At 62.9% G+C, this 109,919-nt stretch carries 121 protein-coding genes, 2 pseudogenes and 1 riboswitch (1 of these 124 running past the window's edge); of the genes and pseudogenes, 59 read left to right on the top strand and 64 right to left on the bottom strand.

The features are described 5' to 3' along the window. From JQ609_RS09805 to JQ609_RS09795, 3 genes are all read left to right on the top strand, one after another. Positions 1-793, top strand: the 3' portion of a protein-coding gene (locus JQ609_RS09805) for a Tim44-like domain-containing protein (RefSeq protein WP_212273285.1). 191 nt of this gene lie to the left of the window's left edge; the window shows 793 of its 984 coding nt (coding positions 192-984); its start codon lies off the left edge, out of view; its stop codon occupies positions 791-793. A 177-nt stretch (positions 794-970) separates the two neighbouring features. After that, on the top strand, positions 971-1,804 hold the full coding sequence (locus JQ609_RS09800; protein WP_212273284.1) for an amidohydrolase: 834 nt from the start codon (positions 971-973) through the stop codon (positions 1,802-1,804). A 316-nt stretch (positions 1,805-2,120) separates the two neighbouring features. Beyond that, positions 2,121-2,498, top strand: a complete 378-nt coding sequence (locus JQ609_RS09795) for a hypothetical protein (RefSeq protein ID WP_212273283.1) — start codon at positions 2,121-2,123, stop codon at positions 2,496-2,498. Positions 2,499-2,626: 128 nt separating this feature from the next. On the opposite strand, the gene JQ609_RS09790 is transcribed toward JQ609_RS09795, so the two are convergent. Continuing rightward, positions 2,627-3,076 (bottom strand): DUF3606 domain-containing protein, encoded by a 450-nt coding sequence (locus tag JQ609_RS09790; protein ID WP_212273282.1) that lies wholly within the window; start codon positions 3,074-3,076, stop codon positions 2,627-2,629. Positions 3,077-3,324: 248 nt separating this feature from the next. On the opposite strand from JQ609_RS09790, the gene JQ609_RS09785 reads away from it, so the two are divergent. After that, positions 3,325-4,032 carry a glutathione S-transferase gene (locus JQ609_RS09785; protein ID WP_212273281.1) on the top strand — a complete coding sequence of 236 codons (708 nt, stop codon included), beginning with the start codon at positions 3,325-3,327 and terminating at the stop codon, positions 4,030-4,032. A gap of 152 nt (positions 4,033-4,184) precedes the next feature. Here JQ609_RS09785 and JQ609_RS09780 read toward each other — a convergent pair whose 3' ends face one another. From JQ609_RS09780 to JQ609_RS09755, 6 genes are all read right to left on the bottom strand, one after another. After that, positions 4,185-4,544, bottom strand: coding sequence for a GFA family protein (locus tag JQ609_RS09780; RefSeq protein ID WP_212204380.1), 360 nt, complete (start codon positions 4,542-4,544; stop codon positions 4,185-4,187). 7 nt (positions 4,545-4,551) lie between these two features. Further along, a complete protein-coding gene (locus JQ609_RS09775) occupies positions 4,552-5,226 on the bottom strand; it encodes an isoprenylcysteine carboxylmethyltransferase family protein (RefSeq protein WP_212273280.1) in 675 nt (224 codons plus the stop codon). A gap of 90 nt (positions 5,227-5,316) precedes the next feature. Further along, the gene (locus tag JQ609_RS09770; RefSeq protein WP_212273279.1) at positions 5,317-5,517 is read right to left on the bottom strand and encodes a hypothetical protein; all 201 of its coding nucleotides are present in this window, start codon (positions 5,515-5,517) and stop codon (positions 5,317-5,319) included. A gap of 140 nt (positions 5,518-5,657) precedes the next feature. Next, positions 5,658-6,131, bottom strand: coding sequence for a hypothetical protein (locus tag JQ609_RS09765; protein ID WP_212273278.1), 474 nt, complete (start codon positions 6,129-6,131; stop codon positions 5,658-5,660). A gap of 72 nt (positions 6,132-6,203) precedes the next feature. Then, on the bottom strand, positions 6,204-6,749 hold the full coding sequence (locus JQ609_RS09760) for a hypothetical protein (protein ID WP_249127805.1): 546 nt from the start codon (positions 6,747-6,749) through the stop codon (positions 6,204-6,206). A 32-nt stretch (positions 6,750-6,781) separates the two neighbouring features. Continuing rightward, positions 6,782-7,318, bottom strand: a complete 537-nt coding sequence (locus JQ609_RS09755) for a hypothetical protein (RefSeq protein WP_212273277.1) — start codon at positions 7,316-7,318, stop codon at positions 6,782-6,784. 145 nt (positions 7,319-7,463) lie between these two features. Between JQ609_RS09755 and JQ609_RS09750 the strand changes: the two genes are divergently transcribed. From JQ609_RS09750 to JQ609_RS09730, 5 genes and pseudogenes are all read left to right on the top strand, one after another. Next, on the top strand, positions 7,464-7,679 hold the full coding sequence (locus tag JQ609_RS09750; protein WP_312014828.1) for a hypothetical protein: 216 nt from the start codon (positions 7,464-7,466) through the stop codon (positions 7,677-7,679). A gap of 16 nt (positions 7,680-7,695) precedes the next feature. Beyond that, positions 7,696-8,010, top strand: a pseudogene (locus JQ609_RS09745) (type II toxin-antitoxin system RelE/ParE family toxin); the annotation flags it as partial. Positions 8,011-8,129: 119 nt separating this feature from the next. Beyond that, positions 8,130-9,797, top strand: coding sequence for a fumarate hydratase (locus tag JQ609_RS09740; protein ID WP_212204385.1), 1,668 nt, complete (start codon positions 8,130-8,132; stop codon positions 9,795-9,797). A gap of 31 nt (positions 9,798-9,828) precedes the next feature. Continuing rightward, the gene (locus JQ609_RS09735; protein WP_212273275.1) at positions 9,829-10,272 is read left to right on the top strand and encodes a MaoC family dehydratase; all 444 of its coding nucleotides are present in this window, start codon (positions 9,829-9,831) and stop codon (positions 10,270-10,272) included. Continuing rightward, the gene (locus tag JQ609_RS09730) at positions 10,269-10,955 is read left to right on the top strand and encodes a DUF429 domain-containing protein (protein ID WP_212204403.1); all 687 of its coding nucleotides are present in this window, start codon (positions 10,269-10,271) and stop codon (positions 10,953-10,955) included. The genes JQ609_RS09735 and JQ609_RS09730 overlap by 4 nt, the downstream gene beginning before the upstream one ends. Positions 10,956-10,965: 10 nt before the next feature. Here the strand turns inward: JQ609_RS09730 and JQ609_RS09725 are convergent, their stop codons facing one another. From JQ609_RS09725 to JQ609_RS09705, 5 genes are all read right to left on the bottom strand, one after another. Next, entirely contained in the window at positions 10,966-11,658 is a 693-nt protein-coding gene (locus JQ609_RS09725; protein ID WP_212273274.1) for an SH3 domain-containing protein, read from the bottom strand. A 38-nt stretch (positions 11,659-11,696) separates the two neighbouring features. Beyond that, the gene (locus tag JQ609_RS09720; RefSeq protein ID WP_212204407.1) at positions 11,697-11,996 is read right to left on the bottom strand and encodes a hypothetical protein; all 300 of its coding nucleotides are present in this window, start codon (positions 11,994-11,996) and stop codon (positions 11,697-11,699) included. Positions 11,997-12,102: 106 nt separating this feature from the next. Then, positions 12,103-12,657 carry an inner membrane-spanning protein YciB gene (locus JQ609_RS09715; RefSeq protein WP_212273273.1) on the bottom strand — a complete coding sequence of 185 codons (555 nt, stop codon included), beginning with the start codon at positions 12,655-12,657 and terminating at the stop codon, positions 12,103-12,105. Between the two features lie 54 nt (positions 12,658-12,711). After that, positions 12,712-13,272 (bottom strand): hypothetical protein, encoded by a 561-nt coding sequence (locus JQ609_RS09710; protein WP_212273272.1) that lies wholly within the window; start codon positions 13,270-13,272, stop codon positions 12,712-12,714. A 390-nt stretch (positions 13,273-13,662) separates the two neighbouring features. After that, on the bottom strand, positions 13,663-15,066 hold the full coding sequence (locus JQ609_RS09705) for a carotenoid oxygenase family protein (protein WP_212273271.1): 1,404 nt from the start codon (positions 15,064-15,066) through the stop codon (positions 13,663-13,665). Positions 15,067-15,189: 123 nt separating this feature from the next. Between JQ609_RS09705 and JQ609_RS09700 the strand changes: the two genes are divergently transcribed. Together JQ609_RS09700 and JQ609_RS09695 are read left to right on the top strand one after the other, a co-directional pair. Continuing rightward, a complete protein-coding gene (locus JQ609_RS09700; RefSeq protein WP_212273270.1) occupies positions 15,190-15,918 on the top strand; it encodes a TetR/AcrR family transcriptional regulator in 729 nt (242 codons plus the stop codon). Between the two features lie 126 nt (positions 15,919-16,044). After that, on the top strand, positions 16,045-17,913 hold the full coding sequence (locus tag JQ609_RS09695) for a dihydroxy-acid dehydratase (protein WP_212273269.1): 1,869 nt from the start codon (positions 16,045-16,047) through the stop codon (positions 17,911-17,913). 53 nt (positions 17,914-17,966) lie between these two features. Here the strand turns inward: JQ609_RS09695 and JQ609_RS09690 are convergent, their stop codons facing one another. Together JQ609_RS09690 and JQ609_RS09685 are read right to left on the bottom strand one after the other, a co-directional pair. Beyond that, a complete protein-coding gene (locus tag JQ609_RS09690) occupies positions 17,967-19,370 on the bottom strand; it encodes a hypothetical protein (RefSeq protein ID WP_212273268.1) in 1,404 nt (467 codons plus the stop codon). A 245-nt stretch (positions 19,371-19,615) separates the two neighbouring features. Continuing rightward, positions 19,616-20,233 carry a hypothetical protein gene (locus JQ609_RS09685; RefSeq protein WP_212273267.1) on the bottom strand — a complete coding sequence of 206 codons (618 nt, stop codon included), beginning with the start codon at positions 20,231-20,233 and terminating at the stop codon, positions 19,616-19,618. Positions 20,234-20,433: 200 nt separating this feature from the next. On the opposite strand from JQ609_RS09685, the gene JQ609_RS09680 reads away from it, so the two are divergent. After that, positions 20,434-21,153 (top strand): SET domain-containing protein, encoded by a 720-nt coding sequence (locus JQ609_RS09680; protein ID WP_212273266.1) that lies wholly within the window; start codon positions 20,434-20,436, stop codon positions 21,151-21,153. Positions 21,154-21,267: 114 nt separating this feature from the next. Here JQ609_RS09680 and JQ609_RS09675 read toward each other — a convergent pair whose 3' ends face one another. After that, the gene (locus JQ609_RS09675) at positions 21,268-21,555 is read right to left on the bottom strand and encodes a DUF6522 family protein (protein ID WP_212273265.1); all 288 of its coding nucleotides are present in this window, start codon (positions 21,553-21,555) and stop codon (positions 21,268-21,270) included. Beyond that, entirely contained in the window at positions 21,552-21,986 is a 435-nt protein-coding gene (locus JQ609_RS09670) for an Rrf2 family transcriptional regulator (protein ID WP_212273264.1), read from the bottom strand. The genes JQ609_RS09675 and JQ609_RS09670 overlap by 4 nt, the downstream gene beginning before the upstream one ends. 84 nt (positions 21,987-22,070) lie before the next feature. Here JQ609_RS09670 and JQ609_RS09665 point away from each other — a divergent pair, with 84 nt between their 5' ends. Both JQ609_RS09665 and JQ609_RS35505 read left to right on the top strand, forming a co-directional pair. Beyond that, a complete protein-coding gene (locus JQ609_RS09665) occupies positions 22,071-22,532 on the top strand; it encodes a group III truncated hemoglobin (RefSeq protein ID WP_212273263.1) in 462 nt (153 codons plus the stop codon). Then, entirely contained in the window at positions 22,529-22,663 is a 135-nt protein-coding gene (locus tag JQ609_RS35505) for a hypothetical protein (RefSeq protein ID WP_283813770.1), read from the top strand. The genes JQ609_RS09665 and JQ609_RS35505 overlap by 4 nt, the downstream gene beginning before the upstream one ends. A 26-nt stretch (positions 22,664-22,689) precedes the next feature. Here the strand turns inward: JQ609_RS35505 and JQ609_RS09660 are convergent, their stop codons facing one another. From JQ609_RS09660 to JQ609_RS09630, 7 genes are all read right to left on the bottom strand, one after another. After that, on the bottom strand, positions 22,690-23,133 hold the full coding sequence (locus JQ609_RS09660; protein ID WP_212273262.1) for a DUF1801 domain-containing protein: 444 nt from the start codon (positions 23,131-23,133) through the stop codon (positions 22,690-22,692). A 74-nt stretch (positions 23,134-23,207) separates the two neighbouring features. After that, positions 23,208-23,696, bottom strand: a complete 489-nt coding sequence (locus JQ609_RS09655; RefSeq protein ID WP_212273261.1) for a DUF1801 domain-containing protein — start codon at positions 23,694-23,696, stop codon at positions 23,208-23,210. A gap of 14 nt (positions 23,697-23,710) precedes the next feature. Beyond that, the gene (locus tag JQ609_RS09650) at positions 23,711-23,917 is read right to left on the bottom strand and encodes a hypothetical protein (RefSeq protein WP_212273259.1); all 207 of its coding nucleotides are present in this window, start codon (positions 23,915-23,917) and stop codon (positions 23,711-23,713) included. A gap of 55 nt (positions 23,918-23,972) precedes the next feature. Continuing rightward, positions 23,973-24,401: an SRPBCC domain-containing protein gene (locus tag JQ609_RS09645; protein WP_212273257.1), complete on the bottom strand. Its 429-nt coding sequence runs from the start codon at positions 24,399-24,401 to the stop codon at positions 23,973-23,975. After that, entirely contained in the window at positions 24,398-24,721 is a 324-nt protein-coding gene (locus JQ609_RS09640) for a helix-turn-helix transcriptional regulator (RefSeq protein WP_212273255.1), read from the bottom strand. Before JQ609_RS09640 ends, JQ609_RS09645 begins: the two co-directional genes overlap by 4 nt. A gap of 225 nt (positions 24,722-24,946) precedes the next feature. Next, complete coding sequence (locus JQ609_RS09635; RefSeq protein ID WP_212273253.1) at positions 24,947-25,345, bottom strand: hypothetical protein; 399 nt, start codon at positions 25,343-25,345, stop codon at positions 24,947-24,949. A gap of 38 nt (positions 25,346-25,383) precedes the next feature. Next, positions 25,384-25,593: a hypothetical protein gene (locus tag JQ609_RS09630; protein WP_312014827.1), complete on the bottom strand. Its 210-nt coding sequence runs from the start codon at positions 25,591-25,593 to the stop codon at positions 25,384-25,386. A gap of 100 nt (positions 25,594-25,693) precedes the next feature. Between JQ609_RS09630 and JQ609_RS09625 the strand changes: the two genes are divergently transcribed. Both JQ609_RS09625 and JQ609_RS09620 read left to right on the top strand, forming a co-directional pair. After that, positions 25,694-26,515 (top strand): helix-turn-helix domain-containing protein, encoded by an 822-nt coding sequence (locus JQ609_RS09625; protein ID WP_212273251.1) that lies wholly within the window; start codon positions 25,694-25,696, stop codon positions 26,513-26,515. A 130-nt stretch (positions 26,516-26,645) separates the two neighbouring features. Next, entirely contained in the window at positions 26,646-27,458 is an 813-nt protein-coding gene (locus JQ609_RS09620) for a helix-turn-helix domain-containing protein (RefSeq protein ID WP_212273249.1), read from the top strand. A gap of 1 nt (position 27,459) precedes the next feature. Here JQ609_RS09620 and JQ609_RS09615 read toward each other — a convergent pair whose 3' ends face one another. After that, positions 27,460-27,897 carry a MarR family winged helix-turn-helix transcriptional regulator gene (locus tag JQ609_RS09615; protein ID WP_212204432.1) on the bottom strand — a complete coding sequence of 146 codons (438 nt, stop codon included), beginning with the start codon at positions 27,895-27,897 and terminating at the stop codon, positions 27,460-27,462. Positions 27,898-28,110: 213 nt separating this feature from the next. On the opposite strand from JQ609_RS09615, the gene JQ609_RS09610 reads away from it, so the two are divergent. The 7 genes from JQ609_RS09610 to JQ609_RS09580 all read left to right on the top strand — a co-directional run bounded on the left by JQ609_RS09610 (position 28,111) and on the right by JQ609_RS09580 (position 35,564). Next, complete coding sequence (locus tag JQ609_RS09610; RefSeq protein ID WP_212273389.1) at positions 28,111-29,247, top strand: substrate-binding domain-containing protein; 1,137 nt, start codon at positions 28,111-28,113, stop codon at positions 29,245-29,247. A gap of 145 nt (positions 29,248-29,392) precedes the next feature. Next, entirely contained in the window at positions 29,393-30,907 is a 1,515-nt protein-coding gene (locus tag JQ609_RS09605) for an amidase (protein WP_212204435.1), read from the top strand. A gap of 35 nt (positions 30,908-30,942) precedes the next feature. Further along, on the top strand, positions 30,943-31,800 hold the full coding sequence (locus JQ609_RS09600) for a branched-chain amino acid ABC transporter permease (RefSeq protein WP_212204436.1): 858 nt from the start codon (positions 30,943-30,945) through the stop codon (positions 31,798-31,800). 3 nt (positions 31,801-31,803) lie between these two features. Further along, positions 31,804-33,024: a substrate-binding protein gene (locus JQ609_RS09595; RefSeq protein WP_212273247.1), complete on the top strand. Its 1,221-nt coding sequence runs from the start codon at positions 31,804-31,806 to the stop codon at positions 33,022-33,024. 72 nt (positions 33,025-33,096) lie between these two features. Further along, positions 33,097-34,146 (top strand): branched-chain amino acid ABC transporter permease, encoded by a 1,050-nt coding sequence (locus JQ609_RS09590; RefSeq protein WP_212273245.1) that lies wholly within the window; start codon positions 33,097-33,099, stop codon positions 34,144-34,146. Continuing rightward, entirely contained in the window at positions 34,133-34,867 is a 735-nt protein-coding gene (locus tag JQ609_RS09585; protein ID WP_212204439.1) for an ABC transporter ATP-binding protein, read from the top strand. The genes JQ609_RS09590 and JQ609_RS09585 overlap by 14 nt, the downstream gene beginning before the upstream one ends. 73 nt (positions 34,868-34,940) lie before the next feature. Beyond that, a complete protein-coding gene (locus tag JQ609_RS09580) occupies positions 34,941-35,564 on the top strand; it encodes an ABC transporter ATP-binding protein (RefSeq protein ID WP_249119563.1) in 624 nt (207 codons plus the stop codon). Here the strand turns inward: JQ609_RS09580 and JQ609_RS35880 are convergent. Further along, positions 35,561-35,857, bottom strand: coding sequence for a hypothetical protein (locus JQ609_RS35880; protein WP_409411171.1), 297 nt, complete (start codon positions 35,855-35,857; stop codon positions 35,561-35,563). The genes JQ609_RS09580 and JQ609_RS35880 overlap by 4 nt on opposite strands. Before the next feature lie 262 nt (positions 35,858-36,119). Beyond that, positions 36,120-36,254 (bottom strand): annotated as a pseudogene (locus JQ609_RS35875) (thioesterase family protein); the annotation flags it as partial. A 266-nt stretch (positions 36,255-36,520) separates the two neighbouring features. Between JQ609_RS35875 and JQ609_RS09570 the strand changes: the two are divergent. Both JQ609_RS09570 and JQ609_RS09565 read left to right on the top strand, forming a co-directional pair. Beyond that, entirely contained in the window at positions 36,521-37,186 is a 666-nt protein-coding gene (locus JQ609_RS09570) for a DsbA family protein (RefSeq protein ID WP_212204444.1), read from the top strand. 137 nt (positions 37,187-37,323) lie between these two features. Beyond that, complete coding sequence (locus JQ609_RS09565; protein WP_212273244.1) at positions 37,324-37,962, top strand: NIPSNAP family protein; 639 nt, start codon at positions 37,324-37,326, stop codon at positions 37,960-37,962. A 114-nt stretch (positions 37,963-38,076) separates the two neighbouring features. Here the strand turns inward: JQ609_RS09565 and JQ609_RS09560 are convergent, their stop codons facing one another. From JQ609_RS09560 to JQ609_RS09545, 4 genes are all read right to left on the bottom strand, one after another. After that, positions 38,077-39,021 (bottom strand): cupin-like domain-containing protein, encoded by a 945-nt coding sequence (locus JQ609_RS09560; RefSeq protein ID WP_212273242.1) that lies wholly within the window; start codon positions 39,019-39,021, stop codon positions 38,077-38,079. Further along, a complete protein-coding gene (locus tag JQ609_RS09555) occupies positions 39,018-40,223 on the bottom strand; it encodes a GNAT family N-acetyltransferase (protein WP_212273240.1) in 1,206 nt (401 codons plus the stop codon). The genes JQ609_RS09560 and JQ609_RS09555 overlap by 4 nt, the downstream gene beginning before the upstream one ends. Positions 40,224-40,507: 284 nt before the next feature. Then, entirely contained in the window at positions 40,508-40,711 is a 204-nt protein-coding gene (locus JQ609_RS09550) for a cold-shock protein (RefSeq protein ID WP_192734282.1), read from the bottom strand. 329 nt (positions 40,712-41,040) lie between these two features. Next, a complete protein-coding gene (locus JQ609_RS09545; protein WP_212273238.1) occupies positions 41,041-41,940 on the bottom strand; it encodes an aminotransferase class IV in 900 nt (299 codons plus the stop codon). A gap of 326 nt (positions 41,941-42,266) precedes the next feature. Between JQ609_RS09545 and JQ609_RS09540 the strand changes: the two genes are divergently transcribed. Then, positions 42,267-44,186 (top strand): adenylate/guanylate cyclase domain-containing protein, encoded by a 1,920-nt coding sequence (locus JQ609_RS09540; RefSeq protein ID WP_212273236.1) that lies wholly within the window; start codon positions 42,267-42,269, stop codon positions 44,184-44,186. A gap of 29 nt (positions 44,187-44,215) precedes the next feature. Here JQ609_RS09540 and JQ609_RS09535 read toward each other — a convergent pair whose 3' ends face one another. Then, positions 44,216-44,845 carry a ferric reductase-like transmembrane domain-containing protein gene (locus JQ609_RS09535; RefSeq protein WP_212273234.1) on the bottom strand — a complete coding sequence of 210 codons (630 nt, stop codon included), beginning with the start codon at positions 44,843-44,845 and terminating at the stop codon, positions 44,216-44,218. A gap of 19 nt (positions 44,846-44,864) precedes the next feature. Then, positions 44,865-45,353 carry a Twin-arginine translocation pathway signal gene (locus JQ609_RS09530; RefSeq protein ID WP_212204458.1) on the bottom strand — a complete coding sequence of 163 codons (489 nt, stop codon included), beginning with the start codon at positions 45,351-45,353 and terminating at the stop codon, positions 44,865-44,867. A gap of 535 nt (positions 45,354-45,888) precedes the next feature. On the opposite strand from JQ609_RS09530, the gene JQ609_RS09525 reads away from it, so the two are divergent. After that, entirely contained in the window at positions 45,889-46,467 is a 579-nt protein-coding gene (locus JQ609_RS09525; protein ID WP_212204460.1) for a hypothetical protein, read from the top strand. 46 nt (positions 46,468-46,513) lie between these two features. Here JQ609_RS09525 and JQ609_RS09520 read toward each other — a convergent pair whose 3' ends face one another. Next, positions 46,514-47,167: a winged helix-turn-helix transcriptional regulator gene (locus tag JQ609_RS09520; protein WP_249119562.1), complete on the bottom strand. Its 654-nt coding sequence runs from the start codon at positions 47,165-47,167 to the stop codon at positions 46,514-46,516. A 285-nt stretch (positions 47,168-47,452) separates the two neighbouring features. Here JQ609_RS09520 and JQ609_RS09515 point away from each other — a divergent pair, with 285 nt between their 5' ends. Together JQ609_RS09515 and JQ609_RS09510 are read left to right on the top strand one after the other, a co-directional pair. After that, positions 47,453-48,610 carry an acyl-CoA dehydrogenase family protein gene (locus JQ609_RS09515; protein WP_212204462.1) on the top strand — a complete coding sequence of 386 codons (1,158 nt, stop codon included), beginning with the start codon at positions 47,453-47,455 and terminating at the stop codon, positions 48,608-48,610. Between the two features lie 363 nt (positions 48,611-48,973). Further along, positions 48,974-49,945: an ABC transporter substrate-binding protein gene (locus tag JQ609_RS09510; protein ID WP_212204463.1), complete on the top strand. Its 972-nt coding sequence runs from the start codon at positions 48,974-48,976 to the stop codon at positions 49,943-49,945. A gap of 260 nt (positions 49,946-50,205) precedes the next feature. Here JQ609_RS09510 and JQ609_RS09505 read toward each other — a convergent pair whose 3' ends face one another. Continuing rightward, complete coding sequence (locus JQ609_RS09505; protein WP_212204464.1) at positions 50,206-50,784, bottom strand: hypothetical protein; 579 nt, start codon at positions 50,782-50,784, stop codon at positions 50,206-50,208. A gap of 516 nt (positions 50,785-51,300) precedes the next feature. Between JQ609_RS09505 and JQ609_RS09500 the strand changes: the two genes are divergently transcribed. After that, complete coding sequence (locus tag JQ609_RS09500) at positions 51,301-52,284, top strand: ABC transporter substrate-binding protein (RefSeq protein ID WP_212204465.1); 984 nt, start codon at positions 51,301-51,303, stop codon at positions 52,282-52,284. A 903-nt stretch (positions 52,285-53,187) separates the two neighbouring features. Here the strand turns inward: JQ609_RS09500 and JQ609_RS09495 are convergent. Next, on the bottom strand, positions 53,188-53,595 hold the full coding sequence (locus JQ609_RS09495) for a hypothetical protein (RefSeq protein WP_212273232.1): 408 nt from the start codon (positions 53,593-53,595) through the stop codon (positions 53,188-53,190). 186 nt (positions 53,596-53,781) lie between these two features. On the opposite strand from JQ609_RS09495, the gene JQ609_RS09490 reads away from it, so the two are divergent. From JQ609_RS09490 to JQ609_RS09480, 3 genes are all read left to right on the top strand, one after another. Continuing rightward, positions 53,782-54,015, top strand: a complete 234-nt coding sequence (locus JQ609_RS09490; protein ID WP_212204985.1) for a hypothetical protein — start codon at positions 53,782-53,784, stop codon at positions 54,013-54,015. A gap of 173 nt (positions 54,016-54,188) precedes the next feature. Beyond that, entirely contained in the window at positions 54,189-55,619 is a 1,431-nt protein-coding gene (locus JQ609_RS09485; protein ID WP_212204468.1) for a caspase family protein, read from the top strand. 257 nt (positions 55,620-55,876) lie between these two features. After that, a complete protein-coding gene (locus tag JQ609_RS09480) occupies positions 55,877-56,182 on the top strand; it encodes an HdeA/HdeB family chaperone (protein WP_192734196.1) in 306 nt (101 codons plus the stop codon). 5 nt (positions 56,183-56,187) lie between these two features. Here the strand turns inward: JQ609_RS09480 and JQ609_RS09475 are convergent, their stop codons facing one another. Continuing rightward, on the bottom strand, positions 56,188-56,649 hold the full coding sequence (locus tag JQ609_RS09475; RefSeq protein WP_212204470.1) for a PaaI family thioesterase: 462 nt from the start codon (positions 56,647-56,649) through the stop codon (positions 56,188-56,190). A 380-nt stretch (positions 56,650-57,029) separates the two neighbouring features. Here JQ609_RS09475 and JQ609_RS09470 point away from each other — a divergent pair, with 380 nt between their 5' ends. Both JQ609_RS09470 and JQ609_RS09465 read left to right on the top strand, forming a co-directional pair. Further along, positions 57,030-57,308, top strand: coding sequence for a hypothetical protein (locus JQ609_RS09470; protein ID WP_212204471.1), 279 nt, complete (start codon positions 57,030-57,032; stop codon positions 57,306-57,308). Between the two features lie 84 nt (positions 57,309-57,392). Continuing rightward, positions 57,393-57,623 (top strand): hypothetical protein, encoded by a 231-nt coding sequence (locus tag JQ609_RS09465; protein ID WP_212204472.1) that lies wholly within the window; start codon positions 57,393-57,395, stop codon positions 57,621-57,623. Between the two features lie 9 nt (positions 57,624-57,632). Here the strand turns inward: JQ609_RS09465 and JQ609_RS09460 are convergent, their stop codons facing one another. From JQ609_RS09460 to JQ609_RS09440, 5 genes are all read right to left on the bottom strand, one after another. After that, entirely contained in the window at positions 57,633-57,812 is a 180-nt protein-coding gene (locus JQ609_RS09460) for a hypothetical protein (protein WP_212273230.1), read from the bottom strand. 839 nt (positions 57,813-58,651) lie between these two features. Beyond that, positions 58,652-58,891, bottom strand: a complete 240-nt coding sequence (locus JQ609_RS09455) for a PilZ domain-containing protein (RefSeq protein ID WP_192734191.1) — start codon at positions 58,889-58,891, stop codon at positions 58,652-58,654. A gap of 173 nt (positions 58,892-59,064) precedes the next feature. Next, positions 59,065-59,238, bottom strand: coding sequence for a hypothetical protein (locus JQ609_RS09450; RefSeq protein WP_212273228.1), 174 nt, complete (start codon positions 59,236-59,238; stop codon positions 59,065-59,067). A gap of 313 nt (positions 59,239-59,551) precedes the next feature. Next, positions 59,552-59,731, bottom strand: a complete 180-nt coding sequence (locus JQ609_RS09445; RefSeq protein ID WP_212204474.1) for a hypothetical protein — start codon at positions 59,729-59,731, stop codon at positions 59,552-59,554. Between the two features lie 612 nt (positions 59,732-60,343). Continuing rightward, on the bottom strand, positions 60,344-60,499 hold the full coding sequence (locus JQ609_RS09440; RefSeq protein WP_212273226.1) for a hypothetical protein: 156 nt from the start codon (positions 60,497-60,499) through the stop codon (positions 60,344-60,346). 748 nt (positions 60,500-61,247) lie between these two features. Here JQ609_RS09440 and recA point away from each other — a divergent pair. The 3 genes from recA (at position 61,248) to JQ609_RS09425 (ending at position 64,461) form a co-directional block, all read left to right on the top strand. Further along, complete coding sequence (gene recA / locus JQ609_RS09435; RefSeq protein WP_192734187.1) at positions 61,248-62,336, top strand: recombinase RecA; 1,089 nt, start codon at positions 61,248-61,250, stop codon at positions 62,334-62,336. A gap of 115 nt (positions 62,337-62,451) precedes the next feature. Next, positions 62,452-63,423 carry a hypothetical protein gene (locus JQ609_RS09430; protein WP_212273224.1) on the top strand — a complete coding sequence of 324 codons (972 nt, stop codon included), beginning with the start codon at positions 62,452-62,454 and terminating at the stop codon, positions 63,421-63,423. A 60-nt stretch (positions 63,424-63,483) separates the two neighbouring features. Further along, positions 63,484-64,461: a hypothetical protein gene (locus JQ609_RS09425; RefSeq protein WP_212273223.1), complete on the top strand. Its 978-nt coding sequence runs from the start codon at positions 63,484-63,486 to the stop codon at positions 64,459-64,461. A 110-nt stretch (positions 64,462-64,571) separates the two neighbouring features. Here the strand turns inward: JQ609_RS09425 and gcvP are convergent, their stop codons facing one another. From gcvP to gcvT, 3 genes are all read right to left on the bottom strand, one after another. Then, positions 64,572-67,445, bottom strand: coding sequence for an aminomethyl-transferring glycine dehydrogenase (gcvP, locus tag JQ609_RS09420; protein WP_212273222.1), 2,874 nt, complete (start codon positions 67,443-67,445; stop codon positions 64,572-64,574). Positions 67,446-67,607: 162 nt separating this feature from the next. After that, positions 67,608-67,973: a glycine cleavage system protein GcvH gene (gene gcvH, locus JQ609_RS09415; protein ID WP_192734185.1), complete on the bottom strand. Its 366-nt coding sequence runs from the start codon at positions 67,971-67,973 to the stop codon at positions 67,608-67,610. Between the two features lie 9 nt (positions 67,974-67,982). Next, positions 67,983-69,128 (bottom strand): glycine cleavage system aminomethyltransferase GcvT, encoded by a 1,146-nt coding sequence (gene gcvT / locus JQ609_RS09410; RefSeq protein ID WP_212273221.1) that lies wholly within the window; start codon positions 69,126-69,128, stop codon positions 67,983-67,985. Between the two features lie 136 nt (positions 69,129-69,264). Continuing rightward, positions 69,265-69,355, bottom strand: a riboswitch (glycine riboswitch). A gap of 201 nt (positions 69,356-69,556) precedes the next feature. Here gcvT and alaS point away from each other — a divergent pair. Beyond that, on the top strand, positions 69,557-72,232 hold the full coding sequence (gene alaS / locus JQ609_RS09405; RefSeq protein WP_212273220.1) for an alanine--tRNA ligase: 2,676 nt from the start codon (positions 69,557-69,559) through the stop codon (positions 72,230-72,232). A gap of 50 nt (positions 72,233-72,282) precedes the next feature. Here alaS and JQ609_RS09400 read toward each other — a convergent pair whose 3' ends face one another. The 4 genes from JQ609_RS09400 to JQ609_RS09385 form a co-directional block, all read right to left on the bottom strand. Then, positions 72,283-72,786: a DUF3455 domain-containing protein gene (locus JQ609_RS09400; protein ID WP_212273219.1), complete on the bottom strand. Its 504-nt coding sequence runs from the start codon at positions 72,784-72,786 to the stop codon at positions 72,283-72,285. Between the two features lie 77 nt (positions 72,787-72,863). Beyond that, positions 72,864-74,081, bottom strand: coding sequence for an NADP-dependent isocitrate dehydrogenase (locus JQ609_RS09395; RefSeq protein WP_212035084.1), 1,218 nt, complete (start codon positions 74,079-74,081; stop codon positions 72,864-72,866). Between the two features lie 121 nt (positions 74,082-74,202). After that, positions 74,203-74,622, bottom strand: coding sequence for a hypothetical protein (locus tag JQ609_RS09390; RefSeq protein ID WP_212273218.1), 420 nt, complete (start codon positions 74,620-74,622; stop codon positions 74,203-74,205). Between the two features lie 259 nt (positions 74,623-74,881). Continuing rightward, on the bottom strand, positions 74,882-76,609 hold the full coding sequence (locus tag JQ609_RS09385; RefSeq protein ID WP_212273217.1) for a S9 family peptidase: 1,728 nt from the start codon (positions 76,607-76,609) through the stop codon (positions 74,882-74,884). Positions 76,610-76,918: 309 nt separating this feature from the next. On the opposite strand from JQ609_RS09385, the gene JQ609_RS09380 reads away from it, so the two are divergent. Further along, the gene (locus JQ609_RS09380) at positions 76,919-78,121 is read left to right on the top strand and encodes a TrmJ/YjtD family RNA methyltransferase (protein WP_212273388.1); all 1,203 of its coding nucleotides are present in this window, start codon (positions 76,919-76,921) and stop codon (positions 78,119-78,121) included. Positions 78,122-78,137: 16 nt separating this feature from the next. Here the strand turns inward: JQ609_RS09380 and JQ609_RS09375 are convergent, their stop codons facing one another. Next, complete coding sequence (locus JQ609_RS09375) at positions 78,138-80,069, bottom strand: sigma 54-interacting transcriptional regulator (protein WP_212273216.1); 1,932 nt, start codon at positions 80,067-80,069, stop codon at positions 78,138-78,140. Between the two features lie 166 nt (positions 80,070-80,235). On the opposite strand from JQ609_RS09375, the gene JQ609_RS09370 reads away from it, so the two are divergent. The 4 genes from JQ609_RS09370 (at position 80,236) to cynS (ending at position 84,055) form a co-directional block, all read left to right on the top strand. Continuing rightward, positions 80,236-81,624 (top strand): CmpA/NrtA family ABC transporter substrate-binding protein, encoded by a 1,389-nt coding sequence (locus tag JQ609_RS09370; RefSeq protein WP_212273215.1) that lies wholly within the window; start codon positions 80,236-80,238, stop codon positions 81,622-81,624. 166 nt (positions 81,625-81,790) lie between these two features. Further along, positions 81,791-82,630: a nitrate ABC transporter permease gene (gene ntrB, locus JQ609_RS09365; protein ID WP_212273214.1), complete on the top strand. Its 840-nt coding sequence runs from the start codon at positions 81,791-81,793 to the stop codon at positions 82,628-82,630. A 4-nt stretch (positions 82,631-82,634) separates the two neighbouring features. Then, positions 82,635-83,546, top strand: a complete 912-nt coding sequence (locus tag JQ609_RS09360) for an ABC transporter ATP-binding protein (RefSeq protein ID WP_212273212.1) — start codon at positions 82,635-82,637, stop codon at positions 83,544-83,546. Positions 83,547-83,566: 20 nt separating this feature from the next. Further along, positions 83,567-84,055 carry a cyanase gene (cynS, locus tag JQ609_RS09355; protein WP_212273211.1) on the top strand — a complete coding sequence of 163 codons (489 nt, stop codon included), beginning with the start codon at positions 83,567-83,569 and terminating at the stop codon, positions 84,053-84,055. A 61-nt stretch (positions 84,056-84,116) separates the two neighbouring features. On the opposite strand, the gene JQ609_RS09350 is transcribed toward cynS, so the two are convergent. Continuing rightward, the gene (locus JQ609_RS09350; RefSeq protein ID WP_212204519.1) at positions 84,117-84,938 is read right to left on the bottom strand and encodes an oxaloacetate decarboxylase; all 822 of its coding nucleotides are present in this window, start codon (positions 84,936-84,938) and stop codon (positions 84,117-84,119) included. 108 nt (positions 84,939-85,046) lie between these two features. Here JQ609_RS09350 and JQ609_RS09345 point away from each other — a divergent pair, with 108 nt between their 5' ends. Then, positions 85,047-85,952: a LysR family transcriptional regulator gene (locus tag JQ609_RS09345; RefSeq protein WP_212273209.1), complete on the top strand. Its 906-nt coding sequence runs from the start codon at positions 85,047-85,049 to the stop codon at positions 85,950-85,952. Between the two features lie 41 nt (positions 85,953-85,993). On the opposite strand, the gene JQ609_RS09340 is transcribed toward JQ609_RS09345, so the two are convergent. Continuing rightward, entirely contained in the window at positions 85,994-86,317 is a 324-nt protein-coding gene (locus JQ609_RS09340; RefSeq protein WP_192734171.1) for a DUF1476 domain-containing protein, read from the bottom strand. 320 nt (positions 86,318-86,637) lie between these two features. On the opposite strand from JQ609_RS09340, the gene purC reads away from it, so the two are divergent. Genes purC through JQ609_RS09315 form a run of 5 tightly spaced genes read left to right on the top strand, consistent with a single transcriptional unit; the run spans position 86,638 to position 89,591 of the window. Next, positions 86,638-87,405 (top strand): phosphoribosylaminoimidazolesuccinocarboxamide synthase, encoded by a 768-nt coding sequence (gene purC, locus JQ609_RS09335; protein ID WP_171708996.1) that lies wholly within the window; start codon positions 86,638-86,640, stop codon positions 87,403-87,405. Positions 87,406-87,415: 10 nt separating this feature from the next. Beyond that, positions 87,416-87,658, top strand: a complete 243-nt coding sequence (gene purS, locus JQ609_RS09330; protein WP_212204521.1) for a phosphoribosylformylglycinamidine synthase subunit PurS — start codon at positions 87,416-87,418, stop codon at positions 87,656-87,658. 12 nt (positions 87,659-87,670) lie between these two features. After that, positions 87,671-87,928, top strand: coding sequence for a hypothetical protein (locus tag JQ609_RS09325; RefSeq protein WP_212204522.1), 258 nt, complete (start codon positions 87,671-87,673; stop codon positions 87,926-87,928). Continuing rightward, a complete protein-coding gene (purQ, locus tag JQ609_RS09320) occupies positions 87,925-88,626 on the top strand; it encodes a phosphoribosylformylglycinamidine synthase subunit PurQ (RefSeq protein ID WP_212273208.1) in 702 nt (233 codons plus the stop codon). Before JQ609_RS09325 ends, purQ begins: the two co-directional genes overlap by 4 nt. Next, positions 88,623-89,591 carry a tripartite tricarboxylate transporter substrate-binding protein gene (locus JQ609_RS09315; protein WP_212273207.1) on the top strand — a complete coding sequence of 323 codons (969 nt, stop codon included), beginning with the start codon at positions 88,623-88,625 and terminating at the stop codon, positions 89,589-89,591. Before purQ ends, JQ609_RS09315 begins: the two co-directional genes overlap by 4 nt. A gap of 24 nt (positions 89,592-89,615) precedes the next feature. Here JQ609_RS09315 and JQ609_RS09310 read toward each other — a convergent pair whose 3' ends face one another. Both JQ609_RS09310 and JQ609_RS09305 read right to left on the bottom strand, forming a co-directional pair. Beyond that, complete coding sequence (locus tag JQ609_RS09310; protein ID WP_312014826.1) at positions 89,616-90,575, bottom strand: DMT family transporter; 960 nt, start codon at positions 90,573-90,575, stop codon at positions 89,616-89,618. Further along, a complete protein-coding gene (locus JQ609_RS09305; protein WP_212204524.1) occupies positions 90,559-91,047 on the bottom strand; it encodes a PaaI family thioesterase in 489 nt (162 codons plus the stop codon). Before JQ609_RS09305 ends, JQ609_RS09310 begins: the two co-directional genes overlap by 17 nt. Before the next feature lie 159 nt (positions 91,048-91,206). On the opposite strand from JQ609_RS09305, the gene purL reads away from it, so the two are divergent. Next, positions 91,207-93,414 (top strand): phosphoribosylformylglycinamidine synthase subunit PurL, encoded by a 2,208-nt coding sequence (gene purL / locus JQ609_RS09300; RefSeq protein ID WP_212273206.1) that lies wholly within the window; start codon positions 91,207-91,209, stop codon positions 93,412-93,414. A 118-nt stretch (positions 93,415-93,532) separates the two neighbouring features. On the opposite strand, the gene JQ609_RS09295 is transcribed toward purL, so the two are convergent. Next, a complete protein-coding gene (locus JQ609_RS09295; protein WP_212204527.1) occupies positions 93,533-94,714 on the bottom strand; it encodes an acyltransferase in 1,182 nt (393 codons plus the stop codon). A 223-nt stretch (positions 94,715-94,937) separates the two neighbouring features. Continuing rightward, complete coding sequence (locus JQ609_RS09290) at positions 94,938-95,297, bottom strand: DUF427 domain-containing protein (protein ID WP_212204535.1); 360 nt, start codon at positions 95,295-95,297, stop codon at positions 94,938-94,940. Positions 95,298-95,481: 184 nt separating this feature from the next. On the opposite strand from JQ609_RS09290, the gene JQ609_RS09285 reads away from it, so the two are divergent. Together JQ609_RS09285 and JQ609_RS09280 are read left to right on the top strand one after the other, a co-directional pair. Further along, entirely contained in the window at positions 95,482-95,736 is a 255-nt protein-coding gene (locus JQ609_RS09285; RefSeq protein WP_065750297.1) for a BolA family protein, read from the top strand. A 21-nt stretch (positions 95,737-95,757) separates the two neighbouring features. Continuing rightward, a complete protein-coding gene (locus JQ609_RS09280) occupies positions 95,758-96,936 on the top strand; it encodes a low temperature requirement protein A (RefSeq protein WP_212204537.1) in 1,179 nt (392 codons plus the stop codon). 41 nt (positions 96,937-96,977) lie between these two features. On the opposite strand, the gene JQ609_RS09275 is transcribed toward JQ609_RS09280, so the two are convergent. Next, on the bottom strand, positions 96,978-97,175 hold the full coding sequence (locus JQ609_RS09275; RefSeq protein ID WP_212204539.1) for a hypothetical protein: 198 nt from the start codon (positions 97,173-97,175) through the stop codon (positions 96,978-96,980). A gap of 282 nt (positions 97,176-97,457) precedes the next feature. Between JQ609_RS09275 and JQ609_RS09270 the strand changes: the two genes are divergently transcribed. Beyond that, positions 97,458-97,757 (top strand): hypothetical protein, encoded by a 300-nt coding sequence (locus tag JQ609_RS09270; protein ID WP_212035102.1) that lies wholly within the window; start codon positions 97,458-97,460, stop codon positions 97,755-97,757. 4 nt (positions 97,758-97,761) lie between these two features. Here the strand turns inward: JQ609_RS09270 and egtD are convergent, their stop codons facing one another. Beyond that, the gene (gene egtD / locus JQ609_RS09265) at positions 97,762-98,733 is read right to left on the bottom strand and encodes an L-histidine N(alpha)-methyltransferase (protein WP_212273205.1); all 972 of its coding nucleotides are present in this window, start codon (positions 98,731-98,733) and stop codon (positions 97,762-97,764) included. Between the two features lie 103 nt (positions 98,734-98,836). Next, complete coding sequence (gene egtB / locus JQ609_RS09260; RefSeq protein WP_212273204.1) at positions 98,837-100,087, bottom strand: ergothioneine biosynthesis protein EgtB; 1,251 nt, start codon at positions 100,085-100,087, stop codon at positions 98,837-98,839. A 306-nt stretch (positions 100,088-100,393) separates the two neighbouring features. Here egtB and grxD point away from each other — a divergent pair, with 306 nt between their 5' ends. The 4 genes from grxD to JQ609_RS09240 are packed head-to-tail and all read left to right on the top strand — an operon-like array spanning position 100,394 to position 103,888. Further along, positions 100,394-100,732: a Grx4 family monothiol glutaredoxin gene (grxD, locus tag JQ609_RS09255; RefSeq protein ID WP_211996336.1), complete on the top strand. Its 339-nt coding sequence runs from the start codon at positions 100,394-100,396 to the stop codon at positions 100,730-100,732. Continuing rightward, positions 100,729-101,280: an O-acetyl-ADP-ribose deacetylase gene (locus JQ609_RS09250; protein WP_212273386.1), complete on the top strand. Its 552-nt coding sequence runs from the start codon at positions 100,729-100,731 to the stop codon at positions 101,278-101,280. The genes grxD and JQ609_RS09250 overlap by 4 nt, the downstream gene beginning before the upstream one ends. Positions 101,281-101,328: 48 nt before the next feature. Then, a complete protein-coding gene (locus JQ609_RS09245; RefSeq protein ID WP_212273203.1) occupies positions 101,329-102,612 on the top strand; it encodes a serine hydrolase in 1,284 nt (427 codons plus the stop codon). Further along, a complete protein-coding gene (locus JQ609_RS09240) occupies positions 102,593-103,888 on the top strand; it encodes a serine hydrolase domain-containing protein (protein ID WP_212273202.1) in 1,296 nt (431 codons plus the stop codon). Before JQ609_RS09245 ends, JQ609_RS09240 begins: the two co-directional genes overlap by 20 nt. Positions 103,889-103,891: 3 nt before the next feature. Here the strand turns inward: JQ609_RS09240 and JQ609_RS09235 are convergent, their stop codons facing one another. The 6 genes from JQ609_RS09235 to JQ609_RS09210 all read right to left on the bottom strand — a co-directional run bounded on the left by JQ609_RS09235 (position 103,892) and on the right by JQ609_RS09210 (position 109,400). Next, entirely contained in the window at positions 103,892-104,962 is a 1,071-nt protein-coding gene (locus tag JQ609_RS09235; RefSeq protein ID WP_212273201.1) for a low specificity L-threonine aldolase, read from the bottom strand. Positions 104,963-105,005: 43 nt separating this feature from the next. After that, positions 105,006-106,151 carry an alpha-hydroxy acid oxidase gene (locus tag JQ609_RS09230; RefSeq protein WP_212273200.1) on the bottom strand — a complete coding sequence of 382 codons (1,146 nt, stop codon included), beginning with the start codon at positions 106,149-106,151 and terminating at the stop codon, positions 105,006-105,008. Positions 106,152-106,223: 72 nt separating this feature from the next. Beyond that, positions 106,224-106,841 (bottom strand): 30S ribosomal protein S4, encoded by a 618-nt coding sequence (gene rpsD / locus JQ609_RS09225; protein ID WP_212273193.1) that lies wholly within the window; start codon positions 106,839-106,841, stop codon positions 106,224-106,226. Between the two features lie 320 nt (positions 106,842-107,161). Then, positions 107,162-107,941 carry an acyltransferase gene (locus JQ609_RS09220; RefSeq protein WP_212273185.1) on the bottom strand — a complete coding sequence of 260 codons (780 nt, stop codon included), beginning with the start codon at positions 107,939-107,941 and terminating at the stop codon, positions 107,162-107,164. A 227-nt stretch (positions 107,942-108,168) separates the two neighbouring features. Continuing rightward, positions 108,169-108,555 carry a cupin domain-containing protein gene (locus tag JQ609_RS09215; protein ID WP_212204553.1) on the bottom strand — a complete coding sequence of 129 codons (387 nt, stop codon included), beginning with the start codon at positions 108,553-108,555 and terminating at the stop codon, positions 108,169-108,171. A gap of 65 nt (positions 108,556-108,620) precedes the next feature. Next, the gene (locus tag JQ609_RS09210) at positions 108,621-109,400 is read right to left on the bottom strand and encodes an HpcH/HpaI aldolase/citrate lyase family protein (protein WP_212204555.1); all 780 of its coding nucleotides are present in this window, start codon (positions 109,398-109,400) and stop codon (positions 108,621-108,623) included. 299 nt (positions 109,401-109,699) lie between these two features. On the opposite strand from JQ609_RS09210, the gene JQ609_RS09205 reads away from it, so the two are divergent. Beyond that, on the top strand, positions 109,700-109,919 hold a 220-nt coding region (locus JQ609_RS09205; protein WP_212273184.1), incomplete at its 3' end, for a hypothetical protein.

The following is a 109,919-nucleotide window of genomic DNA, read 5'->3' as shown; positions in this document are numbered from 1 at the left end:
CATGAACCGTACCTTCAGCCAGCCGGGCGCACCGGCGGCCGCTGGAGCCGCCGCAGGGGCAGCCAAGGGCGGCTTCTTCAGCCGGCCCGGTATGGGCATGATGATGGGCGGTCTCGCCGCAGGCTTCCTCGGCGCCGGCTTGTTCGGCATGCTGTCCGGTGGCGGGCTGCTCGGCGGCCTCGGCGGGATTGCGTCGATCATCGGCCTGATCCTGCAGATCGGCCTGATCCTGATCGTGGTCAAGCTGGCAATGTCGTGGTGGCAGCGCCGCCATACCCCGGCGACCGCCTATGCCAATTCCGCTGCCGGACCGGCCGCGGGTTCAGCCCCGCCGCAGACCGGCTTCGGCTCAGGAATGGGCTTTGGTCTGGGATCGAGCGCCCCCGCGCCGCTTGAGATCGGGCCTTCCGACTACGAGGCGTTCGAACGGCTGCTTGGCGAAGTCCAGGCCGCATGGTCGAACGAGGACGTCGCGAAGCTGCATACGCTGGCAACGCCCGAGATGGTGTCGTACTTCACCAAGGACCTCGAGCAGAACAAGGCCAACAACGACCTTAACAAGGTGTCCGACGTCAAGCTGCTGCAGGGCGACCTCGCAGAAGCCTGGCGCGAAGGCCAAACCGATTACGCGAGCGTCGCGATGCGCTTCTCGCTGGTCGACAAGACCCTGGAGCGCGGCACCAACCGTCTGGTCTCGGGCAGCGAAACCCCGATCGAGGCAACCGAGGTGTGGACCTTCGCCCGGCAATCCGGCGGACACTGGGAACTCTCGGCGATCCAGCAGGCCAACTGATCTTCTGCTGAACGCTAAAAGATTGAAGGCGCCGCGTGATTCCGCGGCGCCTTTTGCTTTGCCGGTATGGATCCGGAATAATGATTGTCGCGGCGGGGAATCCGGGGATTCCCCGATGCGCAATGCGCATCTGAGATACGGTGCTTGTGCACCATTCCGGAATGACGGAACGAGTCCATGAAGATCATCGACGCGCAGGTTCACATCTGGTCGCAAACCGTGACGCCGACGTCCGGCTTGCATCGCAAAGTCGAAAAATTCACGGCCGAGGAAGTCTTGGCCGAGATGGACGAGGCAGGGGTGGACGCCGCGCTCATCCATCCGCCGGCCGGCTGGGATCCCGATTCCAACGCGCTGGCGATCGAGGCGGCCCGGACTTATCCAGACCGCTTTGCCATCATGGGCAATTTTCCGCTCGAAGATCCTGACAACCGCAAGCTGATCCACGGCTGGCGCGCGCAGCCCGGCATGATGGGCCTGCGCTGGCCGCTGCTGCTGGAAGCGCACCAGAAATGGCTCTACGACGGCTCGCTCGACTGGCTGTGGCCCGCGGCCGAGCAGCAGGGGCTGCCGCTGGCAATGATGGGCGGACTGTTCCTGCCGAAGTTTCGCGAGATCGCCGAACGCCATCCCGGCCTGAAGATGATCCTGGATCATTGCGGCCTGAACCGTCACGGACGGGACGCCGAGGCGTTCGTCCATCTCGATGAACTGGTGGCGCTCGCGCAATTGCCGAACGTCGCGGTCAAGGCGACCGGTGCGCCGCATTATTCGACCGAGCCCTATCCGTTCCGCAACATCCATGACGGGCTGCACCGCATCTTCGATGCCTATGGGCCGAAGCGGATGTTCTGGGGCACCGACATCACGCGGATGCCGTGCAGCTACCGGCAATGCGTCACGTTCTTCACCGAGGAGCTGCCGTGGTTGAAGGGCGCCGATCTGGACGACGTGATGGGCCGCGCGCTCTGCGCCTGGATCGGCTGGGATTATGCGAGCGTGCGCGGCTGAGACATTGTTCGGTTCGGTGGCCTCATGGTTCGTCCGGCGATGCCCAGCATCGTCCGGAGACGCGCGAAGACGCGCTCCTCACCTTGAGGAGCTGAGATTTCATCCTGAGCTAGTGGACCTCATCCTGAGGAGCCGCGCGCTTGCGCGGCGTCTCGAAGGATGCAAGCCCGGATCGCCTCGTTCAGGAAGCGTTAGCGATGTTCGTCAAGGTAAATATTCTTTTCAAGTTGACGCTTGGTGTTGCTCGGCTAGATCATTCAAACGGACGAAGTTGCGTGCAACTTCACGAATTTTCTTCAAGCCAGCAGGTATAGTCATGTCTCGCGTTATTGCCGCCGCCTTCGCCACCGCGCTCGCCGCCATTGTCGCTCCGACCGCCGCGTCGGCTGGCTGCTATTCGTGCTACCAGCCGCAGCCCTGCTGCGGTCCGCAATACGTGCAGCAGGTGATCCCGGCGGAGTACCGCACCGTGCAGGAAACCGTGATGGTTTCGCCCGGCCGCGTCACCGCGTATCGCACCCCGGCGCGCTATCGCACGGTGATGGTGCCGAAGACCGTGATGGTCTCGCCCGGCCGCGTCCACTATGAACGGACAGCCCCGCGATACGCCGTCCAGCAGCGCGTTGAAATGGTTGCGCCGGCCCGTGCCTATTATGCGCCGGTCGCGCCGCGCTGCGCCACCTGCGGCTATTGAGCCTCACGCCAGCCGCGATTCCCTGACACCGTCGCCCTGTCCGGCGACGGGCCTGCGCGATCGCGGCGCTGATGCTCGAAGAAAGCTATGCCCGGCTTTGAGGCCGCCTTTCAGGCGGCCTTTTTCTTTTACTTTTTCTTTGACGCCTTCCTGGCGCTCTTCTTTTTGGCGGTTTTCTTTTTCGCTGCCGTTTTGACGGTCTTCTTGACGGTCTTTTTGGCGGCTTTCTTCTTGGTCGTTTTCTTCTTGGCCAGATAGGCGCCGACGTTTTTCGACGAATGCCCGGCGGCAGCGACGGCACCCTTCAGTTTCGCCGGGGTGACCTTGAATTTCTTCGACCAGTAGCGGACTTCGTGGGGCTGGCTGATGGCGATCAGGGCGCGGTCGGCGGCCTTGTGCTTCTGCTCCCCGATATAGGCTTCCACTTTCCTGGCTGAGTGGCCGACCTTCTTGATGGCGGCTTTCAGCTGGGCCGGCGTGATCTTCAATTTCTTCGACCAATAGGCGACTTCGTAAGCCTCGCTCATTGCGATCAGCGCGGCATCGGCACCGCCGCGCTTCTTCTTGTTATCCGCCATCCCATGCTCCTTCGTGTTGAGGAATCCGGCACCCAGCAAGAACCTAACACGGCCTCCCGCCTTCGGACAGATTCGCACCTGTGGAGAATTCAGGCCGTGCGAAACGCAGTTGTGTGGCGATGGGTGTCAGGCCCGGCCGGCATTGTGACGAACGAAACACGGCTTGATGTGTTATGGCTGCGAACAGGGCTCTTGGTACAGGGCTCTTGATACAGGGTTCTTGCTACAGGTCCTTGGAGATGCCGTCGATGCGCTATCAACTGTATTACTGGCCACATATTCAGGGCCGCGGCGAATATGTCCGGCTTGCGCTGGAAGAAGCCGGCGCGGCCTATACCGACGTGGCGCGAACCGGCAACGGCACCAGCACGATGATGAAGATGATGGAGACGGCAAAGGGCACGCCGCCGTTTGCGCCGCCGTTCCTGAAAGCGGGAAACCTCGTGATCGGCCAGACCGCGAACATCCTGCTCTATCTCGGCGCGCGCCATGGGCTGGCGCCGAAGGCGGAAGCGGCAAGGCTGTGGGTGCACCAGTTGCAGCTGACGATTACGGATTTTGTGCTGGAAGTTCACGACACCCATCATCCGCTCGGTCCGTCGCTCTATTACGAGGAGCAGAAGGCGCCGGCCAAAAAGCGCACCGCCGAATTCTGGAAGTCACGGGTGCCGAAATATCTGGATTATTTCGAGGAGTTGCTGGCCGCGGGTGGCGGCGGCTACGTCACCGGCCGGCGCCTGACCTATGTCGACCTGTCGCTGTTCCAGATCGTGGAGGGGCTGCGCTACGCCTTTCCCAAGCGCATGAAAGCGTTTGAAAGGAACATTCCCGCCCTGGTCGAGCTGCATGACCGCGTGGCCGCGCGGCCGAACATCAAGGCCTATCTCGCCAGCGAGCGGCGGATCGCGTTCAACGAGGACGGGATATTCCGGCGCTACAAGGCGCTGGATGTGTGAGAGGCGCAGGTCTCGTCATGCCCGGGCTTGACCCGGGCATCCACGTCTTTCTTTTTGATCTGAGCGAAAGACGTGGATGGCCGGGGATAGGCGAGCGGAAGCGACGCCGTCCTTCAGACGGCTATGTCAGGCCATGACGGTGTTCATAGCCGTCACCTGCTCCGCCCGTCCACCGGCGTCATCGTCAGCTTCGATAGCTCGATGCCGTCGATGCAGCTCACATTGAGCGCCACCACGTCGCTGCCGTCGGGCCTGGTGCCGCGCGCAAAGACGTGGACGCCGCAATCGATGCAGAGCTGGTGGCGGATCGCGTGCTTGTTGAAGAGATATTCGCGCAAATTGTCCTCGCCGGCGCGGAGGTGAAAGCTCTTCGGATCCAGGAAGGTGATATGCAGGCCCTTCTTGGTGCAGATCGAACAATTGCAGGCGGTCACCATTGCGAGGTCGGTCGTGCATTCGAACCGAACCTGGCCGCAATGGCAGCCGCCCGTGTAGGTCTTGCTTTCAGGCATGCGTCCCTCACCAGATTCCCGGAACCAGACGATAGCGCACGCGGGCGGCGTAGTCAGCATATCCCGGCAGGCCCGCGATCAGCGTGCGTTCCTCAATACGGGCGCGTACCGCAAACAGGATGGCGAACAGCGGCGCCAGCGCCACGCCCCACCAGGATCCCAGCAGCAGCGGCACGCCGATGAAAAACAGCATGATGCCGCTGTACATGGGATGACGGACGAAGGCGTAGGGCCCCGTCGAGATCACATGATGGCCGCGCGCGGCCTGTACCTTGATCACGGGGGCCGCGAACGAGTTTTCGCGAAACACCCACATGATGAAGCCGGTCGAGAGCAGGTACATGACAAGGCCCAGCACCTCCAGGGCCAGGGGGACATCCGAGGCCTGCATGCGCCGGTCCAGCCCCATCGCGACGAACCAGATCAATCCCGCGGCGGCGAACACCAGCATGAATTTCTTGTCGGCGGCCGGCTGTTCCTCGCGTGCCGTCAGCCGCATCCGTTCGGCGAGCAGCGCGGGATCGGTTTTCGCAAGCCACAGGCCGCAGGCCGGGCCGAGCGCCGCCGAGGTCGCAAGGCATGCCCACGCGCCGGGCCAATGCAGCGTGCCGGCGGAGGCAAACAGCAGCGCACCCATCCCGACGACGAACAAAGTGTTCTGCAGCAACAGCTTCGCGATCATGCGGTATCCCCATTGCCTGGGGCATCATGATCGCGCGATTTTTCGGCAAACTTGCGGCGCTTGGCCCGACAAGGCCAGGGCGAGCAGCCCCTAAGCGAGCTGGTCGATCCGCGTTCCCTGTCCGGGCGGCAGGGCGGCAAGCAGCGTCGGCTTGGGCAGGCGCGTGCCGTCGGCGGCGGCGCCGTTTTGTACGTCGGCGGGCTTCACTTCCGTGAGCTTTAGATCAGTTTTGGGCGCGCTGGCTTCAGGCGGCTTGATCTGCACCGGCGCGGACACAGCAGAGATATCCATCGGCATCATCCTTTTCGTTGCCTCCGACACTGGAGGCATTGAAGCGAACGATGTGTGAATCCCGGCCGGCGATCCCGCCCAATGGTGAACGGGGCGCTCGAAAATTCATTAGAACGCAGCGGATTCCCGAAGGGGCGCCGCTACTCGTCCTTGCCGCGGGTGACCGCAATCGAGGCCTCGGTCTTGGTCCGCGTGCATTCCATGTTGAGCCGGCGGAAGCGCATCGAGACCTTGTCGCCGCGCAGGATGCCCATCCGCTTCATGCAGCGCGTCGAGCCGGTCACGACATCGGGCTTTGGAATGGTGAAGACGAGCGCGCCGGCGTTGGCGACCAGTGCAAGGAATTCCGGTTTGAATTTCCGGTCGGTCTTGGCAAAGAGCTCAAGCGAGTAATTCTGGCCGCGGCAGCCGATCGAAAATTCCTTGGTGGCGGGATGCGTCAGATAGACGATGTTGCGGGCCTTGAAGTTGACCTTGACCCCGTCGATCTGGCCGGCGAGCTGCTTGGCGACGTCGTCGCAGCGGTCGGCGCGGGCCGGCGAGGTTGAGAAAGCGGCCAGCGCCAGCGCGCCTGCGAGCAGGACCGGTCGGCGAAAGTGTCGTCGTGGTATCATTCGTAAATGCCCCTCTGGGCCCCATTGAAGCTTGCGCGGCAGCTTCCTGCAAGAGGCCTATTCGAATGTCAATCAGAAGCCGCGCGTAGTCATTGCGATAAAGAACGCCATCGTGGTGAACAGGTTGAGCAGGGTCGGCGTGCTGACCAGCGCTGTGGCGGCCCCGAGCCGCTGGTCGCGCGCCGCACAGGCGATGGCAAAGGCGGCCACCAGCGGGAACAGGATGATTTGCACTGATGTTTCCAGCGCCGCGTAAGGGCCGTTGAAAGCGAGCCCGTGCCTGATCACCGAGGGCATGTAGCTCAGCCAGGTCATGAGCATGACGGCGCCGATCGCCATGACCGCGTGGCGCACGTAACCGATGGCCGCGAACAGCAGCGCCGACAGCGCCAGCACCGGATGGACGGCAAGGTGCAGCTTGACGATGTCCGCGCCGATACCGTGACCCGGGATTTTCGACATATCCTCCAGCAGCGTCGGCGCGCTCGACATGCCCCAGCAGAGCTCGAGCAGCGCGATCACAGACAGCGCGACGCGCAGGCCGATCCGGCGCGGCGCTGACGTGGCAGGCGCGGTCCCGGCCGCCGGGGCAGGCGCGCGCATCTCGGCCGTTGTCATCGGTGTCCCCTTCATCTTGCCGGCGTTGTGCATCAGGTCCCGCGCATGGCGAGGCCGATGGCAATCGCAATGATGGCGGCGATGTTGAACAAAGTGGGAAGGCTCACCAGTGCGGTCGCAACGAGCAGGCGACGGTCGCGCGCTGCAAGGCCGATCGCACAGACAGCCACTAGCGGAAACGCGATGATCTGCGCAGGAGACCAGATCGCGCCGAGGCCGACCGCGTCTAAGCCTGACGACATCACGGTCGGCATGTATTTCAGCCAGGTCACGATGATGACAGCGCCGAGCATGACAATCGCAGGCCGCACGCGGCCGAAGGCGGCGAATACCAGGGCCGCCAGCGCCAGCAACGGGCGCATGACGCTGGCAGCGCCACTGATGGCTGCCACCTCGATTTCAGGATCACCGAAGATCCCCCATGCCACCGAAATGCCGTCGAGGAGTTCGAGCACCGCGATGATGATCAGGGCGATGCTGAGGCCGGACAGGCTAGCCGCGGACGGGACCGGGGGAGGGACGGGCGTGGCGCCCGGCGGCAGGTTGGTCGCTTCAATCATCTGGGCCATCGGCATATCGGTCACGCCCGCAGAATGGGGATTGCGAGCATTGGTCGAGCGTGGGCTCCATTGGGTTCAGGGAGCAGGCTTCTGCACGAGCCTCCCTCGCATTTCCGTCTGGTGGTGATATATTGACGATATGAGCAGAGAGCAGGTGAAAGCTGTGCTGGACCGTGTGCTGACTTGGCCGAACGAGCGCCAGGAGAACGCGGCGAAGCTGTTGTTGCTGATGGAATCCCAGGACCAAAGCGACTATCGCCTGACCGACGCACAGGTCGAGGAAGTTCAACGGCGACAGGCAGACCCGAATCCTCGTAGCTTGACGCTCGAAGAGTTCAAAGAGCGACTGAGCCGTCGCCTCAGCGAATGAGGTTGTCGTTCGCGAGGCCGCTGCCGGCGATCTCGACGAGATTCTCGACCGGATTTCCAGGGACAGTCCCCGCGCGGCTGCCGCATTGGTCCGACGCATTCTTGCCCGCGTCGAGCGCCTTGCAACTCCGGGGCTTTCTCACATGGGACGGCCGGGTCTGGTTGAAGGAACGCGCGAACTCGTGGAACCGCCCTACATCATCGTCTACATGGTGGATGAGCCCGCGGACGAGATGCTGTGCTTGCCATCGTTCATGGTGCGAGGGATCGCGAGGGTGAGGAGTGATGTGAAACCTTCACTTTTGCCAAGAATAAGGCGGCTGGTCGCCTGAGGCAGGGCCTGAGACAGGGCCATCCAGAACCTTCCCTTTATCCAAAAAGTGCTTAGAACGGTTCAAATGCCGGGGTGTCCCGTGGACGCTTCCGCCCCCAAAAACCTTGCGAGCCAGCCATGAACGCCCCGACCGCTTTCCCCGACCAAAAGCCCGTTCCGCCCTACAAGCACACGCCGCTGTTTCCGCTGGGCGCGGACACCACGCCCTACAAGAAGATCACGACGGATGGCGTGCGGGTCGAGAAGGTCCTGGGCAAGGACATGCTGGTGGTGTCGCGCGAGGCGCTGCGGGCGCTGTCCGAGGCCGCCTTCGGCGACATCAATCACTATCTGCGCCCCGGCCATCTGAAGCAGCTGGCCAACATCCTCGAGGACAAGGAAGCCAGCGACAACGACAAGTTCGTGGCGTTCGATTTCCTGAAGAATGCCAACATCGCCGCCGGCGGCGTGTTGCCGATGTGTCAGGACACCGGCACGGCGATCATCATGGGCAAGAAGGGCGCCCGCGTCATCACCGACGGCGACGACGAGGCCGCGCTCTCCGAAGGCGCGCGCGACGCCTATTTGCGCCGTAACCTGCGCTATTCGCAGGTGGCGCCGATCTCGATGTATGAGGAAAAGAACACCGCCAACAACATGCCGGCGCAGTGCGAGATCTACGCCGAAGGCGGCTCTTCAGAAATAGACTTGGCCTACAAGTTCATGTTCATGGCCAAGGGCGGCGGTTCCGCAAACAAGAGTTTTCTGTTCCAGGCGACGCCGTCGGTGTTGACCAAGGACCGCCTGCTGGCGTTCCTGAAGGAGAAGGTGCTGACGCTCGGCACCGCCGCGTGCCCGCCCTATCATCTGGCGATCGTGATCGGCGGCACCTCGGCCGAGCTTTGCATGAAGACGGTGAAGCTGGCGTCCGCGCGCTATCTCGATGCGCTGCCCACCCATGGATCGGCCGACGGCAACGCCTTCCGCGACCTGGAGATGGAGCAGGAAATTTTGAAAATGACGCAGTCGCTCGGCGTCGGCGCGCAGTTCGGCGGCAAGTATTTCTGCCACGACGTGCGCGTGATCCGGATGCCGCGTCACGGCGCGTCGCTGCCCATCGGGCTCGGTGTGTCCTGTTCGGCGGACCGCCAGGTGCTCGGCAAGATCACGAAAGACGGCGTCTATCTGGAAGAACTCGAGCACAACCCCGCGCAGTATTTGCCGGCGGTCGAGCAGGCGCTCGGTGGCGAGGTGGTAAAAATCGATCTCAACCAGCCGATGAAGGATATTCTGGCGACGCTTTCAAAGCATCCGATCAAGACGCGGGTCTCGATGACCGGCACCATGATCGTTGCGCGCGATTCCGCCCACGCCAAATTGCGCGAGCGGCTGGAGAAGGGCGAACCGCTGCCGGATTACTTCAAGAACCATCCGGTCTATTACGCCGGCCCCGCCAAGACGCCCGACGGCTACGCGTCCGGCGCCTTCGGGCCGACCACCGCGGGACGCATGGATTCCTTCGTCGACCAGTTCCAGGCGGCTGGCGGATCGATGGTGATGGTCGCCAAGGGCAACCGCGCGGTCGCGGTGCGCGAGGCCTGCAAGAAGCACGGCGGCTTCTATCTCGGCTCGATCGGCGGCGCCGCGGCAAACCTCGCCGAGCACTGCATCAAGAAGGTCGAGGTGGTGGAATATCCCGAACTTGGCATGGAAGCGATCTGGCGCATCGAGGTGGTGGATTTTCCTGCCTTCATCATCATCGACGACAAGGGCAATGACTTCTTCAAGGAATTGAATTTGGGGTGAGGGCGCGTCATTCAAGAGCATCGAGGGCAGCATGGTCGAGTGGTTCGACGACCTGAAGGTCGGCATGCGCTTCAAGACCGACAGCGCTGTGGTGTCGAAGGAAGATATTATCCGCTTCGCCCAGGAGTATGACCCTCAGCCGTTCCACCTCGACGAGGAAGCGGCGAAGAAGTCCATCCTCGGCGGCCTTGCCGCGTCCGGGTGGCATACGGCCGCGATCGCGATGCGGCTCGCCGCCAACTCAAAGCCGTTCGGGCCGCATCCGCTGTTTGGCGCCGGCGTCGACGATCTGCGCTGGCTGAAGCCGGTGCGGCCCGGCGACACCATTCACCTTGAAGGTGAGGTGGTGGAGCTGACGCCCTCGCGCTCAAAACCGCACGGCGTCGCCCGCGTGAAATGGACCGCCTACAATCAAAAGGGTGAGGCGGTCTACACCTTCAATCCGATTGCGATCGTGCCAAGCCGGCCGAAGTGAGCGCGGGCGGGAGCTGCAGTGCCGTCGGCCTTGATGGATTCAGCAACGGCTGGGTCGCCGTGCGTCTTGAAGGCGGCAGACACGAAATTTCCTTCCATCGCGATGTCTCGGAAGCGTTGTCTCGCCCGTTCGATCGGGCGGGGATCGACATCCCCATCGGCATGGCCGATGACGGCGAGCGCGCGTGCGATCTGCTTGCCCGCGATAAATTGCGCCCGCACACCTCGCGCGTTTTCACGGGCGCGCGGCGCTGGATTTGGCAAGACTTCGACAATCCCGACGAAGCGAACAGGGAATGCCTGCGGCGCGGCCAGAAGCGCGTGTCGCGCCAGCTCTGGCATCTCGGACCGAAGATCATGGAGGTAGATGCGTTCCTGCGTGCGCATCGCGCGCTTGATGTCCGCGAGGTTCATCCCGAATTGGTGTTTCTGCGGTTGAACGCAAACAAACCCTTGCCGTCGAAGAAATCCGAGGAAGGAGATTCGCATCGTCGGATGTTGCTCAAACGAAGCGGGCTCGGCGATATCGACCAATGGCTCAGCAAGGCGCGGATCGGCACCGGCGCGAAGCGTGACGATGTGCTGGACGCCTGCGCCGTGGCGATTGCCGCGCGCGAACCTGCAGGCAGCGTCGGATCGCCGCGGCAGGACGCGCACGACTTGCCGATGCAAATTTGGTTTTAACTGAGCTGCCTCAACTGCAATTCGTCACCTGGTTGGAGCACAGGCTGCGCCACCAGCCGAGCACGCCGTCTTCGCTTTCGACGAGGCCCCACCAGCCGTCCTTGAAGCCGATGATGCGGAATTCGGTCAGCCAGCCGTCTTCGGGCGTGTTCTCACTACCACCCATCTTCAGGCGATAGGGCGGCGGCAGCGTGCCGAGCACGCGCGATTTCACCGACGGCTCGGTGCGGACGTTGAGGCCTTTTGGATCGCGATCTTCCGACCAGGCGCCGAGATTGCAGGGCTCGGCACCATCAGGCAGCTTCGCGCGCTTGGCCGCGAGTTCGGCGTGCGATTTTGCGAACTCGCTTTCCTGACCGTCGGGATCGGTCATCGTGGTGTCGCGGTTGCCCCGCGTGGCGTCGCTGCGCGGCTTCAATTCCGCGGACAGCGCGCGCCCGTCCTTGTCGAGCCTCACGACAAGCACCTGGCGTGCCGCGAACACGCTGGCGGGGGACTTGGGCTCGTTCGCGCCTGCCGGATAGACCGCGAGGTATCCGGTCATCTCTGTGGTGCGGTAGGCTTCGCCCGCGACATAGCCCGCCGGCACCAGCGCCAGCGCGCTGGCGCGCCATGCCGGCTCGGGCTCGGGCGCGGATTGTGCGATCGCCGCCGTCACCAGGGAGGCGACGACGGCGATTGAAAGCAGTGCAGTCTTTTGCATGGATCGAACAGCGAGGGAGCGAAGCCGCTCCCTCGGTATCAGGCGGCCCGGGTGCCCGTGAACGGAAAGCTTCCCATCGGGCCGATACCCATTTCGCCGGACATGCTGTCGCCGGAAACTTTTCCGGTGAAGGCGAGCGTCAGCGGCATCGGGTTGGTGATGGAGATCTTCCAGGCGACGTCGTCGCCATTGGCGGTGCCGTCGAAGATTTCGCCGGAATTGCCGTCGGCGCCTTGCGTGCCCGTCAGCGTGCCACCGGAATTCTTCAACGTCAGCGTCGCCTTGCGCTCGCCCATCGGCGTGGTCATGACGATATCCCAGTTTCCGTCCACGGCCATCTTGGTCTCCCCAATACATTTCCCAGCAACCGGAATGGTTCTGAGTTCTCCCGGCGGCGGTATAACCCATCTTGCCGCGCAAGCCCAACCCTGTTGTTTTACCGTATTACGCGCGGGCGGCCGCGCGGATGCGGCTGCCGACCAGGACGCGGAACGCGACATACTGCACGGCGAACAGAGCAATCTTGGCCCCGATCAGCACGACGGTCACATAGAACGTCCAGAGCTTCATATCGCCGGTCATCGCGATGCCGATAGTGCCGGCGGCGAGCACGAAGCACAGCCCGGCCCAGACGTAGCCTGCGGCAGTGACATATTCCGGAATGGTCTGGGTCACGATCGGCGGCATATAGCGCAGCATCCAGCCGCGCTTGAGCATGATGACGCCGATCGCAAAATGCCCGATCGCGGGTTTCGCCAGCACGAAGCGCGGATCGTGGGTCAAGAGCGTGGCGCCGCCGAGCACGATCACGAGCCCGAGGCTGGCCCAGGTCATGTAGCCGAGCTCCTTGCCCTTGATGCGGGAGTGGATCACCTGACCGATGGCGCCTGCGATCGCGACGCCGGTCGCCAGCAACACGTTATCAGTCGCGAGATAGATCGCGATGAACACGATGGTGGAGAAAAAGTCGGCGCCCAATCTCGCGAATACATCCTTCATCGTGCTGCTCTCTGTTGAAGCGGTGGTTCGGTTTGATCGATATCTTGGTGCGTCTCAGGCAAGGCGCTGGCGGGCGTACTTCGCCTTGCGGTATTCGGGATACCATTTGGTGAAATAGACCGCGCTGTTGCGTGCGGCAAATGCGATCAGCAATCCGGCCCACAGCGGCAGGCCCGGCACATAGATCAGCGCGGCATTGCCGGCCATCATCAGCAGCATCGCGCCGGTCCATGCCCAGGTGATGATGTAGTTTGCCTTGATGAAGCCGGGCAGTTTCGCGGTTTCGGCGTCGACCACCTCAAGCGCGTATTGCAGCGTGAAGGGTTTGCCGGCCACGATCGAGCCCAGCGTGACCAGGAACATGCCGGCATCGACCGCGAGCTTGACGCCGGAGACGCTGAGGTCGGAATCGATCTGGGTGACGTAGCCGCCGATCGCGGTAAAGACCACGACGGAGCCCACGCCCAGGATCTTCAGCGAGCGTCCCCGCGCCATGTCGTATGCAATCACGGCGAGGCAAATCGCGGCAGCACCGAACAGGGCAACATCCGCCGAACTCACCAGCATCAGCAGGGCGAAGGCACCGTAGGGGGCGAGGATCAGGAAGATCGTCATGGCAAGCCTCTCAGGGCTATCTTTACATCGTAAAGATAGCCTAGGGGCTGAGGAGCCGTCAAGGAAAATCTTTACAGTGTCAAAATAAATGTGGTCGGATCAAAAAACATTTAAGTAATTACAATTTGTTGGGCACGAATGGCGCTGCGCAGCTTGATGTTGTCGCAACCGTCGAACACGACGCGATCTCAATCAGAGTCTGACCGAAAAAGCATTCGGGCGCTCCCTAACTGTCTGAAAATGATTCGCTTTTCGTCATGGCCGGGCTTGTCCCGCCATCCACGTCTTTCCTGCTTCATGGAAGCCAAGACGTGGATGCCCGGCACAAGGCCGGGCATGACGACGTTCGATATGGGGCGCTATTTCATTGATCGCTTTTGAGTCAGGCTCTCAGGTCGCACTCACCCAATTGCCATGAAAACCATCGGGCACGCGATGCCCGAGATGCACCAGCGCCACCGGTCCGGCTTCGACATCTTGCGCGTTGAACACCGCAAGGTCGCTGCGGTTTTCGCGCGCTCGCCAGACCGCTGATAGCAGCCAGCCGTCGCCCTCGGCGGCGTCTTCGCCGCGCTCGACGAAAACCGGTTCGGAAATGGTGTCGCCGGCGGGCAAGTGATACTTGCCGAGCCGCTTGCCCTTGCCGTCGACATGCACGATGCCGGACAGCGCGCCGAACATCGGCAGGTCAGGATTGGCGCAGGCGTACCAGCCGTGGCTGCTGGCAAGGCCCGCGCGGCGATCGTCGATGCGTGGGAATTCGCCGGTGAGATCGTCGAGATAGGTTTGCGTGAAGCGGTCGGTATTTCCGGAGAGATCGAAGGTCCAGCGGCAATAGCGTGCGCGCGATTTTTCGGGGTCCGTCGGCGAGCCGTCGGGGTGGGTGAACAGCGGCGCTTCCTCGAACTGCATCACGTCGGCGATGATGCGGCCGCCTTCCTCCCACGCGTTCATGACGTGGAACACGTAGCAGCTCTCGGCGCGGAACCAGACGATGTCTTTCGCCGAACCGGTGCGCTTCATGACGCCGACATAGGCGCCTTTCTCCGGCTCCCAGGCGTAAGGCGGCTTGCCGCGCATCGCCCGCTCCATGCTGCCGGTGATGGGCAGGATCGGAAACAGCATGTGATTTTCGGTGACGATGAAGTCGTGCACCATGCTGGCATAGGGCGACTCAAAACGATCGAACCGCGTCACCACGCCTGATGCGTTGACCGATCCGAACGAGAGAGCAGGGGTCAAGGGTCCCGCGGCGTTGTAGCCGAAGAACACCATTTCGCCGGTGACGGGGTCGATCTTGGGATGCGCCGTAAAGGGGCCTGCGATCGCGCCCTTGTAGTCGCAATAGCCCATACGCTCCAGGGTACCCGGCTCGATCTCGGTCGGCATATGGCCTTCTTCCAGCGCGAGCAGGCGGCCGCCGTGGAAGACGATGTTGGTGTTGGCGACGCCGCCGTCATTGGTGACATCAGCGGGCGCGCCCGGCAGCTTGCGGCCGAAGCCGCCGAACAGTGCGCGGCCGGCATCATGCTCGGCCTGCCATTTCGGGGTACGGACCCAGCGGTTGCGATAGCTGGCGCGGCCGTTCTCCAGATGGAAGGCGTGCAGCATGCCGTCGCCGACGAACCAGTGCGCGCCGGGCGCCTCGAATTGCGGGTTGGGGCCGTTGCGATAGAGCGTGCCGTTGAGCTCGCGCGGCAACTCGCCGGAGACCTTCAGGAACGGTGCGTCGCATTCCATCGGAATCGGCGCCAGATTGGTCCGCGCCGCGTTGGTCGCCACTTGATCGAGCATCGTCGCTTTCTCCCGGTTTGATCTTTACAACGTAAAGATATGACTACAGGGCTTGCCAGCCATCGTCAAGCAAAATCTTTACAGTGTAAAAATTGCGGCTATAAGGATTCGCAAGGGGTTCAAATGGCAAAAACGTCGAGAGAAAACAAAGTGGTCCGCACCGTCGCGCGGACGCGCAAGCCGGCAAGGGCGGCTGCCGAACGGCCCGCCGTGCGGCGGCGCAAATCTGCGGGCGATACGCCCTATCATCATGGCGACCTGCGCGAGGCCCTGCTGCAGGCGGCAGAGCGGGTGCTGGAACGCGCCGGGCTGGCGGGGCTGACGCTGCGCGCGGTGGCGCGCGAAGCCGGCGTGTCACATGCCGCACCGACCCATCATTTCGGCGATCTCACCGGCCTCGTCAGCGAACTCGCGGCGATCGGCTTTCGGATGTTCAACGAGGCCATGGTCGCCGCCGGCAACAGCGAAACGCATCCGATGATGAAGGGGCTGGCAAGCGCCAAAGCCTACGTCGCCTATGCGCAGGCGCATCCGGGCATGTACGGCGTGATGTTCCGCAGCGCACGACTGGATTATTCGCGCCCCTCGCTGCATGAGGCCTCCGATGCCGCGTTCGCGGGGCTGACCCGCGGTGTCGGTGCCAGCCGGCACGAGCAGATTCCACAGGATGGGTTGTCGCTGGATCAGGCCGCCGCCATCGCGCGCGCGTGGTCGCTGGTGCATGGTTTTACCACGCTGCTGCTTGACGGCCGGCTCACGGGCATTCTGGAGCGGTTGCCCGAGGGCACGTCGGCCGACCAGCTGCTGGACGCGATGCTGCGCGGGTCCGTGCCCCGGCCGCCGGGGGCCTAGGTGGCAGCATACCAGCTATCGGGCATGTGACTTCCGCGTGACTTCCCGCAGGTCGGCGCTCTATAAGGTGCGCCTTAAATCGTTTCTAATATCGACCGAACGAGCCCCGCCGGGAAGGAACTAGCTGTGACAAATTCGAAGCCCGTCCTCATCGACCGCCATCCCGGCCGCACGGCCCAAACCATCGGGATTGCGCGCGAACTGGGCGTCGATCCGGACCTGATCCACGAACCCTCGGTCGGCGTGGTCGGCACCAAGGGCGACAGCCAGTGCTACATGGGGGTGATGGCGAAGGTCGATGCGATCCATGCCAGCCTGAAGAGCCATGTCGGCAAGGGCGCCGGCCAGATGAAGCTGCGCCTGGTGCAGCCGGAATACACCATTGCGACCTCGGACGGCATCCGCAACGGCACGCGCGAAATGCGCTACTCGCTGATCGGGCGCGAAGTGACGCACGACGCGCTGTGCGAACATCTGGAGGCCACCGGGCTGCTCGGCACCATCGCCGTGGTCGCCTGCGACAAGCCGCCGGTCGGTACCCTGGCCGCGCTGCTCGAGCACAATCAGCCCGCGATCATCATGTCCGACGGCGCGATCCATCCCGGCACCGATCCGAACACCGGCGAGAAGCTCGACATCGTCAGCGCCTACCAGGTCGCCGGCAACCCCGATGCGGAATACCGCCACCACATCGCCTGCCATGCCTGTCCCGGCTACGGCAGCTGCGGCGGCATGTTCACCTACAACACCATGCAGACCTTCATCGGCGTCGTCGGCATGCAGCCGCTGCACATGGTGGCGCCGCCGTCCGACGATCCCCGCCGCCTCAAGGAGTTTCCGGACCAGCTCGTCGGCTACCTCGCGCAGATGATCGCGAAGGGCCTCAAGCCGCGCGACATCGTGGTGCGCGACTCGATCCGCAACGCCGTGATCGTCGCGATGGCCATCGGCGGTTCCACCAACGTCACGCTGCATGCGCCGGAGATCGCGCGCGCCGCAGGCTTTGCCGACTTCTGGAAAGAAGTCATGACCCCGGCCGAGTTCAATCATCTGTCGCAATACGTCGTGCCTGTGCTCACCGACGCCCGCCCGTACGGCAAATATTCGATGGTCGACATCGACGCCGTCGGCGGCGTGCAGGTGATCGTCCGTGAACTGCTGGAAGCCGGACTGCTCAACGGCGACGTGATGACCTGCACCGGCGAAACCCTGGCCGAACAGGTCAAGCGCCTCGAAACCAAACCCGCCGACGGCACGGTCATCTACACCGTTGCCAAGCCCTACAAGCCGACCGGGGGCCTGCGCGTTCTCGGCGGCAATCTGTCGCCGGAATTTTCCGCCATTCTGAAACTGGCGGGCGTCGAGGGTGGTCTGGAAGACAATCTGTTCCGCGGCAGAGCGCGCGTGTTCGAAGGCGAGCGGGGACTGCTCGAGGCGCTCGACAAGACGCCCGACCTTTTCCAGAACAACGACATGATCATCGTGCGCTACGAGGGTCCGAGCGGCGCGCCCGGCATGCCGGAAATGCTCGATCCCACCTCGCGCATCACGACGCTGTGCCGCGAGCGCGGCATCGTGGTGGCGCTGATGACCGATGCGCGGTTCTCCGGCGGATCGGTCGGCCTCGTCATCGGCCATGTCGGCCCTGAAGCCGGCCTCGGTGGCCCCATCGCCTTCGTCGAGGACGGCGACGAGATCATCGCCGATCTCAACAAGAACGAACTCAACTGCACGGCGCTGGCGGATCCTGCCGTTCTGAAGGCGCGCAAGGCTGCCTGGGACAAGGTGGTGGCGGCCAATGGCGGCCTGCACCCGAACTGCGGCGTCGCCGACACCCGCCTGTTGCACCGCGCGCGGCTCTCTGCCGTGCCGGCCACCCGCGGCGGCGGCCTGCACCCCAACCGCGAGGTCTGGGTGCGCGAGCAGCGCGAGGCAACCAGGTCGGGCTTCGTGCCTAAGAACAAGCACCGGCCGGACGCCGCAAAGGCGTTCTAGAAGCGGCCGATTGGATGTACTGGAAGCCGCGCCCTCCGGGGCGCGGAGGGACCTCAACCTATCCGATTGAGGGTGCCCCTGATGCTCGTGAACATCTCGCCGATGTTCTTGCGCATTGAATCGAGCTTCTGAAAGTCTTCGAAGATCCTGGAAATTCTCGCGTCGAGCTCGGTCTTGTTGGTGGCGATCGCTTCCACGCGCGAGGCCAGCCCTTCATCACCCTTCAGTTCGATCTCGCCGAGCGTCTTGCTCAGGATCGCGTGACCGATATTCACTTCAGCGATCAACGCCTCGATGCCGTAGACCGGCCCTTGCAACGGCGCCAGTCCGGCCTGCGACGTGGCCAATTCCTCCTTGAACTGGCCCAGCGTCGCCGAAAAATCCTGCAGGTTCCTGAGGCGCAATCGGCATTCGACGATGAATTCGTTCAGCGCGTTTTGGCGGTCGAGCAGGCTGGCGCCGCTGGAATCCGTCTCAATCGCCGCAAGTGAGCGCTCCAGATGCTTCCGACGCTCCCTGAGCTCTTCCAGGTCCAGCCGAATGGCGTCAAGAATATGGAAGCAATCATCAATGTGCGCGACCCGCTGCTCGATCTCGACTTTGTTCTTCGAAAGGCTCTCGACCCGCAGACTGAGCTTTTCGTCTCCGCTGGATTCGAGTTCATCCAGCATCCTGGTCAACTGGTCGCCGGATGAGCGCAGTTCGGTGATGAGGGCGTTGATCCCGGTTTCCGGCGTGCGGACGGGAACAAGCTCGGCGTGGGTCTTGGCCAGCTCTTCCTTGAAGCGGTTGAGTGTCGCCAGTGACTGCTGCAGCATGCCATGACGGTTGTGAATCGCGGATACGCTTTGGTCCAGTTCGTTGACGCGATCGCCGAGATTTTTCTTGTTGTCGTCGGCCTCGAGCTCAGTGAGCCACCGCTCAAGCTGACGCAGCCGGTCCTTCAATTCGCTGAATACCGGCTCGGCAACGCGCCGCTTTTCCGATACGACGCCGATCGTCTCCCGAAGCGCCTGCTGGCGGCGCCGGATCTCTTCAAGCCGCTCGTGGAGATCGACGGAATGGTACCGACTCTGCTGTTCGGCGATCCGTTTTTCAGTGTCCGCGAGCGTCGTCTGCAGCGATACGATGGCTTCTTGGGGGTCGCTCTTGGCGAGCGACTGGACCGAGGAGTCGAATCCGGCTTGCGCATCATGCGCGGCCACAACCCCTTGTCGCAGGCCCCTGAGGCGCTCCCGCAATAATTTGTTCTGGCGCGCCAGGCCGTAAGCCTGCCAGACGGATGAGCCGATCAGCGCTAGAGTCGTCAACATGATGGCGCCGAGCGCGAACCGCTGGGGACCTGGCAACGCCGAAAGCTGAACCGATATCTGGGCTGGATCGAGTCCCAATGTCGCGCCTGCAAAAAACGCGCAAGCGCTGAACAGCACTATCCAGGCGATGATCGGAAACCACATACCGTGATCTAATCAGACTGTGTCGTAATCGATTGAAGGGGTGTTTTTTGAGGGCAAACCGGGTCGGATGCCCGTTTCCACAAATCCACGTCCCCCTTTTGGTCGGGAACCATAGCGGCTTTTGAGGTCCTGCGGTAGTCTTACAGCGCCGGCACACGCGACTTGGCGCCGCAACCCTGGCGCGTCCATGGAGAGAAGGCCGCTGGGGTCGCGTGGCGGCGGCGCCGGGCGCCAGACTTCATCCGCTAGCGCTTCGCCATGCTCGCGGCGCGGCCGGTCTCGCCGATCACCTTCACTTCATCCTTGCCGCACGTAAAACTGCGCGCGAGCCCGTCGGCGGCCTTGCGGGCAAGCTCGTTGGGATTTGGGTTGGCCTGCGCATCGATATAGGCGACGTGGCAGACGGCGCCGGGCGGCAGCTTGGTCACCGCCAGCATCGGTTTGGCGGTGGGACGGCCTTCCTTGTCCGGATCGCTGTTGTCGGCGATGTGCCAGCGCTGGATGATCGCGAACGGCTTGCCGTCCACCGCCCGCCATTCGACGGTGTTGGTGGTCGAGTTGAACGGGCCGAACCAGCTTTGCGCGGCCGGCTCCCTGGCCGCCGCGGTGCGGTTGCGGCCGACCGAGACCGTTTCGCGCAAGTCGCCTTCGCTGATCAGCACCACCAGGCCCGCCGTGCCGGGGCAGACCCGCGTCGTGCTGCCGTCGAACTCGCTGGGCTTGCCGATCATGCGGCAATCTTTCGGCGCCGTGGACGTATAGAGGCTGCTGAATGTCTGGGCATGCGCCGGCGAAACCAGGCCAAGCGCGGCGCCTGCAGCACCGGCCAATGCCGTCAAATGCAGATTGCGGAGGCGTTTCATCCCCTGGCGTCCCTTGCCGTCGCATTTGAGGGTCCCCTGGGCCGTTCCGTGGTCTTTGGGGAACCATGACATTCTGACGTGTGCAATCTGGGGAAGGTTCAAGGAAGCCAACCGAAATACCTGACATCGGCGCGGAATCGTCCTAGAAGAGCAGCTTCGCCATTCCTTTCACTCACCAGCGTGTCAGTAATTCAATCGTCATGGCTACAGTATCTGCGAACAAACCCTATCGCGTCGGCCGCTCCCGAACCGGGCTTGGCCTCTTCGCCACCAAACCGATCAAGAAGGGCGCCAAGATCGTCCGCTATTTTGGCCCGCTGCTGGATTCGAAGAAGAAAAAAGACGACGCGATCGAGAACAAATATCTGTTCGAGCTGACCAACCGCTGGACCATCGACGGTTCGGTGCGCGCCAACGTCGCCCGCTATATCAACCATGCCTGCAAGCCGAACGCGGAATCCGACGTCAAGCCGCGCAAGCGCAAGGTCATCATCCGCGCCATCAAGAACATCGAGCCCGGCGAGGAGATCAACTACGATTACGGCACCGACTATTTCAAAGCCTATCTGAAGCCGATCGGCTGCAAATGCGTGGCGTGCGAAAAGAAGCGCAAGAAGAAGCGCGCCGAGGCGAGGGCGGAGAAGCTGCGCCTCAAGGCCAAGGCGGAGCGCAAGGCCTTGAAGGAAGCCGAGAAGCAAAAGGCGAAGGCCGCCAGGGCGCGTAAGGCCAAAGCAAAGGCCAAGGAAAAAGCCAAGCAGAAGCTGGTCGCCAAGAATGGCACCAAGGCGAATGGGGCCAAGACGAACGGCGCCAGGCTCAACGGCAAGGGTTTGAACGGACACGCTCGCAAGATCGCGCCCGCAAAATCCGGCATTCTCGCAAAACCCCGGCAGGTCGGGGAAAGCCGCGCGTCGGCATAAAACCTTCCGTCATTGCGAGGAGCGGAGCGACGAAGCAATCCATACTTTGCTCGTCGCGCTATGGATTGCTTCGCTTCTCGCAATGACGACCTAACTCCTACCGAGTCTCGGTCGTCAGCCCGGCTTCCGCAGCGATCTCGGCAACGTCGAATCCCCAAAATCTACCGCCGAGCGCTGAACGATCGCGCCCGACGCGTCGACCACGACGCGAAAGCGTCGATGCTCTGAGAAGAACGTCAGCCGATGCCGGCCCTGATCCGCATCGACGCCGCGCTCGGAAACGCTGGTAATCGTGCCTGTGCGCATGCCTTCCTTGAGCCGCGGCAGCGCGATGCCGAGGCCTTCGGCGACGATCGACGCGTCGATCTCCACTTCGCCATTGGCAAACTCGATCGGCTTCATGCCGCACCTCGCGCCGGGCTCGCTTTGGATCGCGCGGGATAGGCGCATTCCGCCAGCGTGGTGCCGTCGAGTTCGTGCATGAAGGCTTCGCGCGCGGCGGCGAGTTTTCCCTTCAGGCGGCAGCGCGGCAGCAGGGAGCAGCAACCGCCATCCTCACGAAAACATTCGACCAGCGCTTCGCCTTCCAGCGCGCGCACGACTTCGCCGAGCGTAATCGATTGCGGCGGCCGCGCCAGGCTGAACCCGCCGCCGACGCCGCGTTGGGTCGAAATGAAGCCGCCATCGGCGAGATCCCTCACCACCTTGGCGAGGTGATTGCGCGAGATGCCGAACTCGGCCGCGATCTCGCTGGTGGCGAACGAGCGCGCCGGCTCGCCCGCCAGCCGCATCAGGGCGCGCAGGGCAAAATCGGTGAACGAAGTCAGGCGCATGGGAGGCCCTCAAAATGTGACTTGGCAGAGCATCTATAGCCCTCTAAATAGGTATTTGAAATGCCTATTTAAGGAAAGCCGCGAATGACAGGGGCAGAACGGCGTGAGGCGATCACCGCCGAGATCATGGAAAGAACCGGCATCACGGAAGCCATGATCGAACGGCTGGTGCGGGGCTTCTACGCAAAAGTCCGCAGCGATCCGATGCTGGCGCCGGTATTCGAGGCGCGCATCACGGATTGGGAGCCGCATCTGCAGCAGATGTGCGCGTTCTGGTCATCGGTGGCGCTGATGTCGGGCCGCTATCACGGCACGCCCATGGTCAAGCATATGCCGCTGCCGGTCGACGCCGGTCATTTCGACCGCTGGCTCGAACTGTTCGAGGCTGCGGCGAGCGAACTCTGTCCGCCGGTGGCCGCGGCCCATTTCGTCGAACGGGCGCAGCGGATCGCGGCAAGCCTTGAACTCGGCATCGCCGGCGGGCAGGGCGTCATGCTCGCACACGGCGAGAGATATCGGCGCAGCGAAACAGGTGCCCTGCAATGACCAACCAGACCCGTGCGATAGCTGCCAAGGATCAGGCCGATCCGTATTCCGGCAGCAGCCTCGTCCCGATGCTCGTCATCGGGCTGGTGCTGACTCTGGGTGGAATGTTCGCGGCGTTGGCGTTGAGCTAGCCGCGAGCGCGTGTAGCCGGACCAGGCTAGCGGGCCTTTTTCTTTGAGCTGTTCAGCGCCGCCGCGGCGCGGATCAGCGTCTTGAAGGCATCCGCATTGATTTCAACGCCTTCATGGATATCGATCGCGCGCCTGGTGTTGCCTTCGAGGCTGGAATTGAACAGCTTTGACGGGTCCTTGAGCGAAGCGCCCTTGGCGAAGGTCAGCTTGACCGCGCTCTTGTAGGTCTCGCCGGTGCAGATGATCCCGTCGTGCGACCAGACCGGAACGCCGCGCCACTTCAACTCCTCGACCACATCAGGCACGGCCTGTTTGATCAGCGCGCGGACACCGGCGAGCGTCTTGCCCCTCCAGTTGCCCAGTTCCTTGATCTTGATGTCGATCAGCCGGGAAGGGGATTCGCCTTCGTTTCCTTCCTTCGATGAACTCTTGCTGATCTTCCTGGTTGATGTCGCTTTCTTCGCGGTCATTTTCCCTCGTTCCGTTTCGTTAGTCACTACGCGCGGGCTGCTCAATTGGTGTCCGCTCATCGCTCGTCCCTCGCTCACATTCGCTCACCGGGCAATTTGCTGGCCTGCTTCACCCAGGCCGCAAGCTGAGCTTCGTCGAGTTCGTCGTCCTCGTGGATGTCGAGATAGCGCACTTCCTTGTGCTTGGACACGCCGGGAGGAACGGGGCGCAGCGACGTGCCGCGGAAGAACGCCAGCTTGACGTATCTCGTGAAGACATGGATGCCGAGGAACCAGCCCTGGCCCTCGATACCGTATAGCGGCGAGTTCCATTTGACGGCCTTGTACACGCCGGGGAAGGTGCGCGTGATGAGCGCGTCGAGGCGGCGCCCGACATCGCTTTTCCAGCCCGGCATAGCCGCGATGTAGGCTTGCACCGGCGCGTCGCCATAGGCTTTCGCGATTTGCGGATTGCCGCCCGACAGCAGCTTGGGCTTCGCGGCGACCCGCTTGGCGACGGTTTTCTTTGTGACCTTCCTTGCGACCTTCTTCGCCGGTTTCCGCGACGTCTTGCTCGACTTCATGTCCGCTCCTTGCGTCAACCGCTACGCCACTTGGTGGCATAGGGCAGCGCGAACAAGTACAGGCCGCTGAACAGGAGCAGGAAGAGCGGTGGCAGCGCCAGGAAGCCCAGCCAGTCGGCATGCGTCCCCATTGCCACGGCGATGAAGTTGATGATGACGGTCACCGTAAAGGCAAGGGACAGCCAGCGGCGGGTCTGTCGAATCCAGACGTTCCAGTTCAATGGAATCTCCTCTTTGTTACGTGCCTGAATGTTCACTCAGCTCTAGCCTGCGGCTTCACTCAGCCCGCGCCAGCATCTGTTCCAGCTTTGCAAAGAACTCCTGCCAGCCCGCCTTGGCGCCGCCATAGGCCTGCGGCTGATCCGGCCGGAAGCCCGACTGCTCCATGCGCAGCAGGGTTCCGGTGCGCGTCGGCGTAAGCGTCCAGGCGACGACGCTCGACAGACTGTAGGCCGCTTGTTCGTGCTTGAAATTCCAAGTGTAGGTCAGCTTTTTATTCGGCTCGACGGCGAGAACCTCGCAGTCCAGCACGCCGCCCCACTCGCCGCGCAGATTGAAATTGTGACCCACAACAGGCTTGAAGTCGTTCTTCATCAGCCACTCCTCGATCAAATGCGGTTGCGTCAGCGCGCGCCAGATTTTTTCCGGCGGATGCGGGATCTCGCGTTCGACGACGACGGAGCGTGTTTCGGTCGCAGTGTTCATTGGTCCATCCTTGTGAGGAGATCTTCGAGGTCGTCGAACCGGTTCTGCCAGAAGCCGGCCATCTGGCTGGTCCAGTCGATCAGCGGCGAAAGCGCGCCGAGCTGCGCGCTGTAATGGGTCTGTCGTCCTGCATGGCGGTCGCGCACCAGCCCGGCCTGTTTCAGGAGGCCGAGATGCTTTGAGACCGCCGGCTGCGAGACGCCAGCGTGCGCCGTCAGGGCGCCGACCGTCTGCTCGCCGTCGCGACACAGCCGCTCGAAGATCGCCCGCCGCGTTGGATCGGCGAGGGTTCTGAACAGCACGTCGTGAACGTTTGGCATGTGGATCGATAACCCGTTGGCTATGGGTCGTCGTATAACCATCGGGATATATGTTAGTCAAGCAGGAAATGAGGTCAGTCCGATGAGGAAATAGGTCAGCTCAGCATGCCCCGTTGGTTATGCATCAGGCGGGAGGGCGTCTGCGCGAGAGAAGCCAACGGTCCACGCGAATTCGCGCCCGATGACAAGGCCTGTCATCGGGCGCGCTTTCAATTCACGTCAAGCTCAGGCGGTCACCGCGCTGTCGCTCTTGCGCAGTCCGATATATTGCAGCTCGGCAAACACGCCGGTCGCAATCGCCTGTGCGACGACGAAGAGGATGCCGAGCAGGTTCGGGCTCACCGCGCCCGAGAACAGCAAGGCGATACTGCCCAGCGTCCACGCGGCGTTGCCCACGATTACCAGTAGCACCAGCGCTTTGAGCACCGATTGCCGCGTGCCGAGCCAGCCGACCAGCGCGGTGTAGGCGATGAGAAATAGCCCGCTCTCGCGCAGCAGGGCTTCCGGCAGATTGAGGAACGGCGCGAGCACGCCGGCGCCGAGCGTGAGGAGCACCGCCGCTACGCCGCTGAAGACGGCGTCGGCAAGCAGAGCGCGGCTCAGGAATGAGGACGGGTTGATCATAGTTCTCTCCTTTGGTTTTACGGGGTGGGTGGTTGGGGTTAGCGGAACCAGGACCGGAACTGACGCCAGCGCCGCATCGGGGACAGCGCCTCGCCGATCCGGTTCTCGATCGTCTGCACCTGCGCGACCACGAAGACGCCGGTGTCGTGCACCAGCGGTTCCGGCATGTTGAGGGAACGGGCCAGCGCCCAGACCGCCAGTCTGTGCAGGGCGCGAACGATGAGCAGAAACAGAGGAAGCATCAGCATGGGTCATCTCCTGTGGCTGCGAAGATGACCGGGTTCGCGACCCAATTCGATTACGTGGGAGGTAATGGAAGCTGAGAAATTCGCATGGTAGGTTTTCACCATGAACGCACATGCTTCCACGGCGCGAGCCGAACGTCCCCAGCCCGTCCATATCGGCGATCACCTGCGCGAATGGCGGCAGCGCCGTCATCTCAGCCAGCTCGATCTGGCCGGCGATGCCGAGATTTCGGCGCGTCATTTGAGTTTCGTCGAAACCGGCCGCGCCGCGCCGTCACGCGAGATGGTGCTGAAACTGGCCGAACGCCTGGAGGTGCCCTTGCGCGAACGGAACGTGTTGCTGGTGGCGGCCGGCTTTGCACCCGCCTTTCCGCAGCGCTCGCTGGATGATCCCGCGCTGAAGGCGGCGCGGACGGCGATCGACCTCGTCCTGAAGGCGCACGAACCCAATCCGGCGCTGGCCTATGACCGGCACTGGAATCTCGTCACCGCCAACCGCATGGTGGCGCCGCTGCTCGAGGGCATTCCGGCGCGGCTGCTGGGCCAGCCCTTCAATATCCTGCGGCTGGCCTTTCACCCCGAAGCGTTGGCGCCGCGCACGGTCAATCTCGCCGAATGGAGCAGTCACCTGCTGGAACGGCTGCACCGCCAATGCGAGGCGACCGCCGATCCCGAACTGCTGAAACTCTACGCCGAGCTGAAAGCCTATCCGATGCCGGCGCGCTCCGGCCCGCTGTCGCCGGACAATGTCGCGATCCCGTTCAAGCTGCGCCTCAATGGCGAGGTGCTGAGTTTCATCTCGACCACGATGATTTTCGGCACGCCGGTCGACGTCACACTCTCCGAACTGGCGCTGGAGACGTTCTTTCCGGCGGATGACCTGACCACGCAGCGGATGCGGGAGATGGCGGCGGCGCTCACGTAGGATGGGTGGAGCGAAGCGATACCCATCATCTTCGGCAATGGTGGTGCCTAGCGCCGATGGGTATCGCTGCGCTCCACCCATCCTACAAGTAGCGATTTACAGCTGCATCCGCCCTTCGCATAATCGGCGGATGGACTCCCGCCAACATGCACCGTTACCCACCAACCCGGTCGGCGATCTCCTGCGCGGCTGGCGCAACCGCCGCGCCATGAGCCAGGCCGATCTGGCGTTCGAGGCGGAAATCTCCATCAAGCATTTGAGCTACGTCGAAACCGGCAAGGCGGTGGCGAGCCGCGACATCCTGCTGCAACTGGCCTCCGCGCTTGGCCTGTCGCTGCGCGACCGCAATGCTCTACTGGAGTCCGGCGGCTTTGCGCGGCAATATGGCGAGCGCGATCTTGCAGCGCCCGAAGTCGCCGACGCCAAACGCGCGATCGATCTGCTGCTGCGCCGGCACGAACCGTTTCCCGCCATCGTCACCGACCGGCGCTGGAACGTGCTGCAGGCCAACGGCGCGGCGACGCGGCTGATGACGAGGCTGCTCGGGCCGGAGCGCATGACGCGTCCGCTCAATCACATGCGGATGTTTCTCTCGCCCGACGAATTGCGGCCCTATGTCGAGAACTGGCCGAAGGTCGCGTCCGCGCTGCTGGTCCGCGCCCGCCACGAGGCGATGGCCGCGCCGCTCGATCTGGCGCTGCAATCGACCTGGCGTGAATTGCTGAAATTGCCCGACCTGCCGGCCACGCAGTTCGACGAGCACGAAACCCCGAGCCCGCTATGCGAGGTGCGCTTGCGCAAGGGCGATGTGGGCATTGGCTTGATCGGCGCGGTGCTGACGCTCGGGACGCCGCAGGACGTCACGCTGCAGGAACTGCGCGTGGAAATGTTCATGCCGGCGGATGAAGCGTCGGAAGCGGTTCTCACCGCGCTGGCGGCGTAGCTTAGTTCGCCTTCTCGATCAGGCTTTCCAGCAGGCGCTTCAGATCCGCGGTGGCCTTGTTGCCGTAGTTCTCGGCGATGAAGGCCTCCTGGCTCAGCGCCAGCGAGTTGAGGCGCTGGGTCAGCGCCTTGCCGCGGTCGGACGAGAACATCAGGACCTTACGCCGGTCCTCGGCGTCCTGCACTCGATAGACGAGGGCGTCGGAGACCATCCGGTCGACCATCTTGGTCAACGTCGGATGATTGAGCAGCACCGCTTCGGCAAGCTCACCCATCGAGTGTCCCTTGCCGTCAGACAACACCTTCAGGATGCGCCATTGCTCGACCGGCACGCCTTCCTTGCGGAAGCGCGCGTCGAGCTGGCGATTGATCTCCCGGTTGGCCTGCGCAAGCAGGTAGGCGAGATGCTCGGTGATGGGTTTACTGGGCGATTTGGCCAAGGCTTTGAACTGCGTAATGGAGTTTTCGATGAATATTTAGCGCTCTTGCTTGAACTCTATGCACGGGAATCGTTGAATATTCAATATTTTCCACTAGGATTTTTGTTGCCGATCACCTTGCCGATGGTAGTCTGATGGCGCCGGACTAAAAGAAGCTGAAAGGAGAGCGAATTGCTCTCGCTGCCGCAATTACAAAAGTTCGGTGGGCCGCCGATGCCGCCGGAACTGCTGCTCAAGGGGTTTCCAGGGACCGGAACGGGCACCTCGGAGCCGGCGCTTGGCCCGTTTCGGGCGCCGCGCGATCGCAAGAAGTTGCGGATTGCCAATTTTGTCGGGCTGTCCGGCCCGTCGGGAATCTGGGGTCCGGCCTCCATCAACAGTACGCTGCTGGGCATTACCGAGATCAATCGCCGCGGCGGCATTCTCGGCCGCGAGATCGAAGTCGCGTTCCATGACACCGGCGGCGATATTGACGACGTGACGCGCACCGCTTCCGACATTGTCGCGGCCGAAGACGCCGATCTCATCATGGGCTCGCATATCAGCGCGGTCAGGGTGGCGCTGCGCAAGGTCGTCGCCGGACAGATTCCCTACCTGTACACGCCGGTCTATGAGGGCGGCGAGCGGACGCCTGGCGTGATGGCCATCGGCGAGACGCCGGGGGCGCAATGGCGCCCGTCCATCGAGTGGCTCGCCAAGACCAAACATGCATCGAACTGGTACCTGATCGGCAGCGACTATGTCTGGCCATGGCTGTCCCACAAGGCGATCAAGAAATACATCGCGGACGCCGGCGGGCGCGTCGTTGGTGAGGAGTTCGTGCCGATCGGCGAGCACAATCACGGCAACCAGCTGGCGCGGATCCGGGCCGCCAAGCCCGACGTGGTTCTGATCACGTTGATCGGCGCCGACAGCGTCGTCTTCAACCGTACCTTTGGCGAGCAGGGGCTCGGCACCCGCATGCTCCGCCTCGCCGGAGCGATGGACGAGACGGTGCTGCTCGGGATCGGTGCCGACAATACTGAAAACCTGTTCTGCGCATCCGGCTATTTCATCGACAAGGCCTCGCGCGAGAACGACGCTTTCCGCTGCCAATACGAAGCCTCGTTCGGCCGCCACGCGCCGCCGCTCGGCTCGATCGCGCAGTCGAACTATGAGGGCTTGCGGTTTCTGGAGACGGTCGCCGCGCGCGCAGGATCGCTGGCGCGGAAGCCGCTGCTCTCGGCGGCTGCGAATGTGGACTACCAGGGCGCGCGAGGCACCGTCGGCATTCGCCGCGGCAGCGCCAGGATGCCGATCTATCTAGCAGCCGCCAACGGGATCGACTTCCGGCTGATCAAACAGTTCTGACCGCGAACGCGTAACGCTCCGCAAAAGGAGGTGTTGCAAAATAATACTTGAAAAGGAAAACATTTCCGTTTCTAGTGATGGGCGTGGGGTTGGGGCCCTCAGCAAATTTCCTTCGCGAACCGTCAAAGAAACAGGAGAATCCATCGTGACAGTAGCGCTTCCTACTCCCGATCAACTGCGCGCAGTTGCCGACCAATGCGGTCTGGCCTTGACCGATGAGGACGTCGCTTCCTTCCGTGGGTTGATGCAGGGCTCGGTCGATGCCTACAACGCCGTGGGCGCGATGGCGGACGAAGTCCCGATCGTGAAGTACCCGCGGACCCCTGGCTATCGCCCGTCGCCGGAAGAAAATACGCGCAACGCCTGGTACCGCAAATCGACCGTCAAGGGCGCCGCCAGCGGCAAGCTGAAGGGCAAGGTCGTGGCGCTGAAGGACAACATCATGCTGGCCGGTGTGCCCATGATGAACGGCTCCGCGACGCTCGAAGGCTATGTGCCGGATTTCGACGCCACCATCGTCACGCGCATGCTCGATGCCGGCGCCGAGATTGCCGGCAAGGTGCATTGCGAGAACTTTTGTATCTCCGGCGGCAGCCATACCAATGCGACCGGTCCGGTGCATAACCCGCACAAGATGGGCTATTCCGCAGGCGGATCGTCGTCCGGCAGCGCGGTCGTGGTCGCGCTCGGCGAAGTCGACATGGCGATCGGCGGCGACCAGGGCGGATCGATCCGGATGCCGTCGTCGTTCAGCGGCACCTACGGCATGAAGCCGACCTGGGGTCTGGTGCCCTATACCGGCATCATGCCGATCGAGATCTTCGTCGATCACACCGGGCCGATGACCGCAAACGTCGCCGACAATGCCTTGCTGCTCGAAGTGATCGCCGGTGACGACGGCTATGATCCCCGGATCAAGTCGCCCGAGGTGCAGAACTACACCAAGGCGCTGGGCGCCGGCATCAAGGGCATGAAGATCGCCATCGTCAAGGAAGGTTTTGAGCAGGCCGGCGCCGAAGCCGACGTCAACCGGAGCGTGATGGAAGCGGCGAAGCGGCTGGCGAGCCTCGGCGCGACAGTCGAACAGGTTTCAATCCCGCTCCACATGGTGGCGCCGGCGGTCTGGACGCCGATTGGCGCCGAAGGCATCGCCCAGACCATGATGTTCGGTGACGGCTATGGTCTCAGCCGTGCCGATCTGTACTCGACGTCGCTGATGGATTTTCATCGCGGCTGGCGCGGGCAGGCGGACTCGCTGTCGGAAACGACAAAACTGTTCCTGATGCTCGGCGTCTACATCAACAATAATTTCGGGCCGCGCTACTACGGCAAATCCGTCAACATCTCGCGGCGTATCACCGCCGCCTATGACAAGGTGCTGGCGAACTACGATCTGCTGTTGATGCCGACCACGCCGATGAAGGCGACGCCGCTGCCGGCGCCCGGCGCCTCCCGGGAGGAGGTGTGCCAGCGCGCTTTCGAGATGATCACCAACACCGCGCCGTTCGACATCACGCATCACCCGGCGATGTCGATTCCCTGCGGCATGGTCGACGGCCTTCCGGTCGGGCTGATGCTGGTCGGCCGGCATTTCGATGAAATGACCATCTATCGCGCGGCGCACGCCTTCGAGCAGGCGGGAGACTGGAAGAAAATGTAAGCAGCCGAACGCCGCAACGCTGCTGGTGATGGCATATGGATAACCTGTTCGTCGCACTGTTCGAGATCCTGAGTTTCGGCGCGATCGTCGTTCTGGTCGTGCTGGGACTCGGAATCATCGCCAGTATGATGGGCATCTTCAACTTCGCGCAGGGCGAGTTCGTCCTGCTCGGCGCTTACGTCACCTATATCGTGCACAGCGCGGGCGCGCCGGTCTGGATCGGCATGGCGGCCGCCCCCTTCGTCGTCGGCGCGCTGGGATTTGTGCTGGAGCGGAGCATCGTCCGGCGGTTTTACGCCGCACCGATCGTGGCGATGCTGGGCACCTACGCGCTCGGGCTCATCATCCGCGAAATCGTCCGTGGCCTGATCGGCGGGCTCTATCTGTCGGTCCCGGAGCCGCTCGGCGGTTCGGTCAATATCGGGACCATGCATTTTTCCAGCTGGCGGCTGGTGATCATCCTGATCACGGCGCTGGTGATGATCGGCAGCTATCTGCTGCTGGCGCGCACCGCCTTCGGGCTGCGTATCCGGGCGTCGCTGGAAAACCCCGCGCTCGCCCGCGCCTCCGGCATTTCGACCAATGCGATCTATGGCGCCACCTTTGCCTTCGGTGCCGCGCTTGCAGGCCTTGCGGGGGCGCTGATCGTGCCGGTGTTCTCGCTGTTTGCCGATCTCGGCCTGCGCTTCCTGATCCAGGGGTTCGTCGCCGTCATGGTCGGCGGAGTCGGCTCGTTCGCAGGACCCGTCGCGGGCGCCGGCGTGATCGGCACGCTCGCCGCGGCACTGCCCTGGATCATCCCGCCCGTGATCGCCGACGTCCTCGTGTTCGTACTTGCCATCATCTTCATCAAGTTTCGGCCGCAAGGCCTGATTTCAGGAAAAGGGGTCTAGTCCATGTCCAGCGATCGCAGTCATCTCAACCGCAGGCGGTTTCTCTCCAACTTCGCCTTTGCCAGCACCGCCATTGCCACCGGTGTCGGCAGCTGGGTCGTTCGTCCCGAATGGGCCAACGCGGCGGGGCCCCCGATCAAGGTCGGCATCGCCACCGACCTGACCGGTCCGATCGGTTACGCCGGCAACGCGGATGCGAACGTCGCCAAAATGGTGGTCAAGGAAATCAACGATTCCGGCGGCTTGCTCGGCCGGCCGCTGGAATTGTTCATCGAGGACACCGCGTCGAATGAATCGGTCGCGGTCGGCAACGTCCGCAAACTGATCCAGCGCGACAAGGTCGATCTGGTGCTGGGCGGCATCACCAGCTCGATGCGCAACGCCATCAAGGACGTGATCGTCGCGCGCGGCAAGACGCTCTACATCTACCCGCAGCTCTACGAGGGCAAGGAGTGCACGCCCTATCTGTTCTGTACCGGCCCGACGCCGGCGCAGCAGTGCGACGAGTTCATCCCCTGGCTGATCAAGAACGGCGGCAAGCGGTTCGCGCTGCCGAGCGCCAACTATGTCTGGCCGCACACCCTGAACGTCTACGCCCGCAAGGTGATCGAGGCCAATGGCGGCGAGGTGGTCTTCGAAGAATATTATCCGCTCGACCAGATCGACTTCAGCGCCACGGTGAACCGGGTCATCTCCAACAAGGTCGACGTGGTGTTCAACACCGTGATCCCGCCGGGGGTCGGGCCGTTCTTCAAGCAGCTCTATGAGGCGGGGTTCCTCAAGAACGGCGGCCGGCTATCCTGCGTCTACTACGATGAGAACACGCTCAACATCAACCAGGCGGCCGAGATCGAGGGACTTGCGAGCTGCCTCGACTACTTCAAGGCCCTCACGCCCGAAGATCCGTTCAGTGCCAAACTTCATGCGGCCTACGAAAAACAGTTCCCCGGCACGTTCCTGTTCGCCGCGGGCAGTGCCGCGACCGGGACGTATCGTGGCCTCAAACTGTGGGAGGCGGCGGTCAAGGAGGCCGGCAAGATTGATCGCGACGGGGTCGCGGCGGCGCTGGATCACGCCAAGATCGCCGAAGGTCCCGGCGGGCCTGCGGAAATGGTTCCCGGCAAGCGGCATTGCAAGATGAAGATGTACACGGCGGTTGCCAAGGGCGGCAATTATGAGATCGTCGCGCGCAGCGCCGGCCTCGTCGATCCCAAAGAATGCTGATGTAATGCTGAGCATGGCGCTGCGGCGGCCGAAAGCCACCGTTAACTCCGGAGCAGGTTTGCTGGCCATTTGATGACAGAAACGACACAGACGACGTCGCTGCCGCTTCCCGGTCGGGTCGGCCGCCAGCGCCGATGGCGAGTGCTGCCGATCATTGAAATCGTGGTGCTGGCGATCGCCGTGCTGCTGCCATTCGTCCTCAAGGACTATCTGACGATCTACGCCACACGGGTCCTGATCCTGTGCCTGTTTGCGCTGTCGTTCGATCTGGTGTGGGGATATGCCGGCATCATGAGCTTCGGGCAGGCCGTGTTCTTTGGCACGGCCGGCTATGGCGTGGCGCTGATAGCGCGCGATCTCGGCGTCACCTCCATCCTGCTCGTCCTGCCGGCCGGCCTTTTGATCGGTTTTACCTTTGCGCTGCTGCTCGGCGGGTTTCTGCTGCTCGGACGTCATCCATCCAGCGTGATCTTCGTATCATTGGGCACGCTGACCGGCTCCTACGCGGCCGACCGCGTGGCGCGGGGCTGGTATTATCTCGGCGGCCAGAACGGCATTCCCTCGATCCCGCCGATGTCGCTCGGCAGCTACGACATCACGGAGGGGCCGGTCTATTACTACCTGACGCTCGGTATTCTGCTGGCGGTGTATCTGCTGTGCCGGTTTCTGGTGCGATCGCAATTCGGCCTGGCGCTGGCGGGTTTGCGCGAGAACGAGCAGCGGATCGCGTTCTTCGGCTACCAGGTGCAGCGGCTCAAGGCGATCATCTTTTCCTTTGCCGGCGCCGTTGCGGGCCTCGCGGGCAGTCTTTATGCGTTTCACGAAGGGTTCGTTTGGCCCAACATGCTGGGCGTGGTGATCTCGACGCAGGTGGTGCTCTACGTGCTCTTCGGCGGCTCCGGCACGCTGATCGGTGCGGTGATCGGCACGGTCGCGATCGAGGCGGTCAGTTTCTGGCTGTCGAACTCGTATCAGGACATCTGGCCGATCATCCTCGGCGTGTTGCTGTTGCTGGTCATCCTGTTTCGCCCCGCAGGTTTGGTCAGCCTGATCCTGAGCGAGCGCGAGCGTGTCGGCAATTTCGGCCGGCTGCCGGAGGAGGGCGATCGTGGCTCTTCTTGAAGCACGCGGACTGATCAAGATTTTCGGCAAGCTGACGGCCCTGAACGGCGCCGATCTCACTGTTTACGAGAACGAATTCCACGGGCTGATCGGACCCAACGGTTCGGGCAAGAGCACGCTGATGAAATGCGTCGCCGGCGCGGAAATCCCGACGTCGGGCACGGTGACGTTCGGCGGCCGCGATATCTCGCAGGCGTCGCCGGCGGAGCGGGCGCGCGCCGGCATGAGTCTGAAGTTCCAGATCACCAGCGTGCTGCCGGCGCTGACGCTGTACGACAACATCCTGCTGGCGTTGCAGGCGCAGTGCTCGCTGCCCAGCCTGGTGTTTTCGCGCAGCCGCGGGGTGCTGCATGATCGCGCCATGGCCATGCTCGAACAGTTCCGTCTGGTCGACCGCGCGGCGGAGCCCGCGTCCGCGCTGTCGCACGGCCAACAGCAATGGCTTGAAATCGCAATGGCGCTGGCGCCCGAACCAAAACTTCTTCTGCTGGACGAGCCGACCGGCGGCATGAGCCTCGAGGAACGCCGGGTGACCGGCGAACTCCTGCAGCCGATCAAGAAAAAATGCTCCCTCGTTATCGTCGAGCACGACCTCGATTTTATCAGGGACATCTGCGACCGGCTGACCGTGCTCGATCAGGGCAGCGTGCTCGATTGCGGCTCGGTTTCGCATATCCAGTCCAGCGCCCGGGTGCAGGAGGTCTATCTCCGCCGTGCCTGATAAGGACAGATATCTCGACATCCAAAGCGTCGACGCCGGCTATGGCCGCAGCCAGGTGCTGTTCGGCGTCAGCATGGCCGTGCCGTGGCGCGGCGGCGTTGCGATTCTCGGCCGCAACGGCGCCGGCAAGACCACGCTGATGAAGGCCATCGTCGGCGAGTTGCCGCTGCTCGGCGGCGCCGTCAGTCTCGATGGCCGCAGCGTCGGCGCGCTGCCGACCGAGCAGCGCATCCGCCTCGGCCTCGGCTACGTCCCGCAGGAACACTCGGTGTTCGGCAGGCTTTCGGTGCGCGACAATCTCGCCGTCGGCGCATTGACCAACCGCGACAGCCAGGCCGTCAACCGCGTGCTGGAGATTTTTCCAAAGCTCGGCCAGCGCATGGACCAGGTCGCCGGCACATTGTCCGGCGGTGAACGCAAGATGCTGGCGATCGGCCGCGCGCTGTTGTCGAACCCGCGCGTGTTGTTGCTGGACGAGCCGACCGAAGGCGTCTGGATCGGCGTGATCGAGGAAATCACCGAGCGCCTGATCCTGCTGGCTAAAGATATCGCCATCGTGATCGTCGAGCAGCATCTCGACCTCGCGCTCCGCGTCGCGGACCGCGCCTTCGTGCTCGACCGCGGCCGGGTCGCGCTATCAGGATCGGCGCAGGAAGTCCGCGACGATCCGAGGCTGCTGCAGTATCTGGCGCCTTAAGACGCCTGCGCTTGTGCTTCGCGCCGCTCGAACGTCATCGCCTGCAGCACTTCGGCGAACGCGCCCTTGCGGTCGCTGAGCGTTGCCATGGTCAGACCCGCCCCATTGGCGCCGGCGCGGGTGCGCGAGCGGATCAGGATCCATTCGCCCTTCGGCGGGCGGAAGAAATAGAGGCTGATCTCGGGATTGATGAACGTCCATTCGCGCATATCGACGATCTGGCCGACGCCGCTGGCAAAATCCGCGGCCTGCACCGCCTGCAGCAACGGCGTATTGGTCTCGCCCTCGACCATGGGCACGTCGAGCCGCATCCATGCCGCGGCCGGCCCCCGGCTTTTCCAGCGCGCCTTCGATGAGCCGCACGGACACGTTCTGGAAATAGCGGCTCCATTTCTGCGCAAACGCCGGCGGCGGTGTGCCGGATTCCGGCGGTGCGTCGCTGACCGAATTTTTGGAGAACGGATCAGCGGGCGACTCATTGCCTTGCGCCGTCAAGAGCGCCGTGCAGCGGCCGATCTCGGTCTCGCCGTCTGTGAGCCGCACCTGGATGGTCTTGGCCTTGCGGCCGTCGCGCAGCATGTCGGTCTCCAGGCCGAAGGCGCGCAAGCCCGCGGGCCGCCACAGGTCGAAGGTGAGGCGGCGCACGGCAAATCCGCTATTCTCGGCGAGCCGTTCGACCTCGCGCGTCATCAGCGCGGTGGTCGCGCTGCCCTGCAGCATATCCGGCGACCACGGCCCGCCGGCATGCTCGGTGGCGCGAAAGAGAGGGCCTTCCGGCTTGAAAATGGCGGTCATATCGGGCTCCGCAGTTGAATTGTTGCCCGATTTCTACGGAGGCCTGTCCGCGGCCACAATAACCGCGGAGGTTATGTAATGGCGGCATGCGGCGCGGGGCCTTGCCCCGGGCCTCAATCGGCTTACTTTCCGGCCATCGTTTGAAGCCCGAGGACGCGCCCATGAGCACCATCAAGCCGCTGAAGATCGACATCGTCTCCGACGTGGTCTGCCCATGGTGCTATATCGGCAAGCGCCGGATCGAGAACGCGCTGGCGCTGGTGCCGGACGTGCCGGTCGAGGTGCGCTGGCGGCCGTTCTTCCTCAATTCCTGGGTGCCGCGCGAGGGCATCAGCCGCGACGAATATCTCACCGCCAAGTTCGGCTCGGTCGAGGCCTACAAGGGTATTGCGGGCCGCGTCGTCACGGCGGCAGGCGAAGAGGGCCTGACCTACCGGCCTGAGCTGGTCAAGCGCCAGCCCAACACCACCGATTGCCATCGCCTGATCCACTGGGCCGAAGCGCAGGGCAAATCCGGCGAGATGAAGCAGCGCCTGATGGAATTGTATTTTCGCGATGGCGGCGATCTCACCGATATCGACGTGCTGGTGCAGGCCGCCGCCGATGTCGGCCTCGATGCCGACGACGTGCGCAAGCGCCTCGCGACCGACGAAGACGTCGCGCTGATCTCGGGCCAGGCGCAGGAAGCGTCCGAGAAGGGCATCTCCGGCGTGCCGACCTTCGTGCTGGCGCAGAAATACGCGATATCAGGCGCCCAGCCCGCCGACCAACTCGCCCGCGCCATCCGCCAGGTGTCCGGCGAGATCAACGCGCAGGCGGCGGAATAGCTCGTGCGTCAATTGAGTCCGTCATGCCCGGCCTTGTGCCGGGCATCCACGTCTTTAGACTGGCGCAACAAGAAATTCGTGGATGGCCGGGACAAGCCCGGCCATGACGATCGACAAACAAATTGGGGAAAAACACCATGATCTACGAATTGCGAACCTACACCGTAAAACCCGGCACGCTCGGCGACATGGTGAAGGCGGCGAGCACCGTGTCGGCGGACATCCGCAAGAACGACTACGGCAAGCTCGAAGGCTATTGGATGACCGAGATCGGGCCGCTCAACCAGGTTCTGCATATGTGGAGCTATGACAGTTTCGAGGAGCGCGGACGCCTTCGCGCCGAGCTCGCCAAGAACCCGCGCTGGACGGCCGAGTACATTCCGCTGATCCGTCCGCTGCTGCTGCGCCAGAATGTTCGGCTGATGAATGCGATCAAGCCGCCGGTGGCTCCGGCATCCTCAGGCAATGTCTATGAACTGCGCAACTATCGCGGCAAGCCGGCTGGTGGCCTCAAGCAATGGCTCGATGCGTTCACCGCCGTACTGCCGGCGCGCGAGAAATATTCCAAGATTGTCGGCCTTTGGCAAACCGAGGCGGGCGAGCCCAACGAGGCCTGCCACATCTGGGCCTATCCCGACCTCAACACCCGTGCTGAAGTACGCGCCAACACCATGAAGGATCCGGCCTGGCAGGAATTCCTCGGCAAGGGCCCGGGCTTCCTCGAGGAGATGCACTCGGCGATCATGCTGCCGACGCCGCATTCGCCGTTGAAGTGAGGTGGGGCATACTCCGTCATGCCCGGGCTCGTCCCGGGCATCCACGTCTTTGCGACGCATCGGCAAGGAAGTCGTGGATGGCCGGGTCAAGCCCGGCCATGACGAGGGAAAGACTCACGCCTTCTTCAAATAATAATTCGCACGCTTCCCCAGCGCGATGCGGCGCAGCACGCGGCGCATCGCCATCGAGGCGCGGAGCGGTTTGATCGCCGTCGTCACCGTGCGGTAGAAGGCGAGCTTGAGCGCGTCGCGTACCGGCTGCTTGCCGGGCGGCTGCTGCGGCATACCGATGCCGCGCAGCATCGAATTGAAGAAGTGCAGGTCGTTGAGGCGGCGCACCTCGCGCGTCTTCCAGGTGATCGCCATCGAAATCGAGAAGCTGTCAGCGGTGCGCACCCAATGCGGCCACTGATACGGCACGTAGCAGCCGTCGCCCGCGAACAGATGAAACTCCTTGCCGCGGGCGGCAAAGCGTTCGTCATACTTCAGATTGCGGTGCTTGGTCATCGAGCGCTCGATCTCGTCGTCGGAGACGATGCTGCGGTCGTTGTTGTCGAAGATCGTGAAGAATTTTTCGCCGTGGATGTGCACGAAGAAATTGTCTTCGCTGTCGAGATGGAACGGCGTGGTCGAATTCGGCGAGGACACGAACAGGAAACCTTCGAGCTGTTCGAAGCCGGCGTCGCCCAAGCTGTTGAAGCCGCGGGCGCGCGCCACCGACAGCAATGTGTCTTCCAGCAGCTGGCGATATTCCGGCGAGTTCTCCACGCGCTTGAGCACCATCCAGGCGCCGGCGGTCTCGATGCTTTTGACCACCTCGATCGGATCGAGATCGACGGAGGGAATGGCGTCGGGATCCTGGCTGATCGCGACCTTGCCGGAATTGTATTCGATCAAATCGCGCGGCAACTCAGCAGCCAATTGTGCGATGCGCGGCAGCATCAGAAGCGGATGGCCGGCCAGCTTGTGGCGGATCGCGAACGGCTTTAGCGGAAAGTCGCGGCGCAGCGCGTCATTGTCGGCCGTGATCACGGGCGCGACAGCGGTCTGGGTATTCATGAGGATTTCTCCTGGCGTTCTCTGATGAAACGGATGGCGCGGCGCGCCGGCTCGCGGGCGAGCTTGCGCAAGCTCAAGGCGGTTTGGGCCAGCGTTGCGACCACATCGCCCCGCCGCAGCGGAATCAGCACATCGCCGATCGCGAGCCGTCCGCGCCAGATCGGATTGATCATGGGGTGGTCGGCATTGGCGGTGGAATCGACCAGCGTAATTGTGGGATCGGCGCAGAGATGCCGGGTCAGATCGAGCGTCAGCTGCACGCCCGGCGAGAATTTCGAAAAGCGTTCGTCGACGCCGAGCTTGAAATAGAACGCACGGTCCTGATGCCGCAGCACGATGGCTGCTGCCACCGGCGTCTCGCCGGCGCGCAACGTCACGATCTCGCATTGACCGGTGGCCGCAAGATCAGGCGTCGCGCGGCGGATAAAGGCGGCATCGCCGGCGTGCTGCACCAATGCCGTGCCGCGCTTGGCTTTCCAGCCGCTGGCTTCCAGGTTGAGGAAGGTCTCGAGCGCGGCCGTAACCTCGGCGGGCGAGCACGCAACGTCGAAATGCACCTCGCCATGGTCGCCAAGCCGGTTACGCTGCCGGCGCAGCTCTTTCAGTTTCTTTGGTCCGAGCCCCTCGCGCAGCAACTCATCGGGGTCGAGGGTGGCATCGAGCGCGGCGCGGACATGCGACTGCAGCACGCGCGGCGTGAGGCCGTCGCGGGCCAGGACAGCGGTGAAGGCCTTCATCGCGGCGCCGTCCAGCGACATGTCGCGCAGCATCAGCGCGTGAGCGCCGGCCTTGCGCGCGCCGTCCAGCAGGCGCCCGGCAGCTTGCTCGGCATGATCGCGGCCCAGCAGCGGCGTGGACAGCGAGCCATAGGGATCGGCGCTGACCCAAACGGGCAGCGGAATCCTGTAGGCGCGCCACATCGAAATAACCGGCATCAACCCGGTCAACTCAGCGGTATCGCTCCAGGCACTCAATGCAGAAGCACCGACGCGTCCGCGCGCAGAGGCGTTGACCGCCAATTCCCATTCCGGGAGGTAATAGCCGTTGGGCTCGGCGACGCGCTCCGACAGCGCGCGCCATCGGGCGGCGGGGATGTCGGCAAGCGGCGTCAGCGCACCGGCAGGCGCCACCGACGCGCGCGTGCGCGCGGCATCCCCTGGCGATGCACGACGGACTACCGATGTCTCTGCAATCTCGGCCACTTCCCCGTTTCCCCGGTCGCGATGTCGAGCGCGGCACCAACAGGGTGCCGCCTGCTTCCATCACGTTCTGGGAGCAACGCTAGCGCAGAGAAATGGAAAATGCCGGTGGGCCGACGCCCGGATTTGAGCGGTTATGTTAACGGCTGATTCAGCATGCCGCCGCGGCAGGCTGCGAGGATAAGCGTTCAACCATCTCCGGCCGGGCAAGCGGCTGTTTTGACGGCCCGGATCGCAGGAGTGGGGACGTAGCCCCCGCCGGCGTGAACCGGCGGGAAATATCTTCGTTAGCCAACTCTCAGATTTTCAGCCGAGGTCTTGCCGCGGTTTTCTTTTTCTTCGTAGCTGACCTTGGCGCCCTCATTCAGGGAACTCAGTCCGGCCTTTTCTACCGCCGAGATATGCACGAACACATCCTTGCCGCCACTGTCGGGCTGGATAAACCCGAATCCCTTGGTTGCGTTGAACCACTTCACAGTACCTGTCGCCACGTCCGCACTCCCTAGTTTTGATCGAGGAGGCACCCTAGGTCCGTCTGAGGGTGCTCCGCAAGGCCCTCTGGAGCGAATCGGCGGTCGGCAGGGACCGTCAGCCATCTGCTGGAACAGCTGGGGCTGTCGTTGGCCATGCGCGGATCCATGGAGCGAAACCATCGACACCGCTTCCTTGGATCCATCCATTGCCGGAAGCCAACGGGTCCCGCGAATGCGCCCGACGATAAACTCCGCGATATGCGGGTCTTGGGAAGCACCCGGATGTCGCTGCGCATCCGGGGGCTACTGTGGCTGCGCGCCGTTCATTCACCCGCTTCGGCCATCTCCTACCGGACCGGCGTGTGGTGCCAGCCCTCGTCGTGCTTCTTCCAATAAATATCCTTGAGCCGCGTCGAGATCGGCCCGGGCCGGTCGTTGCCGAGGATGCGCGCGCCGATGCGCGACGCCGGCATGACGCCGCCGGCGGTGGTCGCGAGAAAGACCTCGTCGGCGTAGTCGAGCGCCGATCGCGGGATCGGCTCGACCGCCGCCTCGATGCCGAGTTCGGCGCACAGTTCCAGCACCGATTGCCGCGTGATCCCGCGCAGGCTGCCGCGATCGGGCGTCGTCACCCGTCCGTCGCGCACGACGAAGACGTTGAAGCCCGGCCCCTCGGTAAGAAAACCCTGCGCGTCGCACAGCACGGCGGTGTCGAAACCGGCATCGTGCGCCTCCATCAGGCCGGAGGTCAGGTCGTTCCACTGGTAGTTCTTCACCGTGGGATCGACCGAGGCGTCGGGCACGCGCGGCGTCGAGGCGATGAAGACATGCGCGCCGCGCGCCTGCACATCTTTCGGCACGACGTCGATCCAGGGCAGCGCATAGGCGATCAAATGGTTTTCGCAATCCGCCGGCCGGCGCGATCCCATCACCCGCGGCCGTCCGCGCGAGGCCACCATCGCGACATAGGCATCCGCAAGACCGGTGAGCGCGACACAGCGATGCAGGATTGCCTCGATCGCGGCGCGGTCTTCCGGCGGATGGATTCGCCGCTTTTCCATCGAGCGCTCGAACCGGTCGAGGTGATCTCGGAGCCGGAAGAATCCACCCTTGAATACATGCACGACGTCATAGACGACGTCGGAGCGCGTAAAACCCCAATCGGTCACCGGCAGCGTCGCCTCGGCGATCGGAACATAGCGTCCGCGGACGTAGCCGGCGCCATCGGGGTAGGGGGAGGTGGTCATGATTGTCTCCCGAGGAGAGGGATGTTCCGGGTGGCGACGTATGCATAGTACGCAAATGCAAGATACGCCGCCAGCGCAACCAAAGTCCCCCGTGGCAGTTCGATCAAATCGATGACCGTCGTTGCAGTCAGGCGTATCCGATCCGATGTGGCATCCTGAATACCCCTGCGGCGATATAGCCCGCCACAAGACCGGCAATAACGTTGAATTGTTTCGCCATGAGAGGATGAAGGATATTTTGTGCAATCGGCTCGACCGGTAGATTTTCGGACGGCATTGCCGGACCAGGACCTGTTCGTGGAATAAGCCCGGCATTGGATCCGCTGATGACCATCCCCACGCCAATTCGACGTGCCGCGCCGCCTCCTCGAGAAGGAGGGCTGCCGATCACGTGGCTGCTGTCGCTAACTCTCATTGGACTTGTGCTCGCCGCCGTGCTTCCCGTCGTGGCGCTCGGCTATTACGCCGCGCGAGAGAACACAGGCCGTCTCCTGCGCGACCGCTCCGAACTTGTGCTGGATCTGGTGGTCGAACGCTTGAGCGCGCATCTGGATCCGGTCCGCGCCCAGATGACCTACCTTGCCGCGGCGATCCGCGAGGGCCGACTGGATCCTAACGACGACGCAGGCATGGCGCGTTTTGTCCTGGGAGCGTTGGCGGCGACGCCGCAGGTGGTGGGCATCTCGGTGACGCGATCCAATTTTAGCGTGCGCCGCTATGATCGCGCGGACGGCCGCAGCTACGACACGTTGGATGCGTCGGTTTTTCCCGCGGTCGTGCGCAGCGTCGAGGACGCACTGGTCGATCCCGAGCCGCGCTGGTTCGGTCCGCTGGTCAGCCCGCTGCTGGCGCAAGGTCAGGTCATTCTCGCACTGAGAATGCCGCTACGCGGGCCGACTGAGAACGCGGCCGGCGCAAGTGAAGATGACGCTGGGCCGTTTCTTGGCGTCCTGGTGGCCGCGATCTCGGTCGCGGAATTGTCGCGCTACGTTGGCGAGATCGGAGGCGCGATCGGTCAAACGCCCTTCATCCTCTCGGGCCGCGACCGCGTCCTCGCCCACCCGGCGCTGTCGATGCCAAAAACGATTGCGGGCGCCAGGGTGGAAGATCCGCTGCCCCGGGTCGATAGCTTCTACAAGGACAATGCGCTTGCCAATATCTGGGCGCGCGCGCCCAACCCGCTGTCCTCGCTCGCTCCGTTCAGGCGTTCTGAAGGTCATTTCTCCTGGATGGGCGACGGCGGCTTCGACAGCCACGTTTATGTTTACCGGCAGATTGCGGGCTACGGCGATGTTGGCTGGATTGTCGGGGTGCATTATCGAGGCTCGGATACGCGCCAGGAGCGTTGGCTCGTGCTTGGTGCCGGGCTCGGCGGTCTGGTGCTGCTCGCCCTGGCGGTGGGGGCGGCTATCATGATCGCGAGGCGGCTGGGAAGGCCGGTGCTCGGACTTGCAGAGGCGGCGGCGCGCATCGAGGCGCTGGAATTCGACGGCGTACGGCGGCTCCCGCGCGGACGCGTGCGTGAACTCAACCGGGCGGCCGGCGCCTTCGAGCGGATGGCGGCGGGTCTGGTCTGGTTCGAAACCTATCTGCCCAAGACGCTCGTGCGCCGCCTTGTCGCTCATGGCATGGCCGGGGCGCCGGAAGCCGAGACGCGCGAGGTCACGGTGCTGTTCACCGACCTTGAGAACTACACGGCGTACTCGGCCGACCGCCACGCCGCCGAGGTGGTAAGCTATCTCAACCAACTCCTGTCGCGCGTCGGGCCGCTCATCGAGGAGAGCGGTGGCACGATCGACAAATACATCGGCGATAGCATCATGGCCTTTTGGGGCGCGCCGGAGCCGCGCCCCGACCACGCCGCCGATGCCTGCGGTGCGGCGCTCGCCATAGCCGCAGAGGTGAGCGCCTTCAACGCGGAGCGCCGTGCCAATGGCCTGCATGCCTGCCGCATGCGCCTCGGGCTCCACAGCGGTACTGTCGCCGTTGGCAACGTCGGATTTTCGGGCCGGGTCGACTACACGATCATTGGCCGTACGGTCAACACTGCGCAACGCCTGGAGCAGTGCGGCAAAGAGGCGGCGGCGGAGGATGAGGTCGTGGTGCTCGTATCGGAAACGACGCAGGCTCAGGCAGGTCCGCACTTCGAATTCACACCATGCCCGTCGCTCCGCCTGGACGGCGCAGGTCTGATCGCACGCCTCATCAGGCGGATCCCTCGCGACGAAACATCGCCAGCGTCTTGAGATCCTTATCGCTATCAATTTCGCCTGGTTTACTGTCGCGTAACGCTCTCTCCGCGCAACGTCCCTCGCTTTCTCCATACCCGCAGGTCAGCCATGACTTTTATGGTCGCCGCAAGGACCAGCGCGCAAAGCGCGGCCTTCGTCATCGTCTCCATCGTCCCCTCGATCAGGATGCCGTGGACCACGCTCCCGACGACGATGACAATCGCGAGGGGCATATGGACGACACGCCACGTTCGCGCTCGCAGTCCCAATCGCCGGCGAAGTGCCGCTATGATTGCGACGGCGAAGATGGCCCACATGGCGACCACACCCCACGGGGAAAACGGCGTTGGCGATGAGAACAGAAGGGCGTCAATCATATCAGGGGGACTGGTGATCCAGAGGCCGGCGACGTGGACCACCACCGCCACGACCAGCGCGCCTCCGATCCAGTGATGTGCACGCCGTCCACGATAAGCCGACAGTCCCGGCAAGTATCCGCCAATCAGCAAAGGCTGAACGAGCACAAGACCCAGTGCGATAATCCCTGCGAACTCGGCCAGTATGTAGAGCGGATCGCGCCATGCGAGCAGCGGGCTCGCTGCTGCAGCGGCGATCGGCACGCAAATGGCTGCTGCAAGGGCGGCCCAGATCAGGGTCACCTTCGCCAATCTCATCCCCGTGTTCCCAACTCGGTCAGGCCGGCTGAAGGACGAAGTGCGCCTCGAGGCTGGTATCTTTGGCGCTGCGCATCACGGGACGTAGAAAGACGGTTTTGAATTCACCACTGTCATAGGCGAGGTGACCATGTGGCTGGCCGAAGATCGGAATGATCTGCGGCATCTCGAGGCGGAACGCCCCGTTCTTGTCGGTGAGCGTGGCCCCATGACTACGCTCATCTCCCTCCCGCCCTTCGGTCGTGTGCGCCCAGATCTGAATGCGCTGCCCGGCAAGCGGGGCGCCGTCGCCTGCGCGGCGTACGGTGCCGGTCATCCAGAAGCCACCCTTGCCGATCCGATTCACGGTCGGCGCGCCCTTGAGGTAGTTGTTGGCCCCGCCCGGCATCGAAGGGGTCGGCGCGAGGCCCTCCGCGCGGGCGGGCACCAGCAGCCCGGAAACGCCGGTTGCCAGGACGGAGCCGCCGGCGACGAGGAGGTTGCGGCGGTTGAGTACGAACGTGTTCATGTAAGCTTCTCCTGCGACCGTGCAGTTGTTTCGCCGAGAATACAACAACACGCGCGAGAGGCCCAGTTGCGGGAGGCGAAGCGCGCGACAGGGCGCAATAACAGTGTTGTGAACGGATGTGCCGGCCGCTCAACCGGCGTCGTTGACGAGGCGCAGGAACTCATCCGGGAACGTGTAGCTCTCTTCCCGTCCAGCGTTTTGCTTGTGACGAGCCGTCCGCAAAACGAGGAACAGCCGAATTCCCCGCTTATGACAATTGGCAGCCCAGGCGGCAGACACTATTTGCAAACCTGGCTCTCGGCCGCACACATTTACAGTCATCTCGAGCAATCAACAGGGAGGAGCACAGTGAAAACAAAATATACAGTTGCGTTGTCGATGCTCGCTGGCATCGCAGTGGGCGCCGTCGCTATCCAGGGATTGCAGCGATGACGCGAACCGTTAGTATCACGCGGAATGATCGCAATGTCCGCCTTGGCGCGTAAAGCGGACATACAACGACGTATCATGAGAAGTTGAGAGGGAGACCCGTTACATGAGCATCGCCGATCCCAACAAAACGATCCTGACGGGCGAGAACCCGTTTATCCGCTTGAGTCCGAAGGACGGCGAGCCGAACTCGACCGAGGCGAGCTATTGGCGGATCATCTTTTCGCCGGCTGGTCCCGGACACGTTCTCTACTTGAAGAGCGAGCTGACGGAAGGTCGGTGGCGCATTTACTCCGACAACATCGCGATGGCGCGGTGGCTGCAGTCTACCGTACAAGGCATGCTCAATACCGAACTTTCCGACACAACTATCCCCTGTGCGGATGCGCAATTCTCCAAAGCGGGAGATCCGCGCTACTTCTGGACTGAACACATCAAGTCGCACGGCGAAGACATCTCACTTACCTGGTTCGATATCGGCGAACCGCTGCTCATCCACTCGCAGCCGAACCAGATTCCCGACCGGCGCTACGGCGTGTGCACCGTGCTGATCCCGGCGCTCGGCACCCGTCTCGTCCGCAACGGCGTCGAGGCGAAAGGGCGGTCCTGGCCGCGGGAACGCGAGGGGCGGCCATTCTCGACGTCGGCGTTGGCATTCTCGGAAAGCTGGACGGAAGCGGTCTGAGGCAGAGCTGCCAATCAGATCCCTAACGGTAACGGCCTGTTTGCAGCTACACCACAGCCCTTTGCCCCTGCGCGAAGGGGCTGAGACCCAGCCATTGCTGCATCGATCTGGCGATCGAGCTGTCGCCGGTGACCTTGATGCGGCCGGCTTCGACTTCGCTGTGGAGCTTGGCGACGCCCATCCACACCGCAGTCATGGCGCGCAGGGGACAGCTGACATAGAGGTCGACGTCGTAGCCGGGATCGGTGAGGCAGAGGTCGACCTTCTCGCGCTCGACCACCAGCCACCATGATTTCCGGTCCGGCCGCATTTCCGGATAGATGAAATTGATGGTGGTGCGGCGCGGCGGCAATGGCGTGGGCTGCAGGTTGCGCCGCATGTCCCACATCAACAGCCCGGGATCGAGATTTTTCAGCGACAGCGTCGATTCGACCCAGCGCTGCCCCCAGAAACCGAGCGACATGACGATGCCGCGCAGATCTTCGCCCGCCTCGGTCAGCTTGTAGTCCATCACGCCGTGCTGACCGGTGGGGACCGCGACGATCACGCCGGCTTCTTCCAGCTCCTTCAGCCGCTTCGACAGCAGCGTCGGCGACATCCGCGGCACGCCGCGGCGCAGTTCGTTGAAGCGCGTGGTGCCGCAGAGCAATTCGCGCAGCACCAGCGCGGTCCAGCGGTTGCAGAAGATCTCTGATGCCATCGCCACCGGGCAGAACTGCCCATAGCTTCCGCGTTCGCTTTTGTCGGGCAACGGGGATCTCCTCATGCACGCGCGGGGGCAGTACAGATACTATACCGCTCTGGCCTGCCGGCGGCCATAGCGAAGCGAATAAACCAATGTTTACAGTGGCCTGTTTTCCAGGCGGCGCATCGCCGCCGCGGCAGTACACTTCCTGAACTGGAGGGATCTTGCGCCCGGGCCTAGTTTCCGGGGCATTAGACATCTCGCTTACTCGCGGATGTCCCAATGAATGGAGGGATGACCATGAGCAGCAACACCGCACGCGCCATCGATGCGACAACGCACCGCAGCCCCATCGAGATCGCCCGCGAACTTGGCCCCGTCTTCGCCAAGCGCGCTGAAACCGCCACCGACGAGGACCAGTTCGTCGCCGAGAATTTTGCCCTGCTGAAGGAAGCGGGCCTGGTCGAGGCCGGCGTCCCCACTGAACTTGGCGGCGGCGGCGCCAGCATCGATGAGCTCGCCGAAATGCTGCGCATCCTCGGCCAGCATTGCGGCTCCACCGCGCTGGCGTTTTCCATGCACACCCATCAGGTCGCGATTCCCGCCTGGCGCTGGAAGGTGCAGAAGGCGGCGCCCGTCGAGCCCTTGCTCAAGCGCATCGCTGCCGAGCGCATCTTTTTGCTGTCGAGCGGCGGCAGCGACTGGATCGGCGGCTCCGGCAAGGCCGAGAAGGTCGACGGCGGTTATCGCATCACCGCGCGCAAGGTGTTTGCCTCCGGCTCACCGGCCGCGAACCTGTTCATGACCACTGCCGTGCTGGAGAGCGAAGGCGAACCGGCGCAGGTGTTGCACTTCGGTCTGCCGATGAACTCGCCGCAGGTGAAGGTGATGGACAATTGGCGCACGCTTGGCATGCGCGGCACCGGCTCCAACGACGTCTTGATCGACGGCCATGTGGTGCCGGAGGCGGCCGTTGCGGTGAAGCGCAAGGCCGGCGAATGGCATCCGCTGTTCCAGATCATCGCAACCATCGCGTTCCCGCTGATCTATTCGGTCTATCTCGGCGTCGCCGAGAGCGCCCGCGACGTCGCGGTTGGTGTCGCGAAAAAGAAGAAGGTCGACAACCACATGATCCAGCTCGCCGGCCGCATGGACACCGAGCTGGCTGGTGCGCGCCTTGCTCGCGAACACATGCTGGCGGCGGTGCGGCTCGATGCGCCTTCGGCCGAGACCATCAACCAGGTGATGACGGGCCGCACGCTCGTCGCGCGCCACGCCATTGCCACCGTAGAGCTTGCGATGGAGCTCGCCGGCGGCGCCGGCTTCTACCGCGCCACCGGGCTGGAGCGTCGCTTCCGCGACATCCAGGCCGCGCGCTACCACCCGCTGCAGGCCGGCCCGCAGGCACAATACGCCGGCTCGATGGCGCTCGGCCTGCCGGTGGACAAGGTGTACTAGGATACGCACGGCTCCCGAGAGAAGCGCTTGAGGGGTCTGTCTCCGAAGGAGGGGCCCTTCACCCGCTCGCGATTTTTACTCTTGCGCGCGCAGAGAGAGGCATTGGAGCAGCCCGAGTGTTGATTGATGGGATGCACTTTCTCGGGAGATGGCGGACAGCGCGTGATCAACGGTTAGCTGGCTAGCGCGACGCCGTTGCGCCGCCGATGATGTCCGTTTCAACGGGCAGGGCGGACCTCACCACTGCGAGCGCGTTGACATTCGAAAATGACCCAATACGGACGTGTTCCAGAAATCCCACGCTGCTTTTCCCGACGTGCTATATTCTCGCCTGCCGAGCGGCTCGAATTCCGGTGAACGACCATGAGGCGGCGCGATTTTATTGGCTTGATCACGTCTGCAGCGGTATCGCTTCCACGGCTGGCGGTCGCGCAAAAGAAGCCCGTGCGGATCGGTTGGCTCGTATTCGGCGGTGGATCGCTGGGGCGGATCGATCAGTCGTTGAAAGAGGCGCTTTCGCAGGGCGGCCTTGTTGACGGCAGCAATCTGCAGATCATTTACCGTTATGCGAACGGCCACGCCGCGCGCCTGCCGGAGTTGGCGGAGGAACTTGTTGCGCAGAAGCCCGACCTTCTGCTTGCGGTTGGCGGTGACATTCTCAAGGCGCTGTTTGATGCAAGCAACGGCACCATACCTGTCGTCGGCGGCGTCAGCGACAGTCCGGTACGTTCAGGACTAGCCGTGTCACTGGCCAACCCGGGCAAGAATTTTACCGGTGTGACATTTCTTACCGATGAAATGGCAGCCAAGCGGATGGAGCTGCTAAACGAGGTCGTGCCAGACGCAAAGCGGGTGAGCGTAATTTTCAATCCGCAGCATCTCGATGACGAGCTTACCTTCGCACGGAAAGGAGCCCAATCGTTTAGTATCGATGTAACAGCGCATCCCATCAGCAACCCGGAAGAGCTGGAAGCCGCGCTTCGTTCAGCAAGTGCCAGTGGCGCGAACAGTTTGTTTGTGGTCGCTTCGCGACTGACTAGTTTGGTTGCCCCGAGAATTGCTCAGTACGCATTGGAGCAGCGGCTCCCGGTCATCGCTGCGTGGCGCGAATTTGCCGCCAGCGGGGCCTTGTTGTCCTATGGACCGGATAGGATCTTCGAGGCCAAGCGGCTTGCAGGTTACGTGCAGAAGGTGTTGAGGGGTACCAAACCGGCCGACCTGCCGATCGAGCAACCTGTCAAGTTCGAGCTTGTGCTCAATCTGAAAACAGCACGCATTATAGGATTGCCGATTAGCCGAGATTTAATGCTGCGCGCAGATGACCTTATCGAATAGCTACGACGGATTCCGCTTGTGGCACTTTTGGGATATGCCCGCCGATCCTGAGAATGTCCGTTCACCGGAGCAGCAAGACGGGCCGAAACCGTAACGCATGAGCGAGTGGCTGAAGTCTCCCGGCTTACAGCCGCCGAAGTAATTGGCAATGGCTGCTAGCTATTACGCCTACGTCATTGGTCATGACGGTAGTATCCGGAACCGCATCGAAGTCCTCTGTGATAGGAGGCGTGACGACGGGACGGAGCGCCCCGGCAGGATCACTCGGCCGAGTTCACGCGGATTTCGGATTGGACGAGCCTGCATCCCTTAGCTTCGGCGCAGCGGTCCATCGGAACAACAAGCATCTCCCTCAACCTGCGTTGCTTCTCTTCTTGGGAAAAAGGGGGCGCTAACTGGTCGGCTCTTCTCCGAATCTCGCTTTCCAAAGCGGCTCGCTGGTCAGGAGCAAGAGCCTTCCCAGCCGTCATTAAGAGGAAACCAACCAGGTCATGCCGCCGTAAGTCCAAATCCAGAATGATGAGCCCGAAAGGACCATCGGGGATGCTCACCCGCTTAAAAATGCAAGCGTAGCTGTCCTGGCAAAGCGAATATTGCTTCAGGTTCACATACCGCATGCTGCATTCCGGAGGCGTTTCCATACGAACGACGCAGACCGCCAGATCCGGCGCATTTTTGTTGATGGCCGTCGGAGCGCGCGCCCCGCCAAGGCCTGGAATGCCGTCCCAAGGTTCTCCGTCGGCCTTCGTGGGGTCGGCCGCCACGGTGATGCTGATGGGTTTCCCTTCACCGGCCAGGCAGTTGGCGGGGAACACCAAAATAAACAAAATGGCCCACAACGACCGTCGGTTTATGCGCGAATGCCAACTAGCGACTCGGTGAGAGCGCCTGAACAAGCACAACCGGCGTAGTTGCATATAGGGCATCCGACAGGTTTTTCCTGACACGGGCCGCTTCATTGATGATCCTTTTGCGAGATCAAGATATTCTCGCGTACGGATGCGTCAACACCTTAGCGACAGCTCAGGAAAATCAGTGGCGCATCGGCATCCCGTCCTAAGCAGAGAGATTTGACGCCTGTGTTGCGGCGACCGGTTGAGCCGGCACGCCAGAAGCGGACGTTCCGGTCAGGTCGGCTTCTGACCGAAAACGGACATACGCGAGAAAAGTGCCTTTCAGGGCGGCATCGTGATTTCGAAGCGTGTTAGGCTTTCGCCTGCGACGATTGAACGGGGCAGTGTCCCCGGGGGCGTGGAATTTCGACAATTTGGGAGTGATACCGGCGGCGCGCGCGGCACTCTGCCGGATCTTAATTCGTCCGCACGCATGACGCCGGATCCGGCGAGGACATCGAAATGAAACGACGCGAGTTCATTACGATCATTGGCGCTGCGGCTGCATCGTGGCCGCTTGCGGCGCATGCACAAGAGCGCGTGCGGCACATCGGCGTGTTGCTGCCCGCAGCCGCGGACGATGCGGGAATGCAGGCCCGAATCGCGGCATTTCATCAGGGCCTGGAGCAATCGGGCTGGACCATCGGCCGCAACGTGCGCATCGACACCCGCTGGGCCACGACCGATGCCGCTGAGATTCGCAGGCACGCGGCGGAATTGGCCGCGCTTGCGCCCGACGTCATCCTGGCCCATGCCGCCACGACCGTGGGGCCGTTGCTGCAGGCGACCCGCACCGTACCGGTCGTGTTCCCGGCCGTCGTCGATCCGGTCGGCGCCGGCTTCGTCGACAGCCTGGCGCGGCCGGGCGGCAACGCTACCGGTTTCATGAACTACGAATACAGCCTGGCGGGCAAATGGCTGGAACTGCTCAAACAGATCGCGCCCGGCCTGACACGAGTAGCAGTCCTTCGGAATGCCGCCACAGCCTCCGGCCCAGGCCAGTTCGCCGCCATCCAGGCCGTGGCGCCGACGCTCAGCGTGGAGGTGAACCCGGTCAACGTGCGCGACGCCGGCGAGGTCGAGCGCGCCGTCGCCGTCTTCGCGCGTGCTCCGAACGGCGGGCTGATCGTGACGGCGAGCCCGTTGGTGCAGCGTCATCGCGATCTGATCGTCGCGCTGGCGGCCCGGCACAAACTGCCCGCGATCTACTTCGAACGCCTCTTCGTCGCCGCCGGTGGGTTGCTCTCCTATGGGCCTGATCAGATCGACATGTATCGCCGGGCGGCCGGCTATGTCGACCGCATCCTCAAAGGCGAGAAGCCCGCCGAGCTCCCGGTACAGGCACCGACCAAGTACGAGCTGGCGATCAATCTCAAGACCGCCAAGACGCTCGGCCTCGCTGTGCCGCAGACACTGCTCGCCGGCGCCGACGAGATGATCGAATAAGGAGCCGATGTCATGCTATCTTTCGGACATCACGCGATGCCTGAATCGGGTCCGTAGTGCACGATAAAGCGGACGTCCCGTGATCGCTTGAACGCATGGTTTCCGCCGGTCTCTACCTGTGCCTTGAGAACGGTGTCGCCTCGCGCGCAAGTGAAATCTTGCGATCCGCGTGCGACAAATCAACCCGACGGGCAAATCAGTTCCGGTTTTCGGAAATCATGTCAAGTCCAAAAATTCCGAAAATCAAAAATATTTCTCTTTCCTTCGACCCCAAATCACCGGTTCATTCTTGGCCATCCCGTCCCACTCAGAGGGCGTCGGCCGTCGTCACGACGAGGGGCGGGTTGCGGTGGACGTAACAGTTGCGATTGACGGTCGCGGCTGATGCGTACGGCGAAAGCGTGTGGTCCTGGCGCCCGTAACGGCGTCAAGTCTTTCGGGAGCCAACGCTTCCGAGGGGCGACGGTGGCAATAGAGGCCGTCTCACCGGGGAGAGCGCGTCATAAGCCGTAAAGCCATTGCGCAGGGAATGTCGGATGCTCTCCGCTGCCCTGTATGCTCGTGTGCAGCTTTGTTTGCACTATTCGCACATGAGACCGCGGGTGCAGCGCGCATCCGGCATTCCCTGCGCCCTCTGGATTTGGGGGCGAGAAGTTTCCAACAAACCTCGGGCGCATCGCGTCGCGAGAATGCGGGCACATATCTTCGTCGTCCCGGCCTTGAGCCGGGACCCATACGCCGCGGCCCATCGATGAGATCGCCGGCGTTAGAGACCTTGTTCCACAATGACCGCCGCGGAGTATGGGTCCCCCGATGCGCAATTGCGCATCTGAGCTCAAGGCCGGGACGACAGCGTTGTTTGAAATTCGAATCCGTTGCAACGCACCGGCTGCACCAGCCCCGCTACACCGGCTGGTAGCTCTCCGTCGCGCAGGTGTCTTCCGCCTCGACCTGGCGGCGATCGAAAATCGCGCCGTTGGAAATCGTGATGCGATAGGTTTGCGTGCCGAGCGGCTTGCCGTTCACCGAGGTCAGATCGGCTTTGACGCAGGCGGTCCAGCCCGTTCCGCGCAGCTCGGGGCGCGGCGCCGAGAACTGTACGCCCCTCGGATTGGATGCCGCCAGGAACACCGAATCCAGTTTTTCGCTGAGCAGACGCTTGAGGTCCGGCGGCGCCTCGGGCGGCGGCGGTTCGGGTGCTTTGGCGCGCATGAATTCCGGCACCGGCGAGCGGACGTCGGCAAAGCCGCAGCCTGCCAGCACAAGCGCAACGCCCGCGACCAACGCAATGTGAACAATGACCCGCCCCATCGCCGGCTTTCTACCCCGGGACGGCGAAAATTGCGCCCCCCGGCGGCGATCAAATTGTGCGGCCGAGCGGGCCGCGCCGATCAACATTTGCTGAACGGCTCATCCGGACGGGCTATCATGCCCCCGATCCCGGGATTGCCATCATCCTGGCGGAACGTCGCCGAGATGGCGAAGAAAGCAAGGGCGATGAAGACCATTACGATTGCGGCATTCATTCTGGCGTTGCTTGCGGTGCCGGCGCACGCCCAGGGCCGGCGACAGCAAGGGGGTGGCGAGGAAACGAGGGCGAAGCAGGACACCAAGCCGAAGGTGGACGAGAAAGCCTACAAGGCTGCGCTCGAGCGAATTCCCGAACCGAAGGAAAAATACGATCCCTGGGGCGTCGCGCGTCCGGCGGAACCCGCCAAGAAAACCAGGTAATCCAAGAAGTCCAAGTAAACCAAATTGATTACATCAAATCGCGCGGGCTTTATGCCTGCGACATATTCGTCGTTGAACTGAGTCTGTGTCCCACCTCACACTGCCTGCCTTGCTTGAACCTTTACCACCAGGACCTCGACCAATTTGCAGCCTGCATTGCCGGAGGTGGCCCCATGTTTCGTCACGCGCTTTTCCATTTGGTAGTTCCGGCGGCGCTGCTGCTGGGCGCGCATTCTGCCTCCGCCGAAAGCCGCCTCGCGCTGGTGATCGGCCAATCGGCCTATAAATCCGTTCCGGCGCTGCCCAATCCGATCAACGATGCCAAGGCGGTCAGCAAGATGCTGATCGATTCCGGCTTCGAGGTTTCGACCGTTTCCGATCTGTCGCAAAGCCAGATTCGCGATCAGCTCTCGGAGTTCGCCGGCAAGGTCGCGTCCAAGGGCGGCGATTCGATCGCGCTGGTGTATTACGCCGGACATGGCGTGCAGATCGACGGCGAGAATTTTCTGGTGCCGGTCGACATCGATCCGAAGCGCGAATCCGACATTCCGATCCAGGCGGTGCGGCTGAACGACGTCCTGAACACGCTGACCTCGGCGCCGAGCAAGATGCGTATCCTGCTGCTCGATGCCTGCCGCAACAATCCGTTCCCCGGCATAGCCAAGAGCGCGGGCGGCGGGCTCGCGATCATCGACGCCAAGATCGGCGCGCCGAATACGTTCCTGTCGTTCTCGACCTCGCCCGGTGCGGTGGCCGAGGACGGCACGGGCAGCAACAGTCCGTACACCACCGCGCTGATCGCCGCGGCCAAGGAAACCAACATTCCGATCGAGGAAACCTTCAAGCGCACGCGCGTGTCGGTCAACAAGGCGACCGACGGGCGGCAGACGCCGTGGGACAGTTCCTCGCTGACGGAGGATTTCAGATTTTCGGGCACCCCGGTGGCCGGCCCGAAACTGGCCGCGACCAAGAAAACCGTCGAGGAGTGGACCCGCGAACTGAAGGGCAAGCCGGTCGAGGCCGCGAACGAAATCATCGTTGCCGACGGCACCGATGAATCCTACGAGGCGTTTGCCAATCTGTACGCGCAGACTCCGCTCGGTGCACTGGCCCGCGACTGGCTCAATCGGCACAAGCGCATGGTGGCGTGGAACAATGCGGTCATCGCCAACACCGCGGCGGGCTATCGCGCCTTCCTGACGAGATTCCCGGACAGCGATTTGACGCCGACCGCGCGCACGATGGAAGAACGCCTGCGCAACCGTCCCGAGATCATCCCGGCGGTGGCGGTCGGCGGTGGCGCTACGCCGCAGAACGTCGCGCTGACCTGTCCCTGCACCCCGCCGGCCTCAGCGCCGCAACTGAAGAAGAACAATACGCCGATCAAGCGCGTCGATCCGGATCCGCCCAAGCGCGTCGAGCGCGCGCCGCCAAAGCGGGTGCGCGGGCCCGACTACTATGAGGATGAAGTGGTCTATCGCCGCCCGCCGCCGCGCGAGGTGTATGAGCCCGTGGGGCCGCCGGTCGGCATCGGCATCGGGATTGGCATCGGTGGCGGCGGCTATGGTGGTGGCGGTCATCAGGGCGGCCGGGGTCGATACTGAGGCGGCAATCACGTCATCGATGTTGCAAGAGAGCGCCGCCCGTGCGGCGCTTCTCGTTGCCGGCGACGTGCGAAAACCTAAGCGTGCTCTGTTTGAGAATCTCATGTAGCGCAGCGTAATTGCGAACAATCGATTCAACACACGCGGTGCTTGCGCATGCCTTTGCATTTCGATTACGACATTGACCGGGAAACGTGCTGACGCGGTTTTCCGGCATTGGTGCCGGCTTTCGCCGTCATGCGCCAAGGGAGAGCATCATGAAGACGACTGTTTCGATTCTGTTTGCGGCGGCGCTTACGCTTCCGCTTGGACTTGCATCCGTTCCGGCGCATGCCGTCGTGCTCGATCTGTCGACCATGACCTGCAAGCAGTTCGTCGATGGTGGTGATGACACCATCAAGATGGTGCTGACCTGGATGGACGGCTGGTACAAGGGCGACTCCGACGAAGCGATCATCGACACCGACGTGTTCGTCGAGAACGCCAAGAAGTTCGGCACCTACTGCGGAAAGAATCCGACGATGAGCATCGTCAATGCCGCTGAATCGGTCCTCGGCAAGTAAATCACCTACAGCATCGCGAACGCGCTCGAGACCATCGCCACCGGCTTGTTGTCGGTGGCGCTGGAGAGCGTGACGCGGCCGAAGCTCATGGTGCGCCCGAGGCGAACCACGCGCGCATCGGCCAGCACGTCGGAGGCGGTGACCGCGCGCATGAAATGCGTGGTCTGATCGACCGTCGTCATCGGGCGATAGCCGCGATTGGCGGCGACGTTGGCGATCACCATCGCGGTGTCGGCAAACGCCATCAGCGCCTGGCCGGAGACAACGCCGCCATTGCGGCACAGCCGTTCCGAGAACGGCATGCGCAGGATCGCACCGGGCTGCCAGTCGGCCGATCCAGCCTGCGGCGGGGTGAAGTCGAAACCCTCGATCGACAGATTGAGGTCAAGCACCCACGGTGCAAACACCTCGTCCAGCACCCGCTTTGCTTCCGCGATGCCGAATGCCGCCGTCTGTTGCTCTTGCATGAATGATTGTTCCTCGGACGATATTGCGTTCCGCCCATTGTAAGGGGCATTCGGCCGCAATGACCATGGCACCCCCGCTCGGCATTCCCAAACGTCCGGCCTGCATTGGCTTGAAAATGCCAGACTTGAGGGGCATGATCGCCACTTCGGGGAGTGGGGCGCGTTCATGTTTCGCCGGGTGGTGTTGATTTCGAGCTTGATTGCCGTGGGCCTTGCGCTTAACGGCTGCACCAAATGCGGACCGATCTGGGACGACTGGATGCAATCCCCCAAATCCTGCAGGTCGGACCGGCTTTGATCGCGCGCGCTTGGCGGCGCGGCTGCGGCGGTGATATACGCCCGAAAACGCCGGGGGAGAGTGTCCCAAAGGAGAGCCTGTTATGAGAATTCTGAGCGCGGCCGTGATGATGGTGTTGCTGACGGCGCCCGCTTACGCGCAGATGCCCAACCTGAACCTGATGCCGGAAGTCGTCACCAGGACGCCGGAGGAGAAGGAACAGGATGCGATCAAGGATAAGGCTTACAAGGAATCGCTGAAGAAGATTCCCGACTCCAAGGCGTCTTCCGATCCGTGGGGAACCGTACGCAACAACGACACGCCCAAGGCGGCTGCGCCAGCCAAGCCGAAGACCGGCAGTGCGGCCAATACCCCTCGCTAGCCGAAAGGCCCCATAGCGCAGACTCGGAATTGTTCTCCGCCGGCCCTATATTGAACGTGTCGTCATGTGTTTCGGAGTTGCGACATGGTCATGCGTCCGCGGGATCTGGCCAGCCGGATGGCCTCTCGGCGCAAGCCGGATGACGGCTATCTGCGCGAGACCTTCACGCTGCCGCGCGAGGTAGCGCGGACGAGGGCGCGCGATTTCCTCAGCCGCTATCCCAAGGCGGCCTATTTGAGCGCGGTCGAAAGCTGGCGCGAACTGCCCGGCGGCGACATCGAATTCACGATGCGGCGGCTTCCCAGCGCGGACTAGCAGGGCGAACTAGCCAGATGCGCTTTTTTTCCGCTCGCGGTTGATCCGCAGCTGTACCCGTCGCACCGCGAGCAGATAGAGTTTGGCTTCGGTCTTGCCGGTGATGACCCTGTCGTCAATCCGGAATTGCCATTTCCAGATACCCGGAGCAACCGCAGTCACGGTGTATTCGACGCCCTTGTAGATCATGAAGCAGCCCCGTCCGACCCAAGCCGCATTCAATCCGAGATTGTCACTTTAGATTGTAAATATTATTTGATGCCCGTTGAGGGAATGGGTGGGCGCGGGGCCCCGAATTCGGAGGTCGCTTCGCGATCGGTGTGCCTGAGCTCGCGGTCGATCTTCAGCTGAACGCGGCGCATGGCGAGCAGGAGCAGTCTTGCTTCCGTTCGTCCCGACCTGACGAGGTCACCAATCCGGAATTGCCAGTTCCAGATCCCCGGGGTTTCCGATCGTGTCAGCGTATATTCTATGCCTTTGTGATTCATAGGGAATCTCCCCATGCGCCAACTGAATTAACTGAGTTGGGCGGGTAAAGTTTCCATTTGTCCGATAGCGTCTATTGCGGTCGTCTAAGATAAAGCGCGCCCGTGAAAGGTCGTGATCGCTATGCGAGGGGACAATCCCGCGTTCGGCTGTTGAGGTGGCCAAGCCGCCTTGCCGGCGCTCCCACGAGCCGTGGCTTGTTGCTTGCCGGCAGCGGCCTGCAATGTCCGCAGAGGCAGTCTTTGACCTTCCTGACCTGTCCAAAACGCACCGCGCCGCGCAAGCGGAGTATGGTCGCTTGGCGGCGCAGGCTTATACCCCGAGTGATGCAATGTCCCAGGCAGCAATATGTCGTGGCGGCCCTGCAAAAGGTTCAACGTCTCCTGCTAAAAAAAATCCGGTGCTGAAACGAAGCGATCGCTGCCGCCGTATCTGTCTGACGGCGGGGTGGTCCTCCAGATTATTCCCTGCTGTCGGCGACCCCGACCGTATGGCCCCATGCGGCGGGGTCGTTTTGCTGTGGCGACGCGCGGCGCGGCGGCTTAATCGAACGTGACGCCGATGCGCTTATCCTTGCGCCAGACGATATGGCACGGCCGCTTCAACTGTTCTGATGGCACGAACAATGTGAAGCGGTCCGGGATGAACAGCGGGGTCACGACCTCGAGCGCTGCGCCGGAGGCCGAGAGATTCCGAACGGTGCAATCGATCCCGCCGCCGCCGAACTCGATGGTTCCGGCCTTCAACGTGCGACGCCGCGGTGCGATCCGGGTCTCGTCCATAGCCCCATTATAGCACTGATTCACTCGCAAAGGGATGGTGGGCCGGGGTTCGCGCGGGGGTAAGGCGCGAACACAAGGCGAAAAACTGGCGACCATCCGGTTGGGAACTTTGTTCTTGTCCGGAGAACTACGGGGAAGGCCGCCAATGAAAGGCGGCCTCTTCAAAGCGTCGGTTAGGGCAGGGTTGTCGCGATGTTCCTGATGGTGCCGGTATGGAAGCGAATGACCGCCACGACATGGTGGTATAGATCGCTCAAACGGCCGCCGCCGTTCACCGCGTCCAGTTCGTCGATGGTCAGTTCGCCGACGTTCAGTTCATCGATCTGCTTCTGGCCAATCTCAATCATGCGTCTCTCCTTTGATGGGGATTGCGACAATCACGTTGCAAGGGTGCGCTCGGATGTTCCCGTTGGCTGTGATGGCTGGCACACTCGAAACTGAGCCGCTGCACGTTTCAAATCTGGCCGGTGCCGTTTTGAAATCGCGTCGAGCGAAGGCACCGATCAATTCGCCGATCGTCGCCGCACAAGTTGCGTTGAGCGCGGTCCGCTGAGCTTCCCGCAACTGGCCGAAATCGGACATCAGGCATGGCGCCGGCGGCGTCCTCAAACAAAAGAGGCCGCCAAGGCGGCCTCTCAATTCCGGTTTGACGGACCGGCACTATCGCATGTGCAGGGTCATCTTCTGCGGCGATACCAGCGGCTGGTGTACGGCGTCCAGCAAGCGGGCGCCCAACGCCTTGAGGTACGCGTCGACGATCCGGTCGAGGATGGCGCCGCCGCTGACCTGTTCGAGTTGTTCAAACGACATTTCGCAGATTTCGTTGTTGAGTTCGGTCATGTCCGTCTCCTGTTTGCGTGGGCAGGACCATTCCCGCCACCCTGGATGACAGGGATAGGCTGTCTCGCGACGGACTGCTGTGATGATCGTCACACGACGGCTCAGATGCAAAATCGCGAAAACAACCCCATGCAAAGGAGAATGGGCGGCCGACGTCGCCGAGTGGATACCGGCCGACATTGAACACCCGAGAAGGCAAAGTCGGCCACTCAAAAGCACAGCGCCGCCAAGCTGAATAATGCTTGGCGGCGTTGCACCAGAGCTGGAAATTGCAATACCCCAGCCTGGAGAATACGTCGGGGACAGGACAAGGTTTCTAAAAAGTGCCGCAGATTTCGGGAACAAGTGGCAATGGGCGGAGTTGTAAAGGCGCTGCCAGTCCCCAGTTGCCCCGGCAGCATAAGCGGCCCCAGTGCCTCTTCCCCGAGGCTGGGGCCGTTTCTTTGGGGCGCGCCAAGACAGCTTCGATGGGACGGCAGGCGGCAGGGCTTCGATTGCTACAGCGCGCCCTGTTTTGCCTTGCTGGAGAGAGCAACGATCAGGATAGCAATACGCTCGGAACCTTGTTCACGGTCGGAGAACTACGGGCAGAGCCGACTCGGGCGACCTCGTTTACGCGACCGGCGGGTAGCTGGGCTTCGGAAGGCTGATTGCGCTCGAATTGATGACGCCCCTCGAAACGACTTTACCCCCTGAGACCGATTCAAGCGCATCGTCGCTCAGTCGCTCTGCATCGGTCAGTTCGCGAATTTCATTCTGGTTATTCATGGTCCCGCTCCGCTGTGGCGCCTTGTGCGCCGTTGATCTGGAGCGAGCATGCCGAGCGGCTATCGAGGCGACTGTGACAGTCGTCACGAAAGCGTTCCGGCAAAAGAAAGAGGGCCGCCAACCGCCTTGCTCTTTCTAGGCTAGTTCTGGTGGTTGAAGTCCGGGAGAGGAAAGCCACTCGTTTATGTGAGAGGCCGTCTCTAGCTGCCTGATCTTCCTGAGCAGCACGTCCTTCTGAGGACCAGGCTTGAGCTTGGTTACCTCCGCTTCCAACCGGGCCTTCTCAGCTGCAATTCGATCTTCAAATGTGTGGGGAGCGGATCGGCGACGCTGCACGATACAACCTCGTTGCTCACGGGTCCTAACCGTCGGGTTTGCATGTCCGATCCTATAAAATTCCGCTTCCGGGCGTCGGTTCCAAAGTGAACATTCCAAAAAATACCGCTGCGCACTTCAAGGCAGGTCACCATCAGGGGTCGAAACAGGCCGGCTCCGGACTACCCACTTCGGGGGATGAACAGAGCACGGCAACATCGCGGCGCTGGTGAGGGTCAAAAGGGGCCGCCTCAAAATCGAAAGGGATCATTAACTTAGACCGGGACGGAAGGGGCGAGGGACCGCTCACCTTAAAAGAACATATTGCGAACAGAGAACAAAGATGGTACAAGTTCTCATCGTCAATCGAATCCCTTTAGATCCCTCGTCGTCCGTTTGTCCCGCTAGCGAATCCCCGCCATAAGGAGCACCCATGTCCGCCACTGCCCTGCGTATCGTCGAAGGATCCTCCATGGATAAGACCAAGGCCCTGTCCGCCGCGCTCTCCCAGATCGAGCGCCAGTTCGGCAAGGGGTCAGTGATGAAGCTGGGCAAGAACGATCGCTCGATGGATATCGAGACGATTTCGTCAGGCTCGCTTGGGCTGGACATCGCGCTCGGCGTCGGCGGCCTGCCGAAAGGCCGCGTGGTCGAAATCTACGGGCCGGAATCATCAGGCAAGACCACGCTGGCGCTGCACACGGTGGCCGAAGCCCAGAAGAAGGGCGGCATCTGCGCCTTCATCGACGCCGAACATGCGCTCGACCCGGTCTATGCCCGCAAGCTCGGCGTCAACATCGACGAACTCCTGATCTCGCAGCCCGACACCGGTGAGCAGGCGCTGGAAATCTGCGACACGCTGGTGCGCTCGGGTGCGGTCGATGTGCTGGTGGTGGACTCCGTCGCTGCCCTGGTGCCGAAGGCCGAACTCGAAGGCGAGATGGGCGATGCGCTGCCCGGCCTGCAGGCGCGGTTGATGAGCCAGGCGCTGCGCAAGCTCACCGCCTCGATCAACAAATCCAACACCATGGTGATCTTCATCAACCAGATCCGCATGAAGATCGGGGTGATGTACGGCTCGCCCGAAACCACCACCGGCGGCAACGCGCTGAAATTTTACGCCTCGGTTCGCCTCGACATCCGCCGCATCGGCGCGATCAAGGAGCGCGATGAAGTCGTCGGCAACCAGACCCGCGTCAAGGTCGTAAAGAACAAGCTGGCACCGCCGTTCAAGCAGGTCGAATTCGACATCATGTATGGCGAGGGCGTCTCCAAGATGGGCGAAATCCTCGACCTCGGCGTCAAGGCCGGCATCGTCGAGAAGTCCGGCGCCTGGTTTTCCTATGACAGTCAGCGGCTCGGGCAGGGCCGTGAGAACTCGAAGGCGTTCCTCAAGGCCAACCCTGATATGACCGCAAAGATCGAGGCCGCGATCCGCCAGAACTCCGGTCTGATCGCCGAACAGATTCTCGCCGGTCCCCCCGAGCGCGACGCCGACGGCGAAGAGCCGGCCGACGAATAGCACTTTCCGAAGTCTCGGATCGCATGATCCGGGTTTCGACATAGCGGGTGCTGAGGACGTTGAGTTGCCGACGTTCTCAGTGCCCGTTTTGTTTTGCGTATGCGGGTGAACTGACATGACGCGGTTGGTTTTGACATCGAGCGATTCGGCAGGCGGGTGTCTCCTGCGCGCCGGAGTCGGCGATATCGTTATTCCGCTTGGCTTCCGGTTCGTCTGGGACGAGTTGCCATCGGACGTGAAGCTGGAAGCCATGTTGGGGCCGGGCTCGCTGGACCAATTTCCACCGCACCGGCTTGGAGAGTTTCATTTGAAAGGGATGGGGGCGCTCGATCTCTGCGAGCGCTGCGAAGCCGTTGAATTCTGGTTTGATCCGGCCCCCAACGCGCAACTCATCCTCGTGCAGCTTCTGGATTGCTTGAGCTCGCGTGAGCGTATTGTCTCGAAGCTGACCCTATTCCAGGCAGACGTCGACATTGCCAAACAGGTTCCGGAAGCGATTTCAGAATGGAAGCCTCCGGCTGTCAAAATCCGGAACGAGCATCTTGAAGCCGCCAGTTTGGCCTGGCAGGCATATCGACAGCCGACACCTCAACAATGGGCTGATTTGCTTCAGAAGGAAGTCAGCGCCCTGCCGCAGCTTCGACAGGTCGTGCTGGAGTTACTCGAAGAACTTCCCATGCCTTTAACCGGCCTGGGCGCGACCGAAATGCGAATGCTGGAACTGGTCGCTGCCGGTGACGCAACTCCGTTCGACGTCTTTCCGGGCCACGACAAGCGCAACACGCGACGTGTATTCGGCTATTGGGAGGTTGGCGAGCTGCTGGATGGGCTGGCGCGCGGTCCGGCACCTGCCGTGGCCGGCCTTGAGGAGGGGACTTTCACGGATGAGATGCACGATGACGCTGCGCGCCTCGCGCGATACAGGCAGAGCAAACTGTCGCTGACCCCGCTCGGCGAGGCCGTTTTGGCGCAGGCTGAAGATTTCAGCCGGCGTAACCCGATCCGCCGCTGGTGGGGCGGGACCGAATTGACCAATGACAATTTGTGGCGCTGGGATCCGGCGAGCCGCATGCTGATCGCGCCTTGAACAGACAGGTCCTGCTGACAGTAGCCGCGTCCTCGTATTCCTCTCAACGGGATGGTCGTGATGAAGTCTCTGATTCTAACCGGCTGGCTCTCCCCGGAATTCACCGAGCCGGAATTCGCCGATCTCGCCCTTAGCTTCTTCTTTCGCTTCGGCTGGGGACCATTGCCTTCGCCGGACGAACTCGCAACCTATCTCGGTCCGCGCACGTCAGATGTTTTACGCGGCCATCACTGGTCGGACTTTGCCACCAACTGGAGCGGGAGCAAGAACCGAAGTCACAGAGACCTCAGCCTGGCCGAATTCTGTCAGCGATACGAAAGCGTCGAACTATGGTTCGACACGCGACCGAATGCTCAGTTGCAGTTGATCTGGCTACTTGATTATTTCCGGCCTTACCCGGAAACGATCGCCAGGTTGAAATTTCGTTTGGTTGACCTCGAAATGATCGGGCTTGACCGCCTCGGCAAGTGGCGGCCGCCGGTGGTCAACATCACCGAAAAGGAACTTGAGGTAGCGAGCGCAGCTTGGCGGGCATATGGGGCGCCGACCCCGAAAGGCTGCTTCGATCTGCTCGGCAGAGACTTGAGCGCCTTGCCGCTTCTCAAACCCGTCTTGATCGATCTGCTCGAAGAACTGCCGTCAAGTTCGACAGGGCTTGGCGCCTCGGAAATGCGGATGCTCGAGCTGATCGCGCGGGGATATTCGCTAACCAATGCGCTATTCTATCTCTACCAACTGCGCCAAACGCGCATCTTCGGCGAGTCGGAATTGGGCTATTTGCTGGACGGGCTTGCGCACGGCCCGCGGCCGGCGGTGCAAGGCCTCGACGAGCAACTGCGTACGCTCGATCGCGAAAAGTTGCGGGGGCGGCAAGAGGCGTACCTGCGAAGCGAGCTGTCGCTTACCGAATTCGGCGCGGCTGTTCTTGCCCACAAGGAAGACTTCAGCCGACACAACCCGATTGATCGCTGGTGGGGTGGCACGCACCTGACCAATGATAATCTGTGGCGCTGGAATCCGGCGTTGGTAGCGCCTTGATCTGTAGGATGGGTAGAGCGAAGCGAAACCCATCGCAAATGTCGATGCGCGCGCCGCCTAACGATGGGTATCGCTGCGCTCCACCCATCCTACGGTCGCGGTGACTAAGCTCACTCCGCCGCCTGAGCGTAATCCTCCACCGGCGGGCATGAGCACACCAGGTTGCGGTCGCCATAGACGTTGTCGACGCGGCCGACCGGGCACCAGTATTTGTCCGTCCGCGAGGTGCCGGCCGGGAAACAGCCCTCGGCGCGGCTGTAGGCGCGGGCCCAGGCGTCGTCGGCGATGTCGTGCACGGTGTGCGGGGCGTGGCGCAGCGGCGAGGCTTCGATCTTCCAGCGGCCCTTCTCGACCTCGGCGATCTCGTTGCGGATCGCGATCATCGCATCACAAAAGCGATCCAGCTCCGCCTTCGATTCCGATTCGGTCGGCTCGATCATCAGCGTGCCCGGCACCGGAAAGCTCATGGTCGGGGCGTGGAAGCCGTAGTCGATCAGCCTTTTCGCGATGTCGTCGACGGTGACGCCGCTAGTCGCTTTCAGCGCGCGGGGATCGACGATGCATTCATGCGCCACCCGGCCTTTTGCGTTCTTGTACAGCACCGGAAAGTGCGGATCGAGTTTGCTCGCGATGTAGTTGGCGTTGAGGATCGCGATCTCGGTCGCCCGCGTGAGGCCTTCGCCGCCCATCATCAGAATGTAGATGTAGGAGATCGTCAGGATCGAGGCCGAGCCGAACGGGGCGGCTGACACCGGTCCGATCGGATGCGGCACCGTGCCGTCGGTCGCGGGATGACCAGGCAGGAAGGGCGCCAGATGCGCCTTGACGCCGATCGGTCCCATGCCGGGGCCACCGCCGCCATGCGGAATGCAGAACGTCTTGTGCAAATTGAGGTGGCTGACGTCGGCGCCGTAATCGCCGGGGCGCGACAGGCCGACCTGCGCATTCATGTTGGCGCCGTCGAGATAGACCTGTCCGCCATGGCCGTGCACGATGTCGCAGATGTCGCGGATGTGTTCCTCGAACACGCCGTGGGTCGAGGGATAGGTGATCATGATCGCGGCGAGATTCTTCGAATGCTTCTCGGCCTTCGCGCGCAGATCATCCACATCGACGTCGCCTCTGATGTCACAGGCGACCACCACCACCTCCATGCCGACCATCGCGGCGGAGGCCGGGTTGGTGCCGTGCGCGGAAGAGGGGATCAGGCAGATCTTGCGATGTGGCTCGCCGTTTGCTGCGTGATAGCCGCGGATCGCCAGCAAGCCGGCATATTCGCCCTGCGCGCCGGAATTCGGCTGCAGCGAGATCGCGTCATAGCCTGTGATGTCGCACAGCGCTTTCTCAAGCCGCCGGAATAGCACGTGATAGCCGTTGGCCTGCTCGGATGGCGCAAACGGGTGCAGATTGCCGAACTCGGGCCAGGTCAGCGGGATCATTTCCGCCGTGGCGTTGAGCTTCATGGTGCAGGAGCCGAGCGGAATCATCGCGCGGTCGAGCGCGAGGTCGCGATCGCTGAGCTTGCGCATGTAGCGCAACAGCTCGGTCTCGGAACGGTGGGTGTGGAACACGGGATGGGTGAGAAACGCGCTGTCGCGTTTGAGAGCGGAGGGCAGCGTCTCGCGTGCGGTTACCTCGATGTCGGAATAGGCAAGCTTGCCGCCGAACGCGCGCCACACCGCTTCGACCGTCGCTTGTGTCGTGGTCTCGTCCAGCGCGATGCCGAGCGTGTGTTGACCGATGCGCAGATTGATATTTTCAGCGTGCGCCCGGACGATGATCTCGCTCTGCCTGGCACCCACATCCACCGTCACGGTGTCGAAGAACGCCTCGCTCTTCAACGCAACGCCCAGCTCTCGCAAGCCTGCCGCGAGCACGGTGGTCCGGCGATGCACGGTGCGCGCGATATGCGTCAGTCCCTCGGGGCCATGATAGACCGCGTACATCGAGGCGATCACCGCCAGCAGCACCTGCGCGGTGCAGATGTTGGAGGTAGCCTTTTCGCGGCGGATATGCTGCTCGCGGGTTTGCAGCGCGAGGCGGTAGGCCGGCTCGCCGCGCGAATCCACCGACAGCCCGACGATGCGGCCGGGCAGCGAGCGCTTCAGCCCATCGCGCACCGCCATATAGGCGGCATGCGGCCCGCCATAACCCATCGGCACGCCAAAGCGTTGCGCCGATCCGATGGCGATATCGGCGCCGAGTTCGCCGGGCGAGGCTAGCAGCGTCAGCGCGAGCAGATCGGCGGCGACGACGGCAAGCGCCCCCTTGGCGCGCAGCGACGCAATCGCGGGGCGCAGATCACGTACCGCGCCGGAACTGCCGGGGTATTGCAGCAGCGCGCCCAACACGTCCGCCTTGTCGAGATCGGCGAGGGGATCGCCGACGATCAGTTTCCAGCCCAGCGGCTCGGCGCGGGTACGCAGCAGCGCCAGCGTCTGGGGATGCACGTCCGCATCGACGAAGAACGATTTGCTCTTCACGCCAGAGAAGCGCTCCGCCAGCGCCATCGCTTCCGCGGCAGCCGTGGCTTCATCGAGCAGCGAGGCGTTGGCGACATCGAGGCCGGTGAGGTCGCAAATCATGGTCTGGAAGTTGAACAGCGCCTCCAGCCGGCCCTGGCTGATCTCGGGCTGGTAGGGCGTGTACGCCGTGTACCAGGCCGGGTTCTCCAGGATGTTGCGCTGGATCACCGCGGGCAGGATGGTGCCGGAATAGCCCTGGCCGATCAGCGAGGTGAACACCTGGTTCTGCGCGGCAAGTTCCCCCATATGCGCGAGCGCTTCGGTCTCGCTCAACGCGTGCCCGAGATCGAGCGGCGTCTTCTGCCGGATCGAGGACGGCAGCGTCTGGCTCATGAGTTCGCCGAGGCTTTTCACGCCGACGCTCTCCAGCATCGCTGCGATGTCGCGGGGCGAGGGGCCGATATGGCGGCGCACGAAATCGGTGGCGGGTTCGTTCAGGGGCTTGAAGGGCGCGTTCATGGGTGCCTCGCTGGAATATGCAATCTCGGTGTCGTGCCCGCGAAGGCGGGCATCCAGTACGCCGGGAAATCAGCGATGGAGCCGACAGGCCGCGGCGTACTGGGTCGCCCGGTCAAGCCGGGCGATGACAGCGAGTGTGTGGTCGCAATTTGCTTCATCTTCTCACGCGGTGTGCTTGGCGTAGGCGGCCTCATCCATCAGGCCGTCGAGTTCGCTCTTGTCCGCAATCTTCAGCTTGAAGAACCAGGCCTTGCCGGCGGCGTCGGAATTCACCAGCGCGGGTTCGGCGGCGAGTTCCTCGTTGACTTCGAGCACGTCGCCGGAGATCGGCGCGTAGACGTCGGAGGCGGCCTTGACGGATTCGACGACGGCGGCGGCTTCCGCCTTCTTCAGGCTGCGGCCGACCTTGGGCAGTTCGACGAACACGACGTCGCCGAGCTGCGACTGCGCATAATCCGTAACGCCGATGGTGGCGACGTCGCCCTCGATGCGGAGCCATTCATGGTCGGTTGTGAACAAGATCGTCATGGAACTTCCTCAGCGTTTATAGGTGTTGGGAACGAATGGCATGGCGGCGACCTGCTGCGGCAGGCGCTGGCCGCGGACTTCGGCGAAAACCTGCGTGCCGGCTGCGGCGAGCGGCGACGGCAGATAGCCCATCGCGACCGGTGCATTGAGGGTCGGGCCGAAACCGCCTGAGGTGACCTTGCCGATCGGTTCGGCAGAGGTCGCGTCGGCAAACAGCACCGCGCCTTCGCGCACCGGCGCGCGGCCTTCGGGCCGCAAGCCAACGCGGCGACGCGATGCGCCTTTTTCAAAATGGGCCAGAATAATTTCGGCACCGGGAAAACCGCCGGCGCGCGCGCCGCCGGTGCGGCGGCTTTTCTGCACCGACCATTCCAGCGCGCCCTCGACCGGGCTGGTCGTGGTGTCGATGTCGTGGCCGTACAAACAAAGCCCGGCCTCGAGCCGCAGGCTGTCGCGGGCGCCCAATCCGATCGGCAGCACGTCGCTGTTCTCCAGCAGCGCGGTTACCAGCGCTTCGGTGTGTTGAGCCGGAACCGAAATTTCAAAACCGTCTTCGCCGGTATAGCCGGAGCGCGAGACGAAGCAGTCGAAGCCCGCGACCTTGCGCGGACCGGTGTCCATGAATTTCATCCCGCCGACATCTGCACAAAACTTCGCCAGCGCCGATTCGGCCTTCGGCCCCTGCAGCGCGATCAGCGCCCGGTCGGCCAGCGAATCGATCACGCAGGCATCCGAAAGGTGCGCGCGCAGATGCGCCTCGTCCTCGGCCTTGCAGGCGGCGTTGACCACCAGAAACAGGTGGTCGCCGAAATTCGCCACCATCAAATCGTCGAGAATGCCGCCATCGGGATTGGTGAACTGCGCATAGCGCTGCCGTCCGGGCGCCACCGCAACGATGTCCTGCGGCACCAGCCGTTCCAGCGCCAAAGCTGCGTCCTCGACCTTGCCGGACTTCGGCCGCAACGCGAGCTGGCCCATATGCGAGACGTCGAACAGGCCGGCGGCGCTTCTTGTGTGCTGGTGTTCCCGGAGCACGCCGGCGGCGTACTGCACCGGCATTTCATAGCCGGCAAACGGAACCATCTTGCCGCCGCGTGCCACATGGAGCGCGTGCAAGGGTGTGTGATGTAAAGGAGATTTGTCGCGTGCCAGCATTCAGGGACCCTCCAGGGTTCGGGGACCAGTCCCCAAAAACCCAAAGAAAGCCCCATCTGTCGCTGTGCCTGAGAGTATTATCCCGTCGGCGGACACGTCAGGGCCAAAGCCCTTCGGCGTCTCTTTCCAGATGCTAGTCGGTCACGGGGTCCGTTTGCCTGAGAGTTTCCGGGGCGGTTGCTCCTTCGGCGCCGGCGCTTAAGCCGATCTCTCCCGACGTGACGTCTTGAACAGATAGGAGGGAAACACAGCCATGCCAAGTCTGTCAACGCGTGGAAGCGCCTATCAACCAGTCTTGTGTGCTGCGGCAAGCCTATGATCCGCCTGCACAGTTTCTGGACACCGCCTTTCGCCTTGTCTAAAAGCGTTGCGCCGGCAGAAAAGGCTATTTGCGGCCTGACCCGGGTCCTATTTCCGATTGGATGAACATGAGCGGCGTCAACGAAATCAGGTCGACATTTCTGAATTACTTCAAGGCGAACGGCCACGAGATCGTGGCCTCGTCGCCGCTCGTGCCGCGCAATGACCCGACCCTGATGTTCACCAATGCCGGCATGGTGCAGTTCAAGAACGTCTTTACCGGCGTCGAGAAGCGCCCGTACCAGCGCGCCACCACCTCGCAGAAATGCGTCCGCGCCGGCGGCAAGCATAACGACCTCGACAATGTCGGCTACACCGCGCGCCATCTCACCTTTTTCGAGATGCTCGGCAATTTCTCGTTCGGCGACTACTTCAAGGAGCGTGCGATCGAGCTCGCCTGGAACCTGATCACCAGGGATTTCGGGCTCAAGAAGGACAAGCTGCTCGTCACCGTCTATCACACCGACGACGAGGCGGCCGCCCTTTGGAAGAAGATCGCGGGCTTTTCCGACGATCGCATCATCCGCATCCCGACGTCAGACAATTTCTGGGCCATGGGTGACACCGGACCCTGCGGTCCCTGCTCGGAGATCTTCATCGACCGCGGCGAGCACATCTGGGGCGGTCCGCCAGGCACCCCGGAGGAGGATGGCGACCGCTTCCTCGAATTCTGGAATCTCGTCTTCATGCAGTTCGAGCAGGTGACGAAGGAAGAGCGGCAGCCGCTGCCGCGTCCCTCGATCGACACCGGTCTCGGGCTGGAGCGCATGGCCTGCATCCTGCAGGGCGTCGAGAGCGTGTTTGAAACCGATCTGTTCCGTCACCTGATCGATGCTACCGCATCCGCGCTCGGGGATGGACCGCAGGACCAGAACGTAGCGTCGTTCCGCGTCATCGCGGACCATCTGCGCTCTTCCGCTTTCCTGATCACCGACGGCGTGCTGCCCTCGAACGAGGGCCGCGGCTATGTGCTGCGCCGGATCATGCGCCGCGCGATGCGCCACGCGCAGTTGCTCGGCGCGCGCGATCCCTTGATGCATCGTCTGGTTTCCGCGCTGGTGCGCGAGATGGGCCAGGCCTACCCGGATCTGGTGCGTGCCGAAAAGCTGATCGAGGAAACGCTGCGGCTGGAGGAAACCCGCTTCCGCAAGACGCTGGCCCGCGGCCTTTCCATTCTCGACGAGAAGAGCAGTTCGCTGAAGAAGGGCGACATGTTCGACGGCGATACCGCGTTCACGCTGTACGACACCTACGGCTTCCCGCTCGATCTGACGCAGGACGCGCTGAAATCGCGCGGCATCAGCGTCGATCTCGCCTCGTTCACCGATGCGATGGAGAAGCAGAAAGAGAAGGCGCGCGCGTCATGGTCGGGAAGCGGCGATACCGCGAGCGAGAACATCTGGTTCCCGCTGCGCGAGAAACTCGGCGCGACGGAGTTCCTCGGTTATGAAACCGAAAGCGCCGAGGGCGTGGTTTCCGCACTGGTGAAGGACGGCAAGGACGTCGACAGCCTCAAGGCGGGCGAGACCGGTTCGATCGTCCTGAACCAGACGCCGTTCTATGCGGAGTCCGGTGGCCAGGTCGGCGACACCGGCGTGATGATCGGCGAGGGCGTCAGGTTCCGTGTCACCGATACGCAGAAGCGGGCCGGCGATCTTTTCGTGCATCAGGGCACGGTGGAGCAGGGCACGCTGAACGTTGGCACCGCCTTGCAACTCGAGGTCGATCATATCAGGCGTTCCTCGATCCGCTCGCATCACTCGGCGACGCATCTGCTGCATGAGGCGCTGCGCCAGGTGCTCGGCGATCACATCGCCCAGCGCGGCTCGCTGGTGGCGCCGGATCGCTTGCGCTTCGATTTCGTGCATCAGAAGCCGATCACGGCGGAAGAATTGGCGCGCATCGAGGATATCGCCAACGAGGTGGTGCTGGAGAATGACGAAGTCACCACGCGCTTGATGGCGGTGGACGACGCCCGCGAAGCCGGGGCGCGCGCGCTGTTCGGCGAGAAATATGGCGACGAGGTGCGGGTGGTGTCGATAGGCAAGCAGGCCCGCGAGCAGGGCCAGAACGCGCTTGGCTGGTCGGTGGAATTGTGCGGCGGTACGCATGTTCGCCGTACCGGCGACATCGGCCTCATTTCAGTGACCGGCGAAAGCGCGGTTGCCTCCGGCGTCCGCCGCATCGAGGCGCTGACCGGACGTCACGCGCGCAAATACGCCAACGACACCATGCAGCTTGCGAGGAACGCGGCCGGCGAACTGCGCACTTCGGTCGAGGAAATGCCGGCGCGCATTGCCGCGCTGGTGGAAGAGCGCAAGAAGCTCGAGCGCGACCTGTCGGATGCGCGCAAGAAGCTCGCGATGGGCGGCAGCGGAGGCAATGGCGCGGCAGCAGCCGGCGGCGTGCGCGAAGCGGGCGGCGTCAAGCTCCTGGCGCGTGCGGTCGAAGGCGTCGAGACCAAGGATCTGAAGAGCCTGGTCGACGACGGCAAGAAGCAGATCGGCTCCGGCGTCGTTGCGATCGTCGGCGTTACCGAGGATGGCAAGGCCGGCGTGGTGGTCGGCGTCACGGCCGACCTGACCTCGCGCTTCAGCGCGGTCGATCTCGTCAAGATCGCCTCGGCAACGCTCGGCGGCAAGGGCGGCGGCGGGCGGCCCGATATGGCGCAGGCCGGCGGGCCCGACGGCGCCAAGGCCGATGCCGCGTTGACGGCGATCGAACAGGCGATGGCCGGCGCGTAGCGACGCGCTACGTGATAGCCGGGGACGCGCCCGAAGACTAGGCGCGTCGATCAGGGTTTGCGCAGGAACACATAGTCCGCCGAGTAGGGCACGTTCAGGAAGCTGCCGACGGTCTCGCAGGCGCCGTCGCGCTTGCCGCCTTTGGTGTTGATCCGCTGTACAATGGTGGCATCTGCGAGGACGCCGCCGCCGCGCCGGGAGGTTACTTCGAGCTTCAGCCAGGGAATGTCATTCGCGGTCGCGCCGGGGGCGTTGCCGGCGACCTTGGCGGCCACCGCGCTGCCGTCGCTGTGTTCCCAATTCGGTCCGGCGTAGTGGCGGCCGACGGTCTTGCCGTCGGCGAGCAGCGTCGCGATCGGTTCGCGGAACGACCAGATCGCCTTGCCATCGGCGCCGGCCTTGCATTCATAGACCTGCGCGCCTTCGGCATGCAGGGTCACGACGACGCTCTGGCCGGGCGCCGCGATGGCGTCGGGAAGCGGGTCGGCGGCGCGTGTGGTCGCCGAACTCGCTGACAGCAGGAGGACAATCGCGGCAATCCGATGTGGAAGCATGGCGATACTCCAAACTCGTCATGGCGAGGAGCGAAAGCTTTGCTCGCCATGACGTCGATGGGTCTTGCCGAGGCGGCTTACTTCGCCGCCATCGCCTTGGTGAGGTTCTCCGCGACTTTGTCGAGGAAGCCTGTCGTGGAGAGCCAGCGCTGGTCGGCGCCGACCAGGAGCGCAAGGTCCTTGGTCATGTAGCCGGCCTCGACGGTGTCGACGCAAACCTTCTCCAGCGTGTCGGCGAACTTCGCCAGTTCCTCGTTATTGTCGAGCTTGGCGCGGTGCGACAGGCCGCGAGTCCAGGCGAAGATCGAGGCGATCGAGTTGGTCGAGGTTTCCTTGCCCTTCTGGTGCTCGCGGTAATGCCGCGTCACCGTGCCATGCGCGGCCTCGGCTTCCACGGTGTCGCCGTCCGGCGTCATCAGCACCGAGGTCATCAGGCCGAGCGAGCCATAGCCCTGCGCCACCGTGTCGGACTGCACGTCGCCGTCGTAGTTCTTGCAGGCCCAGACATAGCCGCCGGACCACTTCATCGCCGCCGCCACCATGTCGTCGATCAGGCGGTGTTCATAGGTGATCTTCTTCGCCTCGAACTTGGCCTTGAATTCCTTGTCGTAGATGTCCTGGAAGATGTCCTTGAAGCGCCCGTCATAGGTTTTCAGGATGGTGTTCTTGGTCGAGAGATAGACCGAGTAGCTCTTGGCGAGGCCCTGGTTGAACGAGGCGCGGGCGAAATCGGCGATCGAGTCGTCGAGATTGTACATCGCAAGCGCAATACCGGCGCCCGGCGACTTGTAGACTTCGCGCTCGATCACCTGGCCGTCTTCGCCGACGAATTTCATCGTCAGCGTGCCCTTGCCGGGGAACTTGAAATCGGTGGCGCGGTACTGGTCGCCGAAGGCGTGACGGCCGATGATGATCGGCTTGGTCCAGCCGGGCACCAGGCGCGGCACGTTCTTGCAGATGATGGGTTCGCGGAACACCACGCCGCCGAGGATGTTGCGGATGGTGCCGTTGGGCGACTTCCACATTTCCTTGAGGCCGAATTCCTTCACCCGGGCCTCGTCCGGGGTGATGGTGGCGCATTTGACGCCGACGCCGACCTTCTTGATGGCGTTAGCGGCGTCGATGGTGACCTGGTCATTGGTCTTGTCGCGGTATTCCATCCCGAGGTCGAAATACATCAGGTTCACGTCAAGGAACGGGTTGATCAGCTTGTCCTTGATGTACTGCCAGATGATCCGGGTCATCTCGTCGCCATCGAGTTCGACGACGGGGTTGGTCACCTTGATTTTTGCCATGACGGAGGGGGCCTTTTTTGGAAAACCGCGCGTTTAGCGGCGGATGGGATGGTGGTGCCGTCGCTATAGCACCCGAAAACGCGGGCTGGAAGGCGATTGGCGGTGCAGATATGGCTGGTTTTCAGGCGAGCCCGAAACGCCGTTCCAGCCAGCTTCGCGCCTTGCCCGGCGGCATGGCGCGGATCACCGCGGCGGCGTTGCGATTCTGCCGGTGCTGGATCTCGGCGATGTGCAAATAGAGCCGGGCGGCACGCCAGCTGCGGTCCGGATCGCACAGCTCCAGAATTCTGCGCCACACCGCATTGGCATGGCTGGGATGCTCCGCGAAGCAGGGGCGCCAGAGAATCTCAAGCACATAGGCCTGCGATGCGTGAGGCTCAATTCGAGAGGCCAAATCGAGGCATTTTTTGAGCTCGCGCTCGGCGTAGACAAGCCGCCCTTGCTTGAGTGCCACGCCGATCGGCCATGCCATCACGGCCACCGTGCCATAGGCGTCATGGCATGATAGCGCCTCACGCGCGGCTTCTTCCAGGATCGACAAGGCGGCGCCCGGGTCCGCGTATTCTGCAACCGATGCTAGCGCCTGGACGCGATACCACGCATCGGGGCAGCCGCGCGCCGCGGCCAGCGCCTTGGCGGTGTCGGTCGGCGCCAGTTGTCCCGCCCGTTGACGGCCGATCAGGGATGCATGTGAAGGCCTTGGGGTATGCGGAAAGCGTTGCCGCTGGGAAGACATGAGGCTTGGTCGCGGCGCGAGCCGGCGCGGTTCGCTCCAAGGCCTGCCACAGGCTCGATCAGGATCAGAACGCTGCCTGTGTCGCCGTTCCCGCCACCACGTACCAGGTCACGAACAGGCCGCAGATCAGGGCGCCCGGCAGGCTGGAGCCGGTTCGCCGCCATGTGAAGGTCGCGACCACGGCGCAGATCGCCAATAGCGGCACGAACTGGATGGCGACGATGGTCGAGAGCGGTACGAAGCCGGGATCGGGCAGCGGGTTGAACAGTTTTCCGGTCAGCCACAGCGTGCCGTATTGCAGCACCAGCAGCACGATGAAGCCCAGCGTCAGCGCCAGGATGTTGGTGAGGTAGAGGGTGGCGCGCCCCGCCGCCATGGTCGAGAAATTCCGGTGCAGCACATGCAACGCCACCACGAAGAACGCGGTGAACGGCACCAGATAGATCAGGAAAATCAGCGCCTGCTTGGCGCTCATCAGCTTCAGCGCCACGATCCAGAACCGGAAGTCGATCTTGAAGGCGAGGTCGGCCAGCCACAGCGCCGCATAGCCGATCGCGATCGTGGCGACCGCGATGATGACCGACTGGCCTACGACCCCGGCCCGGCTGGCCCGCTTCGGCGCGAACGGCATCAGGGCCAGCGTGATCAGGGCATTGATGATCGCCCAGACCATGATCTGGTTGGTAATCCCCTGCGGCAGCCAGGCCGACGGCTTTACAAAAGTGCCGGCCAGCGCGAAGGCAGGATAATAGGTCAGCGCCGGGATGAACGCCGACAGGATGAAGGCCGCGGTCCAGCGCCGGCCGCTCGCCGCCGAATGGGCCGGCATGGTGCCATCGGCGATCTTGGGCAACCGCAGGCGGGAATACATCCTGGCTTCCAGCAGGGCATCAAAGGCCCCGATCAGGAGCGCGACAAAGCCGAGCAGGGCGATCAGCGTGCCGACTTCCTTGCGGAACCAGATCTGGTCGTCGGCCGGCAACGGCGTGCCGCCCTTCAGGGTTTTGGCGAACCAGTCGAGGCTGTAGCCGATCGCTTCATGGGAGATGTGCTCGGCCGGGTGGGTGATGGCGGGGGTGTAGAGCACCCGCGCGGTTCCCTGGGCGATGTCGCCATAGACCTTGCCCGGCTCGACCGGCCCCTGGGTGCCGAACATCGCCCACAGTTTTGGGCTCTGGGTGACGTCACGGGCCCGATCGACGCCCCACATCAGGGTGGAAAACTCCTCGTATTGGGCGAACACGAGCGCCGTGTTCCGCGGCCAGGTCGGGGTGCCGTCGGCGGCGAACGGCTTGCCGGTGGACGAGCCCTCCAGCACGATCGACTTGTAGTCGTTGGGCATGGCGGTCGCGGCGGCCAGCACGGTCCAGCCACCCATGGAGTGACCCTCGAGGCCGATATTGGTCTTGTCGACGAAGTCGAGGCTGCGGAGGTAAGCCAGCCCGTCCGGACCACCAAAGCCGTTGGCGAAAGCGGGCGGGTCGCTATAGCCGTGACCGGTCTGGTCGAGGGCGAGGACGACATAGCCGCGGCGGGCGAATTCGATGGCAAAGCCGTCCTGGGTCTCGCGCGAATTGATGTAGCCATGGACCGCCAGAATCCCCGGCGCCGGAATCTGCGGCGTGGCATTCGCCGGGATATAGAGCAGGGCACTCATGGTGTTGCCCTTGGCGCCCTTGAACCTGACGTCCTGGATCCGGATGCCGCCGGAGGTCTGGGTCAAATGGGCCAGCAGTCCGCCGGCCAAGATGAGGAGGATGCCGACAATCGCCAACGACCATCTGCCGCGCATGGACGTCTCCTCTTGAGGCCTCAGCCGTTGAACCGGCCGCCTGTTTGTTTGCAGCTTCGCTTTGGGTGTGATTGTTAGCCTATCCGAAAGCCGTGCGCGTACAAGCCGCGAGCGATCAAGCCCAATTCAGGCTTTGACCGAACTTTCGGAAACGCTACTAAGCCCGTTGTCCGGCTTGGGAATTCTGGCCGCTGTTGCGGTCGATCATCAGACATGGAATGAGGTTTTGAATCAGGTGCTTCGCATGCTGATTCAAACCTTCAGAAGTTGAATCAGCTTCCGAACTAGAATCAGAAAGTGACGCAGGATATGTCCGGGTCTGGGACCGATAAAACCAAGTCTGGTTTGGACTTAGCTGGACCTGTTGTGATCCTTGTCGAACCACAGCTCGGCGAGAATATCGGCATGGCCGCGCGAGCGATGGGCAACTTCGCTCTTTCCCGTTTAAGAATCGTGAATCCGCGCGACGGCTGGCCGAACGTCGCCGCGCAACGCGCGGCGGCCGGCGCCGACCAGATTCTGGAACGCGCTGAATTGTTCGACACGGTCGAGCAGGCGGTCGCGGATTTGACCCTGCTGTTTGCGACCACCGCCCGCGCGCACGACCAGGCCAAGCCGGTGGTCGCGCCATCAGATGCCGCGGTCGAAATCGCAGGCCATGTCGCCAACCGAGGCGGGGCCGGCATCATGTTCGGCCGGGAGCGATACGGCCTCCAGAACGAGGAGGTCGCGCTCGCCAACCGGATCATCACCTTCCCGGTCAACCCCGGTTTCGCCTCCCTCAATCTGGCGCAGGCGGTGCTTTTGATCGGCTATGAGTGGTTCAAGCTATCGACCGGCGGAGCGCTGCCGTTCGCGATGCCCGAACGGTCCGAGCCGGCCTCCCAGCACCAGATGCAGGCCTTCTTCGACAACCTCGTCCGGGAACTCGACAAGGTCGAGTTCCTGCGCCCGGCCGAGAAGCGGGACACCATGCTGGTCAACCTGCGCAACATCTTTACCCGGATGGACCCGACCAAGCAGGACATGCACACCCTCCATGGGGTTGTCATGGCGATCGCCGAGGGGCGCAAGGGTCCAGCCAAGGGCGGTGTGCTGGACGGCGAACAGGCGACCCGATTGCGGGCGCTGCTGGCTGAACATAGCCAGGCCGCCGCTCCCTCCGAGAACGGAACCGTCCGCGGGCTGGCCCGATTGCTGCGCCGGAACCCGACCGACGCCGAGCGGATGCTGTGGCAGTCCCTGACCCGGGACCGCCGCTTCGCCGGCCAGTTCAAACGCCAGACCCCGGTCGGCCGCCACATCCCGGACTTCGTCTCCTTCGTGCACCGGATCGCGATCGAGCTGGTCAACCCGACCGAGTCGGAGGCGATCGTCGCCGACCGCGCCGCGCGGCGGAACTGGCTCGAGGCCCGCGACTACCGGGTGGTCGAGATGCGGGTGGCGGATGTGGAGAGGGATCTCGAGGCCGAGCTGGGGCGGCTGGAGGCGAGCCTTCGGCAGGCCGGTTAAGACAAGTCAGTTCCGATCAGGCACTGGCCTGCCGCGAACGGGCGGCCGAAATCCCCAGTGCCTTCATGCGCGACGCCAGCGTGGTTGGCTTCAGGTCCAGCATCGCGGCGGCGCCGCCGGCGCCGAACACCTTGCCGTTGCAGGCGGCAAGGGCGGCCAGGATGTTGGCGCGCTCGTGATCGCGCATCTCGGCTGACGTCATCACGGCCGGCCGCACATCGCTCTTCTGGCGGCTGGCGCCGGCCGGCGAATGCGCGCCTGCATTATCCGGCAGGTCGATCCGCAACCGGCCGTTCTGCGACAAGATCGCGGCGCGCTCGATCACGTTTTGCAGTTCGCGGACATTGCCGGGCCAGTCGTAACGCTGCAGCCGCCGCGCATCGCCTTCCGACAGACGCAAATCGGACTTCAGCTCGTTGCTCTCGCTCATCAGAAAATGCTGGGCCAGCAGCGGGATGTCCTCGCGGCGGTCGCGCAGCGGCACCGACTCCACCGGAAACACGTTGAGCCGGAAATACAAATCCTCGCGAAACCGGCCGCGCTGCACTTCCTGCTTCAGGTTCCGGTTGGTGGCGGCGATCACGCGGACGTCGACGGTTCGGGTGGGCTCCTCGCCGACGCGCTCGAAATTGCCTTCCTGCAGCACGCGCAGCAGCTTGCCCTGTAGTTCCAGCGGGATTTCGCCGACCTCGTCGAGAAACAGCGTGCCGCCATCGGCGAGTTCAAACCTTCCGATGCGGTCGCGCACCGCACCGGTGAAGGCGCCTTTGACGTGCCCAAAGAATTCACTCTCGAACAGTTCGCGCGGGATCGCCGCGCAGTTGACGCGGATCAGCGGCCGGTCACGGCGGTTGCTCGCTTCATGGATGGCGCGCGCGATGAGTTCCTTGCCAGTGCCGGATTCGCCCGTGATCATCACCGCCGCCGTGGTCGGTGCGACCAGTTTGACCTGGCGCAGGGTCTTCTGGATCGCCTCGCTCTGGCCGATGATGCCGCGCGGGTTGGTCTCGATCCGGATTTCTTCCTGCAGATAGGCGTTTTCAAGTTCCAGCCGCTCGCGCAACCGGTCGACTTCGGCGAGCGCGGCGTGCAGTTTTTCGTCGGCCTCGCGGCGGTGGCTGACGTCGCGAAACACGATCACGGCGCCCACCACCGTGCCGCGGTCGCGGATCGGCGTCGATGTGTACTCGACCCAGACCGGCGAGCCGTTCTTGCGCCAGAACACCTCGCCATCGACGTTGTGGATCGCGCCATCGCGGAACGCCGCATAGATCGGACAGTCCTCATCGGGGTAGTGACTGCCGTCATGGTGGCTGTGGTGAACGATCGGATGAATGGCCTTGCCGACCAGTTCCTCGGCGGTCCAGCCCAGCATCCTTTCTGCGGCCGGATTGACGAAGGTGGTCTTGCCCTCTGCGTTGACGCCGTAGATGCCTTCGCCGGCGGCGCGCAGGATCAACTGGTTCTCGCGCTCGATGTCCTGGAACACCCGCTCGACGCGCTGCCAGGCGGCGAGCCCGCCGCGCATGTGGTCCTCGGCGGTGGCATCGACATTGCGGCGGCGGCGCTGTTCGAGGTCGCTCATCGTGAGCAGAATCAGCGCGCGTCCATCATGCGGCAGCATCGATCCCATATATTCCAGCCGCAGCTTCTGGCTGGTGGCGTGGCGCGGCGTCAGCGCGTTGGTCCAGTAGGCGCCCTTGTCGAGCACGGCCTGGCTGAACACGATCAGCGCAGGCACTTGCCCGGCATGCAGCGCGCTGAATTTGGTTTCCCGCAGCAGCGTGCGGTCATAGCCGAGCAGGGTGCAGGCGGCGGGATTGGCATCGATAATCTCGTCGCTGTCGGGATCGAGCAGCAGCGTCGGCTCGACCAGATAGTCGAAGGTGAGGGTACGCAGATCAGAATCGCGCGGCGTCGCGGCATGCAAATGCGGCGTCGGGTCCATTCCTAAAACTCCGAGAATTCGTAATTTGACTACGATTTTTCGTGTATCACGAATTCTCGTAATCACCAACAATCCAGCTAAATAGCTGCAACAATTCGGCAAACGCGGCCGGATCGGGCTGGCACACTCCTTGCGTAATTGACCTCAGCGTCACGCAGGAGGTTTCATGTCCACGTTCGACAATCCGTTCGACCCCGCCCGCCGACTCCATGCCCAGGGTTGCAGCTGCGGCAGGCACGTTAGCGATGCCGAACATGATGCCGCCGCGCAGCTTGCGCTGCAGCAGGCGGTGGCGGCTTCCGAAGAGGCCCGCTTTGAGAACGTGGTCGCATCCGCCGTGATGCGCGCGATGTTTCCGCAGGATGTGGCGCGCCGCGCCTTTCTGAAATCGGTAGGTGCGGCGACCGCCGCTGCCGCGCTGTCGCAATTCTTCCCGCTGAAGACCGCGACCGAGGCCTTCGCCCAAGGCGGGCCGCTGGAAAAGAAGGACCTCAAGGTCGGCTTCATTCCGATCACCTGCGCGACGCCGATCATTATGGCGGCGCCGATGGGGTTTTACTCCAAGAACGGCCTCAACGTCGAAGTCATCAAGACCGCCGGCTGGGCCGTCATTCGCGACAAGACCATCAACAAGGAATACGACGCAGCCCACATGCTGTCGCCGATGCCGCTCGCGATCACCATGGGCGTCGGCTCCAACCCGCTGCCCTACACCATGCCGGCGGTCGAGAACATCAACGGCCAGGCGATCACGCTCGCGGTCAAGCACAAGGACAAGCGCGACCCGAAGACCTGGAAGGGCTTCAAGTTCGCCGTCCCGTTCGACTACTCTATGCACAATTACCTGCTGCGCTATTATCTCGCCGAGCACGGCATCGACCCGGATGCCGACGTGCAGATCCGCGCCGTGCCGCCGCCGGAAATGGTCGCCAACCTGCGTGCGGACAATATCGACGGCTTCCTCGGCCCCGATCCGATGAACCAGCGCGCGGTCTATGACGGCGTCGGCTTCATCCACATCCTGACCAAGGATATCTGGGAGGGGCATCCCTGCTGCGCCTTTGCCGCATCGAAGGAATTCATCACCTCGATGCCGAACACCTATAGCGCGCTGCTCAAATCGATCATCCAGGCCACCGCGTTTGCGCACAAGGCCGAGAACCGCAAGCAGATTGCGGAGGCCATCGCGCCCGTGAATTATTTGAACCAGCCGCAGATCGTGCTCGAGCAGATTCTCACCGGCACCTTCGCCGATGGCCTTGGCAATGTCGTGAACCAGCCGAACCGCGTCGATTTCGATCCGTTCCCGTGGCAGTCCTTTGCGATCTGGATCATGACGCAGATGAAGCGTTGGGGGCAGCTCAAGGGCGACGTCGACTATGCCGGCATCGCGGCGCAGGTCTATCTCGCCACCGACGCCACAAGGCTGATGAAAGAGGCGGGGCTGACGCCGCCGACCACCACCACCAAGAGCTTTTCGGTGATGGGCAAGACCTTCGATCCGGCCAAGCCAGAGGATTACCTCGCCAGCTTCAAGATCAGGAAGGCTTCGTGATGTCGGGGGCGCAACTACATTTGCCGCTGTCGTCCCGGCGAACGCCGGGACCCATACGCCGTGTCGCCTCCATGAGGCATGATGTTAGAGACCTTCCTTCCTTACTAGAGCCGCGGAATATGGGTCCCGGCGTTCGCCGGGACGACGTGTCGGGAGATCTCGCCCGATGACCTCCTCCTTGCGTTTCCGCGCGGCGATTGTGTCGATTGCGCTGTTCGCCGCGTTCCTCGGCATCTGGCACATTTCGACGCGTGGCACCGGCACCGTCGCCAACATGACGCCGGAATACGCCAAGCTGATGGGCCTGACCGCGACCGCCGGCAAATCGGCGATGCCGGGACCGCTCGATGTCGGCGCCAAGCTGTGGGAGCATCTGAAGAGCCCGTTCTACGATAACGGGCCGAACGACAAGGGGCTCGGAATCCAGCTCGGCTATTCCATCGCCCGCGTCGCCCTTGGATATTTCCTGGCTGTGATCGTCGCGATACCGCTCGGCTTCCTGATCGGGATGTCGCCGCTGTTCAGCAAGGCGCTCGACCCGTTCATCCAGGTGCTGAAGCCGATCTCGCCGCTCGCCTGGATGCCGCTCGCGCTCTACACCATCAAGGATTCCAGCATTTCCGCGATCTTCGTGATCTTCATTTGTTCGGTGTGGCCGATGCTGCTGAACACCAGCTTTGGCGTCGCGGCCGTACGCAAGGAATGGATCAACGTCGCGCGCACGCTCGAAGTCGGGACTGTGCGCCGCGCCTTCACTGTGATCTTGCCGGCGGCGGCGCCGACCATTCTCACGGGCATGAGGATTTCGATCGGTATCGCCTGGCTCGTGATCGTCGCGGCCGAGATGCTGGTTGGCGGCACCGGCATCGGCTACTTCGTCTGGAACGAGTGGAACAACCTTTCGATCACCAACGTCATCATCGCGATCCTGCTGATCGGCATCGTCGGCATGCTGCTCGACCAGATCCTTGCGCGGTTCACGCGCATGGTCACGTTCCCGGAGTAGAGCGATGACCGACAAATTCATCTCGATCGAAGGTATCGCGCGGCGTTATCCCGGCGCCGACGGTGGCCAGATCAGCGTGTTCGAGGATCTCTGGCTGTCGATGTCGCGCGGCGAATTCGGCTGCGTGATCGGACATTCCGGCTGCGGCAAGACCACGGTGCTCAACATCCTCGCCGGCCTCGACGAGCCCAGCGAAGGCGCCGTCATCGTCGACGGGCAGGCGATCGAAGGCACCAGCCTCGACCGCGCCGTGATCTTCCAGAGCCACGCGCTGCTGCCGTGGCGCACGGTGCTCGGCAATGTCTCCTATGCCGTCGCCTCGAAATGGCGCGACTGGGACCGCGCCAAGGTGAAGGCGCATGCGCAGAAATTCATCGACCTGGTCGGGCTGACCGGCTCCGAGCACAAGCGCCCGTCGGAATTGTCTGGCGGCATGAAGCAGCGTGTCGGCATCGCGCGGGCGCTTTCGATCACGCCAAAAATCATGCTGATGGACGAGCCGTTCTCCGCGCTCGACGCGCTGACGCGCGGCACGCTGCAGGACGAGGTGCGCCGCATCTGCCTGGAGACCGGACAGACCGCCTTCATGATCACCCATGACGTGGATGAGGCGATCTACCTCGCCGACAAGATTTTCCTGATGACCAACGGCCCCGGCGCGGTGCTGGCGGAGATCGTGGAAAATCCGCTGCCAAAGGATCGCGGCCGCATCGATCTGCACCGCCATCCCTATTACTACGCGCTGCGCAACCACATCGTCGATTTCCTGGTCAGCCGCAGCAAGACCTTTGCGGCCACTGTAGCCAATCACGATCCGCGCAACGTGCCGATCGTGCGGCCGGGCCTGAGCGAGCCGACCATCGTCGCGTCGCCGAAAATGATCGAGGCCAGCCCGGCTCAGACGATCGCCCGTTAACATTCACCAGGAGACCTGACATGAAACGCGAAGACCTCACGGAAAAGCTGCTCGACATCAAGCGCGAAAAGGGCTGGAGCTGGAAGCATATCTGCGAACAGATCGGCGGCTATTCCGAAGTGCTGATCGTCGGCGCCATCCTCGGCCAGATGAAATTGACAAAACCGCAGGCTGCGAATGCGGCTGAACTGTTCGGCCTGTCGAAGGCCGAGACCGCGATGCTGAACGAAGTGCCGATGCGCGGCACCGGCACACCGATGCCGCCCACCGATCCTTTGATCTATCGCTTCTACGAGATGGTGCTGGTCAACGGCCCGGCGTGGAAGGCGCTGATCGAGGAAGAGTTCGGCGACGGTATCATGTCGGCGATCGATTTCGACATGGCGATGGAGCGCGTCGCCAACCCGAAGGGCGACCGCGTCAAGATCACGATGTCCGGAAAATTCCTGCCGTATAAATATTACGGCGCCAGCGGCAATGTGCCGGAGTACGGGTTCAAGGAGGGATGAGGGGGCGAATGGCGAGTAGTGAGTAGCGAATGGCGCCGTCCCATTCGCTATTCGCCACTCCCTATTCGCTCCTTAAGAACGCCGCCCTCACTTCCTTGATCGGCGCCATCTCGCGCACATAGGTGAATGCGCCCTGATCCTTCATTTCGCGGGCGCATTTCAAGAACGCGGCGAGCGCCACGCGCGCCATCGCGCCGCCGACGCTGATGCGCTTGACGCCGGCGGCGGCAATCTGCGGCACGGTCAATGTCGGATCGGCAAACCCCATCACCAGGTTGAAGGGTTTTCCGATCGACGACACCACGGTGCGGATGGTGTCGATGTCGTGCACGCCAGGCGAATAAAGCACGTCGGCGCCGGCGGCCTCGAACGCCTGCAAGCGCTTGATGGTGTCGTCGAGATCGTTGCGGCCGTGCAGCAGGTTCTCGGCCCGCGCCGTCAGCGTGAACGGGAAGGGCAGCGCGCGGGCGGCCTCGACCGCCGCATGCACCCGCTCGACGGCGAGGGCGAAATCGTAAATCGGCCGCCGGGGATCGCCGGTTGAATCCTCGATCGAGCCACCGACCACGCCGGCATCGGCCGCGCGCGCGATGGCCTTGGCGGCAGTCTTCGGGTCATCGGCGCCGCAATTCTCCAGATCGGCATTAACGGGCAGGTCGGTCGCGTCAGCAATGGCACGGCAATTCTCGATGATGGCATCGAGGCTGACAGTGGCGCTGCCGAGCGTGTTGGCAAGCCCGAGGCTCGTGGTCGCAAGCGCCTCAAAACCCATCGCGGCGAGTAGTTTGGCGGTGCCGGAGTCCCACGGGTTGGGGATGATGAAGGCGCCGGGCCGCGCGTGCAGGGCGCGGAACAGTTCGGCTTTTTCCATCTGGCTGCGCATGGTCTTTCCCTCAATTGGTTGCTTCGCGGCCAAACGTAGGAGGCTTCCTTCCATCAGTCTAATTTGTTATTTCTCTTCCCATCATCAGCTTTTTGCATGGACCGGAAAATGGACAGCGACGCGCTCAGCACCTTCCTGACGGTTCACCGCCGCGGTGGAATCTCGAGCGCCGCCAAAGCGCTGCACCGCTCGCAGCCGGCGATATCCCGGCGTATCGCGCTGCTCGAACAGGAGCTCGGCGTGCCCTTGTTCGAGCGGATCGCAGGTCGGACGATGCTGAGCGATGCGGGGCGGGTGATGGTGCCGTATGCCGAGCGCGCGGTCGCCGCCGCGCAGGACGCCGAAAATGCGGTGCGTGCCTTGGCGCGGCCGGATTCCGGACCGGTCGCACTCGCCGTGGTCGGCACGCTGGCGGGCGGCCGTCTCTCCGAAATCCTCAAGCGGTTTGCCGCCGAATATCCTGGTGTCGAATTGACGTTGCGCACGGCGACCAGCGCAGAGGTCAGCGATCTGATCCGGCGCGGCGAGGCCACCATCGGCCTGCGCTACGACCGCGACGGCTCGCGCGATCTCGATTGCGAATTGGTGCAAGCCGAACGGCTTCAGGTCGTGTGCGCGGCCGATCATCCGCGCGCCGGCCGGCGGGTCGCCAAACTGGCCGATTTGCGCGGCGAACGCTGGATCGCGTTTCCGATACTGCCGCGGCGGCGCGAGATCACGGCGTCACATGTGTTTGCGCTGTTTCAAACCCATGGATTGGGGGAGATCAGCTGGACGCCGGTCGACAGCCTCACCGCCCAGAAGCGTCTGGTCGAAGCCGGCCTTGGCATCGCATTGCTCTCGGAAAGCAACGCTGCAGAAGAACTGAAATACGGCTCGATCTCGACCATCCGTGTCGGCGATCTCAAGGCAAGCCAAGACGTCGTGACGGTGACCCGCCGCGGCGGCTTTCTCAGCGCGGCGTCGCGGCGGTTCCTGGAGATTTTGAAGGCGCGAATGGCGAATGGCGAGTAGCGAAGTTTCTATTCGCTATTCGCCACTCCCTATTCGCAGGCTTACGTCCCCGCCTTCACCTGGGCGACGGCGGTCGCCATCAGCTCGTCCATCTTGGCGCGGAGTTCCTGCTCGGTGAGGGCGACGCCCTTGGCCTTGATATCGCCCATCACCTTGCGAATGACGTCGGAATCGCCGGCTTCCTCGAAATCGGCGGCGACCACTTCCTTGGCGTAGGCAGTGGCGGCGTCGCCGGTAATTCCGAGCTTTTCTGCGATCCAGGTTCCGAGGAGCCGGTTGCGGCGCGCCTCGGCCTTGAACTTCTGATCCGCATCGAGAGCGAATTTCTTCTCGAAACCTTCTTCGCGCTTGTCGAAAGTGCTCATATTTGAGTTCCAATCCCTGCCAGATGCACGCGGGGGCCGCGTTGTGGCGGCCCCGTCGCCTACCTAGATAGAGGGGGCGAATCGGCAAAACAACGGGCCGTTAAGCCGCAGTCTACAGGTATAAGTTGGGCCCAATTGGGTCGTGTCGATTGTGCTGGATAGCCCAATCGGATAGGTTGCCAACAGGCTTGGTTCTTGTTCTGTTTCCAGTTGGTTAAGATCAGGTTCCTGGCCTTCACGGCAGCTCCGTCGTGGTCGTAAACCCTTGTCATCCGGAGCACACCAAATTCATGGATTTCAACAAAACACGGTACATCCCTATGAGCCGTCGACGCCGCATTTATGAAGGCAAGGCCAAGGTCCTGTATGAAGGCCCGGAGCCGGGAACCCTGATCCAGCACTTCAAGGACGATGCGACCGCGTTCAATGCCAAGAAACACCAGGTGATCGAGGGCAAGGGTGTCCTCAACAACCGGATTTCGGAGTACCTGTTTCAGCACCTCAACGACATCGGGGTGCCGACCCATTTCATCCGCCGCCTTAACATGCGCGAGCAGCTGATTCGCGAGGTCGAGATCGTGCCGCTGGAGGTGGTGGTGCGAAACGTGGCGGCGGGATCGCTGTCGCAGCGCCTCGGCATCGAGGAAGGCACCCAGCTGCCGCGCTCGATCATCGAGTTTTATTACAAGAACGACCAGCTCAACGACCCGATGGTGTCCGAGGAGCACATCACCGCATTCGGCTGGGCGACGCCGCAGGAAATCGACGACATCATGGCGCTCGCCATCCGCGTCAACGACTTCCTGACCGGGTTGTTTCTGGGCATCGGCATCCGTCTGGTCGATTTCAAGATGGAATGTGGCCGCCTGTTCGAGAACGAAATGATGCGGATCATCGTCGCCGACGAGATCTCGCCCGACTCATGCCGGCTGTGGGACATCAAGTCGAACGAGAAGCTCGACAAGGATCGTTTCCGCAGGGATCTCGGTGGTCTCCTGGAGGCCTATACCGAGGTGGCAAAGCGTCTGGGTATCCTGATGGAGAACGAGCGGCCGGCGGGTACGGGTCCGGTGCTGGTGAAGAGCTGAGGCAGGTCCTGTGAAAGCACGTGTTACCGTTACCTTGAAGTCCGGCATTCTCGATCCGCAGGGCAAGGCCATCGAAGGCGCGCTGAAATCGCTCGGCGTTGACGGCGTCGCCAGCGTCCGTCAGGGCAAGGTGTTCGACATCGAACTGTCAGGCTCGGACAAGGCCAAGGCCGAGGCGGCGTTGAAAGACGCCGCCGACAAGCTCTTGGCGAACACCGTGATCGAGAATTATGCTATCGAGTTGAAAGCCTAGGGATTAGGTGCGATGGCCGACGCGACGGCAGATCTGATGCTAGAGGTGTTGAAATCGGTCCAAGCGCGACTGGCGCAAGTCGATGGCAAGCTCGACGAGCAAAAGCAAGAGATGCAGGCGTTGCGCACGTCCCAGAACGGCATTCGTCAAGAGATTACGAGTGTGTTCCAAGAGATTTCGGGGATACACGCGACGTTGGTCCGATACGAAGGTCGTCTGGACCGTATTGAGCGACGACTTGAACTTAGTGATGTTCCGAATCTGACATGAAATCCGCAATTCTCGTCTTCCCTGGCATCAATCGCGAACGCGACATGGCGCGGGCGCTTAAACTCGCATCGGGCAACGAGGCCGCGATGGTCTGGCATGCCGAGACTGCGCTGCCCAAGGGTACCGATCTCGTGGTGGTGCCTGGCGGGTTTTCCTATGGTGACTATCTGCGCTGCGGCGCCATTGCGGCGCGGGCGCCCGTGATGGACGCGGTGCGGGATTTTGCCGCCAGTGGCGGCCTCGTGCTCGGGGTCTGCAACGGCTTTCAGATCCTATGCGAATCCGGCCTGCTGCCCGGCATCCTGATGCGCAACTCAAAACTGAAATTCATTTGCCGGGACGTGCATTTGCGGGTCGAGCGCTCGGACACTCCGTTCACGCGCGGCTACAATGCCGGCCAGGTGATCCGCGTGCCGGTGGCGCATGGCGAAGGCAATTACGCGGCCGATGAAGAGACCGTGAAACGCCTCCAGGGCGAGGGGCGGGTGCTCTACCGCTATTGCTCCGCCGACGGCGTTGTCGACGATACCTCCAACATCAATGGCGCGGCGCAATCGATCGCCGGTATCGTCAACGAGCGCGGCAACGTGCTCGGCATGATGCCGCATCCGGAAAACCACGTTGAAGACATCATGGGCTGCACCGACGGCCGCGGTCTGTTCGCTGGCCTCGTCGCGCATCTGGAAAAAGCGGCGTGATTGCCGCCGTGGGACGGCGGCTTTCGCTTCTCGCGGCGGCCCTGCTCGTTTCCACCGCCGCCCACGCGCAGGATTACCCAAAACGTCCCGTCACCATGATCGTGCCGTTCGCGGCCGGCGGCACCTCTGACGTGATCGCGCGCGTGGTCGCCGAGGAGATGGCGAAATCACTCGGACAGCCGATCGTGATCGAGAATATCGTGGGCGCCGGCGGCTCGATCGCGCTGGCGCGGGCGGCCCGCGCCGAGGCAGATGGTTACGCCATTGCCATCGGCAATGCCGGCACCAGCGCGGCGACCTATACGATCTATCCGAAACTGTCATTCACGCCGGACTCCTTCGTGCCGATCGCGATGGTGGCGAAGACCTTCGGCATCGTCGCGTTGCGCAAGGATTTTCCGGCCAGGAATCTTCAGGAATTCATCGCCTTTGCTAAGAAAAATCCCGGCAAGATCAATCTCGGACATGCCGGCGTCGGCTCGTCGAATTTCCTGATCTGCAAGAGCTTTGTGCAGGCCGCCGGCATCGATGTCACACTGGTCGGCTATCGTGGCGCGGCTCCCGCGCTGACGGACGCGATCGGCGGCCAGATCGATGGCGTCTGCGATGCCGCGGCTTCCGTGTCGCAGGCGATCGACGACAAGCTCGTCAAGGCAATGGTGGTCGGCTCGACGGTGCGGCTCGCGACCTTGCCGGAACTGCCGACGTCGGTGGAAGCGGGGCTTCCCGAATTCGAGGCGCAAGGCTGGAACGGCCTGTTCGCCCCAAAAGGCACGCCGCCGGCGATCATCGCGAAATTGAATGCCGCAGCGAAGAGCGCGGTGGAGAGCGATGCCGTCAAAAAGCGCTTTCACGATCTGTCGACCGTCGCCCCCGACGCCAATGAGCATACCCCGGAAGTGCTGCAGCAGCTCGTGACGCGCGACGTCGAGAAATACCGCAAGCTGTTGGAAGAGAAGAAATAGGCGGCCATCCCCTTCGATGTTCGGTCAAGGTTGCCGGGCCTTCGATCTGCCGCGCAGCCGGTCGATCCACTTGCCATAGCGATCGCCGGGAATGGTCATCGCGGCGACGCCGGCCATGACCAGTAACAGTCCGAGCGCGAGATTCGCCGGCACGGATTCACCGAGCAGCAGCACCGAAAGACCGACACCGATCGGTATGCGCAGATAGCCTTGCGCGTTGGTGGTGAGCGTGCCGAGCCGGCTCAGGCACATATAGAACAGCATCAGTCCGAACGCGCTCGAGAAGATGCCCATTGCGACGGTCGCCGCCAGGGCTTCCGCCGTCGGCCGCAACGTCCAGGGATGATCGACGATCAGCGATGCCGGCAGCAGCACGAAGCCGCCGAACAGCAGCGAGCCGGCCGCCACCACCACCATCGGATCGTAATCGGTCAGCCGCAGCCCGAAGATGGTGGCGCAGGCAAAGGAGAGGGTGGCGACAAGGATGACGATTTCGGCGAACACGTCCTTGCTGAGACCGCCGAGCGCATCGAGCCCGATGATCGCCGCCGTTCCGGCGAGGCCGAGGATGGCCCCAACCAGCTTCAACAGCGTCGCCGGCTCGTGCCGGGTGATGCCCCAGGTGATCAGGAAGGCGAAAATAGGCGTCGTCGAGGCCAGCACCACGGCGCTCGACGCCGGCACATATTGCTGCGCCCAGGTGATCATCAAAAACGGGATGGTCGAGTTGATGCTCTGCTGGAAGGCGAACAGCTTCCAGGCCCTGGCATCGATCGGGAGCCGTAATCCGCGCGCGTACAGGATGACGAGGAGGAATGCGGCCGCGATCAGCGAACGGGCCGAGATGAAGGTGATCGGCGGGATCGAGCCGAGGCCGATCTTGGTCAGCGGATAGGTCGAACTCCAGCAGCACGCCAGCGCCAGCAGCAGCGCATAATCTCGCCAGCTGTGCTTCCCCGGGGGAATGCTAGGTGGCAACGGCACCTGCGTCCATCGGCGGCTTCCGCTTCACCCGCTTGATGGTGCCGGAAAAGGTGAACAGCGACCGCTCGCCCGATTTCAGCACCCCGCGCAGGAAGATCAGGGAGCCGCCGGCGCGGGTGATCTCACCCTCGCATTCGACCAGTTCGCCTTCGTGTGCCGCATCGAGGAATTCGCAGCCAAATGCCACCGTCACGCCCGACCCCTGCAGCACCGGCGAGGCCAGCGCGAACAGGCAGTAATCCGCAAAGGTCATGAAGCAGCCGCCATGGACGTTGCGCTGGCCGTTGAGGTGTTTTTTCTCGACGCGGAAGGCGCAGCGGACCCGGCCGTCTTCCTCCACCCGGTGCCAGAACGGCCCGCTATGGGTTTCGAAATTGTCACGGGTCCAGGTGCGCCAGCCGGCGAATTCGCCCTCGGTTTCAACGTGCAGGTCGGGACGTTTGACGAATGCAGTATTGGAGAGGTCATTCACGAAATTGGGCCTTCCTTTGCAGGTTTAAGTCCTTAAATCCGATCCAGGCGTGATGTGCAAACGCCGATCCCGGCCGGCCCGCCGTAAAGCTCTGGACAGGCCGGAAATGCGTCCTAAAAGGCCTTTTCCCAGCCCCCCGATCTTCCTATTAAGGGACCCATGAACGAGCCCCAGATCACCCCCGAACTCGTCGCCAGCCATGGTCTCAAGCCGGACGAGTATGAGCGCATCCTCAAGCTGATCGGTCGGGTGCCGAGTTTCACCGAACTCGGGATTTTTTCCGCGATGTGGAACGAGCACTGCTCGTACAAATCCTCGCGCATCCATCTGCGCGGGCTGCCGACCAAGGCGCCCTGGGTGATCCAGGGTCCGGGCGAGAACGCCGGGGTGATCGACATCGGCGACGGCCTGGCGGTCGTGTTCAAGATGGAGAGCCACAACCACCCGAGCTATATCGAGCCCTATCAGGGCGCGACCACCGGGGTCGGCGGCATTTTGCGCGACGTGTTCACGATGGGCGCGCGGCCGATCGCGTGCCTCAATGCGCTCTCCTTTGGCGCGCCGGAGCATCCCAAAACCCGTCATCTGGTGTCGGGTGTGGTCGCGGGCGTCGGCGGTTACGGCAATTCGTTCGGCGTGCCGACGGTTGGCGGGCAGGTGCGTTTCCACACCCGCTATGACGGCAACATCCTGGTCAATGCGATGGCCGTCGGCCTCGCCGACACCGACAAGATCTTCTACGCCGCGGCCTCCGGCGTGAACATGCCGATCGTCTATTTGGGATCCAAGACCGGCCGTGACGGCATTCACGGCGCGTCGATGGCGTCGGCCGAATTCGACGATGACAGCGCCGAGAAGCGCCCCACAGTGCAGGTCGGCGATCCCTTTGCGGAAAAGCTGCTGCTGGAAGCCTGCCTCGAAATCATGGAAGCCGATTGCGTGATCGCGATCCAGGACATGGGCGCGGCCGGGCTGACCTGTTCGGCGGTCGAGATGGGCGCCAAGGGCGATCTCGGCGTCGACCTCGATCTCGACGCGGTGCCGACGCGTGAAACCGGCATGAGCGCCTATGAGATGATGCTCTCGGAAAGCCAGGAGCGCATGCTCATGGTGCTGAAGCCCGAGAAGGAACAAGAGGCCGAGGCGATCTTCCGCAAATGGGGGCTCGATTTCGCCGTCGTCGGCTACACCACGCCGAGCAAGCGCTTTGTGGTGAAGCATGGCGGCGACGTCATGGCCGATTTGCCGATCAAGGAATTGGGCGACGAGGCGCCGTTGTACGACCGGCCGCATGTCGCATCCGCATTGTTGCCGGTGGTGCGCGCGCAGGACGTCAAGCCGCCGATCGGCATTTCGGAAGCACTGGAAAAGCTGATAGCGACGCCCGAGCTCTGCTCGCGGCGCTGGGTCTGGGAGCAGTACGACCACGTCATCCTCGGCAATACGGTGCAGCGCCCGGGTGGCGATGCCGCCGTCGTGCGGGTGCAGGACGGACCGAAGGGGCTTGCGCTCACTGTCGACGTGACGCCGCGTTATTGCGAAGCGGATCCGTTCGAAGGCGGCAAGCAGGCGGTAGCCGAGGCCTGGCGCAACATCACCGCGGTCGGCGGACGGCCGCTCGCGATCACCGACAATCTGAATTTCGGCAATCCGGAACGGCCCGAGATCATGGGCCAGTTCGTCGGCTGCCTGAAGGGTATTGCGGAAGCCTGTCGTTCGCTCGACTTCCCCGTCGTGTCCGGCAATGTCTCGCTCTACAACGAGACCAACGGCCGCGGCATCCTGCCGACGCCCTCGATCGGCGGCGTCGGGCTGCTCGACGATTTCACCAAGTCCGCGACGCTCGCCTTCAAGGCGGCAGGCGAGGCGATCCTGTTGATCGGTGACACGCAGGGCTGGCTCGGACAGTCCGTCTATCTGCGCGATGTCTGCGGTCGCGAAGAGGGCGCGCCGCCGCCGGTGGACCTCGCCGCCGAAAAGCGCAATGGCGACGTGGTGCGCGGCATGATCCACGCCGGCACCGCAACCGCGGTGCATGACGTTTCCGACGGCGGACTTCTGATCGCGCTCGCCGAGATGGCAATTGCGAGCGGCATCGGTGCGCAGCTGTTGGCGGCGCCGGCCTCGATCGTGCCGCACGGCTACTGGTTCGGCGAAGACCAGGCACGCTACATCGTGACGGTGCCGGCGGCCGATGTCGGACTGGTGCTGGCGAAGATGAAGGGCGCCGGGGTGCCCTGCGCGCGGATCGGCACCACTGGCGGCGATGCGATCGCGGTGGCCGGTGAAGCACCGGTCGCGGTGGCCTCGCTCAACACGGCGTTCGAAAGCTGGCTGCCGGCTTACATGAGCGGCAAGGCGTCTTAACCCTACAGTCATGCCGGGATGGTCCGTAGGACCAGACCTCAGATGTGTAATTGCACATCGGGGAATCTCGAGATTTCGGGTTCGATGCTCCGCATCGCCCCGGAATGACGGCTCAAGTTCAAAGCACCCGCTTCGCACCCGGAATCTGCCGCAGCGCGCGCGTCAACGCCCAGCTGAACGCGACCGTTAATACGAATCCGATGGGGGCTTTCACGGTCGCAGGCATATTGAAATCGAACAGCCAATACTGCAGCCACAGCGCGATCGGATAGTGCACCAGGAACATGCCGTAGGCATCGCCCTGCATCGGATCGAGTACGCTCCTGCCGGAGTTGGCGAACCTCAGGAAATAGGCCAGGATCAGGAACAGGATGGCCACGCTGAAGACAGTGAAGCAGACAGCATAGGCCCCTTCATACCAGTCGGGCAGGTCTGCTGGATTCCCCAGGTTTTCGCGCTTGATGGAGATCAGCACCCACATGAGGTAATACGGAACGATCGCCAGGATCATCCAATCCCAGCTGACCTTCGCCATCCGGCCGTCAGCCGCGAGCAGCCCGCGATCCATCATCGCAACGCCGATGCCGGCGCCGAAAAAGAAGTAGGTTGCGTAGAGCATCACGCGGCCGTGCTGGACCGAGAACGGCCCGAACTCGAACCAATCGCTGGCACCGTAGTGAACCCGCCCGGGAATGTAGAACGCCGCGGTGACGGCAACCATGACCGCGAAGAACACCGCGGGCCGGCGGCGACCGTGCAGCGAGAGGCGATTGATCGGATCGAGAAGGTTGGGTGACAGCCGATACAACAGGCAAGCAACCAGATCGAAGCCGAGCAAGACCCAAAGGAACCAGATCGGTCCGCTCGGCCAGGGTCCGACGGTGACGGTTTTCCACCAGAATGAAGCGAAGCTGACCTCGGGATGCTGCCGCAGGGAAATGGCGTAATAGGCGATCGGAATGACGGTCAGCGCGCAGATCGCGAATGGCAGGGCAAGCCGAAACAGGCGATCCTGCAAATAATTCAGCGGTCCCTTTCGGGCAATGCCGGACCATGCGAACAGGCCAGACAGGAAAAAGAACATCGCCATGAAGAAACTGTCGGTGGCGAGCACGATCATGTCGAAGCCGAAGAATGACTTCGAGTCGGTGTGACCGTAGTAGGTGTACGGGATGACGGCGTGGTGCAGCAGCACCACCAGCGTCAGGAAGGTGCGGGCGCGATCGAGCGAAAGGTTTCGCGATTTGGCTTTTGGCACCGCGTGGGCGTCGGCATGCCCCACGGTGGAAATCGAAGTCATGCGCGCCTCCCCAGCCGCTGTTTGTCCGGAATGTTGCAGCCGGGAACCCGATCAGCAAGGCGAATCATCAAGCCCCGCGGCGCGGCATCGTCGTTCATTCGATAAAAATGTCGCGACATGCGACTGAACACGATTCGGAATTTCGCCGCATGGCAAAAAGCGCGAAGCGCGACTTCGCGCCTGACGATCCAGCCGTCAGCGCCTTGGCCGTCGGATCAGGCCCTCAGGCCACTTCCTCGATCTTGACCTTGTCCGGATAGAACGCCAGATGGCCGGCGATCTCTGCCATCGCCGGGAACGGCGTCTCATAGGTCCAGATCGAATTCTCCAATGTCTTGCCGTCGGCGTTGATGCTGAAATAGTTCGCGTCCCCCTTGTAGGGACAATGCGTGGTCCGCTCGGTGCGGGCCAACAGCGCCATATTGACGTCGCTGCGCGGCACATATTGCACCGCCGGATAGCGCGCCTCCTTGAGAGTGAGGGCCTGGGTAGTGTCGGCGATGACCACGCCGCCGGCCGAAACCCGGACGCGCTTGGGATTGGCCGCAATCGTGATCGGATGGTCGGGACCGGGAAGTTTCATGGTTCTTGGCCTCTTTTTGGGTCAGCCGGATGTGACCGGACGCCTCAGCCTGAATGGTTTAAAAGGTTTGAACCCGGGATATAGTGCCGGGCAGGATGACCTAGAAGGGCGTACGCGCTAGGTTTGGTCGTCACGGTCGCGAGAGCTGGCCGTGATTCGCAACATCTGACGGAGACATGCTGGAATGCCGATGGACGCCCACGATATCGAATCGATGATCAAGGCAGCCATACCCGATGCCGAGGTGACGATCCGCGATCTGGCCGGCGACGGCGATCACTACGCCGCGACCGTGATTTCTGAGTCCTTCCGCGGCAAGTCGAGGGTCCAGCAACACCAGATCGTCTACCAGTCGCTCAAGGGGCAGATGGGCGGCGTGCTGCACGCACTGGCGCTGCAAACCGGGGTACCTGGCGGACCTGGGGTGCCCGAAGGCTGACCGAACCTCGGAGGCGCGCCAATGGCGGCGGATGCACACGGCGCGCTGTTCCGACCGATCGTGCCGCACCAGCACAGCCGGGTGACTTACGCCGAGCTGTTCTTCGACCTCGTCTTCGTCTTTGCGGTCACACAGATCTCGCACAGCCTGCTCGGCCATTTCACGCCGTTGGGCGCGCTGCAGGTCACGATGCTGTTCCTCGCGGTCTGGTGGGTGTGGGTCTACACCTCCTGGATCACCAACTGGCTCAATCCCGAAAAGACCCCCGTCCGGCTGCTGCTGTTTGCGCTGACGCTCGGCGGGCTCGTGCTCTCAACCTCGATTCCGAAGGCGTTTGACGACCGCGGGCTGTGGTTCGCGGTGGCCTATGCCGCGATGCAGGTCGGCAAGACCGTGTTTCTGTGGGTCGCGACGCCACCGTCGCGTCCTCTGGCGCGGATGAATGCGATCCGGATCACGTCGTGGCTGGCGTTGTCGGCGGTGTTCTGGATCGCGGGTGGATTTGCGAAGGGCGAAACCCGGCTGGTGCTGTGGGGGATCGCGCTCGTCATCGAATATCTGTCGCCGGCGGTGCGGTTCTGGATACCCCGGTACGGCGCGTCTTCGGTTGCCGATTGGGTGATCGAGGGCGGCCACATGGCCGAACGCTGCGCGGGGTTCATCATCATCGCGCTCGGCGAATCCATCATTGTGACGGGTGCTACTTTTGCCGAGCTGACCTGGACGATCGAAAATGTCACGGCCTTCGTGTCAGCCTTTGTCGGCACCCTGGCGATGTGGTGGATCTACTTCAACAAGGGCGCCGAAGCGGGATCCGAACAGATTTCAAAATCGAGCGAACCGGGGCGGCTGGCGCGGCTCGCCTATACTTACCTGCACATGCCGATCGTGGCGGGGATTATCGTCACGGCAGTGGCCGACGAACTGGTGCTGAAGCACCCGGGCGGTCATTCCGATCTCAGGACGGTGCTGAGCGCGACCGGCGGACCGCTGCTGTTCCTGATCGGGACGATCCTGTTCAAGCACAGTTTTCGCGGATTTCTGCAGCTCTCGCATGGTGTCGGTATCATCGTGCTGTGCGGACTGGCCTGGTTCGCGCACGACCTGTCGCCGCTATGGCTCTCGCTGCTCACGACCGCGATCATGGTGGTGGTCGCGGTGTGGGAATCGATCTCGCTCAGGTCCGACACGCCCGAGTAGTGTGGGCCGGTCGCGTGACCGGCGCGCCGTCGCGAACGGCACTACTTCTGAGCGACGAGGTTCTTCAGGACGAGGTCGGACAATTGGACCACAAGGGCACGAAGCCTGACGTTTTCCTCGATCAGCGACGCCAGCGCGGCGCTCGCCTCGGAATCAGCTCCCTCGTCTTCATCGACTTGCGCCGATAAAGGTCCGAAGCGGTGCTTCTGGCTCCTGGACGTCGGATACGCATTCCCCATAACTAGATCCCCTGGCACGAACTCAACCCCAGCCAAGTCGTCGGAGCAGGATTGGCTGAGTCGGCGTCAAAATTTGGACATTTCGAAGGGGAAACGACAGCGCTGCTGCAGCGAATTGCTGGCGCAGAATGACGAAATTGCAAATTTGTTAAGCATTTGCTTTCATACGAGACGACGAAGGGGCTGATGCGCGGCGGCGCTGCCACCTTGTTCGCAAGTACAATCTGACCAGCGCGGTCAACTCAGTCCCCACGGCATGCCCGTGGCCGAGAACGCGCGCCGATGAAACAAAGCGAAGCACGTGCCCTGATACTCCAGCAGTGGGATGACTGGATACTGACGCAGGCGATCGATCCTGGCGGCCCCACCGGCAAGGACTCGCTGCGATTCTTCTACGAGCTGCAGGACGACGGGTCGCCGCTATTGGATTTCCAATCTCGCGGGCAGGACAAATGGCGGATCATTCACGGCTGGCTTCTCGGCGCCGAGCGATTGTCCGATCATTGGATGATGCCTTCGCCACGGATCATACCCACGCGCAAGCCGCGGTCGGCGCGCGGCAAGTCCGGGGCGAAAACGTGAGGGCTCAGTCCAAGGCCGCCAGCGCGTGCACCGAGAACATCCTGTTCTTGTCGGTCCAGGACTCCCGCACCTTCCAGCCCGCGCCACGCGCCAGCGCGGTGAAGCGCTCGAAGCTGTATTTGTAGCTGTTCTCCGTGTGGATGCTCTCGCCAGGGCGGAACGAGAAATTGTGCCCGAGCACGCGCACGTTCTGCGCTTTGCGGCTGATCAGATGCATCTCGATGCGATGGCGGTCGCGATTGTAGATCGAGCGGTGGGTGAAGGCGGAGAGATCGAAATTGCCGCCGAGCTCGCGGTTGATGCGCACTAGCACATTGAGATTGAAGCGCGCGGTAACGCCGGCTGAATCATTGTAGGCGTCATACAGCACGCGCTCATCCTTCTCGAGATCGACGCCGACGATCATCTGCGCGCCGTCGCCGAGGATCTCGCGGGCGGTGCGCAGGAAGGCGCTGGCTTCATTCGGCTCGAAATTGCCGAGCGTCGATCCCGGAAAGAAGCCGAGCTTCGGCATATTGGCGATCTCGGCCGGCAGCGCGAACGGTGCCGTGAAATCCGCGGCCACCGGATAGACGTTGAGACCGGGGAAATCCTTGCGCAGCGCGTCGGCCTGCGCCTTGAGGAAGTCACCGGATATATCGACCGGGACGTAGGCGCCGAAGTCGCTGCGTTCCAGCAGCAGGCGCACCTTCGTGGTGGCGCCGGCGCCGAATTCCACCAGCGCCGCCCCCTTCGCGATGATCGCGGCGATCGCATCGCCGCGGTCGCGCAGAATGCCAAGTTCGGTACGGGTCGGATAATATTCCGGCAGCACCGTGATCTGTTCGAACAGCTCCGACCCCGTGACGTCGTAGAAATATTTCGGCGACAGCCGCTTGGGATGCTGCGCGAGGTTGCCGATCACGTCTTCCGCAAACGCCGTAGTCTGTTCATCGAACTCGTGCGTGAGGGCCAAAGCGGGGGCATGCACATTCATGATACTCTCCTGAACGCGCTTCCCGGCGCGCTTTTGATCATCGGTTGGGCGTGATCTGGTTCGGAAAGGCGTCGTCGCCGTTCCGGATCATGCTTGAGAAAGGTCAGGCGTAGTCTGCAAGGCGCAATCCCGTGAATTGCCAGCGGTGGTGCGGATAAAAGAAGTTGCGATAGGTGATACGGCTGTGACCGGCCGGAGTTGCAAGCGACGACCCGCGCAGCACCAGTTGGTTGACCATGAACTTGCCGTTATATTCGCCGAGCGCGCCTTCGATGGCGCGATAGCCGGGATAGGGTGAGTAGGAACTGCGGGTCCACTGCCAGACGATACCGAAGGCGTCGTTCAACAGGCCGGCCCGTGCCGCGACTTCCCATTCCATCTCGGTCGGCAGATGCTTTCCGCTCCAGCGCGCGAATGCATCCGCCTCGTAATAACTGACATGGCTGACCGGAGCGGACGGATCGATCGGCTGCAATCCGCCGAGCGTCATGATCTTCCATTCGCCGCCAACCTGGCGCCAGTGGCCGGGCGCCTGCCATTGCTCGTTGTTCACGGTGGCAAAACCGTCCATCAGCCACAGCGTCGCCGTCGCGTAGCCGTCGTCCTTCATGAAGGCGAGCCATTCGGCGTTGGTGACGAGGTTGCGGGCGAGTTTCACCGGGCCGACCAGCGCGCGGTGGGCGGGCTTCTCATTGTCGAAATGAAAACTGTCGTCGGTATGCCCGACGGTATGGATGCCTTCGTTGAGGGCGATCCATTCGTCACCGCCCCGTGTCGGGGCAGGGAAGCGCCACGCCGCATCATAGGCCGGCGGGATCGGGTTCTGGGCGAAGGCGTGCAGGATGTCGGTGAGCATCAATTCCTGATGCTGCTGCTCGTGGTTGAGACCGACTTCGACCAGCGGCACCAGTCCGGAAAGCACGTCCTCGCGCGCGGTCTGGAAGAATTTGACGACGGCGGCATCGACATGGCGCCGATAGGCGGTGACTTCGTCGGCTGTCGGGCGCGTCAGGTGACCGCGCTGGTGGCGGGCATGGCGGGGGCCGGCACTGACATAATAGGAGTTGAACAGGAAGGCGTAGTCGGGGTGAAAAACCCGATAGCCCTCGCAATGCTCGCCGAGCAGGAATTGCTCGAAAAACCAGGTGGTATGAGCGCGGTGCCACTTTGCCGGGCTGGCGTCCGGCATCGACTGGATCAGCTGATCCTCGGGGGACAGGGGCGCGGCCCGGCGCTCGGTCTCGTCCCGGACTGCGAGATAGGCGTCGACCAGTCGCTGGGCTAGGGTGCCGGAATCGGAAAAGAGTGACGGGGTGGGGGTGGCTAACGCGGCCGCGGCTACTGATTTCGTCACTGGTGGCTCCGGTTCGGGAGAGAACGTTTCTCTGGCAGACAGGTTCCTGACGGACAGTCCGTCCTAGATAGGGGTTCCCATCCGGGAAAAAAGCCTCCCGGCGCCGTGATATTGATGCCATCAAACTATGAGCCGCCCGGCCTTTTGGGCGCCGCGGCAAGGCCGCGCATGCCAGCTCCTCGCCATTTTACTTTGGATGCACAACGGTTTGGGCTACATATATGACCAGTATCGGGGTTGAATCGGACGAGCCGGCCCGTAAGTAAGGCTTAGCCGCAGGGGGCTGTGCCCCAAAAGGAAGCGAATATGAGCATCGAGCAATTCATCGACAACGAAGTGAAGTCGAACGACGTCGTGCTGTTCATGAAGGGAACGCCGCAGTTTCCGCAGTGCGGTTTCTCGGGGCAGGTGGTCCAGATCCTCGATCACGTGGGCGTCGGCTACAAGGGCCTGAACGTTCTGGAATCCGCCGATCTGCGCGACGGCATCAAGACCTACTCCAACTGGCCGACGATTCCGCAGCTCTACGTCAAGGGCGAGTTCATCGGCGGTTGCGACATCATCCGCGAGATGTTCCAGGCCGGTGAATTGCAGCAGCTGTTCGCCGACAAGGGCGTCGCCGTCAACACGGCGGCTTCAGCCTGAGTTCGACCGCGCGCCAGATCGGCAAGGCGCGGCTGGAAGTCATCGTTGCCGACATCACCAGCTTGCGCGTTGACGCCATCGTCAACGCCGCGAATTCGTCCCTGCTCGGCGGGGGCGGCGTCGATGGGGCGATCCATCGGGCGGCCGGACCTGAACTGTTGGCCGAGTGTCGCACGCTGAATGGTTGTGCGACCGGCGATGCCAAAATCACCCGGGGCTACCGGCTCAAGGCCCAACATGTGATCCACACAGTTGGACCGGTTTGGAACGGCGGTAACCTTGGCGAAGACGATTTGCTCGCCTCGTGCTATCGCCGCTCGATCGAACTTTGCCGAAAGCACGATCTTGCCTCCGTGGCCTTTCCGGCGATTTCAACCGGGATCTATCGCTTCCCCGCCGAACGCGCGGCCGGGATCGCGGTCGCAACCGTGGTCGATGCGCTGGCCACGGCACCCGAAATGACCAGCGTGATTTTTTGCTGCTTCTCCGAGGATAGCGCCCGTCTGCATGAATCGGCGCTGGCTGCCTTCGGGAGCCCTTGTGCCTGATGACACGCGACCGCTACACTCCCCGGGCGAATTCCGGGGAGGGGTCCAATGAATTCACGTCAAGTGCTGCGCGCGCTCGTTTGTGGCGCGCTGACGTTAAGCGTGCCGCCGCTGGCCCGCGCCGGGGGCACCTTCGATATGCCGGCGGGTGCGCGCTTCAATGAAGCAAAACTCGCCAAGATCAGCGAATTCTTCGCAAACGAGGTCGCAACCGGCAAGATCGCCGGTGCGAACGTCCTGATCCAGCAGCGCGGCAAGCCGGTCTATCACCAGACCTTCGGCGTGCAGGATGTGGTCTCCAAGACGCCGATCACGGACAAGACCATCTTCCGCCTGTCTTCGCTGACCAAGGCGATCACCTCAGTCGTGGCGATGCAGCTGATCCAGGACGGCAAGATCAAGCTCGACGATCCCGTCTCGAAATACATTCCGTCCTTCGCTAACATGAAGGTCGGCGTGGAGAAAAAGGCCGAGGACGGCAACAGGATGCTCGAACTGGTGCCGATGACCCGGCCCATTACCATCCTCGACCTGTTGCGCCACACCTCCGGCATCACCTATGGCTTCTATGGCGACAGTCTGGTGCGCAAGGCCTACAAGGAAGCCAACCTCTACGCAGGCGAATTCGATCTCGCCGAGTTCGCCGAACGGATCGCCAAGCTGCCGCTGCACAACCAGCCGGGCGCGCTCTGGCAGTACGGCCATTCCACCGACATCCTGGGACGGATCATGGAGATCGTGTCCGGAAAATCCTTGCTCGAGATCGAGAAGGAAAAGCTGCTCGATCCGCTCGGCATGACCGACACCGGCTTCTTCGTCACCGAACCGGAGCGGTTGCAACGGCTCGCCCAGCCGGTGCCGAACGACAGTGATTTCCGTGTCGGCCGCCAGTACCGGACCGAGGTTCGCCAGAAATGGGAATCCGCCAGCGGCGGCATGGTCTCGACCATGCCGGACTTTTCGCGCTTTGCGCAAATGCTGCTCAATGGCGGGACGTTCGAGGGCAAGACCTATCTGAGCCCGAAGACGTTCGAGTTGATGGCATCGGACCATACCGGCAAGAATTCCGGCGTCGAGCGGGATTATTTCTATTTTCCCGGTGACGGCTTCGGCATGGGGCTTGGATTTGCCGTGCGCACCGATCCCGGTAACGCCAAGCCGCCGCCGCCGGGATCGCTGGGCGAGCTGAAATGGGACGGCGCCTCGGGTTGCTACATGGTGATCGACCGCAAGCAGGAAATGTTCTTCGTGGTTCTTGAGCAGACGCCAACCGAGCGGCAACGCGTCCAGCGCACCCTCAAGCAGCTGGTCTATGAGGCGCTGGAGAATTGACGGCGTGAAGCTCCGCGGTTTGTTCGCAGCGGCGCTGGCCGCATTCGTCGTCCTCGTCTCGTCGCATGTCGTGGGTGCCAGCGAGCCTGCGCCGGGCGCGGGAAGCTTTTCGCGCGAAGGCCTGACGCGCGTCGGCGACTATATCCGCAACGAAATCGCGGCCGGCACAATCCCCGGTGCGATCCTGCTGATCCAGCAGCACGGCAAGCCGGTGTATTTCGAGAGCTTCGGCGTCCGCGACGTCGCGACCAAACTGCCGATGAGCGCGGATACCATCTTCCGCCTCTATTCGATGTCGAAGCCGATCACCTCGGTGGCGGCGATGATGCTGGTCGAGGACGGAAAATTAAGACTCGACGATCCGGTCTCGAAATACATCCCGGCCTTTGCGGCGACAAAAGTCGGCGTCGAGAAGCGCGCCGACGACGGCACGCTGACGCTGGTCGAGGAACCGCTCGAACGGCCCATTACGATCACCGATTTGCTGCGCCATACCTCCGGCCTGCCTTACGGTTACATGGGAGGAGGTCTTGTACGCGCCCGCTACGCCGAGGCCGGTCTGATCCGCCGCAACCTGACCAATGCCGAATTTGCCGAGCAAGTCGCAAAACTGCCGTTGGTCGAGCAGCCAGGCACGCGATGGGACTACGGCTTTTCCACCGACGTGCTCGGGCGCGTGATCGAGGTGGCGTCGGGAAAATCCCTGCTTGAGTTCGAAAAGGAACGGTTGCTCGGCCCACTCGGGATGAGCGAGACGGCGTTCATCGTCAGCGATCCGGCAATGCGGCCACGCATTGCCGAGCCGATGCCGACCGATCGCGCGATCAGCCCGGTCACCAACGTCCGAGATCCGATGGAGCCGAGGCGGATGGAGTCCGGCGGCGGCGGCATGGTGGGCACCATCGGCGACTATGCTCGCTTCGCCCAGATGCTGCTGAATGGCGGCACTTTCGAAGGCCGTCGCTACCTCAGGCCCGAGACGATCGCGCTCATGACGTCCGACCACATCGGCGCGAAAACGAAAATCGCGCGCGACCATGCCTACTATCCCGGCGAAACGAGCGGCTTCGGCCTCGGTTTTGCGGTGCGCACGTCGGTGCCGCCGAACACGTCGTGGCCGCTGGGCGAGTACCGTTGGGATGGCGTCGCGGGCACGTTCTTCTTCATCGACCCCAAGGACGACATGTTCGCGATTTTCATGGTGCAGACACCGTCGCAGCGCGGACGCATTCAGCTTGCATTGAAGACGCTGATCTATCAGGCGTTGGGAAGGTAAGCGTCAAGCCCCGCGCACGATCTCGCGCACGAAACCGACCGTCTCCTCGATCATCGCGGCCGTCACATCGAGATGGGTGCAGGCACGGATCCTGCCGTCCATCATCGCCAGCAGCACGCCGCGCTTGCGCAGAGCCTCGATCATCTTGTCGCCCGGGATGCCGGCACCGTCAGGCTTGAAGAACACGAGGTTGGTTTCCGGCTGCTGCACCTCGATGCCATTGATCTGCGAGAGGCCGCGCGCCAGCGCCCGCGCGTTGGCGTGATCGTCGGCGAGGCGGTCGACGTGATGGTCGAGCGCGTAGACGCAGGCTGCTGCACAAATGCCGGCCTGCCGCATCGAGCCGCCGAGCCGCTGCTTCCAGCGCCAGACATTGTCGATGAAATCGCGCGAGCCGGCGATGGCGCCGCCGACAGGCGCACCGAGGCCCTTGGAGAAATCGATCCACGTCGAATCCCAGCCCGCAGCCATGTCGCGCGCGGAAATGCCCGACGCGACGCAGGCGTTCAGCAGTCGCGCACCGTCCATATGGGTGACGAGCCCGTTGGCCTTGGCGATTTCGACGATCTCATCCAGCGCGGCCTTCTTCCAGATCGTGCCGCCGCCGATATTGGCTGTTTGTTCGACGCTGACGACGGTTTGCGGCGGCTGGTAGCGCGAGCGCGGATGAAGCGCGGCACGAAACGTCTCCGGCGAGAATTGCCCGTCGTCGCCCGGCAGCGGGGTGATCTGGAAGCCGCCGAGGGCGGCATGCGCACCACCTTCGCGGGCGATGATATGTGCGCTGACATGCGCCAGGATCTCGTCGCCCGGCCGGCACCAGGACAAGGTCGCCGCGACGTTGCACATGGTGCCCGACGGCATGAATACGGCCGCTTCCTTGCCGAGCAGGTCGGCGACGCGTTCGCACAGCAGGTTCACGGTCGGATCATCGCCGATCTGTTCGTCGCCGACTTCGGCCCGCGCCATTGCCTCGCGCATCGCCGGCGTGGGGCGGGTCTGGGTATCCGACAGCAGGTTGATACGGACCGGCGCTGCCTTGGGATCGCGCGGAGGAGGGGTGTAGTGGGTCATGACTGACTCTCGTGATTTGCAAGATGACGGGGAGAGGGAGGAATTATCTGAAGCGCAGATTTTCGCGTGACAACTGGTCGATCGATCTGCACCCCATCAGCTTCATGTCGCGCTCGATCTCCGCTCGCATCAGGCCGAGTGCGCGCTCAACGCCGGCCTGGCCGGCTGCGGCGAGAGGATAGAGATAGAAGCGCCCGACGCCAACCGCTTTGGCTCCCAGCGACAATGCTTTCAGGACATGGGTGCCACGCTGGATTCCGCCGTCCATGATGACATCGATCCGGTCGCCGACGGCATCGACGATTTCAGCCAGCTGATCGAACGCCGCCCGCGAACCGTCGAGCTGCCGGCCGCCATGGTTGGACAGGATGATGCCGGTGCAGCCGATCTCGACGGCGCGTTTGGCATCGGCCACCGACATGATGCCCTTCAGGCAGAATTGTCCGTTCCATAGCTTCACCATTTCAGCGACGTCGTCCCAGGTCATGGACGGGTCGAGCATTTCGGTGAAGTAGCGCCCGATCGACATGGCGCCGCCGCTCATATCGACGTGCTCGTCGAGCTGAGGCAGTTTGAAGCCCTCATGAGTGAGATAGTTGATGCCCCACATCGGCTTGATCGCGAACTGGGCCATGCCGGCAAGCGTCAGGCGGAAGGGAATCGAGAATCCGGTTCGCAAATCGCGTTCGCGATTTCCCCCGGTGATGCTGTCCACCGTCAGCATCATGACGTTGACGCCGGCTTGCTTCGCCCGCTGCATCATGGCGCGGTTGAGACCGCGGTCGCGGTGAAAATAGAACTGATAGACCTGCGGCGTAGCGTGCGCCTTGCGCAGTTCCTCGAGGCTGACGGTGCCGAGCGAGGAGACGCCGAACATCGTGCCGTACTTCGCGGCTGCTGCAGCCACCGCGCGCTCGCCGGTATGGTGGAACAGGCGCTGCAGCGCAGTCGGGGAGCAATAGACCGGCATCGCCAGCTTCTGGCCCATCACGGTCACCGACATGTCGATGGCCTCCACGCCGCGCAGGACGTTGGGCACCAGATCGCAGCGCTCGAAGCTTTGGGTATTCTGGCGCAGCGTCGCCTCGTCGTCGGCGGCGCCGTCGATGTAATTGAAGATCGGGCCGGGCAAGCGCCGTTGCGCCAGCTTTCGGAAGTCATGGAAGTTGTGGCAGTCGCTCAAGCGCATGGCGTTTCCCCGCGGGGCAGAAAAAAGGCCCCGGTTTTCCCGGGGCCTTTGTAGCTCGAAAATCCGCGCCGATCAGCGCGAATAGAATTCGACGATCAGATGCGGCTCCATCTGCACCGCGAACGGCACGTCCGACAGCGCCGGGATGCGGGTGAACTTCGCCGTCATCTTGGAGTGATCGGCTTCGATGAAGTCGGGCACGTCGCGCTCGCCGAGCTGGCTTGCTTCCAGCACCGGGGTGAGCTGCTTGGAGGATTCCTTGATCTCGATGACGTCGCCGGGCTTGACCTTGTAGCTCGAAATGTTGACGCGGCGGCCGTTCACCTTGATGTGGCCGTGGTTGATGAACTGGCGCGCGGCGAACATGGTGGCGACGAACTTGGCGCGGTAGACCACGGTGTCGAGGCGGCGCTCGAGCAGGCCGATCAGGTTTTCACCGGTGTCGCCCTTCATCCGGCCGGCTTCGACATAGATGCCGTGGAACTGGCGCTCGGAAATGTTGGCGTAATAGCCCTTGAGCTTCTGCTTGGCGCGGAGCTGCACGCCGAAGTCGGACAGCTTGCCCTTGCGGCGCTGGCCGTGCTGGCCGGGGCCGTATTCACGGCGGTTCACGGGGCTCTTGGGGCGGCCCCAGATATTCTGGCCCATACGGCGATCGATCTTGTACTTCGCCTCACTGCGCTTAGTCATCGCGTCCTCTTGATAAGTTTGAGTTTTGAGGAGACGCGCCCTCCTGTGCGCCGGGAACTTCCCGGTGCCGACAGGTCCGCCTCGAAAGCTCGGGGAGGACCACGGGTCGCGAAACGCAACGCGGGCCGAAAACGGCCCGCGAGCAAGCGGGTTATTAGGGGGGAAGTGCCGTTGTGTCAACGATTTGGGCACGTCATTCCGGGGCAATGCGCAGCATTGAACTATGGTGCGCAATTGCGCACCTGAGAATCTCGAGATCCCGAGAGGTGCAATTGCACCCCTGAGGTTCGCTTCGCCCCGGGATGACGGCCGTGAGGCCGTCAAGTCGCGACCGCCCGGACCGCTTTTGGCTCGGTTTGCTGCCGATTCGCCCGCAATTCCCCCGCGATTTCGGCGTTCAGCACCTGTTCCAGCCGATTCAGCACCTTGGCGATCAGGGCGGCATCGGTAATCCGGTGGTCCCAGCGTAACACGACGTCGATCGTCTGGTCCGGTTTCTCGACCCCGTAGCTCAGCACGAAGGGGCCCGGGCTCATGGCGTGGAGCTGCCCGGCGCCATAGGCGGCCACCGACGTGACCCCGAAACTGCCGAAATAATTGGCGCGCTGGCGGCCGAAATTCAGCCCGATCGCCCAGAACAGCCGGCGCAGCGGCAGCGGCAGCCGCGTCGTGCGCAGGATTTTGCGGAACGCCGGCACCTGTTCGATCGGCGCCTGCTTGGCATGCCGGATCATCGCGTCGACCTCCGCCAGCGACATTTCATCGGGTGCGGTGACCTTTTGCGGCAGCACGCAATCCTGGCCGTCCTCGACGCGCGCGATCGCCACCATCGCGACGCTGCGCGGCAGTTCGTAGAACGCAGGCATTGGCCATTTGACGTACAGCGTGCGCAGCACCGGTTGCTCCTTGGCGACCAGCGCGAACGCCTTGACGAAGATCGCCGCCCAGCCCGGCCGCACCGCGGCCTGCGCGCGCGCCTCCAGCAGGCCACGGATATTGAGCGGCCGCGCCAGCGAGACGAACGGCACGCGCTTCGACGCATGCATGAGGTCAGCGACGAGACGGCGCGGCAATGTTATTTTTCGAACCGTTCCGCGCATGACTCCGCTCAAGTTCCTGCAATCAACAAATCAGAAAAACAAGCGGGCCCAACGACCCGCCAGTGCCCTGATGTAGCACGAACCGGCCGGTTTGACGCCAGAGCCTTTCCGTTTCGATTGCATCGAAATGGAGCTCTGGGCCTTATTTTGAACCGTTTTCTTGACGCGAACCGAGTCTACCCACGGACCAAGTCCGAGGGCATGCTTCGCTTGAAAACGCTCCAGCCTTATGGCGCTGGTTTGGCCAAGGGTTCGCCCGCCTTGACGACGTAAACCCCAAGCACTTTGAAGGGCTTGTCGCCGGCCTTGGCGTCGTGAACGACGCCTTCCGGGATCTGGTAGGATTCCCCGGCCTTGATCTTCACGGGCGGCTTGCCGTCGATGATGAGCTCAAGCTCGCCCTCGAGCACATAGCCGGTCTCGGCACCGGGATGGGTATGGCGGCCGGCCGCGCCGCCTGCAGGCACTTCCGCAATCGCGGTGACGGTGTTGTAGCCGGGTGGGAAGTCGAGTTTTTGCAGCGGGGTGCGCTTGATGCCGCTTTGCTGGGCAATCGCGACCCCGGCGCCGGCGAAGGCTATGACGGTCAATCCGAGCAGAATTTTCCTGATCATGATGTTTGTTCTCCCTGTGGGTAAAGACTAGCACGACACCACCGCCGGCAAAGCTGGGCGTGCAGCTAACGCTTGATCCCTTCAAAACTCGCCGCGATGCCGCGCTGAAACAGCGACCAGTCGAAGCCGAGCGCGAGCGCCACATACCCGCGCTCGATCATTTTATTGGCCTGTTCGGCCGATCGCGCGACGCCGCCGATCGGTACGCCGCTCTTGAAGATGCCTTCCTCGGCGCGCTGCATCAGCGCGACCACTTCGGGGTCGTCGGGCAGGCCACGCTTGTTGATGGATGTCGCAAGGTCGCCGGGGCCGATCACCGCAAGGTCGATGCCTGGCGTTGCCATGATCTCGTCGATGCGGTTGACCGCCTCGACATGTTCAATGGTGATCATGCAGATCATGTCATCGTCGGCGGTCGCCATGTAGTCCGGCATCGACACGCCCCAACGGAACGGCGCGTGAAACGGCCCCCACAGCCGGTCGCCCTTCGGCGGATAGCGCACGCTGCGTACCGCCTTTTCGGCATCGGCCGCGTTGCAGATCATCGGAAAATTGATGCCGAGCGCACCGATGTCCATCGGCGCCTTCGCCAGATGCGGCTCGTTGGCCGCGATCCGCACCATCGGCACGCAGGGCGTGCCTGAGGTGGCCGTGATCATCGCATGCGCTGAGCCGAGATCGATCGGGCCGTGTTCGAGATCGACGATGATCCAGTCAATCCCGGTGCGGGCCATGATCTGCACCGTCTGGATCGAGGGGATGGTCGCGATGGCGCCGAAGGTCGGACGCTTCTCGCGCCATTGCTGACGGAGACGGTTGAGGGGCGTGGAGGGAGCGGAGGTCAAATGGAAATTCCGTTTGGCGGGGAGGGCGGATGCGCGCAGGATAGCATATGATGCGCGGGTGCTAATGGCTCTCTCCGCGTCATTGCGAGCCACCGGGTCGCGCGAATGCGCGCCCGATGACAGGCTCCGCGAAGCAATCCACCTATCCGCGCGCCGAGGCATGGATTGCTTCGCTTCGCTCGCAATGACGGCGATGGTGTAGCGCCACACCATGCTGTCATCCCCGCGCACGCGGGGATCCAGTACGCCGCGGCTTCTCAGTTCAATCTGGGATACTGGATCACCCGCATGCGCGGGTGATGACAGCTGAATATGTGTTCGCGATCTCGCGACGCATTGCGCCCGAGCTTTGCCAGAAATTCCTTGCCCTCGAAAATGAGGGCGCAGGGAAGACCGGGTGCGCGCTGCACCCGCGGTCCCGTGTGCGGTTAGCACAAGAAATGCTGCACACGAGCATACAGGGCAGCGGAGAACACCCGGCCTTCCCTGCGCAATGGCTTTACGGCTTATGCCGTGATC

The organism is Bradyrhizobium sp. AUGA SZCCT0169 (genome assembly GCF_018130085.1).
Classification (GTDB): Bacteria; Pseudomonadota; Alphaproteobacteria; order Rhizobiales; family Xanthobacteraceae; genus Bradyrhizobium.
Note: the sequence above shows the minus strand (reverse complement) of the source record. Positions and strands in the feature narration are given on the sequence as shown.

Bases quoted from the DNA above. Each gene is read 5' to 3' on its own strand.
- JQ609_RS09460 (WP_212273230.1), bottom strand. From the start codon at position 57,812: ATGATCTACAAGGGCGTCGAATACACCGTGACTGCGGTTGCTCCGGGT.
- JQ609_RS09495 (WP_212273232.1), bottom strand. From the start codon at position 53,595: ATGGGGCGGGTCATTGTTCACATTGCGTTGGTCGCGGGCGTTGCGCTT.
- JQ609_RS09345 (WP_212273209.1), top strand. From the start codon at position 85,047: ATGGACAGCGACGCGCTCAGCACCTTCCTGACGGTTCACCGCCGCGGT.
- cynS (WP_212273211.1), top strand. From the start codon at position 83,567: ATGAAACGCGAAGACCTCACGGAAAAGCTGCTCGACATCAAGCGCGAA.
- JQ609_RS09235 (WP_212273201.1), bottom strand. From the start codon at position 104,962: ATGACCCACTACACCCCTCCTCCGCGCGATCCCAAGGCAGCGCCGGTC.
- JQ609_RS09400 (WP_212273219.1), bottom strand. From the start codon at position 72,786: ATGCTTCCACATCGGATTGCCGCGATTGTCCTCCTGCTGTCAGCGAGT.
- JQ609_RS09580 (WP_249119563.1), top strand. From the start codon at position 34,941: ATGGCCGTGCCGTGGCGCGGCGGCGTTGCGATTCTCGGCCGCAACGGC.
- JQ609_RS09725 (WP_212273274.1), bottom strand. From the start codon at position 11,658: ATGCAAAAGACTGCACTGCTTTCAATCGCCGTCGTCGCCTCCCTGGTG.
- JQ609_RS09590 (WP_212273245.1), top strand. From the start codon at position 33,097: ATGACAGAAACGACACAGACGACGTCGCTGCCGCTTCCCGGTCGGGTC.
- JQ609_RS35505 (WP_283813770.1), top strand. From the start codon at position 22,529: ATGACCAACCAGACCCGTGCGATAGCTGCCAAGGATCAGGCCGATCCG.
- JQ609_RS09765 (WP_212273278.1), bottom strand. From the start codon at position 6,131: ATGATACCACGACGACACTTTCGCCGACCGGTCCTGCTCGCAGGCGCG.
- JQ609_RS09220 (WP_212273185.1), bottom strand. From the start codon at position 107,941: ATGCGCGGAACGGTTCGAAAAATAACATTGCCGCGCCGTCTCGTCGCT.
- JQ609_RS09490 (WP_212204985.1), top strand. From the start codon at position 53,782: ATGAAGACCATTACGATTGCGGCATTCATTCTGGCGTTGCTTGCGGTG.
- JQ609_RS09485 (WP_212204468.1), top strand. From the start codon at position 54,189: ATGTTTCGTCACGCGCTTTTCCATTTGGTAGTTCCGGCGGCGCTGCTG.
- JQ609_RS09340 (WP_192734171.1), bottom strand. From the start codon at position 86,317: ATGAGCACTTTCGACAAGCGCGAAGAAGGTTTCGAGAAGAAATTCGCT.
- JQ609_RS09620 (WP_212273249.1), top strand. From the start codon at position 26,646: ATGGACTCCCGCCAACATGCACCGTTACCCACCAACCCGGTCGGCGAT.
- JQ609_RS09350 (WP_212204519.1), bottom strand. From the start codon at position 84,938: ATGCGCAGCCAGATGGAAAAAGCCGAACTGTTCCGCGCCCTGCACGCG.
- JQ609_RS09525 (WP_212204460.1), top strand. From the start codon at position 45,889: ATGAGCATCGCCGATCCCAACAAAACGATCCTGACGGGCGAGAACCCG.
- JQ609_RS09680 (WP_212273266.1), top strand. From the start codon at position 20,434: ATGGCTACAGTATCTGCGAACAAACCCTATCGCGTCGGCCGCTCCCGA.
- JQ609_RS09610 (WP_212273389.1), top strand. From the start codon at position 28,111: ATGCCGCCGGAACTGCTGCTCAAGGGGTTTCCAGGGACCGGAACGGGC.
- purC (WP_171708996.1), top strand. From the start codon at position 86,638: ATGAGCCGTCGACGCCGCATTTATGAAGGCAAGGCCAAGGTCCTGTAT.
- JQ609_RS09670 (WP_212273264.1), bottom strand. From the start codon at position 21,986: ATGCGCCTGACTTCGTTCACCGATTTTGCCCTGCGCGCCCTGATGCGG.
- JQ609_RS09370 (WP_212273215.1), top strand. From the start codon at position 80,236: ATGTCCACGTTCGACAATCCGTTCGACCCCGCCCGCCGACTCCATGCC.
- JQ609_RS09800 (WP_212273284.1), top strand. From the start codon at position 971: ATGAAGATCATCGACGCGCAGGTTCACATCTGGTCGCAAACCGTGACG.
- JQ609_RS09470 (WP_212204471.1), top strand. From the start codon at position 57,030: ATGAGAATTCTGAGCGCGGCCGTGATGATGGTGTTGCTGACGGCGCCC.
- JQ609_RS09285 (WP_065750297.1), top strand. From the start codon at position 95,482: ATGCCGATGGACGCCCACGATATCGAATCGATGATCAAGGCAGCCATA.
- JQ609_RS09675 (WP_212273265.1), bottom strand. From the start codon at position 21,555: ATGAAGCCGATCGAGTTTGCCAATGGCGAAGTGGAGATCGACGCGTCG.
- JQ609_RS09380 (WP_212273388.1), top strand. From the start codon at position 76,919: ATGTCCGGGTCTGGGACCGATAAAACCAAGTCTGGTTTGGACTTAGCT.
- JQ609_RS09660 (WP_212273262.1), bottom strand. From the start codon at position 23,133: ATGACCGCGAAGAAAGCGACATCAACCAGGAAGATCAGCAAGAGTTCA.
- JQ609_RS09665 (WP_212273263.1), top strand. From the start codon at position 22,071: ATGACAGGGGCAGAACGGCGTGAGGCGATCACCGCCGAGATCATGGAA.
- JQ609_RS09240 (WP_212273202.1), top strand. From the start codon at position 102,593: ATGAGGCGCTGGAGAATTGACGGCGTGAAGCTCCGCGGTTTGTTCGCA.
- JQ609_RS09560 (WP_212273242.1), bottom strand. From the start codon at position 39,021: ATGAATACCCAGACCGCTGTCGCGCCCGTGATCACGGCCGACAATGAC.
- JQ609_RS09450 (WP_212273228.1), bottom strand. From the start codon at position 59,238: ATGATTGAGATTGGCCAGAAGCAGATCGATGAACTGAACGTCGGCGAA.
- gcvT (WP_212273221.1), bottom strand. From the start codon at position 69,128: ATGCTGGCACGCGACAAATCTCCTTTACATCACACACCCTTGCACGCG.
- JQ609_RS09595 (WP_212273247.1), top strand. From the start codon at position 31,804: ATGTCCAGCGATCGCAGTCATCTCAACCGCAGGCGGTTTCTCTCCAAC.
- JQ609_RS09215 (WP_212204553.1), bottom strand. From the start codon at position 108,555: ATGATCAGGAAAATTCTGCTCGGATTGACCGTCATAGCCTTCGCCGGC.
- JQ609_RS09385 (WP_212273217.1), bottom strand. From the start codon at position 76,609: ATGCGCGGCAGATGGTCGTTGGCGATTGTCGGCATCCTCCTCATCTTG.
- JQ609_RS09705 (WP_212273271.1), bottom strand. From the start codon at position 15,066: ATGCTCGATCAAGTGGCGACCAACGCGGCGCGGACCAATCTGGCGCCG.
- JQ609_RS09510 (WP_212204463.1), top strand. From the start codon at position 48,974: ATGAGGCGGCGCGATTTTATTGGCTTGATCACGTCTGCAGCGGTATCG.
- JQ609_RS09295 (WP_212204527.1), bottom strand. From the start codon at position 94,714: ATGACTTCGATTTCCACCGTGGGGCATGCCGACGCCCACGCGGTGCCA.
- JQ609_RS09545 (WP_212273238.1), bottom strand. From the start codon at position 41,940: ATGACCACCTCCCCCTACCCCGATGGCGCCGGCTACGTCCGCGGACGC.
- JQ609_RS09630 (WP_312014827.1), bottom strand. From the start codon at position 25,593: ATGCTGATGCTTCCTCTGTTTCTGCTCATCGTTCGCGCCCTGCACAGA.
- JQ609_RS09690 (WP_212273268.1), bottom strand. From the start codon at position 19,370: ATGTGGTTTCCGATCATCGCCTGGATAGTGCTGTTCAGCGCTTGCGCG.
- JQ609_RS09565 (WP_212273244.1), top strand. From the start codon at position 37,324: ATGATCTACGAATTGCGAACCTACACCGTAAAACCCGGCACGCTCGGC.
- JQ609_RS09600 (WP_212204436.1), top strand. From the start codon at position 30,943: ATGGATAACCTGTTCGTCGCACTGTTCGAGATCCTGAGTTTCGGCGCG.
- JQ609_RS09640 (WP_212273255.1), bottom strand. From the start codon at position 24,721: ATGCCAAACGTTCACGACGTGCTGTTCAGAACCCTCGCCGATCCAACG.
- JQ609_RS09625 (WP_212273251.1), top strand. From the start codon at position 25,694: ATGAACGCACATGCTTCCACGGCGCGAGCCGAACGTCCCCAGCCCGTC.
- grxD (WP_211996336.1), top strand. From the start codon at position 100,394: ATGAGCATCGAGCAATTCATCGACAACGAAGTGAAGTCGAACGACGTC.
- JQ609_RS09515 (WP_212204462.1), top strand. From the start codon at position 47,453: ATGAGCAGCAACACCGCACGCGCCATCGATGCGACAACGCACCGCAGC.
- JQ609_RS09760 (WP_249127805.1), bottom strand. From the start codon at position 6,749: ATGACAACGGCCGAGATGCGCGCGCCTGCCCCGGCGGCCGGGACCGCG.
- JQ609_RS09720 (WP_212204407.1), bottom strand. From the start codon at position 11,996: ATGGCCGTGGACGGAAACTGGGATATCGTCATGACCACGCCGATGGGC.
- JQ609_RS09775 (WP_212273280.1), bottom strand. From the start codon at position 5,226: ATGATCGCGAAGCTGTTGCTGCAGAACACTTTGTTCGTCGTCGGGATG.
- JQ609_RS09795 (WP_212273283.1), top strand. From the start codon at position 2,121: ATGTCTCGCGTTATTGCCGCCGCCTTCGCCACCGCGCTCGCCGCCATT.
- JQ609_RS09290 (WP_212204535.1), bottom strand. From the start codon at position 95,297: ATGAAACTTCCCGGTCCCGACCATCCGATCACGATTGCGGCCAATCCC.
- JQ609_RS09500 (WP_212204465.1), top strand. From the start codon at position 51,301: ATGAAACGACGCGAGTTCATTACGATCATTGGCGCTGCGGCTGCATCG.
- JQ609_RS09465 (WP_212204472.1), top strand. From the start codon at position 57,393: ATGGTCATGCGTCCGCGGGATCTGGCCAGCCGGATGGCCTCTCGGCGC.
- ntrB (WP_212273214.1), top strand. From the start codon at position 81,791: ATGACCTCCTCCTTGCGTTTCCGCGCGGCGATTGTGTCGATTGCGCTG.
- egtD (WP_212273205.1), bottom strand. From the start codon at position 98,733: ATGAATGTGCATGCCCCCGCTTTGGCCCTCACGCACGAGTTCGATGAA.
- JQ609_RS09475 (WP_212204470.1), bottom strand. From the start codon at position 56,649: ATGCAAGAGCAACAGACGGCGGCATTCGGCATCGCGGAAGCAAAGCGG.
- JQ609_RS09270 (WP_212035102.1), top strand. From the start codon at position 97,458: ATGAAACAAAGCGAAGCACGTGCCCTGATACTCCAGCAGTGGGATGAC.
- rpsD (WP_212273193.1), bottom strand. From the start codon at position 106,841: ATGACTAAGCGCAGTGAGGCGAAGTACAAGATCGATCGCCGTATGGGC.
- JQ609_RS09755 (WP_212273277.1), bottom strand. From the start codon at position 7,318: ATGGCCCAGATGATTGAAGCGACCAACCTGCCGCCGGGCGCCACGCCC.
- JQ609_RS09275 (WP_212204539.1), bottom strand. From the start codon at position 97,175: ATGGGGAATGCGTATCCGACGTCCAGGAGCCAGAAGCACCGCTTCGGA.
- JQ609_RS09700 (WP_212273270.1), top strand. From the start codon at position 15,190: ATGGCAAAAACGTCGAGAGAAAACAAAGTGGTCCGCACCGTCGCGCGG.
- JQ609_RS35880 (WP_409411171.1), bottom strand. From the start codon at position 35,857: ATGGTCGAGGGCGAGACCAATACGCCGTTGCTGCAGGCGGTGCAGGCC.
- JQ609_RS09780 (WP_212204380.1), bottom strand. From the start codon at position 4,544: ATGCCTGAAAGCAAGACCTACACGGGCGGCTGCCATTGCGGCCAGGTT.
- JQ609_RS09785 (WP_212273281.1), top strand. From the start codon at position 3,325: ATGCGCTATCAACTGTATTACTGGCCACATATTCAGGGCCGCGGCGAA.
- gcvH (WP_192734185.1), bottom strand. From the start codon at position 67,973: ATGACGATCTTGTTCACAACCGACCATGAATGGCTCCGCATCGAGGGC.
- JQ609_RS09535 (WP_212273234.1), bottom strand. From the start codon at position 44,845: ATGAGATTGGCGAAGGTGACCCTGATCTGGGCCGCCCTTGCAGCAGCC.
- purQ (WP_212273208.1), top strand. From the start codon at position 87,925: ATGAAATCCGCAATTCTCGTCTTCCCTGGCATCAATCGCGAACGCGAC.
- JQ609_RS09480 (WP_192734196.1), top strand. From the start codon at position 55,877: ATGAAGACGACTGTTTCGATTCTGTTTGCGGCGGCGCTTACGCTTCCG.
- JQ609_RS09280 (WP_212204537.1), top strand. From the start codon at position 95,758: ATGGCGGCGGATGCACACGGCGCGCTGTTCCGACCGATCGTGCCGCAC.
- recA (WP_192734187.1), top strand. From the start codon at position 61,248: ATGTCCGCCACTGCCCTGCGTATCGTCGAAGGATCCTCCATGGATAAG.
- JQ609_RS09710 (WP_212273272.1), bottom strand. From the start codon at position 13,272: ATGACGATCTTCCTGATCCTCGCCCCCTACGGTGCCTTCGCCCTGCTG.
- JQ609_RS09645 (WP_212273257.1), bottom strand. From the start codon at position 24,401: ATGAACACTGCGACCGAAACACGCTCCGTCGTCGTCGAACGCGAGATC.
- JQ609_RS09245 (WP_212273203.1), top strand. From the start codon at position 101,329: ATGAATTCACGTCAAGTGCTGCGCGCGCTCGTTTGTGGCGCGCTGACG.
- JQ609_RS09455 (WP_192734191.1), bottom strand. From the start codon at position 58,891: ATGGACGAGACCCGGATCGCACCGCGGCGTCGCACGTTGAAGGCCGGA.
- JQ609_RS09740 (WP_212204385.1), top strand. From the start codon at position 8,130: ATGAACGCCCCGACCGCTTTCCCCGACCAAAAGCCCGTTCCGCCCTAC.
- JQ609_RS09570 (WP_212204444.1), top strand. From the start codon at position 36,521: ATGAGCACCATCAAGCCGCTGAAGATCGACATCGTCTCCGACGTGGTC.
- JQ609_RS09685 (WP_212273267.1), bottom strand. From the start codon at position 20,233: ATGAAACGCCTCCGCAATCTGCATTTGACGGCATTGGCCGGTGCTGCA.
- JQ609_RS09325 (WP_212204522.1), top strand. From the start codon at position 87,671: ATGGCCGACGCGACGGCAGATCTGATGCTAGAGGTGTTGAAATCGGTC.
- JQ609_RS09530 (WP_212204458.1), bottom strand. From the start codon at position 45,353: ATGAACACGTTCGTACTCAACCGCCGCAACCTCCTCGTCGCCGGCGGC.
- JQ609_RS09395 (WP_212035084.1), bottom strand. From the start codon at position 74,081: ATGGCAAAAATCAAGGTGACCAACCCCGTCGTCGAACTCGATGGCGAC.
- JQ609_RS09715 (WP_212273273.1), bottom strand. From the start codon at position 12,657: ATGAAGGATGTATTCGCGAGATTGGGCGCCGACTTTTTCTCCACCATC.
- JQ609_RS09375 (WP_212273216.1), bottom strand. From the start codon at position 80,069: ATGGACCCGACGCCGCATTTGCATGCCGCGACGCCGCGCGATTCTGAT.
- JQ609_RS09430 (WP_212273224.1), top strand. From the start codon at position 62,452: ATGACGCGGTTGGTTTTGACATCGAGCGATTCGGCAGGCGGGTGTCTC.
- JQ609_RS09540 (WP_212273236.1), top strand. From the start codon at position 42,267: ATGACCATCCCCACGCCAATTCGACGTGCCGCGCCGCCTCCTCGAGAA.
- JQ609_RS09520 (WP_249119562.1), bottom strand. From the start codon at position 47,167: ATGGCATCAGAGATCTTCTGCAACCGCTGGACCGCGCTGGTGCTGCGC.
- JQ609_RS09735 (WP_212273275.1), top strand. From the start codon at position 9,829: ATGGTCGAGTGGTTCGACGACCTGAAGGTCGGCATGCGCTTCAAGACC.
- JQ609_RS09655 (WP_212273261.1), bottom strand. From the start codon at position 23,696: ATGAAGTCGAGCAAGACGTCGCGGAAACCGGCGAAGAAGGTCGCAAGG.
- JQ609_RS09425 (WP_212273223.1), top strand. From the start codon at position 63,484: ATGAAGTCTCTGATTCTAACCGGCTGGCTCTCCCCGGAATTCACCGAG.
- JQ609_RS09445 (WP_212204474.1), bottom strand. From the start codon at position 59,731: ATGACCGAACTCAACAACGAAATCTGCGAAATGTCGTTTGAACAACTC.
- purL (WP_212273206.1), top strand. From the start codon at position 91,207: ATGAACGAGCCCCAGATCACCCCCGAACTCGTCGCCAGCCATGGTCTC.
- JQ609_RS09230 (WP_212273200.1), bottom strand. From the start codon at position 106,151: ATGCGCTTGAGCGACTGCCACAACTTCCATGACTTCCGAAAGCTGGCG.
- JQ609_RS09440 (WP_212273226.1), bottom strand. From the start codon at position 60,499: ATGAATAACCAGAATGAAATTCGCGAACTGACCGATGCAGAGCGACTG.
- JQ609_RS09790 (WP_212273282.1), bottom strand. From the start codon at position 3,076: ATGGCGGATAACAAGAAGAAGCGCGGCGGTGCCGATGCCGCGCTGATC.
- JQ609_RS09770 (WP_212273279.1), bottom strand. From the start codon at position 5,517: ATGGATATCTCTGCTGTGTCCGCGCCGGTGCAGATCAAGCCGCCTGAA.
- gcvP (WP_212273222.1), bottom strand. From the start codon at position 67,445: ATGAACGCGCCCTTCAAGCCCCTGAACGAACCCGCCACCGATTTCGTG.
- JQ609_RS09635 (WP_212273253.1), bottom strand. From the start codon at position 25,345: ATGATCAACCCGTCCTCATTCCTGAGCCGCGCTCTGCTTGCCGACGCC.
- alaS (WP_212273220.1), top strand. From the start codon at position 69,557: ATGAGCGGCGTCAACGAAATCAGGTCGACATTTCTGAATTACTTCAAG.
- JQ609_RS09360 (WP_212273212.1), top strand. From the start codon at position 82,635: ATGACCGACAAATTCATCTCGATCGAAGGTATCGCGCGGCGTTATCCC.